Here is a 115,343-nt window from a genome sequence, read left to right on the forward strand (position 1 = left end):
GTTGGTATCGAAAAAGTTGGCGGTCAAAATGCCGATCATCAACGCCCCTTCGTCGAACGCGACCAGGAAGAAGGTGTAGGTAAAGCGGCGCAAGCGCGCCGAAAATCCGGCCAGTTGCGGCAAGCGCAAGGACAAGTACAGCACCGGCACGCTGACGCAAAACAGCAAAATGCCGATCACCGACAACAAAATCCAGAACTTGAAGCCGACCGCGTCATTCAGCGCGCTGGTGTAGTAAGCGGCGTACGGAATGTCGGAATAGGCGTCCAGCATGCTGGCAATCAAGGAACTGATGATGCCGACACCGGACCAGGTCAAATAGGTTTCCAGCAAATGGCCGAGCCCGGCGTGCGGGACCAGTGCGGGTAAAAATCGTTTCCAATCCATAAGTTTAGGGTGCGGCGATGCGCTGCAAGATTTGGTTGACCAGTTCCGGAAGCAAGACCTCCCGGCGATAGGCGTAAATGGGGTTTAAAAACAGGCGATGGCTCATGGTCGGCGCATACACGGCCTGCAAGTCCTCCGGCCACAAGCTGTCGCGGCCTTCCAGCCAGGCCCTGACCTTGGCCGCACGAATCAGATAGCTCATGCCGCGCGGGCTGGCGCCGGATTGCAGCAATTGGCCGATGTCGACGTCGCTGACGCTAATGCCGTAAGCCTGCGGCTTGGCAGTCGCCTGCCACAACTCCTGCGCATATTTGTGCAGGGCCGGCGCGGCCTGCACCCGCTGTTGAATCGCTGCGCCCAGCGCGTTCAGGTTTTGATAACCGATCCCCGACGCCGGCATCGCCTCGATCAAGGCATCGACATCGTGGAAACGCGGGTCGAACATCAACTGATCCAGTACCGCGTCGTCATCGGGCGCGGCGATGTTGATTTCCATCAGAAAGCGGTCGCGGGCGGCGGCCGGCAATTCGAAGGTCTCCTCGCGTTCGACCCGGTTGCGGTCGGCGAATACCAGCATGTGCGGCATCCGGTATTCGCGGTTGAAGGCGCCGACGGCGCGCTCGGCCATCACCCGCAGCAGCAGCGAATGCACTTGCGGCCGGGCGCGATTGATTTCGTTGAAGAAAAATACCGCCAGTTCCTCGCCCTGTTTCAGCAGCGGCCCCGGATCGACCCGCGGCCGGCCGTCCTGGTCGAGGTAGGTGTAATACACCAAATCCGACGGCATCAGATCGATCGTGCCCTCGATGCGTTGGTAACGGCCGCCCAAGCCCTGAGCGACGGTACGCAGCAAGGTGGTCTTGCCGACGCCGACCTGGCCTTCCAATAACACGTGGCCGCGGGCGAACACCGCGATGGTCAGGTTGCGCACCGCGGCCTGCTGGCCGATCACGATGCGGTTGATATGCCGTTCGAAATTCAGGGCCTGTTCGCACCCGTCGCTGAGTTGATGTTCTGAATTCATAGTCATAAAAAAGCCCCGGCGCATTACTTTGCCGGAGCAGAGTGGTTTTATCCTGTTGGGATGCGTTTACCGCACAGTCCGTTGCCGAGAATGCTTGGGGAGATAGACCGGAATAAGCTGAAAACGCCGGAAACGCCTATCGGCTTATTCCGGCCTACGCCTCATCGACACGCTCATCCGGGACCGAATAACAGGTTTATGATCGGCAATCGCGGAAATTAGGCCCCGCCTTCCCTGGCGGCTTCCTAAGGGTTCGATAAAGCCTGGTCCGGGTTATTTATCTTCCACGTCGTAAACGAACTTGCCGGTTTTCGCCAGAACTTCGGTGCGTTTGGCGTTACGCGCTTCCATTTCCTTGATCGACTGGGCTTGTTTGTTCAACTCGTTCGGATCGTGTTTCGGGTCGTATTTACTGCCGGCCACTTGCGCCGGATAACCCGGTTTCGGTTCCCAGCAGTTGCCGGCTTCTTTGCATTTGGTGCCGTCGTAGGCTTTCGCCGTGCCGGACAGCCCCAGGGCCAGCAATACCACACCTAACAGTACTAATTTGTTCATGTTGATCTCCTGATAAATCAATTAATATCCCTCACCCCACCCCCTCTCCCAATGGGAGAGAGGGCTTTTTTTGGCCTGTTGCGATTTAAGCGGTTAGGGGTTATCTCCCCTCTCCCTCTGGGAGAGGGGCCGGGGGTGAGGGTGTTTATTTCAACCACTCCGCCTTCTTCGGATCGCCCTTATAAATGCTGCGCAAGAACGCCATGATGTGCAGCATGTCGTCGGTGCTGAAGTTGACGTATTGCGGGCCCATCATGCCGTTGGCGCCGCCGAACAGGATTTCGAACAAGCCCTGGTCGGTCAGACCGCGCGGATAGGTCCAGTAGTCGTCGGCCAGACCGGGACCCAGCTTGCCTTCGGCTTCGTGGCCGTGGCAGCCGGAGCAACCGGTCATGTACAGACTCTCGCCCTTCTTGGCGGCTTCGGCGTCGCCGTTGTAAGGGTTTTTGCCGGTCTGCATGAATTGCTTGAATTTGTCGGTATTGCCGCCTTTCTTGGCGAAACTCAAATCCAGCGCTTCGCCGGTCAAGGCATGGCGCAAAGTGATGTCGGCCTGAACGGCGGACACCGTTGCCAGCGACAGAGTCAGCGCTACGCCGTTGAAAAATGTCTTCAATTTCATTAAATGATTCCTGTTAGTTCATGGACAAGGCGCTAGCGGGTTCCTCCAGCAGCGGAATACCCTCCGCTTCCAGCAGTTCCTCGATATCGTCCTGTTTCTCGCGCACGATTTTGTTCAATTGCTCCAGCAACGCTGTATCGCCTTTGCGCACCCCGATCGCGGTGCTGTAGTGCAGACCGACTTTTTCGCCGTCGGCACGCTTGGCGTTATCCGGGATCAGCGTCATGGTCAGCGGTGTCGCCGCAGCCTTCACGTAACGCGCCGCCGCCGGTCCCCACAAAATCGCGATTTCGGCTTTGCCGGATGCCACTTCGTTGACCAGCTTGTCGTTGTCGTATTTGACGTACTGGTTACGCTTGGACTTGAAGCCGGCCAGTTCCTGCTGGTAATTGAACATGTCGTTGTAACGGCCGATGGTCCGCAACATAGTCTCGGCGGGGGTACCCGGCGCGAAAGCGATGCGTTTGGCTTGTTTCAGTGCCGGACTGCCCCAGTTCTGCAGATCCAGCGCGTCCTGCTCGCGGCTGATAAAGACGTAACCGGAGCGGTAATACGGCGCCGTGGTCAGCAGGCGCGGATCGCCGGCATCGACACCCATCACCACATCGCACAAGCCCTTGTCCAGGTAGTCGCGGATGAAGTAACGCGGGTCGGTCCAGGTCACCGTTTCCAGCTTGCGGCCCATTTGCTCGGCTACGTAGTGCGCCAGCTTGTTCTCGAAGCCCTCGCCGGCTTGGTTGGCATAAGGCATTTCGTTTTCGGCGGTGCAGACTTTCAACGCCGGTTGCTCGGCTTGGGCCGTGGCAAAACCCAGGCCCAGAGCCAATGCGGTAAAAATGCGGATAGTGTTTTTCATGTTTTCCAGTTCTGACGTAGGGTGGGCACCACGTGCCCACCGAATTCGGCAACCAGGTGGGCATTGCATGCCCACCCTACGATTTACAGCGAGAACACCATCACGCCGCCGCCCATTTGGGTGTAGTGCGCCAATTCCTTGAACGCACCCACCGCGCCCAGACCGGCGGTCGGGTCGGCCAGGTCGAATACCAGGCCAACGCCCGGCCAGCCGCCGACACCGTAGTAAATCGCAACATACTGTTTGTTGTTGTGTTTATAGGTGATCGGGTGGCCGATAACGCCGGAAGGCAGTTTGAACTTCCACAGCTCTTCGCCGGTTTTGGAGTGGCGGGCTTTGATGTAGCCGTCCAGAGTGCCGTAGAACACCAGGTCGCCGGCCGTAGCCATGGTGCCGCCCCAGACCGCGAATTTCTCCTGAACTTCCCATTCCATTTTGCCGGTGACCGAGTTCATGGCTTTGACTTGACCCAGGGTGCCTTTCGGGCCCGGATACATGTTCAAAGTCGCGCCGACGAAGAATTGGCCGGCCCGGTAAGGCAGCATGAACGGTTCCCAATCCATACAAATGTGGTTCACGCCCATGAAGAACAGTTGCTTGTTCGGGTCGTAAGACTCGATGCCCTGGTTGTGGTAACCCATCGCCGACGGGCAGATGCCGGTGGCTTGGTGATCCATGTGGGTCGAATATTCCGGATCGCGCACCGGCAGACCGGTTTTTAGATCGACTTTTTTCACCCAGTTGACAGTGTCGTCGATCTTGAAGGCATTGATCAGATCGCCGTTTTCCCGGTCCAGGGTGTAAACGATACCGTTACGGTCCGGGTGGGTCAGCAGCTTGCGTTTCTTGCCGTCGACCACTTGCTCGGACAAGCCCATGTAGTTAACGCCGGCATAGTCCCACTCGTCGTGCGGGGTTTTTTGGTAGCCGAATTTAGCTTCGCCGCTGTTGATGTCGCGGCCCCAGATGGTCATGGTCCATTTGTTGTCGCCGGGACGCATGGTTTCGTTCCACGGTGCCGGGTTGCCGGAGCCGTAGTACAACATTTCTAACTCAGTGTCGTAAGCGTACCAACCCCAGTTGGTGCCGCCACCGATTTTCCAGGCGTCGCCTTCCCAGGTTTTCAGACCCAGACCGAACTGGCCGTAATGCGGGTTAGCTTTGTTGAAGTCTTTCGACAATTTGATGTCTTCGTCCGGACCGGTGGCGTAAACCCGCCACTCTTGCTTGCCGTCCTTGATGTTGAAGGCGGTAGCGTAACCGCGCACACCCAGCTCGGCGCCGGAGGAACCGACGATGACTTTATCCTTGGCCACGAACGGCGCCACGGTCAAGGTCGAACCCATCGCGATATCGGAGTTTTCCATTTTCCAACGCAGCTCGCCGGTCTTGGCGTTCAAAGCCACGACGTGACCGTCCAACTGGTTCAAGAAGATCGTGGCCGGATAATCCTTGCCGGCCGGAGCATAGGCCAGACCGCGGTTGACCACGTCGCAGCAGGCAACCGCGCGGGCCGCCGGGTTTTGTTTGGGTTTAAACTGCCACAGGATCTTGTCCGGCTCGTTCAAATCGATCGCGAACACGTTGTTCGGATACGGGGTGTGTACGTACATAATGCCGTCTACCACCAGCGGCCCGCCTTCGTGGCCGTTCAGTACGCCGGTCGAGAAAGACCATGCCACTTTCAGGTTCTTGACGTTGTTGGCGTTGATGTCGATCATCTCGCTGAAATGGGTGGAGCCGTAATCCTTGGTCTGCATCACCCAATTGGTGTTTTGTTTGGAAAGTTGCTCCAGCTCTTTATTCGCTTGCGCCGATTGCGGCACGCTCAACGCTGCTCCGGTCAAAACGGCCGATGTCGCCACGTTCTTGGCAAACCGTGAAATTTGCATGAATCCTCCTATGTTGTTTATTAGAGTGCATGGCCCGGCAAATCGGTTGGTTAGGGGAGCCTTCCGTTAAAAGCGGATACGCGACGGGCGTATCCGGGCAAAATCAATAGCAAGATGTGCTTTGATTTTGGCGTTTATCCGTTAACGCGAGACGCCGCAGTACGGCAATCTCCTGACTTTTTCAGATCAGCAGTCTCGATCAATTCGCACACATCATTGACTTAGACCTACCGGGCCATGCTGACGGGAAATGGTAAAGAAACCGCCCGGCCCGGCGTTACGGAATAATCCACGAAAAGCACGGGAAAATCGCGTGAAAAGCAGCGGAATCTTTCCCATCGCCAACCAACTGCAAACAGGAAAAGCTCCCATGGTTTCGCACATCAAAAAGCGGCATGATGGCCGCGGCCGCGAGCATAGAAACGGCCGGAAACGATTCAGCAATCCGCGAAAGAGGAAGTATTGCCTGTGGCAAACAAAATCAGCGTGTTACTGGTGGACGACCACGCCGTGGTCCGAGCCGGTTACAAGACCTACCTGTCGCTGTCGGAACGCATCGGCGAAATCTACGAAGCCGACCGCGGCGAGACCGCCTGCCAGATTTATTCCAGGCACACCCCGGACGTCGTCGTGATGGATTTATCGATGCCCGGCCTGGGCGGTCTGGAATCGGTGCGGCGCCTGCTGAGCCGGCACCCGGCTTGCCGGATACTGGTCTTCAGCATTCATAACGAACTGGTCTACGTCACCCGTGCGATCAAAGCCGGCGCCAGGGGCTACATCACCAAAAACAACGAACCGGACACCTTGGTCACCGCCGTCTGCGCCATCGCCGAAGGCAACACTTACATCGATCCCGACCTGGCCCAGCAATTGGCGGTCAACATGGCGGTAGGCCAGGACGAGTCGTACAAAATCAAATCGCTGTCGCCGCGCGAGTTCGACATCTTCTGCCTGCTGGCCAACGGCCTCAGCACCCGCGAAGCGGCGGAGAAACTGTGCTTGAGCTACAAGACGGTCTGCAACCACAGCACCGCGATCAAGGAAAAGTTGGGCGTGAAAACGATGTCGGAAATGACGTTGCTCGCCAGCCGGCAGGGGATTGTTAAGAGTTCGGCGGCTTGAGATATGGAGATTGGTTATCAAGACAGAGGTCAACTGGTGCCGCTGTCCGGGGGCGCTTAGCAAACCCTAACCATCAAGTGCATCCAGCTTGGCTTGCACCCATTTCAAATCGTCTGCAAATTTCGGCACCTCCGGCAATACGGCGGTCAAACGCTGACAAATCGCCAAACTCTCGGCATAGGCGGCACGAGCCGCTTGCAGCCGGCCCTGGGCTTGCTTGATGTCGCCGACATTGTTCAACGACAGGCTCAAGTCGCGCAGGGTTTGCGGGGCGTCGCCCAGCGCAGTGCGCAGTTGCTTGCGAAGTTCCAGGCTTTCCGCATAGGCGGCGCCGGCCGGTTCCAGCCGGCCCAGGGCTTGCTCGACGTCGCCGAGCTTGTTCAACGACACGCTCAAGTCGCGCAGGGTTTGCGGGGCGTCGCCCAGCGCGCTGCGCAGTTGCCGACGCAGCTCCAGGCTTTCAGCATAGGCGGCGCCGGCCGCTTCCAGTCGGCCCAGGGCTTGCTCGACCTCGCCGACATTGTCCAACGCCACGCTCAAGTCGCGCAGAGTTTGCGGGGCGTCGCCCAGCGCGCTGCGCAGTTGCCGACGCAGCTCCAGGCTTTCGGCATAGGCGGCGCCGGCCGCTTCCAGCCGGCCCAGGGCTTGCTCGACGTCACCGACATTGTCCAACGACACGCTCAAGTCGCGCAGGGTTTGCGGGGCGTCGCCCAGCGCGCTACGCAGTTGCCGGCACAATTCCAGGCTTTCGCCATAGGCGGCGCCGGCCGCTTCCAGCCGGCCCAGGGCTTGCTCGACGTCGCCGAGCTTGATCAACGACACGCTCAAATCGCGCAGGGTTTGCGGGGCGTCGCCCAGTGCGCTGCGCAGTTGCCGGCGCAGTTCCAGGCTTTCGCCATAGGCGGCGCCGGCCGCTTGCAGCCGGCCCAGGGCTTGCTCGACGTTGCCGACATTGTCCAACGACACGCTCAAGTCGCGCAGGGTTTGCGGGGCGTCGCCCAGCGCGCTACGCAGTTGCCGGCACAATTCCAGGCTTTCGCCATAGGCGGCGCCGGCCGCTTCCAGCCGGCCCAGGGCTTGCTCGACGTCGCCGAGCTTGATCAACGACACGCTCAAATCGCGCAGGGTTTGCGGGGCGTCGCCCAGTGCGCTGCGCAGTTGCCGGCGCAGTTCCAGGCTTTCGCCATAGGCGGCGCCGGCCGCTTCCAGCCGGCCCAGGGCTTGCTCGACGTCGCCGACATTGTCCAACGACACGCTCAAGTCGCGCAGGGTTTGCGGGGCGTCGCCTAGCGCAGTGCGCAGTTGCCGGCACAATGCCAGGCTTTCCGCATAGGCGGCGCGGGCCGCTTCCAGCTGGCCCAGGGCTTGCTCGACGTCGCCGAGCTTGCTCAACACCACGCTCAAGTCGCGCAGGGTTTGCGGGGCGTCGCCCAGTTCGTTACGCAGTAGCCGACACAATTGCAGACTTTCCGCATAGGCGGCACGGGCCGCTTCCAGCTGGCCCAGGGCTTGCTCGACGTTGCCGACATTGTCCAACGACACGCTCAAGTCGCGCAGGGTTTGCGGGGCGTCGCCCAGCGCACTGCGCAGTTGCCGGCGCAGCTCCAGGCTTTCGCCATAGGCGGCGCCGGCCGCTTCCAGTCGGCCCAGGGCTTGCTCGACCTCGCCGACATTGTCCAACGACACGCTCAAGTCGCGCAGGATTTGCGGGGCGTCGCCTAGTGCAGTGCGCAGTTGCCGGCACAGTTCCAGGCTTTCGGCATAGGCGGCGCCGGCCGCTTGCAGGCGGCCCAGGGCTCGGTCGACGTCGCCGGCGTAATTTAAAGCGACGCTGTAATTGCGCAATTGGTCCGATGGCGTATTTTGCGGTTCGGCTAACGGCTTCAGCAGCGGCAACAGTTGCCCGACGATTTGGCCGGCGGCGGCGTAATCCATGCGCTCCACAGCCGCTGCGGCGGCGGCGAAACCGGCCACCGCCGCCAAGCGGGATTTGTCGGCGGTGGTTTGCCAGAGCCGCTGCCATTCGCGTTCCGCCGCCGAGACTTGGCCGCCAGCCGCCGCAACGGCCGGGGCTGCGGATTCGGGTTCGCGGGCGGGCGGTTGTTGGAGCGCCGGCAGCGGCAAGTCGGCGGTAAAGCAGCGGATACTCCACAAGTCCGGCAGCATGACGGGCACTTCGGGGCGCAATTCGGCGGGCAGTACCAGCACCAACGGGCAGGCCATGTCCCGTTCCAGCAAAAAACGCCGTTCGTTGAGGCGGGACAACAATTGCCAGACCGCCTGGCGCTGGGCGGCACCGTCCAGCCGCGCCTCCAGCCACAGCGGCGGCCGGGCGGCGACCAACGGCCGATACCCAAACACCGCTGCCAAGGTGTCGTTCAATTGTTCGGGATGCTGTAAAACCAAGTGCCGCGCCGGCAAGGTATTGAAAGCCAGCAAATCCGACAGGCGTTGGCGTAGCGCCTCGGCCGGGGCCGGATGGCGGCTGAACAATATCGCCAGTTTGAAGCCGTCCGCCCACTCCAGATGCGGGCGCAGCCGGCGCCAGATAGCGTCCAACTCCGCCCGATAGGCAGAATCAGCCGCCACGGGCCACGCTGTCGCGCAGCAGCGGGTGTACGTCGTACCAATCCACGCCGTTACGGTAATTGAGCAGATATTTGCCTTCGATCAGGCGAGCAAAGTCCGGCAGTTTGTCCAGGCTTTCCAAGGGCCGTTCATGGGTATTGAGTACCCGCGACAATTTTTGCCTGTCGTCGTCGGCCAACGGCATGTCGTTGCGCAAGGCGCTTTCGGCGGCATTTAATACGCTATCGGGCAGCGGCAGGCTGGTTTGGTACAAAGCCTCGGTAATGCTCAAACCGACCATGCGGAAAAAGTCGCGCAGGTCGCCGCCGGAGTTGGCGGCCAGCCGCAGCAATTGTTCCCCGGTAAAAAATTGGCTCCATTCCGGAAAACGGCGGCCAACCACTTCCACCATGGCATTCAGCCCGATTGCCGAGGGTTTTGGCGCTTCGCCGTCCTCAGGGCGGTTTTCGTAAACGTGGACACTGGGTAGCATGTAAATCCGCCCGCCGGAGTATAGCGCCGCCAAATTGCCGGCCAACGCGGTCAAATACGGCGGCACGGTGCAAACCAAATATAACGGCGGCAAGCGCAGCTTGTCGGCGTGGCCGGAAAATATGGTTTCCACGCTTTTAAACACTTTCCCCACGTCTTCGCTATCGCCAACCCCACGCAAACGCTCCACCGAATCCAGCAACAGCACCACTTTTTTGGCCGGATCGCCGCTTTGTTGGCGGATGTAATCGACGGTGCTTTCCACGAATTGGCGGGATTCCTGCATCAACTTGGCAACGTGGCCGCGGGTACTTTCCTGGAGCTTTTGCTTGAAGGTCGGGTTTTCGCGCAAGGACATCTTCAGGCTGGCTTTTACGTCGCCTCCCGCTTCCAAACCGAGTTCGTCTGTCTTGACTTCACTTTGCAAGAAATTCCAAACCCGTTCGAAAAAGCCGATCCGCGCCGGGTCGTCGCCGAAACGTTGTTCGACTTTTTCCGACAAGCCGCCCAGCATGCTGATCAGAAAGTCGGTGATTTCCACCGCCATGGTCAGGTTGAGATATTCGGCCATGTCCACGTAAAACACTTCGCAACCGGAGCCGCGCAACATTTCGGCCAGCCGCATCAATTCGGTGGTTTTGCCGGTGCCACGATTGCCGGAAAACAGATAGGTACCGCCGCCTTCGTCGAAATCGATACGGTCGGCCAGCACTTGCACCAACGCACGTTCCGAGCCGTGCAAACCTTCAACGTAAAGTGCCTGGCTAACGCCTCGTTCGATTAACGGATGGTCGCCGAAAACCACCGGCTTGGTCGCATCCAGCGCGTTGAGGCATTTTTTGATTTTTGGGCGTAACGCCTTGGGGTCGATCATGAGTTACCGGTCATTTTCGTCATTACCATTAGGTGCTTAATAGTAGCACGGGCGTTGGATTTCCAGGTCTCCCTCGTTCTACCTGGGAACCGTTTGACGGGACGCTGCGCCTCTTCAACAGCATAGCGATTGAATCGGCGTTTCGGACGCCAAATCGCCGGAAAAATGATTTTTTGGTTCTCCTCACCCTGCCCTCTCCATCAGGAGAGGGTTATTGCAGCTTCGCCACTTTCTGCATGGATGCAAGAGGTAGAGCAACGCATGGAGCAATTGCCGAGGCCACGCAAAAGAAAGTATCTCGGCTGTCGGGCCGAGACCCGACATAAAAAACAAACCCGTCGCGACAGCGACACAACTGACGTCTACAGACGGACAAAACAGCGGCCGCTACTTCTCCAATTTGGCTTTAAGCCCATTCAAACCATCTTTAAAAAACCGGGTCATAGCCTCGACCGCGGCGGCGTCGCTGAGGTTTTCCGGCGGGGTGTTGCCGGTGTCGCCGCGGTAGAAGCGGCTTTTCAGCGTGACGACAGTGGAATCGGCGCTGTCGCCGTGCGCGACTTTCAGATCGACGGTGTGCGAGCTGGTCGGCAAGGCTTTGACGTTTTCGGTTTTCAGCCGGTAGCTGTATTCGTGTTCGGCGTCGTTGTAGTAGTCGAGTTCTTCGACGATGCTTTCGCCGTTTTGGAAGGTCAGTTTGCGGGTACCGCCGGACTGGTTTTTAGCGTCGCCCTCGGCCGCCTTCAAATCCGGATGCCAATGGCCGATATCGTCGAAGTTTTTCACCGCTTCCCAGACCTTGGCGACCGGCGCCTGAATCGTCACGCTTTCTTTGGCCTTTTGCGGGGTCGGGCCGTGGGCCTGAGCTTGGCTGCAGAGCAGAGAGAATCCGAGGGCGTAAATGATCTGGCGCATACTAAATACCGGTAAAAGTTAAAACCGGCATTATCGGCAAGCGCGCACATTCTGCCTTGGGAAGAATGCCCGTTATGCGCTAGGCAGTTTTCATTTATTAAACCAGCCCTGTGGTGTCTGACCTTCGATTCGGGGCTGTTTGAACCCGATGCGATGTCGCCCTCCCACACCCTCGGGACCAACGGTTTCAGGGCCGGCAAGCGCCGGTCGGCTCAGGCCGGCTTGCTGATACCCAAACGCTCCATCCGCGAACGCAACGTGGTTGACGGCACACCGAGGATTTTGGCGGCGCCCTGGTTGCCGGCGATGCGCCAGGAGGTGGCTTCCAGCGCTTTCAGAATGTGCTGGCGTTCGGCTTCGTCCAGCGTCACGATCGGCGCTGAGCTCGTCGCCCCGACCGGAGCGGTGGTATGCACGCATTCGACGTTGGCCAGTTGCGAGCCGTTGGTCAGGATCACCGCGCGCTCGATGATGTGCTGCAATTCGCGGATATTGCCGGGCCAGATGTAGCTTTGCATGTCCGACATCAGCCGATCCGGAATCGCGGTGATCTTCTTGCCGAATTTGGCGGCGTATTTGTTGATGAAATGCCTCACCAGATGCGGGATGTCTTCCTTGCGTTCGCGTAGCGGCGGCAAATGAATCGGAAACACGTTCATCCGGTAATACAAGTCGGCGCGGAACCGGCCCTCTTGAGAGAACTGGGCCAGATCGCGGTGGGTCGCGGCGATGACCCGCACGTCGCATTTCAGGGTTTGGGTGCCGCCGACCCGTTCGTATTCGCCCTCCTGCAATACCCGCAGCAGTTTGGCCTGCATTTCCAGCGGCAGTTCGCCGATTTCGTCGAGAAACAGCGTGCCGCCGTTGGCCAGCTCGAACCGGCCCAGTTTGCGGTTGATCGCGCCGGTGAAGGCGCCCTTTTCATGACCGAACAATTCGCTTTCCGCCAGGTTTTCCGGAATCGTGGCGCAGTTCAATTTGACCAGCGTCTTGTCCTTGCGCCCACTCAGATTATGGATTGCCCGGGCAATCAACTCCTTGCCGGTACCGGTTTCGCCGGTGATCAAAACCGTCGCGTCGGTCGCCGCCACCTGCTTGACCAGGGCCATGGCCTGACGCAGGCCGGCCGAGTTGCCGATCAATTCCTCGCCGTCGCGGCTGGCCAGGACTTCCTCCTGCAGGTAGGAGTTGATGCCGCGCAGGGTATAGCATTCGGCTTCCGCCTGCTCCCGCGCCTTGCGTTCGTTGATGTCGCGCAGAATCAGAATGTAGAGCTGCTGCCCGGAGGCTTCGACCCGCGATATCGTGGCTTCGATCGGGAATTCGCTATCGTCGCCGCGGCGGGCGGTCATGCCCTCGGATATCCAGATCGCCTGTTTGGCCGGCACGCCAGCGCGAAAGTTGGTCACGGTCTTGTACAGCTCCGGCGACAGGAAGCGATCCACCGAACGGCCGATGTTGTCGCCGGCCTTGCAGCGGAACATCTGCTCGGCGGCGGCATTGAACATGGTAATCCGCCCGTCCTGGTCCAAGGCCAGAATCGCATCCATCGCGTTTTCGAAGATACGCGACAGGCGTTGCTCCTTTTCCTGCAGCTCGGATTTGAGCTTTTGCAAGGTCAGATGGGTTTGTACCCGGGCGATGACTTCCTCGTACTGAAACGGCTTGGTGATGTAATCGACCGCGCCGACATGAAAGCCCTGCACCTTATTCGCGGTATCGGCCAGCGCCGTCATGAACAACACCGGAATCTCGCGCGTGGCCGGATGACTTTTCAATGTGGCGCAAGTGGTGAAACCGTCTACGCCCGGCATCAGCACGTCCAGCAACACCAAATCCGGCTGCCGGCTTTTCGCCAATTCCAGCGCGGTTTCGCCGGTTTCGGCGCGCAGCACGTCGAAGCCGGCATCGTTCAGTAGAAACGCCAGCTCTTCCAGGTTCACCGGGTTGTCGTCCACCATCAAGATGGTGGGTTTGGCGTCGGACCGGGCGGAGTTTGTCATACGCTGTGCTCAGCCAGGAAGGTTTGAATTTCAGGCTCCAGACGCCGCATCGCCACGTGCAGCAACGGCAAATCGGTTTCGGCATCGTCGAATGCGGCTTCCAGGCCGCTACTTTCCAGGCGCTGGGCGATCTGACCGAATTTGAAAGCGCCGATGCTGTTGGCCGAACCTTTCAGAGTATGCGCCGACAGGCGCAAGGCTTCGCCATCTCGGCGTTTGATCGCCTGGGCGGCGTCTTCCAGCAATCCCGACGACTGCTCCAGAAACAGGGACATCATCTTGGCCAGCAACTGGTTACGGCCGCGCACCCGGTTCAGGGCCTCCTGCCATTCCAGCGCCGGCGGTTCGGCCGCCGCCCCGCCATCCTGCTGCGTACCAAGCTGTTCCGCTGCCATGTTCCAACACTCCACAGTTGCCAATAATTCCTGTTCCTGCACCGGCTTGGCGATGTAATCGTCCATCCCGGCGGCCAGACAGCGTTCGCGGTCGCCCTTCAGGGCATGGGCGGTCATCGCCACGATGCGCTGGCGTTTGCCGGTTTGCGCTTCCGCGGCCCGGATCGCCTGGGTGGCCTGAAAACCGTCCATCACCGGCATTTGCACGTCCATCAGGATCAAATCGAATTGGTCCTGCTGCAAAATATCCAGCACTTCCTGGCCGTTATTGGCAACCTGGACGCTGTGGCCACGTTCTTCCAACAAGGCCACGGCCATAAATTGGTTCACCGGATTGTCTTCCGCCAACAAAATTTTCAGCAAGCGCGGCGGCTTGGCCAACATTACAGGCTGGTTGCCGGTTTGCCGTGAATCCGCCTTGCCCAGCGCGGACTGGATCGCATGCCACAATTCGGAGTGTTTGACCGGCTTGCGCACGTACAAATTGATACCCAAATCGCGACAGCGTTCGGAATCGTCGGGACGGTCGGCCGAGGACAGCATCATGATCGTCACCGGCTCCAGCCGCGGGTCTTCCCGGATCGTTTTCGCGACCATGAAGCCGTCCATGATCGGCATCATCGCATCGAGCAGGATCAGGGAATAGGTGCCGCCGGTTTCGGCCATGCGCTGCAAGGCCTCGATCGCCGCTTCGCCGCTGTCGACCGTGGTCGGCGCCATGCCCCAATGGTGCAGGATTTCCTCGAACACCCGCAAATTGATGTTATTGTCGTCGACGATCAACACCGGCAGGCCTTTGACGTCGATCAGGGCCGGCGCCGCGGCATCGGCTTCGCTGCCGGTATAACGCTCGAACCAGGCGCTGAAATAAAAGGTGCTGCCTTTGTGCTCCTCGCTTTCCAGCCATAACTGGCCGCCCATCAATTCGACCAGCCGCGACGAGATCGATAGCCCGAGTCCGGTGCCGCCGAATTTGCGGGTCGAGGAGGCGTCGATTTGAGCGAAGGCCTCGAAGATTAATTGTTGTTTGTCGTGCGGAATGCCGATGCCGGTGTCCTGCACCGCAAAATGCAGCCGCACCCGGTCGTCGTTGACCGCCTCGGGTTTCACCTGCAATACGATCTCGCCGTGTTGGGTGAATTTGATCGCATTACCGACCAAGTTGATGATGACCTGATTCAAACGGCCGATATCGCCCATCAGATCATCCGGGGTTTCCGGGTCGATACGCAGCATCAGTTCCAGGCCCTTTTCGTGGGAGTGGCCGCCCAGCAGCTTCAAGGTGTCGCCCAGACTCTCGCGTAATTTGAACGGTGCGTGGTCCAACTCCAGCTTGCGGGCGTCAATCTTGGAAAAATCCAGAATGTCGTTGACGATGCGCAGCAAGGCGTCGGCCGAACTATTGGCCATCCCCAAAAACTCGCGCTGTTGCGGCGTCAATTCGGTACGCAGGGCCAAACCGATCATGCCCATGATGCCGTTCATCGGCGTGCGAATCTCGTGGCTCATGTTCGCCAAAAACTCGGTCTTGGCGCCGGCCGCCTGCAACGCCGCATCGCGGGCCGACACCAAGGCCAGCCGCATTTTTTCCAGATGCTCGGTCAAGGCCAACACTTCGCTGATTTTGGTACCGGAACTGAATTGGCGGGCGTGGTTGCCGGCGGCGATCTGTTCGGCTTCGTCGCGCAAACGTTCCAACGGGCTGACCAAACGGCGGCCGAACAAACCGACGACCAGCAGCGACAGCCCCAAATAAACCGCGACGAAATAGGCGCTGCGCTGGTAAATGACGACAATGTCGTGCCGCACCTGGCGTTCGTCGTAACCCAGCCGCAGCATCACCAGCGAACCGTCGCTAGGGTTGGCGACCGGCACGGCCAGAAAATAGATGTCGTCGCCGTGTTCGCCGAAAAAAAAGTCTTCCTGGAATTGCTGTTCGGCGTTGAGTTCGACATCGGCGTGCAATTCGCCGCTCTCGCTGACGATGTCGGCATAGGCCAGGCGGCCGTTCAGCAAAAACTCGCCCAACAATTCCTGCAGCTCCCGGCTTTTGGCACCGCCCAGGCGCGGGGCGATCAAATTCCCGAACAACAGCGCGTCGGACCGGACGAAATTAACGAATTGCTCTTCGACGCTGGGTTTGATCACCCGGTAAATGCCGAACAACAATACCGGCACCAGCAACAGGTGAATGCCGACCACCGCCAAAATCATCCGCCCATTGAAACTGTGAAAAAACCGCATCATTCCGCTGCTCCTTGCCATAACACGTTTACCGCTTTGATACCTTGATTGGCCCGCACCTGGTCTTCCCACAAATAGGTCACGGTGCCGGGGTGCTGCTGCAATGCCGCCAGCAAATCTTTCAGATCGCTATAGCTCTCCGGCCGTTTGCCGCCCAAGCGAAACACGACCGAGATCGTCTGGTTTTCGTAGGCGTTGGCCGACATGAATGCGACTTTTTGCAGAAAGACTTCGTAAATCAGCGGATCGCTGGTATTGAGCAACGGCACCGGCCGTTCGCCGTCTTTTTCCAGCGGCACCCCGAGAAACAGTTTCCTGGCCTCCTGCACGGTCAGCACCGGAATCGTCGAGGCCGAACCGGTCACCAGCACCAAGGATTGTCTGGTAACCGCCTTCAGGCTTGGCACGCCCAGCAGAATCACTAATCCGAACAGGTACAAGCCCCGGCGCAGTTTCATGGGAATACCGCGCTCCACTGAAACATCACCACGCCGAAATGGTCGTCGCGCAAATGGTCGCGCGAGGCCTCGACCTTCAACGCCATGTTGTTATTGACTTTGTAGCGTACGGCGCCCATGAAACGGTCGTCGACGAATTTGGGAAACATCGCCAGATAGGGGTCGCGGTTGGCGCCGAACGTCCCTTCGACCCGGCCGACCAGGGTCCAGCTCGGTAAAACGTCCCATTCGACCTGACCGTAGGCGCTGAGAAAGTCGTCGTTCTTGGCGCCGCCGTGCGGGTTTTCCAGCCGGTTATTGACATAGACCAGTTCGCTGAGCAGTTTGACCGACTCGATCTGATGATTGGCGTAGGCGGTGGCGACGTATTGGGTGACGTTGTTGACCGCCAATTCGTCGGAATGGATCTGGTTGTAAGCGCCGGAGATGCCGTACTCGTCGACGCCGAAACTGACCGGTTGATAACCGAGCCGGAACGAAGCGGCCGGCCGGTGCGAGCCGGCCGGTTCGACCAGATTGAAGGCTTCCAGGCCGCGGTTGATTTGCGGGCCGGCGCCGGCGCCGATCGTGTAATAAACCCCGCCTTCGCCGAGCTGGTGCACGCCTTCCCACAGAAAACCGGTCAGATGGTAGGGAATTACGCCGCCGGCGGTTTCGAAGGCCATGATGCCGGGCCGGCTGATCGTGGTCTGCAAAAACGCGCCGTGGTGGAATTGCATGTTCCAGAAACCGATCGGGTTATGAAACCGCCCCAGCCACAGGCTGGATTCGTCGCCGAGGTGCAGGCCGAGTTGAAAGCGTTCCAGGTTATGGGTTTTGCTGCTGACCAGCCATTCGCCCAGAAAACGGAAACGCTGGTAATCGGCGGTGTAAAACACGTTGATCGCGGGGATCACGTCGCCGGTACTGAGCTTCTTTTGCGGCTCCTGGTCGTAGCGGACGATGCCGGTCAGATCCGGAAACAGCAGCAGATCGCCCGGCAACAGGCTGGAATCGGAACTCGAGGGATGGCCGGCGTGACCGGCGTGGCCGAGGCCGGCCGCTTGCACCGAACCGCCAGCGGCGGCCAAGCCGCAAATAGCCGCAGCCAGCATTCGCAGGTTACGGGAAAAGTTCACTAAACGGTTCGGTCGCCGCATGTTGGGGAGTCTCTGCCGAAAGCAGCCTGGCTCGATTGCTATTGGTTGAAAGTACAAGTCCGGGTAAAAATTTAGCGGAATGTATCACATTTCCAAACATTGTTAACGCGATTTCGTAATCGCCGCCGCCAGATACTGCCATCCCGTGGCTAAGCGATAATATTTACGAAATGTCGTATCCACTACGAATATTAGTAACGACTTTCGCCATTCCCACTCGGCGCCGACCCCGAAACATCCCCATCAAAAATCAATAAAACCTATTGGGTTCAAACACTTAAAAAAACACAGCCCGGGACTGGGTTATTTGGCCCGAGATTTGCGACAAGTGAAATAGTTCTCTTATCCGACAGCGATAAAAGTTGTTAAATCCTATTCAACCGAACCGGAGCCGATTGCCATGACCAGATCACGCCATCCTCATTTTTGCGACAGATGCGGTGACCCGCTATCCCAACACGAACAAAGACTGTTCAGCGGCGACGAAGCTTTGTGCGGATTCTGCGAGCAAATGCGCTGCGAGGCTTTGGAAATCTACCAGCAAAATTTGGCACGGAAAGCTGAGACCCCGCGCCTGCGGCCGGTCCGAAACGCTTGCTTGTAAGCCACCGGCAAATCATTAGCGCCACCAGGAGCCTGCAAATGAATCATTCCAAACTATTGGCAACTTGCCTGCACGAATTGAAACGCTGCGCCATCAGCCTGCTGTTCATAATCGTCGGTTTGTTTCTGGCTACGGCCAATGCGCCGGCGGCGGAACGCACCGAGCCAATCTATGCAGCACCATCAACAACCTTAAAGCCCCCATCGAATTTTGTTTAGTCAGCGGTAACAGCAACCTCCAGTCGGACGAACGCTAGCCAGCGTCCGTCCGGTTTTTTTGCAAGCTCCCGGTTTGACTGCGTCGATGCACGCGGTAAGCTGAAAACCACGGGGTTGGCGTCCGATCAAGACTGTATCCCTCGTTGCGCATCCGAAGGCGATCGCCGCCACCCCCACCCAAAAACACGCTGCGACTTGACTACGCCAAGTTGCAAGGTAACTTTCCTTCGGTGGTGCTCGTGCTGATTCGGTTTAGGTTGGAGATAGCTAAAACGGACACATTAGCGCCACTGATTTGCTCAGACAGTTGCCAAAACAAGCCCGCGCCCGGGCAACGTCGCGTTTACAACGGAATGAAAACGAAAGCCAACACATCGTTACGGTAAGCGTCCGCGGTTTTGAATTCCCGATACCCCTTTCCGGCCGCAACTCCCAATACATAATTCGCCCCCTCGTGGCGCAACAGCGACGAGCTGGTCTGGCCGTTTTTCAGTGCAAAGTGGACGTCGTCCAGCAGCAAGCGCTCGCCGATCCGGTAGTGGTTGTGGTTGGCAAGCCCCAGAATTCGCCCTTGGCGATCGGTAAAAACCGCAAAACTGTTTTTCAGCGGCGCGCCGCCGGCTTCCTGCGGTAGGATTTCCCGCAGCATCGCGCTGAATTGCGGCTCGCTGTCGAATACGATACCGATTCCGCCGACCACCCGGCCGTTATCGGTCGGATCGGTCACCGCGGCGTTGTATATATAAGTGTGGCGACCTTGATAGAAGCGGGTCGGCCCGAAACCGGAGACCCCGTAATGCTGACTGTCCACGCGGCCCATGACGCTCCGGTAGCCGGTGGCCTCTTCGACCTTGCTACCGATCAGCGATGTTTGCGTGGCGTCCGATACCGCGACGATCTCGCCGTGGGCGTCGTACAGATACAGATTGGTATAGACCGTGTACAGCGCATTGATATAAGCCAGAATTTCGCCCATTTGCCGCTTCTCGGCGGCACTAATTTCGGCTTTCGCCAGATTGCGGCGGAAAGCCGAAGTCAAGGCCCACCAACGGCAATCGTTGGCCCGCTCATACAGATTGCGGTCCATGATGTTGACCGCCAGCGACGCCAGGAAACCGGCGTTGTTCAGGTGCGACGACATCACCGTCACTTCCTGCAAGCTATTCACCGACGCCGCGAAAATCCCGGCGATGTCGGTACCGACTTGCTTGATCGCTTCCAGCACCGGCATGAATTCGGCCGCGTTCTGTCGGGCGGAAGCGATTTTCCCGTTCAACACCAGCAACCCCAAATCGGCGTTGATATCGACCGAAGCCTGACGGATTTCCTTTAACTCCTGCGGAAAGCTGTCCGATTGACCAATAATCTCGCTATAGTCGGCACCGCCGCACCCGCCCGTCTCGCGGCCGAAGGCAACATCCAGCCGCGTCATCATTTGCCCGCGCCAGCCCAAACCGCAATAACCCTGATAACCGTTACCGGGCAGGCTATTGACGATGTAGTCGTGACCCTGGAAATTGATCAGGCCGATCGCGTCGTCGCGATGGAAGCGGGTATCCACCGGCAACAACTGTTCGTTACTGCTGGCAATCACCCGCCGCTCGGTGTCGAGGATGGCAATGATGCCCCGGTCGCCCGCCGCCAACAGATCGGCAAAGATACCGCGCATCTCGTCCTCGAACCGAAAACACAGACACAGTACGCCCAGTACCCGCGAATTTTTTTGGTCGGTTTCGGTGATCTTGCAGGAATAGATCAGCGAGCGGCGGCGGTCGGCTTGCAGCGCACTGTAACGGAAAGTTTCCAGATAAGGGCTATCACTGCGTAACGTCTCCGCCACCAGCGGATCAGTATCCTCGATCCGGTTATCGGCGTCCAAATGCGCTCTGAGCCGACCTTGCGCATCGAATATGGCGATTTCGTCGTAGACGCTGTATTTTTTAACGTATTCGCGCAGCCGGTTTTCGATGAAACCGACCTGTTCCGGCTCCGGCTCGGCCTGAGCCAAAAACACCCGAATGTCGTCGTCGGTGGCCAGAAAGCCGACATCGGCGGTGCGCTCGAACAGGTTGCGCACCAGCAGGTCGATCGCCACCTGCGCTTTCGACGCATTGTCCAACACCAGTTTCTGCAAGTTTTCCACCAGCAGATTACGCGTCAGCTTGCGCTGCAACTCGCCGAATTTGTTCTGGGTGCGCGCCATGTCGTCCAGAATGGTCGGCGCGACATTGTGGCTGTTGATCTTGCCGATCAGTGTGATTTTTCCCCACCAATTGTTCAGTTTCGCCAGACGGGTTTCGAAATTTCTGACGTCGACCATTGCATTCAGCAGTTTGGGCGTGTGTTTCTCGATCAGTGCATTCATTGTGGTTCAATCCCTGCAAGGTTACCGGTTACGGAACGGCAGCCGCGAATTTGCCGCGTCCTCGGCGGAGTTTGGGAGCAGGATTTGTACCACTACCAATGTCAGCGGCTTTTGTGAAATGCATCTCACCCCCACCCAACAATGCACCAGACCGACGCATCACGCACCAACAATGACGCCGCTGCTTTGCCCAAATTTAGGCCCAAAGCACTATAACCGAGCAGAAAAGCGGGGATCGGATCTGATTTGCCGGCGCCAATGCCCGACTTTTGGGGCAGGTACGAAATGTGCTTGTCACCTAGCTGGTTTAATCACCGAACACCTGCATGGCAGCCGACTCCGAACCCGCTTCCGCTGTGGTCGAATTTTCGCCGCACCTCAGCCCGAAATTGCGCGCATTGATCCAAGACCGCGAGCGTATGCTCGGCATGTTGATGAGCAATTTGCAGGGCATCGTCTATTGCTGCCTGCTGGACGCCGACTGGACCATGGTCTTCATCAGCGAAGGCTGCCGGGCGCTGACCGGCTACGCGCCAAGTGATTTGCTGTTCAACAAACGCATTTCCTATGAGGAATTGACCCTGGCGGAAGACCGGCGCTGGGTGCGCCAGCTGATCGAAACCTCCGCCCGGACCCGGAAAAAGTTCGACCTGGAATACCGAATCGTCCATGCCAACGGCAGCATCCGCTGGGTTCAGGAGAGCGGTTTTCCGCTGTTCAACGAGCACGGCGAGCTGGTCGCTTTGGAAGGCTTCATTCAGGACGTGACGGCGCGCAAACACAGCGAGCAAGCGGCCCGCGACGCCGAAGCCCGTTACCGTTCGATTTTCGAAAACGCCATCGAAGGGATTTACCAGACCACGCCGAGCGGCCAGTACCTGGATTTCAACCCGGCACTGGCCCGCATCTACGGTTACGACTCGATCCAGGATTTACGCAACAGCATTTCCGACATTCAACGCCAGCTCTATGTCGACCCGGAAAAACGCGCCGAGTATATCGACATCATGCAGGCCCACGGCGAAGTGCGTCACTTCGAAGCCCAGGTCTACCGCAAAAACGGCGACATCATCTGGATTACCGAGAACGCCCGCGAAGTGCGCGACCTCGACGGCCGGCTGCTGTTTTACGAAGGCACGGTGGAAGACATCTCGGAACGCAAATATTACGAGCAGCAAATCGAATACCAGGCCACCCACGACACGCTGACCGGGCTGCCCAACCGCACGGTGTTATCCGACCGGCTGCAGCAAGCCATCAATTTCGCCGCCCGCTACGGCAATATTCTGGCGGTGGCCTTCGTCGATCTGGACCAGTTCAAATTCATCAACGACAGCATGGGCCACCATGTCGGCGATTCGCTGCTGGTGGTGATGGCGGAACGGCTGTCGCAGTGCGTGCGCGACTCGGACACGGTGGTCAGGCTGGGCGGCGACGAATTCGTGCTGCTGCTGTGCAGCCTGCAAAAGATCGAAGACATCAGTCACAGCATGCAGCGAATCCTGGCTGCGGTGGCAGCGCCCTGCACCATCGACGGCCTGGAGTTTGTGGTCTCCTGCAGCATCGGTATCGGCGTCTATCCCGGCGACGGCCACGACGCGGCCACGCTGCTGAAACATGCCGACTCGGCGATGTACAAAGCCAAACAACTCGGCCGCAATAATTTCCAGTTTTACACCCGCGAGTTGAACCAGGTTTTGACCGAACGCATGGCGATAGAGTACCGGCTGCGCCATGCCATCGAAAATGCCGAATTTTTGCTCTACTACCAACCCAAAATCGAATTGGCCAGCGGCCGGATTTGCGGTGCCGAGGCCCTGATCCGCTGGCAACCGCCCGATGCGCCGCTGGTGTCGCCGTTGAGTTTTATCACGATCGCCGAGGAAACCGGCCAAATCGAGCAAATCGGCCGTTGGGTGCTACATCAAGCCTGTCTGGCCGCCAACCGCTTCCAGCACATCCTGGGCCGGCCGTTGCCGGTCGCGGTCAACGTCTCGCCGCGCCAATTCCGCCAGCGCGATTTGATCGACACCATCGCCGAGACCCTGGCGGCCACCCAAGTTGCCGCCCACACCCTGGAACTGGAAATCACCGAATCCTGCCTGGTCCAAGACACCCCGCAATTCATCAAAACCCTGCACGGTTTGAAAGCGCTGGGTTTGACTTTGGCCATCGACGATTTCGGCACCGGCTACTCCAGCATGGCCTACCTGAAGGACTTTCCGGTAGACCGCTTGAAAATCGACAAGGCGTTCGTCGGCAATCTGGAACAGGAATCCACCGACGCCGCGATTCTGAAAGCCATCATCGCGCTAGGGCACAGCCTGGGCCTCAAGGTAGTGGCCGAAGGCGTCGAAACCGCCCAGCAATCGGCGTACCTACTGGAAAACGCCTGCGACGAAGCCCAGGGTTATTGGTTCGGCCAACCGCTGCCGGAAGCCGAATTTTGCGCACTGCTGGCCGGCCGGCTTGAAGCCGGCTCATGTTCGCGACGCCGGACCTAAAATCCTATCGGCGCTGCCTGCCGGGTTTAATGCCGAACCATTGCCCTGATATTTAGCCGGCGCTGCCGTTGGGCCGCCAATCGCAACAGCTCCATTCTCGACCAGCGACGCTCCTAGCGCGGCAGCCTCGGGTCTAGCCTTCATCACCGGCTTCGGGGCGGGAGCGGTTTCCTTGGCTCGACTGACGCCGGAAGAATTGGCCTGGGTCGAGGCCAAGCCGTTGGTCAACGGCAGTAATATTTATTCCGCAAAAATCCCGTTCACGTATGGCGTGCCACTCTACATCGCCAGTTATCTCGGTGTGGAAGCGCTGGGCGATGGTCTCGCCGATTTTTACGGCACCGCCTATTTCGGTATCAGCGCACCGGATGGCAGGACGCTCGCCAGCGCCTCGGGAACCGCATATCGATCGGCTGCCGCCGTCGTGCCCGTTCCTGGCGCCGTTCGGTTGTTTGGCTCGGCCATCGCCTGGTTAGGGACATGCAGCAAGCGCCGCACCGCGCCCGCCGCCCGCTAAAGCATGGAACGCGGCTCCCGTTGCCGAATTGTCAGCCGAAGGTCGCGCCGCCATCGACCACCAGATCCTGCAAGGTGATATGCCCGGCCGCATCCGACAACAAAAAGGCGACCGCGTCGGCAACGTCGGCCGGTTGCGCCAGCTTGCCGAGCGGAATGCCAAGCCGGTGTTGCTCCAGACACCCGGCAATGATCCGTTCCGCGCTACCGGCACCGCTAAGCCAGTAACGGCGCTGCATTTCAGTTTCGGTGGAGCCCGGCGAGACCAGGTTACATCGTATCCCATATTCCGCCAGTTCCAGCCCAAGACAACGCATATAATGGGCGGCAGCGGCCTTCGAGGCGGCATAGGCCGCCATGCCGACGCGCGGCGTGGATGCTGCGTTGGAGCCGACCGTGACGATGGCGCCGCGCCGCCGCTGCCGCATCCGCTGCGCAACTGACCGGCTCAGCGCAAACACGCCGTGGGTATTGACCGCGAAACTCTGCAGCCAATCGGCGTCGCTAAGCTCTAGCGCGCTGCCGGGATACAGTACGCCAGCCACATTCACCAAATACTCTATCGCGCCGAGTTCGGATTCGACCGACGCCACCGCCGCTTCGATGGCCGCCCAATCGCGCAAATCCAGTTCTAGCGGATGTAAGCCCGGCAGTACCGCGCAGCTTGCACGCAAGGCCGCAGCGTCGAGGTCTGCGGCGGCCACCGTAAGCCCATGACCGGCCAGGGCGGCGGCAACCGCGAGGCCTATGCCCTGGGCCGCGCCGCTCACCAACGCCACGCCGGGACGCAACCCGAAGCGGGAACCGGCGGGTGTGCGACGGCTCATTCCGCAACCTCGCCAACGGTTGAACCTTGCTCCGCCACCGAAGCCGCCACTGCACTGGGCCGGGAAGTGCCGGATTGGCGGCTTAGCCAAAACAACAAGCCTAAGGTCAGCAATGTCACGCCGGCGGCCAGCCAACCGACGCGCTCGAAGCGGTATAAGCCGACCGTTGCGCCGGTCGTCATCATCCCGCCGCACAGAGCCGCCAAACCCGACGCGGCTTCGGTACTGGCCGTATTGATAGCCAGATAGCGGCCGCGCAACGGCGGCGGGACCCGGCTAACCAGCCAAGCGGACGCCGGAATCGCCCGCGTCGATGTCACAACCATAAACAGGGTAAAGGCCAAAGCGGTGTGCTGAAGCGGCACCGGATCGAGTCCGGTCAGCCATAGATGCGGAACGATGCTGGCGAGCATCAATCCCGCCAATACGCGGCCCGCGCCGTAACGGTCCGCGGCCCGGCCGACGGCTCGGGCCGCGGCAAAGGTCGCCAAACCGGCACCGAGATAGAGCACGGATAGCTCTTGCAGCGTGACGCCCAGGCTGCCGTTCAAATGCGCCCCCAGATAAGGCACGATTAAAAAACCGGCGAAGACGATACCAAAACTCAACAGCCAGCCCAGCGCCAGGCTCGGCGTAAAAAGTCCGGTATCAGCGCCGGCGGCGGCAGGCGCCGACGGCAACGCCCGGCGCAATATCAGCCACCAACCGGAAGCCAACGCCGCCACCGCAAAGAACGGCACTCGCCAACCGCCCAGCGACGCCAGCCACAAGCCGGACGGTACCCCGATCACCGCGCAAATGCCGAATGCCGACATGACCCCGCCTATCGCTTGTCCGCGCCGCTCCGGCGCGATACGGTCGGCAACCAGCGCCATCATCGATGCGCTCAACAAGCCGGCGCAAGCGCCCGTCAGCGCTCGCGCCGCCAGCAAAACCCCGAATCCGTCCGCCAGACCGCAGGCCAAGGTCGCAACGACAAAACCGGCATACAACAGCAACACGCTACGCTTGCGATCACCGCGATCCAGCAGCCGCCCTCCGGCCAGGCTGGCCGAAGCCGAGGCTAAAGTGTAAACACCGACCACCCAGCCGAACTGCGCCGGCCCGATATCGAAATCGCTCATCAACGCCGCACCCAGCGGCATCAGTACCATGTAGTCGAGTAACAGCGTGAACTGAAGGACCGCGAACAGCCGCACCAAGCGCCGTTCGGCATCCAACGCCGGGACTCGGATTGTAGGCTTTACCGTTGCCGCCGCCCGCTGCGGCAACGGCCGTGGAACCGGTAACGGCCAATCGGCCGGCCGAACCGGCACAACGACCGGGTTGCCGTCCGGCGCCTGTAGCACATTACTGTCGATGCCGAAGAGACTTCGTATCAGGGCCCGATCCAACACAGCGGATGGCGGGCCGCAAGCCGCAAGTCGGCCACTGTCCAACGCGACCAGCCAATCCGCGTGGCGCGCCGCGACCAGATCGTGCATGACCACAACGACGGTCCGGCCCGCATCCGCCAAGACTCTGAGCAGTGCGAACAATTCCAACTGGTGGCCGGGGTCGAGCATACTGCCCGGCTCGTCCAGCAACAGTACCGGCGTCGTTTGGGCCAGCAGCATTGCCATCCAGGCCCGTTGGCGTTGGCCGCCGGATAAGACATCCAGCGGTTGTCCGGCAAGCTCGGTCAAATCGGTCAAAATTAAGGCTTCGCTCACCCTGTCCGCATCTTCATCCGACCATTGCCGCAACCATTTCCGGTGCGGATGCCGGCCGAGCGCTACCAATTCCTCGACCCGCAAACCGGACGGCGCTGACGGAAACTGCGGTAAAAAGCCGACGCGCCGCGCCAACTCTGACGGCGGCATCCGTGGCAACGGTTCGTCGTCCAAGTAAATATGTCCGCTGCCCGGCCGATGCAAACCGGCCAGACAGCGCAGCAGCGTACTTTTGCCGCAGCCGTTGGCGCCAACGATGGCGGTAATGCGTCCGGCCGGTATCAACAGGCTAAGGTCGCTTAGCACCGGCTTATTGCCGTAACCGGCGGACAGATTGTCGACTCGAAATTCGGCCATCATGCGGCTCCGTGCGGCTCCGGCCGCATCAACAACCAAAGTAAAAACGGTCCGCCCAACAGACCGGCGACAACGCCCACCGGAATTTCGACCGCCGCTGCCGATATCCGCCCGAGCAAATCGGCACTCGCAACCAATGCGGCGCCGATCGCGGCCGCCGTCCAGAACACGGCATGCCCTTCCGACGCTAAGCGCCGCGCCAAGGTCGGGGCGGCAATCGCCACGAATCCGATCGGCCCGCCGATGCTGGCGGCAACGCCGGCCAGTCCGGACGCCGCCAGCAATACCGCCAAGCGCAACCGGCCGGGACGCACGCCGAGGCTGCGCATGCTGTCGTCATGCAAACCCAACAATGTCAGCTTCAATGCCAACGGCCAGCTTGCGGCCATCAGCATTAACAACAACGCGGCGGCAACCCCGACCTGAGGCCAACCGCGTCCGCTAAGACTGCCCACGCTGATGGCGTAGAGACCCGCGGCATGAAACGCCGGTAGCGTCGCTAATGCAAACTCAAATCCAGCCCGCAACAAACCGGCAACGCCCAAGCCCACCACCAACACCCGGTAACCGCGACTGCCGACACCCCCCGCCGCCAAGACCACAAACCCGGCCGTCAGCAGCGCTCCGGTCAATCCACACCACCAAGGCCCCAGCAAACCGGCGGGACTCAGCACCAAACTCAGCGCCAATGCTAATAGTGCGCCGTCATTCAGTCCCAATACGTCCGGCCCCGCCAGCCGATTGCGCGCCAAGGCTTGCAACAACGCACCGGCCGCGCCCAAACCGATGCCCACGACGAATGCCGCACACAGGCGCGGCAATCTGATTTGGGTGAGCAAAGTAGTACGCCAAACCGGTCCGTTGCCGCTCAAACCGTCCAGCAATTGCACCGGACTCAAACCCGGCTGGCCCGCTGCCAGCTCGGCGTACGCCAGCGCCAACAGCAGGAGCGGCAGACCGCTACGCGAGAACGCAATCATCGCTCCGCTCCGTGCGGGCTAAAGCCAAGGTTAGGTTCTCGATGCACGATCCAGATCAACAACGGCGCGCCGATCAACGCCAGCACCGCGCCGACCGGCGCTTCGAAAGGTGCGATAGCCAGTCGGGCGGCCAAATCGGCCGCCATCATCACGATGCTGCCCAACGGAATCGCGTAGGCAAGTTGGGCTTTTAGCGAAACGCCGGCCAGCGCTCGAGCGCAATACGGTGCGAGTAATCCCAAAAACGAAATAGGGCCCGCCAGCGCTACCGAAGTACCGCTCAACAGCGCAACGGCGCCGACGGCGCAAACCCGGACAGTCGCGGGACGATAGCCGAGCGCGCTGGCCAGTTCGTCGCCCAAGACCAGCGCCGATAGCGGCCGCACCAGAGCGACAGCCGCACATAAACCAAGGCCGATCAAAACCAATCCCGGCGCGAGCAGTCCTGCGTGCGGGTGAGCCAGCGAGCCGAGCAGCCAGAAACGGAACCGGTCCAAGTTGGCGCTACCGGCCAACGCAATCCAGGCTGTCGCACTCTGACAGGTAGCCCCAAGGGCCAATCCCGCCAACACCATGCGTAGCGGCGACATGCGGCCTCGCCCGGCGCCGGCCAAAAAGAGTACCAGCGCGCAACCGGCCAAGGCGCCGGTCAGCGCCCAGCCGATTTGATCGGCGGGTCCCGATTCTCCCAACCAGGCAATCCCGCCCGCCACGCCCAAGGCCGCGCCGCTATTCACGCCCAGCAAACCGGTGTCGGCCAGCGGATTGCGGGTCGCCGCCTGCAACAATACCCCGGCCGCGCCGAGTGCCGCACCGAGCGCCACGGCCTTCAACAGCCTCGGCAGGCGCAAGTCCACCAGTACCAATTGGGCATGTGCGTCCGCCGCGCGGCCCAGCAACCAGTCGAGGCCGTCTTGCCAATTCACTTCCCCGGGGCCCAGGCTCATTGTGGCTAAGGCCAACGCCAGTGCCGCCGTCAACAGCAGAGCGTAACCGGTTCCAGCTTTGTAAACGGCCATGCTCATAAGCTGTTGCCGCGCGCGGCAAAAGCCGCTTCGATATCGTCCAGTACCGCTTGCGCCGCCACCGGCCCGCCAACGACCGTCCACAACGCCGCATCGACCTCGCGCACGCGACCCGTTTGGACGGCGCGCAGTTCGGCGAAAGCCGGCTCGTCGCGCAAGGCGGCCACGCCGCGCGGATCGGGCGAAAAGTTGCCGATGAATAGCCAATCGCCGTCGATATCCGCCAGCATTTCCCGGCTCAATGGCGGTCCATGTCCGGCACCCGCTTGGCGTTGGGCCGGCGGTCTGGTCAATTCGAGATCGGCCAACACCCGTCCGGCAAAAGCTTCGCCGAGCATATACATTGGACCGTTAGGCGTCAGGCGAACGATGCTGACCGATTCGCCGCGGTGCCCGCTCAGCGCCGCGCGCAACTTGCCGACCCGCGCCCGGTAAGCCTGCAACAACGGCTCGCAGGCTTGTGGCCGCCCCAACGCGACGGCAATCCGCTGCAGGCTGTCTTGCCAGGGTTCGCCGGGATAAAAACTGACCACCGTCGGCGCGATCGCCGCCAATTGCTCCAGCATGGCCGGATCGCTTTGGCCGCCGGCCAGGATCAGATCCGGTTGCAGCGCGACAATCCGGTCCAGCGAGGGTTGGGCAAAATCGCCGACGCTGGCTACCGCACCGGTATATTTTTCCAGATAAGCCGGCGGCCGGTCACTGCCACGGCCGTTGACGGCTCCCGCCGGAGTGACCTGGAGCGCCAACGCCGCATCCAAATCCAATTCGCTCAGTACCACAACCCGTTGCGCGGTCGCGGGCACTGCCACCTTGCGGCCGTAAGCGTCGGCGATTTCGCGCTCCGTTACCGGCGGTGCGCTGGTTTGCTGTTCCCGCCCGCAAGCTCCGAGCGCCAAAATCAACGCCAGTAAGGCGCCAGCCGCAGCGGTTTTCATCGGCACGCCTCCAGCGAGCGATGCCGCTCGTCGTGGTACTGTTCTTCGCTGCGGCCCCGCCGCCAGTACGGCACGGCATACATCGCAGACAACGGCAAGCCGCGCTCCCGCAGCAGATGGGCTCTGATGGCCAACACCGCGTCGTTTTCTCCGGCTACGGTGGCAAACACATCGGCTCCGGCCGGCCACTGAGTTCGGCGGACGGCCGCCGCCAAGCCGGAAGCCGCATGCGAATGCAACCAATACAGCGTCAGTCCGGGCGGATGTTGCAAACTCAATTGGTCGGCAACATCGGCAATCTCGATCAATGCCGCACCCACGGCCGAAGCCGGCAAGGCTTCGAGTACCGCGGCGATTGCCGGTAACGCCGACAAATCGCCGGCCAACAGATGAAACTCGGCCTCCGGTCGAAATAAGCGCGTTCCGCCGACGCCGACCAAACCGACGCTGTGACCGATTTCGGCACGGCTTGCCCAGCGCGAGCCCGGACCCGCGCCGTGAATGACGAAATCGATATCCAGCGTGCGCTGGCGCAGATCGGCGCGGCGCAGGCTATAAGTCCGCGCTACCGGGGTGTATTCGGCGGAAAATGCCGGATCGCAGTTGGCCGATTGAGCCGAGAGCGGCGTATCGCCCGCGATAGCCGGCAGCAACAACTTGAGGTGGGCGCCCGGGCCGACGTCGGCCAAGTCTTGCAGGTCTGTAGCCTGAAACCGGATGCGGCGCAGATTCCGGCTCAGACTGAGGGTATCCCGCACTGTCAGTTGCCGAAGGCGGCGATGTCGGTTGCGTTCTGAATCGGACATGGTCATGCGCGTTCTGGTGTTGTGAGTGGAATGCGGCCACGGATTATACGGGCCGCAACCGGCCGACACGCCGCGCATCCGGCGGATTGACCGCCGCGCAAATCCTTCCGCTCGTTACGCAAAACCCGGCCGGCTCCGCAACAGTAATTCGCTGGGCGCGACGCCGAACTGGCGACGAAATGCCGTGGCAAAATTCGCGGCATTGGTATAGCCGGCGATGTGTGCTGCTTCGCCGACGCTGACCCCGTCGCGCTCCAATACGCGACGCGCTTCTTCCAGCAAGCGGCGGCGCTGGTATGCAAATACGCTGGAACCGGTGTATTGCCGAAAATAGCGTTGCAAGGTACTGGGACTCATCCCAATCCGGTCGGCCAACGCCTGCATCGACCAGCCGTCGCCTTCGCCGCTATCGAGAAATGCACGGAATTCGGCCAAGCGCCGCCGCTCGCGCGGCCGCAATCCCGAAGACTCGCGGGTGTCTACGCTGGATAAGGCGGCCAGAGCCTCCGCAGCGATGTCCAGGCAACGACTCTCCAACGATAAATTCATCAGCGGTGCGGTCGACCCGCACAACTCGAACAGGCTGCCCGCCAAGGCCTGCAACCGCGCCGACAAGCGCCATTGCTGCACGGCAAGATGCGTGCCGCGTAAACGCGCCAACCCCGGATGGCCAGCCAAAACGTCTTCGTGATCCGCCAACCAGCGCTGGCCCAATGCCAGACTCACCACCCGCCTGCGTGCGCCCGGCCGCAATCGCCGAATAAATTGTTCCCGCCGCGTCAAGCCGAGGATCAAACCTTCCCGGCCGCCGCTTCCGCCACGGCCGCCCAACTGAAAGCGCCGACCGCCGTAAGAGACATCCGCCTCGCCGTACAACGGCAGTACCAACAACAAGCCCGGCTGCAGCAAGTCGCTAACTTCCAAGTCCAGTTCGTCCCTGACATCGGCGGCATACAGCGACAAGTCCGGCCGCAATTGCAATTCCCGAAACCGGCCGCTGATCACCGGCGGACCGCCGGTAACCGCGCCGCCCGGCTCGGCCAAACCCGGCCTGGTCAAGTCGGAACAGTCGATTTTGGACGAAACGATGGGCTGCGTTCGATTCATAGGCATTTTCCGATTAATTCCATGCAAACCCCGGCTGAGGCGGCGTCTGCGCGGCCCGCAAAGCAATCTGCTTCCGCCGCAAACGCACAAACCGGCTTTGGACCGGATAATAGCAAACACCAAACGTTAATGTAAATCATTCTTATTTACGGCAGACTATGAAAACTCACCCATTTTTTTGCGCTAGACCTCCCCTCCAGTTAACCGCGCTTGTATTGATTGCGGCGCACCAGCCGCAGGCGAACGCAACCGAAGCGGACTCCGATCGATCGATAGTGATGGAAACCGTCAAAGTCACGGAGAAGCGAGCCAAATCGAACCCGGCGACCGAGCAAGTCGAAGACACGCCGTCGACATCGATCAAAGACGTGTTCGAGAAAAACATTTCAGTCGGCGTCGGTGGCCCCACCCAAAGCGCGCAAAAGGTTTACGTTAACGGGATCGAGGAAACCAACCTCAACGTGCAGATAGACGGTGCCAGACAATCCAATAATCTTTGGCACCACAACGCCAACCTTCTAATCGATCCCGGCATGTTAAAGGCTGTGACTGTAGACGCCGGTGTCGCCGCAGCCGACGCTGGTCCGGGGGCGCTGGGCGGTTCGTTGCGGTACGAGACCAAGGACGTCGACGACCTGTTGACCACCGGCAGAGATTACGGCGCCTTTCTTGGCGGCGGCTTCGCCAGTAATTTGGATACCTTTACCAAATCCGGCGCGGCCTACGGGCGCAGCCAAGGCGTCGAAGCCTTGGGTTATGCCTCCCATGCCGAAGGCGGAAATTACGACGCCGGCAATGGCGACCCGGTGCAAGGCACCGGCACCAATCTGCTCAGCGCCTTGGGTAAAGTCGCTTATACGGCGGCTGGCGGCCACCGCTTCGAAGCCTCGGCCCAACATCTGGCCGACGACGAGATTAGACCGTTCCGGGCCAATTTTGCCGCCGTGCGCGGACGTACCTTATTGTCGGAAAACATCTTCAAACGCAGCACCGCCAATTTCAAATACAGCAACCGTCAACCCGGCAAATTCTACGATCCGGAAATCCGTTTCTATTACAACGATACCGCCCTGTCGCGTCCCAACGCCAACGGCGGATTCCGGCCCGGATATTTCGACTCCGCCATCGAAAGCTTCGGCGCCACCGCCCAAAATCGATTCGCTACCCCACTCGGCGAAATCACCGCCGGCATGGACTTTTACAACGACCACGCTCAAACCGATAACTTCCGGGACGCCCTGTTTACCGAAACGGCCCGTAATCTGGGTGGATTTGCCCAACTGCGCAGCCAGCCGCTGGACTGGCTCAAACTATCCAGCGGTCTGCGTATCGATTCGCAGGAATTCGATTCGGTCGACCACAAACACTTTGAAAGTACCGGCGCCAGCCCCAATGTCACACTCGGTATCACTCCGCTGCCCGATCTGACCTTCAGCGGCAGTTATTCCTACGTCTTCGGCGGCATCCAGCTCGCGGAAGCGGCGATATTTCACACGATGCCCTACGCAAACTATTCCGACGACGTTGCCGCGCAACGCTCCACCAACGCCAAAGCCGGAGTAAGTTACGTCGTTGCCGGGATTAAGTTGGACGGCGAAGTGTTTTCAACCCGTATCCAAAATACGCCAGCCTATCTCGAAGGCGAAGACAGCTTCACGCGGATCAACGGCCCGGCGGTGAAAACCGAAGGTTTTAACCTGGGTGCCGGTTACCAACTGGCGAATGCGGAATTCGGGGCGCATTACACCAATACCGAAGTCAGCTACGACCATTCGCAGCTCGGTACGCTGGCCTTCTACCTGGGTTCGCCGGTCGGCGAGATCGTCAAGCTGCATGCCGCCTATGCTTGGCCCGAATTGGGGGTAAAAGCCGGTGTCAGCTCGGAAATCGCCTTGAGATACCGCTACGCGCCGGAGTCTGGCAACCGAGATTTGGAGGGCTACCACGTCTATAACCTATTCGCCCAATGGCAACCCCGGTTTTACCGGGGCCTGACGCTGCGCGCCGAGGCCAACAACCTGACCGACGAAGAATATGTCGACCGTTACACCGCCGGCAGTGCCGTCGGCTTTATCACCCCGCTGCAAAATCCCGGCCGTAGCGCCGTCATTTCCGCCCGCCTGGAGTTTTGACCGCCATGTTTACCGAAACGCAACCCCCCACTCCGACTTCCGACGCCGAGCTGACCGGTGGTAGCGTAAAGCCGGACGCCGGCGCTCTGCTAGGCCGCTACGGCACCGGATCCAGTTTTTTCATGGCCACGCCGGAACTAACACTGCATGGCATTGGTATCCGCGATCGCTTGCATACCGCAGCCGAAGAGTCTCTCGAAGCCGCCTTGCAACGCCTGTTTGCCCTCAACCGGGAGCGCGGCGATGCCTCAACCATTGCCGTCGGCGCTCTGCCGTTCGTCGCGGATGCGCCGGCGGTGTTGTTCATTCCGGAGCATCTGGAGCTGGCCGGCCGTCTGGAGCGGCGTGGCGCGCCACTCGCGGGGCCGGCGGTGAATGGTTCGGCGACCCAAGAACGCCCGTCCCGCGAACTCTACGCACAACGGGTGGCACAAGCACTCACGATGATGCGGCAATCCGGACTCAAAAAAGTGGTCCTGTCGCGGATGCTGGAAGTCGTCGGCGAACACGACATCGACCAAACCCGGCTGTTGCGCAATCTGGCCGCCAATAACCTATCCGGTTACACCTTCGCGGTGAATCTGCAGTCGGAGACCCGCAACATCCGCCGTCTGATCGGCGCCAGTCCGGAGTTATTGCTGCGCCGCCGCGGCATCAATCTGGAGGCCAATCCGATTGCCGGTACCGCACCGCGCAGCAGCGATCCCGGCGAGGATTTGAGCCGTTCCCGCAAATTGTTGCACTCGGCCAAGGATCGCCACGAACATGCGTTGGTAGTCGAAGCGGTCGCCGACGCTCTCGGTCCTTTTTGCTCCGCTCTCGAAGTACCGCCGGTTCCGGAATTGATTGCAACCACCCGGGTTTGGCACCTTTCGACGCGGATTCGCGGGATACTGCGCGACCGCGACTCGAATTCGCTGACCCTGGCGCGTGCGCTGCACCCGACACCGGCCGTTTGCGGCGAGCCGCGCGAGCTGGCCCGTCAGGCGATAGCCCGTTTGGAATGTTTCGACCGCGGCCTGTTTACCGGCTTGGTGGGTTGGTGCGCCGCCAACGGCGACGGCGAATGGGCGGTAACGATCCGCTGCGCGGAAATCGAAGCCAACCGCGCCAATCTCTATGCCGGCGCCGGCATCGTTGCCGATTCGCAACCCTGGCAGGAAGTCGACGAAACCTCGGCGAAGTTCCGGACTTTGCTCGACGCTTTACATGGGAGCCGCAGATGACCGACGCCGACTTCGTGCCTTGGCCGGACCGGCTCGCCGCCCGTTACCGCGCGCGCGGCTGGTGGCGCGGCCAGACCTTGGGGGCCTTCCTGCGGGAGCTGGCACAGCGCCACGGCGACCGCACCGCGCTGGTCTGCGGCAGCCGCCGCTGGTCCTATCGCGACTTAGACGAAGCAGCGGACCGGCTGGCCGCCGGTTTTGTCCGGTCAGGCCTGCGCGCCGGCGAACGCCTGGTGGTGCAACTACCCAATATCGCCGAATTTTTCACGGTCTGCTTCGCCTGTTTCCGGATGGGCCTGATTCCGGTGATGGCATTGCCCGGCCACCGCCGCGCCGAAATCGGCGCATTTTGCCGGGACGCGGAGGCCGCCGCCTATGTGATTCCGGACCGCCACGACGGTTTCGATTACCGGGTCCTGGCGCGGGAAATCTTGGCTGTGGCGCCCAGCTTGCGCCAAGTCATCGTCGTGGGCGCGGCCGCGGAATTCACACCGCTGGACGCGCTGGACGCCGAGCCGCGAACGCTGGCGGAACCGGTAGCCGGCGACATTGCCCTGCTGCAACTGTCCGGGGGCAGTACCGGCACCCCGAAACTGATTCCGCGCACCCACGACGATTATCTCTATAGCGTACGCGCCAGCGTCGAAATCTGTGACTTTACTGCCGATACGGTTTATCTGGCCGCATTGCCGGTAGCCCACAATTTCCCGTTGAGTTCGCCCGGCACCTTGGGCACTTTACAGAGCGGCGGCCGTATCGTGCTGCTGCGCCGGCCGGAGCCGGAAGCCGCTTGCGCCGCCATTGCCGCCGAGGCTGTCAGCCACGTGGCCTTGGTACCGTCTTTGCTGCTGGCGTGGCTGGACTATGTGGAACGCACCCGCCCACCCCTGACCAGCCTGCGTCTGCTGCAGGTCGGCGGCGCCAGTTTGGCCTCCGAAACGGCAGCCAGAGTCGAACCGGTATTCGGTTGCCGGTTACAACAGGTATTCGGCATGGCCGAGGGCTTGGTCAATTACACCCGGCTGACCGACCCGGCGTCGGTCGTGCTGGAGAGCCAGGGCCGGCCGATTTCGCCGGACGACGAAATCCGCATCGTCGACGATGCCGACCGCGACGTGGCGGAAGGGGCCACCGGGCACCTGCTGACCCGCGGCCCTTACACCATTCGCGGCTATTGGCGCGCCGAGGCATACAACCGCACGGCATTCAGCGCCGACGGCTTTTACCGAACCGGCGACTTGGTGCGACGCCGGCCGGACGGGAATCTGCAGGTCATGGGCCGCGCCAAGGATCAGATCAACCGCGGCGGCGAAAAAATCGCCGCCGCGGAAATCGAAGGCTACCTGCTCAGCCATCCCAGGGTGCGCAATGCCGCGCTGGTGGCGGTACCCGATGCCCGGCTCGGCGAGCGCAGTTGTGCCTTCATCGAATTGGCCGACGCTAACGCGACCGAGGATCTGAGTCAACTCGCGCTAACGCTGAAACTGCATTTGCGCGACCGCTGCGGAGTCGCCAACCACAAAATCCCGGACCGCATCGAATTTCTCGACCGATTTCCGCTGACGGCGCCCGGCAAAATCGCCAAACCGCAACTGCGGGAACTCGCCATCAAACAGACCCGGAGCCCGATATGAGCATACCCAATATCCCAAGTTACGAAATGCCGACCGAACTGCCTGCCGCCAAGGTGCAATGGCACTTGGACCCAAGCCGAGCCGTCCTGCTGGTACACGATATGCAGCAGTACTTTCTCGACTTCTACGATCCGTCCCTAGCGCCGATCCCTACCCTTATGGAAAACTGCATCCGGCTGATCGCCGCCTGCCGCGGCCATGGCGTCCCGATCCTGTACACCGCCCAGCGCGGCGGCCAATCGGCGGCCGACCGCGCGCTTCTCACCGATTTTTGGGGCCCTGGGCTGCCCGCGCAAGCGGCATTGGAGCGCATAGCCGATGCGATTGCCCCCGAAGCGGGCGACGAGGTCCTGCCGAAATCGCGCTATAGCGCCTTCAAGCGCAGCGATCTGGAACAGCGTCTGCGCGCCATGGCGCGGGACCAACTGGTAATCTGCGGCATATATGCCCACATCGGTTGCCTGATGACGGCGGCGGAAGCCTTCATGCTGGATATTCAGCCGTTTCTGGCCGGCGACGCCCTGGCCGACTTTTCCAGGGAGGAGCACGGTGACGCATTGCGCTATGCCGCCGGCCGTTGTGCCAGCGTCTGCAGCAGCCAGGACATCGTGACGGCATTGACTTCACCGTATCCGAGTCTGCAAGCCTTGCGCCACGAGGTGGCGGCGGCGATTGCAATCGAACCCCACCGGCTCGGCGATCACGACGACCTGTTGTTGATGGGCCTGGATTCGATTGCTTTGATGACCTTGCTGCAAGGTTGGCGGCAACGCGGACTTCAAGCCGATTTCGGCGATCTGGCGCCGACGCCGACGCTGGCGGCCTGGCACGGTTTATGGCAGGGTGGCTCGGCCATTGCAGCGGCCGGCTCATGATACCCGACAGCCCCCCATTGGCATTGACCCAGGCCCAAGCCGGCGTATTGCTGGGCCAGCACCTCGCCGGCAATGCCGACGTGTTTTATGCCGCCGAATACACCGAATTGCGCGGCCCGCTGGAACCCACGCTGTTCATGGAAGCGCTGCATGCGACGTTGGCCGAAGCCGATTCGCTGCGGTTCCGTTTGATCGACACCGACGACGGTCCGCGGCAATTGCCCATCATCGCCCCGGTACCGATTCCGCTGCTGGTCGCGGCGGAAGATCTGGACGAAACCGAGTTCCTGGCCGAACTGTCGCGCCAATCCCGCCAAGCCTTCGCCTCGGAAGACGGTTTTCTCTACGAACACCGGCTCTACCGGCGGGCGGCGGAGCGCTACGTCTGGCTGCATCGAGCCCATCATCTATTGTTGGACGGCTACGGTTTTCAATTGATCGCCCGCCGGACCGCGGCCCGCTACGCGGAACTGGTCGCCGGCAACGGTCCGGTTAGTGCCGAATTCGGCAATCTGGCGGCGGTAGTCGACGCCGACCTCGCCTATCAGAATTCTGCGGCACGGGAAGCCGACCGGCAGTATTGGCTGGACACATTGGTGGGATTGGCGCCCAAATCGCTGTGTCGAAACCCGATACGCGGCATCGGCCGCGGCCGCCGAGTCGGCGGCGTACTGCCGGATACGGTGGTCACCCGTCTCAAGACCCGAGCCGTGGAGTTGGATTTGAGCTGGCCGGAATTGTTGATTGCCGGATTTGCCGGTTATCTGGCCCAATTTGGGCACGGCGACGACGCGGTCCTCGGCCTGACTACGATGCTGCGCGCGTCCGGAGCGGCGGCTCGCACGCCTTGTACGGCGATGAACGTGATGCCATTGCCGTTTGTGCACGACTGGGATCGGCCGTTGGCCGAGATCGGATCAAAATTGCGCCAAGACTTGGCCCGACACCGGCCGCACCAGCGCTATCGTTTCGAGCATTTGGAGTTCGACCTGGAACAAGCGGGTTATCCCCCAGGCTTACTCGGCACCGAAATCAATATTATGCCGTTCCAGGCGCCGACCCGCTTCGGCCCGTGCGAAGCCATGACCCGCACGTTGGCGGCTGGCCCGGTAGAGGATTTGGCGGCAGTGTTCATGGCGCGCGGCGATGTCATCGTCCTGGATCTCGACGGCCGTATCGAAAATTACGACGAACCGGCTTTGCGGGACCATTGGCAACATATCGTCGGCTTTTTGGCTCAAATTCTGGCGTAAGCTGCCGAGTAAACCCGCAATCCTTTTCACTTCCACCGCTTCGGCCGCGGGCGACAACTGCGGCCGGTCCACCCTAAGCAGTCGTCTCCGCATTTTGCCGCGAAGACGACTTTAGTGCGCTAAGCCCGGCGCCGAGCGGCAAACTTGCCTTGCTCCAGTTCGGAATACCGCCGGTAGCCGATTTGGTAGTCCTCGTCCCACAGCGGATTTTGCAGAATGTGGTCGACATCCAGCATATACGGCGTGCGCAAACCGCGGTGTTCGCAAGGCTCTGCCACTTGGCGCATGTCGAAACCCTGTTTTTTCACGGCATAAGCCAAGGCCGGCGCCACCAGTATGAACCAGTGCTTGATGCCGTTTTCCGCCGAGTAGTCGACCGCAGCGCGGTACAGGCCCCACATGATGCTGCGGCTTTGCTGGCGTAAGGTGTTGAGGTACTTGACGTTGCTGGCCGGATCGGTGTCGACGGCGGCTTGGGAGCGGGGAGCGAAGCGCCGGGCTTCGCGCAGTACGCAAAGGCGGGAAATTTCGATAGAGTCGCGATGGTGGGCATCGGCCAGCGGCTGGTCCTGTTCGTATTTTTCCGCGAACGGAAAGGTTTGCCCCTGCGGACTGACTACGCGCAATGCACCCAGCCATTGACCGGTGAAACGGTGGCGGACAATGAAATGCACCGCATGCTGGTCCCAATCGTCGAATTCCAATTGCTGCGGAAACAGTTCCTTATCCTCGTATCCGAGTTCGTCGCAGTAAACTTGATACCTGAGGTGGTAGTGGATTCGCTTGCTTTCCGGCGTATCAGCTAAAAAAACCTCAAAACAGTTGTCGAAAGAATGCTTTTCAGAAATCAAGGTGAAACTCCATAACAAAATTAATCAAATCCCTTATGTTCAGGCGCTGGTACCACGCGTCTCTGTCTTGACCGCAAAGCGGCTTTCGCATGCGCCGTGTCGGGGAATAATGTTTTCCATTCAGCTATTTGCGTGTATTTCTGCCGATAAATCGCGATAGCGGTTTGTAAACTACAGGCCGAAGATTAAAGAAAACCTGCAGTTTTGATTAAGGGAAGATTAAGAAACGGTATTTTCTAAGCAAAAAAGCCCGTCAGGAGTAGGAAATTTACTAGAGCTGCAAGCCTTGTCGGACCTAGGTTTGCAGCGAATTGCCGGAGTCAATCGATTTCCGGCGGCATGGGTGAAGCAAACGGACTCGACCAATAAGCCCGGTGCAAACTGAAATAGCGGTTGAGGCCGGCCGGCAGACGCCGGTGGCAGGAACGGCCGATTTTATAGCCCGACCATTTCAACAAGGTTCTGACAAACGCGGACGGCAGCATTGCCGGAGCGTGTCGCAGTAAATAGCGGTTTTCCGACACGACGAAACGCCTGCCCTCGCCGGCAGCGCCGCCGAAAGTCCGCTGCAACCACGGCACCCGGTTATGGAACACGCCGATATCGAAATAGCGGCGGAACTCGTCGGCAAAACCGTAATCGTGGGAATGAAACACCCTGGCGTCGGCGCAATATTTTATTTTCCAACCGCACAGCAACATCTTCCCGGCCGCGAAGGTATCTTCGTTCATCACCGTATGCCGCGGAAAGCCACCGGCTTGCACCAGCGCGCTACGGCGGTAGCCGGCAAAAGAATTGGAGATAAATACGGTCTTGATGCCGAAGCGGTCGCGGTCGGCCAGACCGCGCAATTGGCTGTGCTCGGGATAATTGAACAGCCGGGCGTGGGCGCCGATCGGGCCGGCGCCGACGTGCGGCAATTGCCGGCCGTAGGCGGCACCTACTTCCGGATTCTCGAACGCCGCCAGCAAATTGGCCAGGGCCTCCGGATCGGCCAGCAAGGCATCCTGGGTCAGAAACAGCAAAATCTCGGCATCCGCCAGATAGTCAACCCCAAATTGGCGGGTACCGCCGTGATTGAAGTCCTGGCGGGCGATGATTTTCACTTCAAATCCGGCCGCCCGCGCCAGTTCGACGGTCGCGTCGCCGGACGACGAATCGATCAGCAACAGATAGTCCGGCTTGCGGCTTTGCCCGGCCAGCGCCCGCAACCATTCCGGCCACATTTTGCCGGCATTCAGCGTCGGCACGATCAGTCCCACTTTGCTCATGTGCGCTGCTCCGCCAAACCGGCAAGCGGACCGAGTTCGGCCGGTTCGGTCAACGCCCGCCAGACCCGGTCGCCCAGCGACACGGCATCCAGCGCTTGTTCGGCATGGCGCCGCGCGGATTGCGACATCTGCCGCCAGCCGTCGGCGTCGGTCTCTTGCGCCGCCCGCAATACCTGGCAAACGGCAGTGTGGTCGCGTTCGAACACCCAGCCGGCGCCGATCTGCGGCAGGTGGTCCCAGGCCAAACCCTTGGCAACCAGCGCCGGCCGGCCGCAGGCCAAGGCTTCGGCGACGACGTTGCCGAAATTCTCGCGCATGCCGCCGGCCTGCTCCAATCCGGACGGCAACACCAGAAAATGACTTTGCGCCAGCAATGCCTTGACTTCGTCGGCCGACAGATAGCCCCGGTACTTGATCGCACCGTCGGCTGCGGCGACCAGTTGCAAAAACTCGTCGAAATAGGCGCCGTCGACGCTACGGCCGGCGACTACTAACCGGTCGTCGCTGCGCCGGGTTTGCAACCAGGCGCGAATGAAGCCATTGATGCCTTTCTCCTGTTGCACATGGCCCAGAAAGCATAACTGCATGCCGGGCCGAGCCGGATAATCCGCGACCTGGAACGCCCGACTGTCGATGCCGTTCGGCACCAACAGTATCCGCCCCTCCCCGGCCAAGGCCGCGCTAACGCCGGCAGCTTCGGTATCGCTGGTGCAATGCACGGCCAGGGCCCGGCGTAAGCTCGGGAAGGTCAGCCAGCGGTAAAACAGCCATTTGTGCGGCTTGCGGCTTTTGATCAACTCGACGTGTTCCGGCATCAGACCGCCGTGCACCGCAACGATGAACGGCTTGCGCAGCAGGCGGCAAAACACCCCGGCCAAGGTCGACGGCCAGGTGGCGATGCCATGAATGTAAACCCGCGGCGCTTGCCGGCATAGATTCCAAATTGCCGGAATCGCCCCCAAACCGAAGCCCCAGCGGCGCCAGCCGTAACAGCGATAGAGCCGAACCGCGACCGTATCGCCCAATTGCACCTCTTCGGCGTGCAAGCGACCGGAAATCGACTCGTCGGACGCGACCAGAACCATGCGATGGCCGCGCTCGGCCCAGGCCTGGGTCAATACGCCGCAAGTCACGGCTACTCCGCCGTAGCCCTTGGCCGGCGGCACGTGCGTCGCGATTATTCCCACATCCATCCTCTTCTCCTCAAACTAAAGGCAACCGCTGTTGCGGTAAGCAAAAAATCCGCGCCAGACGCCGACCAGGCTGTAATACCAGTAAGCCAGCTTGGCGCGGTTGCCGGACAACACCGCCAGCAGCATTTTCAAAACCGGCGCCAGCAACATTTTTCTGGCGATGTAATAAGCGATGAACCAATCCCGTTGATTGGCGAATTTGCGGATATAGGCACCGATACCGGTCGAGTACATCAACATCCGGGCGTTGCCCAGGCGGTAGTGGTCCTTGTCCGGATGGTAGATGCGGATCTCCGGCGTATAAAACGCTTTGCCACCGGCGCGCAGCAGCCGGTACAGCATTTCAAAGCCCTCGCCGCCGGCATATTTGGCGCCGATCCCGAAATCGTGATCCAGATAAAACTGGCTGCGATCGAGCCGATCGAGCGCGAAGAACTGGGTAAACTCCACTCCCATCATGCCCAGGCGCGAAAAATAACCGGCTTTGCGGCTGTTGACGCCGATGCTGAAGCCGCGAGTGTCGGCGTCGTATGAAGCCCCAACCAGAATCGCCAACTGCGGCCGCCGTTCGAATTCGGCGACCACCCGCTGCAACACATCGGCGGCATAGCAGCAATCGTCGTCCGGAAAGGCCACGATAGTCCCTTGCGCCAGGCCAATGCCGTAATCGCGGGCGCGGGCGTTGCCGGTGAAATCGACTTTGACGTGGACGATGCGCAGCGCCGGCCGAAACGATTTGACGATCGCGTCGATCTTGCCGTCCCGGTTCTGGTCGATCACGATCAGTTCGAAGTCTTGCAGCGTTTGCGCTTGCAACCCAGCCAAAAACTCGGCGACCTGCCAGTCCCGACCCAAGGTCGCCAGAATCAAGGACACGGTCACGGCCGCGGCTCCGCCCATTTACCGGCTTTGGCTTGCAGATAAATCGTCGCCTCGTACCAGGTAAACATCAACGCAAACTCCAGACCGGCCGCACCGTCCAGAAAACCGCCGCGCAGCAAATAGTGGTAAGCAAACCGCGCCACGATCCGCAGCCAGGAACGCCCCAACCAGACGCTAATCCGGCCACGCGCGGTCATCAAGGCGCCGGCGGTGGGTTGCAACTCGATTTCCTGCGCGGCCTTGCCGACGTGTTTGTGCATCCAGGCCACGATCTCGCCGTGGTAAAAATAATGCTGGTAGGGAATATCGGTCACCGCCACCCGGCAGGTGTCCAGCACCGCCTCGCCGTGGCCGGTATGGTTGCGGACGAAACCGACCGTCTCCCGCCGCACCAGACGCGGATGGTAAATCGGATAGCCCGGCGCGTGTTTCAGGCATTTGCCGCGCAAATACAGCAGCGACGGCACCATCAACACATCCATCTCGCGCGAGGTGGCCCATTCCGCGTCGAATTGCTGATAAAACAGCGGCGGATAAATTTCGTCGGCATCGACGAACAACACCCACGGCGTCTCGATGCCGCACTGCTGCAACGCAAAATTGCGCTGCTCGGCAAAGCCCGGCCAGGGATTATGCAACACCCGACAACCCCGGCGTTCGGCGATGGCAACGGTATCGTCGCTACTGCCGGAATCGACCAGCACGATCGGGTAACGCTCCGGAATCGCCGCCAGACAGCGCGGCAGGTTCGCCGCTTCGTTACAGGCCAGAATCACCACGGTCAGCATAAACGCCTCACTTGCCGGCGGCGGTCTTGACCGCGTAGACGTTCAGGTAAATCCCCATGCCGAACAGATTCATCAGGCCGTTGAACGGCATTTGCGCATATTTGACCAAACCGTTCAGCACCGCCGCCAGCCGGCCTTTGGCGCCCAAGCGTCGGGACAGCGCATCGAACGGGATCCGGGTGATCTGCTCGGTCTTCACCACCTGCAAACCGTTGCGTTCGAACAATGTGCGCAAGCCCTGCTCGGTAAAGAAGTTGACGTGCTCCGGCACCCACAGGCAGGCATTTTCGTTGGCGCCCAACAGCTTGACCAGAAACGAGGCGTAATTCGGCACTGCACAGGCCAATACCCCGCCAGTCTCCAACAAGGCCGCCACCTTGCGCAGCGCTTGCTCCGGCTCCAGCAAATGCTCCAACACCTGCGACATCACCACCACGCCGAACAGCTCGTCGCTGCGGTAGTCTTCGAACATCACCGGCAACGGCAAATCGCCGTTCATTTGTTCGAATACATTGTTTTCGTAGGCGCCGGGGTTGATGCTGACCGTGCGGTATCCCAGCAGGCGCAAGGCCCGGGTATAAAACCCGAATCCGGAGCCGATATCCAGCGCCCGGTAATTCAAGGTATTGTTGTAGCGGTCGGCATAGTGGGCGATGCGCTTCGCGTCCAGTTTGCAATTCGGATAAAGCTGCTCGCGCCGCAGCACTTCGTCCAAGCCGATCTCAGCGGTCAGGGCCTGACCGGAATGTCGATAAATCTGCTGCAACCACTCCCGGTGCGGCGGCTGATTCAGAAAGCCGGTGCCACACACCTGGCAGCGGTAAATCCGAAATTCTTCGGCATCGGCGTCGGCCGTGTACTGGTAGTGTTTGTGTCGCCAAAAGCGGATGCGTTCTCCGCCGCAGGCGACGCAATGGTGCAACAAGTCGCCGTAAGTTCGGTTAGCCATGCTGGCATAAGTCATCGTTTTCACAAGCATCCGCCATAAGTCGAAAAGATTTAATGTCAAAAAAACCCATCAGGCCGGCACCCGCAGCGCCGCGTCGGCGGCAGCCGAATCAGCCGGCTGCGGACCGGCGTCGCGCAGTCGCCAAGGTTTGGCCAACCGGGCCAATACCAAGGCTTCGATGCCGAAATACACCGGATTGGCCCAGGCCGCGCCGGGCAACCCGTATTGCAGAATCAGCAACGGTAAGGCAGTGATAGCCGCCAGAGCCCCGCACAAGCGCCCTTTCAGCAACACCCGCGTGCGTTTTTCCGCCAGCAGCGGTTGCGCCCAAACCGTACCCAACGCATGCAGCAAACAGCCGCAACCGATGGCCGGCAACAGAGCCGCGACCGGACGGTAGGCCTCGGCCAACAGCAGACTCACCAGCCAATCGCCCAACCAGGGCAAGGCCAGCAGGCCCAAGCCGCCGCCGGCCAGCAAACTGCGGGTCCATAACCGCAACACGGTATGGGCGCGGCGGTACTCGGCGGCGGAAAACGCTTGAAAATAAGCCGGCTGGAAAGTCCTCAGCAGCACCATCGCGCCGCGGTTGAAGGCTTCGTTGACCAGGGTGTAGCCGGCCGCATACAAACCGACATCGGCGGCGCCGAGGAAGTAGGCGATCGCATAACGGTCCCCCACGCCATTCAGCCAGAACACCAGCTCCATCGGAATCAAAGGCCAGGCATAATGCCAAATCTTGCCGGCAAACCGGCGCACGCCACCCCGAGTTGCCGCCCCGTCTGCGCCGGCACCGCCCGGCCGCCACCAGAGCAGATTGGACAACAGCGTCGCCGCGGCATAGCCGGCCAGAATCCATTCCACTCGCGCGCCCAGATAGCTAACCGCGGCTACGGCCAGGACCGGCCGTAAAATAGAGTCGCCGGTTTGCCACAACGCGGCCCGACGTTGGCGGCGACCGCCGATCGCCAGTTGCACGCCGAATTCGCGCCAGACCGTTACCGCCAGCAACGCGCCGGCCAGCAAAAACGGCATCATCTGCGTTTGGTTCAGGTGAGCGTAGTAGCCGCCACCGATCAGCAACAAACCAAGTGCCAACAAAGTCGCCTGCAAGGTCAAGCCGGCGACTGCCCGGTGAAGTTGGGCGCTTTGGGCCGGACCGGTACACTCCGGCAGCCAGCGCATGCCGCCGCAGATAAACGGGTAGGAAAACGCGGCAACACCCAGCGCGACGCAGCCGTTCAATAGTGCGACCTGGCCGAACACGTCCGGGGCCACCCGCTCGGTCAAAAGCCGGGTCCCCGCCAACAGCGCGATCGCCGAGGCCAATTGGCCGAACAAGGCCCAGAATGCATCGCCGCATAAGCGAGATTGCCGCAACCGGATTAGCCCGCGCTTAACCATAAACCCTCGTCGGTTGCAGACCGGGGTTCGCCGGCACCGTCGATTCGGGCTGACGGTGGTGTCCCAGCATCGCCCCCCATAAAAACATCAGCACCGCGTTCTGCGGAAAGTACTCCCATAAATTGAAGGTCAAACCGGCGACGAAAATGAACATCGCGACCAAGCCTTTGGCAGGGTGGACTGACATCCTTGTCGTTGCCCATAAAAAACCCAGATAGGCCAGCAAACCGATCAGGCCGTAGCCGTTCAATAAAAACAGATACAAGCTGTCGGAATCGAACTGGCCGGGAAAATATTCGGCGCCGAACAGCAAGTTAACGGTATTGGAACTCAAACCCAGGCCCCAACCGAACAGCAAATCGGCGGCATCGTGCACGTGGTTGGCGAATACCCGTTGCCACAGGGCGATGCGGCCGTCCTCGGTCGGATCGGCATCGTCGCGGCCGCTCAACAGCGGACTGGAGGCCAGGATCAAGGCGCCGACCGCCAACATCGGCGCCGGCATCCACAAGGCCCAGCGGTCGCGCGGTCGCAACGCGGCATAAATTTGGAAAAACACCACCAGCAAGCCACTGAGAAATGCGGTGCGCGAGCCGCTCAACAACGCCAGCAACACGCTCAGCGCCAGCCAGCGGCGCATGCCCGGAACCACGGCGAATACCAGCGCGCAAGTCGCCATCGCCGCGCCGAACAGATTCGGGCTGACGAAGGTACCGAACGGCCGGCCGCCGCCCAGCATCGACACGCCGAACAAGGGCGGCGCCCACAATGCCTGGGCCAGGGCCAGCCCGGCCTGTAATACCAGGTAGTAACGCAAACAGCGGGCGAACCGGCCGATCACCCAATCGGCCGCGCCGCGCCGACCGCAGACGAAGCCGATCAGCGCCAACGGCAAATATTCGAACACTCTGAGTCCGGTCAGCGGTACCACCAGCGGCAAGTCCAGATAGAGGGCGTAGCCGATTTCGAACAGAACGTATGCCGCCACCACGCTCAAAAACGCCAGCACCGGACCGCTGACGATGCCGCTGCGCAAACGCGGTTCGGCCCAGGCATAGCAAACCAGCAGCGCCAGCATCGCTTCGCGCAGCAAGCGCAGGCCCATGTCCTGTTCGCCGTAGACTTCCTTGATGCCGGCCCAGGCCGACTGCACCTGCGGCAACGCGGCGACGGTGGAAGTACAGACCAAGCCGAACAGCAGCAGCGGCAGATCTTTTTCCAGCTTCAGCAGCATGGCCGCCTTAACTCCGCTCGTCGGTTTCGGCGGCGGCGGGTACCCAGTCCCGCTCCAGTTGCTTGGTCAGCCAATCGCCGACGGCATGGTATTTGTCGGTCCATCCGGCAGCGGCGGCCGGCTCCTGGTCGGCGCGTTGGTAGGCGTAGCCGTAGTACGGGTAGTAGGACGAGCCTTCCTTCATATCGTTGATGATGAAACCGTTCGGTTTGATGCCGACTTGCTGGAAACGGCGGGCGCTGACTTCCAGCTCCTGCGCGGTATATCGGCCTTCCTTGACCACCAGGAAGGTGGCGTCGGCATGCTTGCCCAGAATCGCGGCGTCGGTGGCGCCCAGAATCGGCGGCGAGTCGATCACGATGTGGTTGTAAAAGCTTTTCAGTTGCTCCAGGGTCTCGGCCAGTTCGCCCAGCACCAGCAGTTCGGCCGGATTCAGCACCATGTTGCCGCGCGGAATCAGATCGATACCGACTTCCGGCAGGCTGACGATGACTTCGCCCAGGCTGGCGCGGCCGGCCAACAGATCGGACAAACCGGGCTGTTTACCGATGCCGAAAGTTTCGTGCAGGCGGCCGTTACGCATGTCGGCGTCGATCACCAGCACCCGTTTCTTGATGCTGGCCAGCAGCGCCGCCAGGTTGGAGCTGACAAACGACTTGCCCATCGCCGGCGCCGGACTGCTGACCATGATGACCTTGCTTTCATGGTTGGCCAGCGTCGCCTCCAGTGTGGTGCGCAATCCGCGCAGCGATTCGACCGAGATATCCAGCGGATCTTCGTTGACCAGGATGCCGCCGTCTTTGTCGCGGCCGAGCAGACCGGCCAATTTGCGTTGCTTCTTGCTATGCGGGATGGCCGCGAACATCGGCAGCCCGACCTGGTATTCCAGCAAGGCCGGATAATTGTCGTGGCGCTGCAGCGAGTGGCGCAGAAACACCCATGCCGATCCCAGGCTCAGGCCCAACAGGCTGGCGATCGCCAACAGCAGGCCCGGCTTCGGCCAATACGGTTTTTCCGGCGTCACCGCGAAATCGACGATCCGCGAGTTGCCTAACGAGCCGGCGGCGGCGATGCGTTGCTCCTGGGCGCTGTTCAGTAACGAGGTATACAGTTCGGTATTGACTTGCACATCGCGCGACAGGCTCACCATGTTTTGCTGGGTTTTCGGCAAATCCTTGATGCGTTTTTCCAGGGCCGCCAACTTGCCATTCACCCGCTTGATCTGGGCGTTGGTAGCCATCATGTCGGGATGCTCGGACTCCAGCCGCTGGCTTTGCTCGTCGTATTTTTGCTTGAGCTGGATGCTCAGGGTTTCCATGTCCGAAGCCTGCTTCAACAGAATCTCGGCCTCGGCGGAAATGTCCACCGCGCCGTGCTGTTGCCGGTAGGCACTCAAACCCTGCTCGGCTTTTTCCAGGCGCTCTTTGACGATCGGCAGTTGGCTTTCCAGAAAGGCCAATTTTTGCGAGGCTTCGGCCGATTCCCAATTGACGGTGGCGTTGACGTAAATCGCGGCGATATCGTTGACCGATTTGGCCAATTGCTCGGGATCGCGGCCTTTCAGTTCCACGCTCAAAATGTCGGTATCTTTCGACACTTCCTTGACGGCAAAGGCTTTTTGCAAAGTTTCGATCGCCGATAAGGCGGTGCGCCGCACCAGCTCGAAATGGGTGCCGGGATGGGCGTCCAGGACTTCGATTTTAATCGTCACCGGGGTTTTCTCGCCGATTTCGGCCGTGACGACCTGGCCGACTTCTCCGGTCAACAACTCGGCGCCGTTCGGTGCCAGGATCTGGTAGCGGCCGTGTTCCAGTGCGATCAGGGTAAACTCCTTTTCCAAGTAACGGTCCGGAACCTCGAACGCGGCCACCTTGGCCTTCTCGCCGCCCCAGGCCCAACGGCCGAAGCCCCACCAAGCGCCGGCGACGCCATCGTGGCGATCGTGTTTACGGGCCAGGGTTTCGCCGATCAGCGGAAAATAACTGGGCTCGATTTCAATCGCCAGATTCAGATTGTCGACCACCTTACCCAGCACCGAACGCGAACGCAGAATCTCGACTTCGCGCTGCGCCCGCGGACTCTCGGCTTCGGCCGGAGTCTGATTGTTGTCGCCGTGCAGATTGGCGGCCAGCAGGGCTTTGTTCTTGTCGATGCGCAGCAAGGCATCGGCTTTGTAGGTCCGCGGCGCCAAAACCAGGTACACCAGCGTCACGGTCAACACCGCGGCGAGAGCGATCAAGAGGGTTTTACGGCCTTCGATCAGCAAATCCACATAGTCGCGAATGCTGACGCTCTGCTCTTGCAGGCGATTTGGATTCGGCAACGGTAACACCGGAACGGCTTCATTGGGTGGATACATACTTTTCACAACCTTTTCGCTTGAAAACATTCGATTCCCCTCTGCACACACCAGCAGCCGGGGGCGATTTTTAACTACATTCCCATCAGTGCCGCTTGCGACATGATCGCGGTAAACGATCCGGGCAGAATCTGGTTCAACACCCGCGACCACTGGGTAACGCCGGCAGTACCGACAAACAAGGTATCGTGGGCTTGCAGCGGAAATTGCTCGGCCAGGATCATCGCGTCGGGCGATTCGGCATTGAGCTGGAAGATTTCCGGTTTCATATCGCCGGCGCGCACCACATAAATGTCGCCCGGACGCGAGGTATTGAAGTCGACGCCGTAGGCCTCGGCCAATGCTTGCGCCAGACTCATCCGGCCTTTGTTGATCTGCACCGCCTGTTGCCGGCCGACCTCGCCCATCACGTAGACTTTGCTGTCCTTCTGGTCGCCGACATTGAGCACATCGCCGTCTTTCAATAGTACGTTCTGCGTGGTCAACCCCTTTTCATACAGGGCTTGCACATCCAGTTTGTACAGTTTGCCGTCGCGGGCCAGCGCTACGTTGTTCATGTCCGAATCCTTGGTGGCGCCGCCGGCGCGGCTGATGGCCTCGGCCACGGTCAGCGGGGTTTCGTTCATGGCCAACACCCCCGGTTGCTTGACCTCGCCGACCACCGCCACCCGGTGAGCCTGAAACGACAACACCCGAATGTCGAGTTTGACCTTCTTGAAAAAACGCGACAATTCGCGGGTCAGCTCTTCGCGCACTTCCGGAATGGTCTTGCCGCCGACATGAAGATTGCCGACATAGGGGTAATACAGATCGCCGTTGTCGTCGACCACCTTACCTGCCATCTCCGGCAGAATTTTTTCACCGCCGGGATCGTTCAATTCCGGGTGCTCCCACACCGTAATCTGCAACCGGTCCTGCGGTCCGATCCGATAACTGGTCTTGGTATTGTCCACCGGCAGCAATTGGCCGACCGCCTGTTGCCGCGCCACTTCCTTCTCGATGATCAGGTCGGCGGTGATCGGCATGACGCGGACTTTCTCCTTCACCAACTGGCCGTCCTTTCGGGCCGGCAACTCGATTTCGGTCAAGCCGTTACTGTCGGTGTTCATGTCCATGCCCGGCGCCAAAAAACAGCCCGGTAGCGCTAACGTCAACAGGATGGGAAGCAGTCTGTACATGCTCAGGTTTCCTTAATAGGCGTTCTTGTTGATAAAACCGGTCAGCACGGTGCGGAAGGCGATCTCGATATCGAACCACAACGACCAGTTCTGGATGTAATACAAATCGTGCTCGATGCGCCGGTTCAAGTCGGTGTCGCCGCGCCAGCCGTTGACTTGGGCCCAGCCGGTGATGCCGGCCTTGACCATGTGTTTTTTCATGTAGTTGGGTACTTGTTCCTTGAACACTTCGACGAAGTCCGGCCGTTCCGGGCGCGGGCCGACCAGGGACATGTCGCCGCGCAAAACGTTGATCAATTGCGGCAATTCGTCCAGGCTGGTTTTGCGCAGGAAGCTGCCGAACGGAGTAGCCCGATTTTCGCCGGGCTTGGCCCAGACCGCGCCGGTTTTGGACTCGACGCCCACCGGCATCGAGCGGAATTTCAGCATGGTAAATTTGCGGTTGTTCCAGCCCACCCTGACCTGGCGGTAAAACACCGGGCCGGGCGAACTCAGCTTGACGCCGACAGCGATCAGCAGCATCAGCGGGCTGATCAGCACCAGTAAAATCAAAGCCAGCAAACGGTCTTCGACTTCTTTGATGTAGCGGTTGACGCCGTGCAGCGGCGACACCGAAAAATCCAGAGTCGGAATGCCGGCCACGGTGTTCAGACTCAGAAACTTGCTTTGTTTAAAGGCAAAGCAATCGATTACCAGCCGGATGCTGACCGGCAAATGCCGCAATTGGTATTGGGCCCGCTCGGTCAGGGATTCGCCTTGATAAGCCACCCAGACCTCGTCGATAGCGTGCCGGTCGATCAGGGCCGGCAAGTCAGCCAATTTGCCCAGGCACGGCAGGTCATGGTCGTTCAGCGGCTGCCGGCCAGCGCCGCGGTCGTCGACATAACCCACCGCCTGCAAACCGGCCCAGGGCGAATGGTTCAACTGCCGCGCCACCGCCACCGCCATTTGATTCAGGCCGACCATGATGATTTTGCCCTGCGACCAACCCCGTGACCGCAGCCAACGCAAAACCTGCGACATCACCGAGCGCGCAGCCAATACGCAGACCAAACCAAGCACACCCCAGGAGGCGATCCAGCGGTAACTGGAACCGAACCAGACATGCAAGCGCACCAGAAACACGATGGAAACCACCGCCAGCAGCGCCAGCAGCCAGGCTCTAACGATGCGGGCGATCTCGCCGCGCATCGCGTCGTTGCGCCAGGGCCGATAGACTTGGCCGATTTCGAAGAAAATGATGGCGCCGAGTACGCCCAACGCAGTTACGATCCGGTAATGCTGGTCAACCGCATATTCGCGCAACCAGAAATAATGCGCTGCCCAGGCAGCGGCTAACAGCATGGCCACGTCGATGATCCGTAACAGCAGAATCACGGTATGGCCGTATTGGCGAAAGAGTCCGTTGAAGATATTTCCGAAGCCGAGCGGCATAGCGGCGTTCCCCCTGTTGCGTCTAGTTCCGAAGACTTAAGGACGCCATCCTTGGCATCCTCAACCTGTTGCCGGGTTTGCGATTCAGCAGTGCCGGCTTGGGTACAAAGCTTACCGGCGCAAAATGAGAGAAAACCTGGGGGTTTAATTAAGAGCAGATGAGAGGGAAATTAGAGTTGGATAAGCGCGCTGAACGGTTCAGCATCATCGAGCTCAACCCAATCGCAGGCCGGGAAATGAACCGCTCCCGCTCAGTGAACGGATAGCCAAACAGCCCATGATCATGGATTGAGATGGGGTGCTGCGGGAGGGAGCCTCGGATTCGGCGTTATTTTGTGCAGCGTCACATTGCCGAATCTCGGTTTTGCGGGATGCCAAAAGGCAGAAACAACTCTCAAAAAATTATGACTTAATTTTCTTAAATATCTCCCGAACAGCGACTTCGCCAAAGCTGCAGGCCGATTCTGGTGCAGCAATTTTCAGGGGGATACATCAATGAACAACCAAACCTTCATCGCTTCCGCGCTACTCAGCTCGTTGTTGGGTTGCGCCGCAACGTCCGAGCAAACGGCATCGATAGACGCCGACCCCAGCCAAAGCTTACCGGCCACCGCAGCCGGCATTCCGACGGAGACTATTTACTTTGCGTCGCGCGAAGACGCGGAAAAGGCATTGGTCGGCTACAACTACGGCCTCACCATGCTCGCTGACGGCCGGGTACAGGCCTTCGTTTCCGGGTTAAACGGTTCCGGTCAGTCCAATCCGTTGTCGGTAATCAAGGACAACACCCAAAAATCCTTGTCCAATGTCACCCAAGCTAGCCAAACTGCGGAATCCGAAACCCCGTTTCCGACGATTACCCTGCCCGGCAATGTGAACGGCCAAGCCGCAATCGACGCATTGGGCAGTAACTTGCCGCTGGTGGCTCAGGCTTACGACATGTCCGCCGAACGCCTGGAAAACATTCTTAAAACCGACCAAACCGCGTGGATAGACCAAGGCGGCCGCTTGCTTTACATCGAATCCGATACCAAACCGGTACCCGAACCGCAGGGCGGAAACAGCGCCGCTAACGAAGCCTATGCAACTGCGGCCGAATCTTCGACCTTTTCGTCCTTGGCAACCTCGACGGCAGATCCGTTTGCGTTGCACAGTAAACCAGGTTCGAACCGGGTCATTTATCTGGATTTCAACGGCCACGTCGCCAGCAACACGGCCTGGAACAGCGGCACGTTGACTGCTCAGGCCTACGATACCGACGGCAATCCGGGCGCATTCAGTAGCGCGGAGTTGAGTAATATCCGCGAAATTTGGCAACGCGTCGCTGAAGATTATGCGCCGTTCGATGTGGACGTCACTACCCAAGAGCCGACGGCGGATGCGCTGCAACGCACCAGCAGCAGCGATGCTCAGTACGGTACCCGAGCCGTGATCACCCGCTCCATGCCGGAACTTTGCAGCCAGTCCTGCGGTGGCGTGGCTTATGTCAATGTTTTCTCATACTATTCCTCCACCACGCCGGACCGTTACCAACCCGCCTGGGCGTTCTTCGATAAATTGGGCAACGGTTTTCCGAAATATGTTGCCGAAGCGGTATCGCACGAAGTCGGGCACAACCTGAACCTGAATCACGATGGTACATCGACCGTCGGCTATTACTCCGGCCATGGCAGCGGTGCCACCGGTTGGGCGTCGATTATGGGGGTCGGCTATTACAAACCGGTGTCGCAGTGGAGCAAAGGCGAGTATCCCGACGCCAATAATCTACAGGACGATATCGCGGTTATCAGCGCGGCCGGCATTCCGATCCGCGCAGACGACTATCCGAGCACAACCGCAAGCGCCGCGCCGCTGTCGGGCGATGCCGCTGCCGTATCGCAAACCGGCGTGATCGAGCGCAATAACGATGTCGACGTGTTCACCTTCTTTACCGACGGCGGCAACGTGCAGTTCAACGTCGGTTCCGGTTCGGTGGCACCTAATCTGGATATTGCGCTGAAGCTGGTCGACAGTGCCGGCAATACCGTGAGCTTCGCAAATCCGGCGGATAGCCTGTCGGCGGCAGTAACCGCGACCTTGCCTGCCGGCCAATATTTTCTGCAAGTGGAAGGCGTCGGATTCGGCGATTTGACTACCGGCTACTCCGACTACGGCAGCATTGGGCAATATCAAATCACCGGCAACTATCCGAAAAGCTCGACCACGCTGGTTTCACCCACCGCGGTAATTTCCGCATTGCCGACCAGCGGCGATGCGCCGCTGACCACCACGTTCAACGGCTCTGGCTCCAGCGATCAGGACGGCAGCATCGTCAGTTACGACTGGAACTACGGCGACGGCAGCAGCAACGGCAGTAGCAGCAGCGCAAGCCACGTCTACAACACACCGGGCAGCTATACGGCAACTTTGACCGTAACCGACAATAGCGGCTTGAAAAACAGCACCACGCAAATGGTTAACGTGACGCAAACACCGGTCGCGGCGAACATGAAGGTAGGCAGTACAAAGATCTCGCGTAAATTGTTGAGCAGGGGCAGGTCACAGTGCGTGGCCAGTATCACGGTCAACTACGGCACGTCCGGCGTCGCCAGTGCGACGGTGTATGGAAGCTGGAGCGGTTCGGTCGCCACAACATCGGGCTCCACTGCGGTGACGGGCAAAACGTCCGGAACCACGGCTACCAACGGCAGCGTCAGCATCAGCAGTTCGACTTTGCCGAGCAGCACCTCGGGTACCTGCGCGTTCACGGTCACCAACGTCGTCAAATCCGGCTTCAATTACGACGGTAGCGGTCAAGTTGCGGGCAGCTTTTCCTGGTAAGGCACCCGCAGTATGCAACGGGCGCGGTTAACGCCGCGCCTAGTTTGCGATTCCACTCGCCGCCAACGGGTATCTAAACAAATATCCGTTGGCCTCCAACATTCCGGCCGCAACGGCACATTCCCTTAGCCCGCAGTTAAAAGACGGTAAACGGCCTCGGGTAGGACATACACCGGGCTAGCCGAGATCGGCACGCCGGCGATACCTGACGCATCGGTCGCCAATTTCCGCATCTGCCCGACCACATCCACCAAAACCCATTGCCGCTCAGAGTCGAGTTGTACCGGCCACACACCCTCGCCTTGCTCGCGCCAAAGCATCAGGGTTTCGCCGAAATAACCGGCCTGGACGTTGGCGTCGTGGGTAGCGACCGGCCGATAGGGCAGACCGTCGATCAGCGCGCTGGCGGTGTACAGCGCCGCTTCGCCGGGTTTGTGACCGAGCGAATAATCCCAGATTCGGCCGTAAGCCAGGTCGTATTCATGGGCGATGCAAAACGCCACGCCCAGATAATCAGGGCGGCTATTCACCCAAGCCACGATTTTTGCCACCTGCTCCGCCTGCCAGCGCCGACCACTAAAGCCGTGCATAGCCTTGGCGCCGGTTTCGCCCAGCCAGAACGGCAATTTATTGGTTTTGCCCAGGCTGGCATGAGCCGCCAACACCCCGCGCTCGTCTTCCAACTCGCCGTTGCCGATCGGCCCGCCGAAGCGCGGCGGCCGTTGCGGATAGGCGTGCACATCCCAGGCATCCTGGTGATTATCCAAACCCAGTTGCAACACTTGTTCAAACCAGTCGCCCTCGCCCGGCCGCACCAGGCTGCCGCCCAGGTAATGGGCATCGTTGCGGGCTTGATGGACCATTTGGTATTCCGATTTCGCCCGTTCCAGCCAATGCGCCGGCTCGCGCAGTTTTTGCCATTCCGGCTCGTGGCGAATGTCGATTTCGTTGCTGGCTTTGAAGAAGCGGGTAAAACCTGCAGCAGCATCGACAAAACGGCGGCCGTCTTCAGGTTTGTCGTTCAGCCAATGGCTGTCGCCGGCCGAATCGGCAAACAAGTCCAGGCCGCGCTGCTTGGCCTGTTCCCACAATGGCCGGTATTGCGGATCGAAGCCCGGGTAACTACCCAGGCTTCTGAAAATACCCATCCGCTCCAGCCAATCGAAGTAAGCGCCGGTTTGGCGGAAACTTTTGTCGCCGTCAGCCAAGGCATAGTAATCGTTGTTCCAGACTTTCTTTTGCACCAGCCTTTGCTTTTGGGCGTTGTTGCCGGCGACGACGCTAAAACCGTCGGCCGGATAGTGCATGATCAGCCGACCGTCTTCGGTGTACAAAGACGGATACACCGCGTAATAGCCGGTCTGCGCCAGTGGGCCGAAATCGGTTTCGACCTGGCCGGGGAAGCGGCTGCGAAACTCCCGCTCGGCAATTTGCCGACCGCTGTAATCGACCAACCGCAGACGCAATTTGGCCGGGAAGCGCGGCAGCGGCGTATTCAGTTTGGCTTCCTCCAAAATCGGCTGCCAGCGCAGATCGATACTCAGCTTGATCGACTCACCGGGATGCGGCAGATTGGCCAGGGCAGTATTGAAAATCACCGGCCTGAGTTTGGCGGCGATATGGTTTAAGGCCAGATCGGCGTCGGGATCGGCGGTTTGCGTCTGCAAGCCGTCCAGCGGTTTGCCGCCGGCGTCGGTGAACAGCCCGGCAAAGTAAAAGCGTTGACCCTGATCGTGTTGAATCACCAGTTTCACCAACAGGCTGTGCCAGCCTGGCGCCAGGTTCAAGGTGGCCATTTGCGGTGCTTGCGGCCGCTCGGCGCGGGCGGTGGCCAGTAAGCCTTCTGTGGTCAAGCCGTGCAGCAGGGCTTGAGCTTGAGCGCCCAGCGAGGGCTTGAAGCCCACTGGCGGTAGTCCGTCGTCCGCCAAGGTCAAGGGGCGGCCGTCCAGCCAGGCTGCCGTGTTGATGCCGGACTGGCGCAGATGCAATTGGGCTTGCAGAGGATGGTCGGCGTGCAGATACAACTGGGCGTAGCCGGTGCCGCGCGACCAGCCGTAGGCGTGTTCGGTGCTGTCCATAATCGTGGTTTCACCGTTGGCATCGGTCGCCGCCACCTGCCAGTTGCGTAATTTGCCGCCCATCATTGCCAGACTCAGATAGGACTGATCGGGATTGGGCCTCGATATCGTTTCGGCGTCCAAGCCAAATACCGACAAACCGGCTTGGCCATCCTGCAAACCGCCGACCAGCCAGGCGGCCGGAATGCCGCTTTTTAACGACGCTGGCGTTGGCGCCGGGATTGCCGGGAGTTGCGGCATCCAGCCGATTTGGTCCGGCTCGGCTAGAAATTTTGCCACGCTTGCTGCGTCGGCCGGCTGCGTCAACACGCCCAGCATGGTGTGATGATCGTCGGTGACGATGGCCGCCGGCAATGTCGGTAGATTCAGATCGCGGGCCATGGTTTCGGCGGCTTGGCCGATCAAATAAATCACCGGCACGGTTTGATAATGTGCTCGTGCGGCATCGGCGGCCAAACCGCGAAACAAACGCTCACTGTGTGCGCCGCTACCGTCCAGCACCAGCAAACGCCGCGGACCTTTGGCATCAGGTCTAGTCAAAGCCAGAAAGCGGTTACGCAGTTGCGCCTGCTCGCCGGTCATCGCCGCGGCCAGCGGCTGTTGCAGTTGCAGCACAAAGGCGTCGAACACCTTGGCGCCGTCGGCCTTGCCGCTGTTTTCAATGTTCAGCCAGCGGTCGCCGGGCAACAAAGTCACCGTCTCGGCGGCGGGCAGCCATTGATATTGCCACGGCGTGGTGTTGGTCAGGGCAAATTCGCCGCGGCTCGCCAATTCATCGGGCTTGGCACCGGCCTTGACGCTAAAGCGCTGCTCGACTTGGGAGACCTCGCCGCCGCTTTTGTATCGAGTCCACAGCCGGTATTGGCCGGGCTTGCTGTCCGGAGGCAACGCAAAACGGAAGCTGCCGCTCCAGTCGCCGAAACCGGAATGGAACAACAAGGCTTCGTCTTGTTCAATCGCCAACGCACCGGTATTGGTGCCGGCCTCAGCCGTGCCCTGCACCGCCGTCAGATGAGCCGGTTTCGGCAAATCCAGCAAAGCCGGGGCCTTGCCCAGTTCCAGCAGTAGCGCCGGTTGATTGGCGGTCGCGGTCACCGGCAATCCCGCCCACGGCGATGCCAGCAAAAACGCATCGAACACCTTGGCATCGTGGCCGACGCCGCTGTTGCGCACTTCGATGACCCGGTCGCCAGCCTTGAGTTGAATCGGTTCCGGACCACTCAACCAGGCGTACTCCCAGCCTTTCGGCGTCAGTTGTACGCTGCCGCGTTGTTGCAGATGGTTAACATCCGGCCCGGCCCATATAGCAAAGGTCTGTCGGCACACCGCCGGATCGCCGCCCTGACGCCAGCGTGCCCAAAACCGAAAATCGCCGGAGACGGCCTGAGTCAAATGGAAGCGAAACGCCGCCCGCCATTGACCAAAGCCCGGATGCAATACGTTGACCGCATCCGGCTCGACTTGCCAAACGACCCCGTGCTGAAAATCTGGCAACAGTTGGCCGGAAACAGCTAGTACATTCGCCACTAAGCGGGATGGAGCGCTTGCCGCGCTGCCAAGTTCGAGTAACACGACCGGCTGACCGGTTAGCGCCGAAACCGGTATCCCTGCCGCCTCGTCGCCATCGGCAATCGCCGGTCGCGCACCGGCGATTGCCAACCATGCGACAACCGGTATGGCCACGCGACACCCCCGAATACGGGGGGATGGGAATGTTCGCCAAGACACCAGATAATGCGAAATCTCGGCGGCGAATTGCCGTAGAACGGCCAATGAAAAAATAAGCATGCAAGTCCTTGTCGATTAGCAACACTCCGGGCAGCCCCGGAATCGTAAACATCCCTGTAAACTGCATCATATGACAATCCGCATCGTTTTCCGACAACCGGGAAACGCCAAGGCCGACGCAATACCACTGACAACGCAAATACGATTTTTTGCAGGCCCCGTCACGAATTTCATCAGCCAAGCTATACTATTGCGGATTTACAGACGCTGTCGCCAAGGATGAAATTCAAAAACCTGCTGTCTCTGAAATCCCTGATTGTGCTGGGATTTGTCATTGCCGTGATCCCGCTGTTCCTGGCCGTGATGTACGCTGCATTCGGCATGCGCCAGACATCGGCTTTGGGCCGAACCGTCAATTCGCAAGTATTCGAACAAACCAAAACCATCCGTTTGGTGTTGCAACGAGCCTCCGATATCGAGCGCAAAGCCAAGTTGTTCGTGCTGCTATCCGACCCCGAATTGCGCCAACCTTACGAACGCCAGTCCTACGAAACCGTCCGCGCTTCGTTCAAACAGGCATTGAGCGATCTGTTGAAACTGCAGGTCGACAACCGCATCGCGTTGCTGGTCAACGAATTGTCGGAAAAGGAAAATCTGATTTACCAGCAAATCATCGGCTCGGAGGGCGACAACAACCTGAAACTGCCGCTGGACGAAGCGTTTCAAGGGCTGCGCGAATCGTCATACACGTTGTCGCGCGAGTTCGAAAGCCACGTCGATCATGAATTCAACGAGCTCCGGCAAATGTCGGAATCGCTGGAGCAAGGCTTGCTAATCAGAGGCGCTGCGCTGTTGGCCTTGTCGTCCGCCGCAATTGCGCTGCTGTTGCTGGTGATTTCGCGCTCGATGCGGCAATTGGATTCCTCGATCCGACGTTTGGGTGCCGGGGAACTGAAGGAGCCGGTAGCCGTCAGCGGTCCGTCCGATTTGGCCTTTCTCGGCAACCGCCTGGAATGGTTGCGCACCCGGCTGATGGAGCTGGAATCGTCGAAGCAGCAATTCATACACAACGTCGCCCACGAAATCGAGGCGCCGCTGGCCGGCATCCGCTATGGCGCCGAACAAATGGCCGACGAGGCCGAACTGGATGGCAATCTGCGCCAACAGGACATCGTCCGCAAGCTGGGCGCCAACATCGACAAACTGCAAGCCGTTTCGGACGACTTGCTGCTTTACAGCAAATTGAGCGCGCAAAGCGAAGCCAAACGCAAACAAACTTTGAATATGAAGGAGTTGCTGGAAACGGTGGTCGCCGAGTTTCAACCGGCGCTGGCATCCAAATCGATCGAAATGCGCATGTTGTTGCGGCCGGTGCATATTTCCGGCAACGCCCCACAACTGCGCGGCATCATTGAGCAACTGCTGGACAATGCGGTGAAATTTTCGCCGCCGAAAGGCGAAATCCGCATCATGCTGCGCGATACCGGCACTCAGATGGAGCTGGAAGTCGAAGACGAAGGCCCGGGAATTCCACTGGACGAACGGGCCCACGCCTTCGAACCGTTCTACCGCGGCAAGGCGGCGCAGGCCGAGGACATTCCGGAAGGTCCGGGCCTGGGGCTGGCCATCGTCAAGGAATACGTCGCCAACCACCAGGGCAATGTCGAAATCATCGACGCCCGACAAGACCAACACGGCGCCCGTATCCGGGTGCAATTGCCGCTAAACGGGGAGTTCTAAACCAACCATGACGTTTTTCAACCCGCGCCTGTTACTACCGGCGCCGCTGATTCTATTATTCGCCGGCTGCGCCGAAGTCGATTCCAACGTGCGGCAGGGGCCGCCGGTGGCCGCCGCCGCACCGACCGTCCATTCCGACTTCGAGGATTTGCTGGATTTCGGCGCCAACCTGGCGGCGATGAACAGCCAAGGCCGAAGCGAAACCTGCCGCGGCCTGGCGAAACGGCATAAGGAAAACCCGGACAAGACCATAACCCTGCAATTGATGACCGGCCGCCTGTTGTCGGACGCCTGCGGCGACATCCCGAAAATCCTGGACGAATTGGCCGACATCCCGCCGGAAAGCTACGCCGATGACCGCACCCGCCGACTGGTGGCGATCCATACCGAAGCCTTGAAGCGGATCAACAGCACCAACAAGAAAGTCGGATCATTGGAACGCAAGCAAAAATCGGTGCAGAACGTGCTGGATGCCAAGGAAACCGCCGGTTCGAAAAAAACCGAATCGCACCTGCTGCGGGAAAAGCTGGAAGCCATCCGTTCCATGGAAAAACAGTTGGACGAAACCGGCGACGCCAAATAGCAGCCATGTTTCGGTTTCGGCTGGCCATCGTCATGTTCATTTCGTTCGGCTTCGTCCTCAGCCTGGGCGTGGCCCTGTATCTGGGCGCCGACGAAATGGCCCTGCACTTCCAGCACAGCCAGACTGCTTACGAAACCTTCGACGATTACGAACAGTTGTCGCAGGAAGCCTACCGCCATTTCAAACAGCGGATGGACCGGCTGATTACCGCGAATCCGAATTCGGAAACCGGCGTCGAATCGTCCAAGCGGCGGCTGCAAGCAGCGATCCAGGCGCTGAGGGACACCGCGGTCAAGGAACCGGTGATCGGCGGCGAGACTTGGGTCGACAAGCCGGCCGAGCTGGAACGCGTCGCCCATTTGACGGCGTTTTTGGAAGCCAGCGAATACCGCTTCGAAGAGGTGGAGCGCTTGCGCCTGCAAGGCAAACTGGCGAACGCCGTGCAGGCCTTGACCAAATTTACCGAAGAGGAAATCGACGGCAAATTTCAGCCCTTGATCGATGCCGCGATCGACGCCGAACGCGAAAAGGCCAAGCAAGCCAAGCGCGAATTGGAAAGCCTGGTCCGCCAGTCGCGGCTGACCGCTATCCTGGCGTCCGTGACGGCCGCGCTGTTCAGCCTGATGTCCGGCATCCTGTTGATGCGTCGCTTCCGCCGGCCGATCCAGGCTCTGATGAAAGGTACCGACGAAATCGCCAGCGGCAATCTGGAATACCGGATCAAACTCTATACCCGCGACGAATTCGCTTATCTGGCCAGCCACTTTAATCAAATGGCGCAAGAGCTTGAAGTTCAACAAAACAAGTTGCGCGAAAGCCGGGCGGTACTGGAGCAACGGGTAGCGGAACGGACCTTGGAATTGAATCTGCTGAACGAGGAATTGAAGCGGATGGACAAGGCCCGCCGCGAGTTTTTGGCCGACATCAGCCACGAATTGCGGACGCCGATTACGGTAATCCGCGGCGAGGCCGAAGTCACCTTACGCGGCGAAGATCGCCATACCGAAGAATACAAGGATGCATTACAACGCATCGTCGAGCTGGCGATGCAGCTTGGCAAATACGTCAACGATTTGCTGTTTCTGGCCCGTGCCGAAACCGCCCATCTCCAATTCGAGTGGGGCAAGGTCGATCTGGCCGAGCTGGTCGGCAATGCGGTCGAGGACTTTCAGGTCATGGCCGAGGAGCGTTCGCTCAGCGTATCGTTCTCGGGTCCGGAGCACCCGGTCTGGGTACGCGGCGATAAGCAGCGCTTAAGACAGGTGCTATTTATTTTGGGAGAAAATGCGTGCCGCTACTCAAATCCCGGGGGGCATATTTCGGTAGCCTTATGGGTGCAGGGTAAGGAAGCGAGTTTCAGCCTTACCGACCAGGGGATCGGTATTCCCAGCGGAGATTTGGAACGCATTTTCGAGCGACACTTCCGTAGCGATAACGCGCAAAGTTCGCGCGACGAAGGCTCCGGCCTGGGCCTGCCGATGGCAAAATCGATTACAAAAGCGCACGGCGGGCGCGTTGCGGTGGACAGCCGGGAGAACCTCGGCTCGACCTTTACCGTAACTTTGCCGTTGCTACCCAGTACATAGGAATAAGCACACATGAGCGATAAATACACATCATCCGGTAATTTGAGCGGCATGGGCTACATGCGCGTGCTGCTGGTGGAAGACGACGAACGCATCGTCGATTTCGTCCAGCGCGGCCTGAAGGCGGAAGGCTATTCCGTGGAAGTGGCTCGTACCGGCCAAGAGGCGATTGCCCTCGGCGGCGAAGGTTCGTTCCAGGTGATCGTTCTGGACCTGGGGCTGCCGGACATGAACGGTCGCCAGATTTGCGAACGCCTGCGTGGTAACGGCGTCGATACGCCGGTATTGATGCTGACTGCGCGCGACACCGTGCAGGATAAAGTTTCCGGTCTGCGCGCCGGCGCCGACGATTACATGACCAAGCCGTTTGCTTTCGAGGAATTGCTGGCGCGGATCGAAGTACTGCTACGCCGCCGCGGCGGCGACATCAAATCGGAAGCCAAAGAACTGCGCATCGCCGATCTGGTATTGAATGGCGAAACCCACGAAGTACGCCGCGGCAATACCGCGATCGAGCTGACGCCGAAGGAATTCGCGCTATTGGAATGCTTCATGCGCATGCCCGGCAAGGTCTTGAGCCGTACCCGGATACTGGAGCAGGTTTGGGGCTACAGCGCCGACCCGCTGACCAATGTGGTCGACGTTTACATCCGCCAGTTGCGCCGCAAAATCGACGACGATTACGAACAAAAACTGCTGAAAACGGTACGCGGTTTCGGCTACAAACTGGAAGCGCCTTAAGTCCTGTCTCAAGCCGGCCGGGCGCAGACCGGCCGGGCCGAATTGTCTATAATCCGCGTACCTGACAGCCGCGGCTTATCGCATGCAACTCACCTTACTCGACTCCGACCAACCCGAACAGGCTTTTCCGCCTTTACATAAGGCACTGAAAGAACCCAACGGCCTGCTCGCCTTCGGCGGCTGCCTGTCGCCGAAACGGATCGTCAATGCCTACCGCCACGGCGCGTTTCCCTGGTTCAACCCCGGCGAGCCCATCCTGTGGTGGTCGCCGGACCCACGCCTGGTGCTGTTTCCGGAGCATTTGCAAGTCTCGCGCAGCCTGACCAAAACCCTGCGCAAAGGCCGGTTCGAGATCCGGTACGACACGGCGTTCAAAGAAGTAATTGCTGCCTGCGCCGCGCCGCGTAGCGACAGCGGCGGCACCTGGATCACCGACGACATGCGCCGGGCTTACCTGACCTTGCACCATCTCGGTATTGCCCACAGCTGCGAAGCCTGGCTGGACGGTAAGCTGGCCGGCGGCCTCTACGGTCTGGCCATCGGCCAAGTCTTCTTCGGCGAATCGATGTTCCACCGCGAAACCGACGCCTCGAAAGTGGCGTTCGTCAATCTGGTCGAACGCCTGAGCGGCTGGGGTTACCGTTTGATCGATTGCCAAGTACGCAGCGAACATCTGCTCAGCCTGGGTGCCGAGGAAATTCCGCGCCAACGCTTCGCCGAATTGCTGGAACAGCTTTGCCGGCAAGCCCCCGCGGCCGAGGCCTGGCGCTGATGGGCAGCTTGCCGATTTGGCTGGACGACGAACACGCGTGCGGCTACCTGTCCGACCGGCAGGCCCGCTCCGGCTTCGTGCATCCGTCGGTAACAATGACGCCGCAACTATACTCGCAACTGATCGCGCTCGGCTTCCGCCGCAGCGGCAACTACGTTTACAAACCCTATTGCTCAACTTGCCAGGCTTGCATACCAACCCGGCTGCCGGTCGCCTCGTTCGCGCCGGACCGCCGGCAAAAGCGTTGCCGCAAGCGCAACGTCGATACCCGCAGCGTCGTCAAGCCGGCCGAATTCGACCCCCGCCATTTCGACTTGTACCGGCGTTATCTGGCGGCTCGCCACGACGATCCGCACAAAGAACCGATCGAACCGGATGATTATCTGAATTTTCTGGGCAGCCGCTGGTGCGATACCCGCTTCGTCGAATTTCTGATCGGCGGCCGGCTGGCGGCAGTTGCGGTGGTGGATATCGTCGACGACGGCTTATCGGCGGTCTATACCTTCTTCGATCCCGAGTTCGCCGACTACAGCCCAGGCGTCCATGCCGTGTTATGGCAAATCGAAACCGCCGGGCAATGGGGCTTGCCTTACGTTTATCTGGGCTTTTGGATCGAAGACTGTCGTAAAATGCGCTACAAAATCGAATATCAGCCGCTGCAGGGCTTGATCCGCAACCGGTGGCAACCCCTTTCAAATCATACAATCAACGAGGAATAAGCAGTGCCGAAAGCCAACGAACTGAAACTGGGAACCGCGATCGAAATCAACGGCGAACCGTATGTGGTCAAACACATCGACGTGCGCAACCCGACCTCACGCGGCGCGACGACGCTGTATAAAGTCCGCTTCAACCACATGAAAACCAAGCAGAAGCTGGACGAAACCTTTAAAAGCGACGACATGCTGAAAGCCGCCGATTGTTCGCGCTGCAACGTGCAGTTTTCCTACCAGGACGGCGACACTTACTACTTCATGAACAGCGAGACCTACGACCAATACGCGCTGTCGGCCGAGGATTTGGAAGGTCAAACCTTATACCTGACCGACGGTCTGGACGGCATCATCATGTTGCTGATGGACGACGCGCCGCTCGGCATCCAGTTGCCGACCACGGTAACGCTGCAAATCGTCGAAACCCCGCCGGCCATGAAAGGCTCCAGCGCCACCAAGCGGACCAAGACCGCCAAACTTACCACCGGCCTGGAAGTGCAGATTCCGGAGTACATCGAGTCCGGCGAACTGATCAAGATCAACAGCGAAACCGGCGAGTTCTCCTCGCGCGCCTAAGTGCTTGATGCTAATCAGGCCACCACGTTACGGACGCATTGCCGGGCGTAGGCATTGATGGGCACGTTACTGTCCAGATAGTGATTAAACAATTCATTGATCTTAACCGGATTCAAAAAGGCATAAATGCCGCAGCCGGTTATGGCAATGAATTGCCGGCTCAAGGTTTCGATGAACACAATCCGCAAATTGTTGATTTCGTTAGTTTGATGCATAGTTTCCATGACACTCTCCCGAGGCTGTTGATCGAACTCGATCAAGTAAATGCATTAGTTGCGCCAGCAGAAAAACCCCTATAAAAATCAGAATCATAAATCCTGGTCGGTATTATCGGCGGCCCATTCGGTGACGACCTGCCGTCACGGCTTACGGTATCTCGTACCGGCGCAGTTTTCGCTTCACTCCGGCGTCATCCGCCACCCTTGTTCGCACCGAAAATCCAGGTATCGATCCGGGTCGGTTTGGCAGACCGGGAATTGAGGCTTGGATCAAGGGTAATGGTGGCAGTGATGTTTGTCGGTGGCGCGCACCACTGTCCGGCCGTGACTTTTTTCACAGTGACCGGGCCAAAACGGCGGGCGCCAGCGCCCCTGGTCCATCGATAGCCAAGACCGGGGATATTTAGATACCGCCGCAGTTGAGCGCCACCGGGCAATGCAGTATAGTGCCGCGGCATGAAGATTCGGCCGATGTTTACCGCACCCACAGCAAGCCGCGCGCCGGCTGCCACCCGCTTGCCGTCCGGGCTGCCTCTAAGACTGCTGCCCTGAGGGGCGTGCAATCTTTCTTAATCAAGTAAAATCACCCTTTTCCATATTCTCGGCTCGAGGCCGAACGTTTCATGAACGGAGCCCTCATGAAAGACCAATTGATTATTTTCGATACCACCTTGCGCGACGGCGAACAAAGCCCCGGCGCGTCGATGACTCGCGACGAAAAAGTCCGCATCGCGCGGGCGCTGGAGCGAATGAAAGTCGACGTCATCGAGGCCGGCTTCCCGGCCGCCAGCCAGGGCGATTTCGAGGCAGTCCAAGCCGTCGCCGATGCGATCAAAGACAGCACCGTCTGCGGCTTGGCGCGGGCGCTGGACAAGGACATCGACCGCGCCGGCGAAGCCTTGAAAGGCGCTAAAAGTTCGCGGATTCACACCTTCATTGCCACCTCGCCGATCCACATGGCGAAGAAGCTGAACATGCAGCCCGACCAGGTCATCGAGTACGCGGTCCGCGCGGTCAAACGCGCCCGCCAGTACACCGACAACGTCGAGTTCTCGCCGGAAGACGCCGGCCGCTCGGAAGAGGATTTCCTGTGCCGGATCTTGGAGGCGGTGATCGACGCCGGTGCCACTACTCTGAACATCCCGGACACGGTCGGTTACAGCATGCCGCAACAGTTCGGCGCCACCATCGCCAATTTGATTCAGCGGATACCCAACTCGGACAAGGCCATCTTCTCGGTGCATTGCCATAACGACTTGGGTTTGGCCGTGGCCAACTCGCTGGCGGCGGTGATGAACGGCGCCCGCCAGGTCGAATGCACCATCAACGGTTTGGGCGAGCGCGCCGGCAACGCCTCGCTGGAAGAAGTGGTGATGGCGATCCGCACCCGCCAGGACTTCTTTCAATGCGACACCCGCCTGGATACCCGCGAGATCGTCACCTGCTCGAAACTGGTGTCGTCGATCACCGGCTTCCCGGTGCAGCCTAACAAAGCGATTGTCGGCGCCAACGCCTTCGCCCACGAATCCGGCATTCATCAGGACGGCGTGCTGAAAAACCGCGAGACTTACGAAATCATGCGCGCCGAGGACGTGGGCTGGACCACCAACCGCATGGTGCTGGGTAAGCATTCCGGCCGCAACGCCTTCAAAACCCGGATGGCGGAATTGGGCGTGGAGTTCGCCGGGGAAGCCGATTTGAACGATGCGTTTTATCGCTTCAAACAACTGGCCGACAAGAAACACGAGATTTTCGACGAAGACTTACAGGCTCTGATTTCCGAACAAAGCTTCGAAGCCGAAGACGAGTACATCAAACTGGTGGCCTTAAAGGTCTGCTCGGAAACCGGCGAAGTACCGAACGCCACCGTGACCATTTTGGTGGACGGCAAGGAAATGACCGGCAGCGCCAGCGGTGGCGGCGCGGTCGACGCCAGCCTGAAAGCTATCGAAAGCCTGGTGAAAACCGGCGCGACGCTGGCTTTGTACTCGGTGAACAACATCACCACCGGCACCGATTCGCAGGGCGAAGTGACCATCCGGTTGGAAAACGCCGGCCGCATCGTCAACGGTTCCGGCGCCGATACCGACATCGTCATCGCCTCGGCCAAGGCCTACATCAACGCGGTCAACAAGTTGCAAAGTCCCGAGCAGCGCCAGCATCCGCAGAAAGGCGATGTCTAACCGCTAACGATGGAAGAATCGGTCCGCTTGCAATATTTGGAGGCGATGGGCATCGATGTCTGGGTTCCCCGGCATCCACCCGTCGTCGCCAAGCAAGCATTCGACGATTCCGAAAACGTAGGGTGGGCATCGCAATCCGAAGCCCACCGCGTCGTCTTCCCCGATAACGAAGCTGCGCCAACACAGGAACAACCAACCACGGGCGAAACTGCCGTCAATCGCCAGCACGCTGAACCGGCACCGCCAACCGCCGCATCAGACTCGTCTCATAAATTCGAAAGCGATGCCTTCGCGCCATTACCGCACCACCCCAAACCCCATACCGACGACCTCGCCTGGAAAGACCTGCAACACCAGGTCTCGATCTGCCGCGCTTGTTCGTTGTGCGAGACCCGCACCCAGACCGTGTTCGGCGTCGGCAACAAACACGCGGATTGGCTGCTGATCGGCGAAGCGCCAGGCCGCGACGAAGACTTGCAAGGCGAACCCTTCGTTGGTCGTGCCGGCCAGCTGTTGAACGAAATGATCCGCGCCATCGGCCTGCGCCGCGAGCAAGTCTATATCGCCAATATGCTGAAATGCCGGCCGCCCAACAACCGCGATCCGCAGGCCGATGAGGTCGCTGCCTGCCACGGCTTTTTAAAGCGCCAAATCGAACTGATCCAACCCAAGCTGATTCTGGCTGTCGGCCGCATCGCCGCACAAAACCTGCTGCATACCCAGCAACCGCTGTCGCGGCTGCGCGGCATGCGCCATGAACTGGAAGGCATTCCGCTGACGGTGGTGCACCACCCGGCTTATCTGTTACGCTCGCTGCCCGAAAAAGCCAAAGCTTGGGAAGACCTGCAATTCGCGCTCTCCGTTTACCAATCACTAGAACAATAACAACGATGTGGAAACTGTTACATAAACTGAAATCAGCCGTGGTCTACGACGCCGACCGCGAGTTTTACGCCAAAGTGTTTCCAGACTCGGTGGAGGCGCGCGACCTGCTGCGCTTGCGCAAAATGGACCACGCCGACCTGCCCGGCGTGATGGCGATCGAAACCGTCAATTACGAATTTCCCTGGTCGGAAGGCGTGTTCAAGGATTGCTTCCGGGCCATGAATTACACCAACTGGATTTGCGAAGCGCCGGACGAGACCATCGCCGGCTACGCCATCATTTCGGTCGCCGCCGGCGAAGCCCACATCATGAACATCAGCGTCAACCCGGCGTTTCAACGCCAGGGTGTCGGTCGCAAGATGCTGGAGCATTTGATCGAATACGCCCGCCCCCGCGCCGAAACCCTCTATCTGGAAGTCCGTCCCAGCAACCCCGGCGCGATCCATCTGTACCGCAGCAGCGGCTTCCGCGAAATCGGCATCCGCAAAAATTACTATCCGGCCAAGAACGGCAAGGAAGACGCCATCATGTTTGCGTTGGATCTGGTGCCGATGCTTTGAGCGCGCGAGCGTCGCTAACATAAAACGATAACCACAGGAGACCCGCTATGGCATTTCCCAAACGTTTGGAATACGGCGGCCACGCATTGGTCTGGTCCGGCGACTGGTCCGAAGCCGGCGCTCGCAAAGCCATCGCCGGCGCCGCCCGCGCCGGTTACGACTACATCGAAATCGCCCTGCTCGACCCGTGGCAAATCGACGTCGCCCTGACCAAAGATCTGTTGCAGGAATACAATCTGCGCGCCCACGCCTCGTTGGGTTTGTCCGCCACCACCGATGTCACCAGCACCGACCCGGCCATCGTCGCCAAAGGCGACGAACTGTTGCGCAAGGCCACCGACGTGCTGTACGCATTGGGCGGCAGCGAATTGTGTGGCGTGATCTATTGCGCGCTGGGCAAATATCCCGGCCCGGCATCCAGGGAAAACCGCGCCAATTCGGTGGCGGCGATGCAGCGTCTGGCCGACTATGCCGCCGACAAAGGCATCAATATCGATCTGGAAGTGGTAAACCGCTACGAAACCAACATCATGAATACCGGCCTGGAAGGCCTGGCGTTTCTGGACGAAGTCGACCGGCCGAACGCCTTCCTGCATCTGGATACCTACCATATGAACATCGAGGAAGACGGCATGGCCAAGTCGGTATTGGCCGCCGGCGACCGGCTGGGTTACGTGCATATCGGCGAAAGCCACCGCGGCTACCTGGGTACCGGCAACGTCGATTTCGCCAGTTTCTTCAACGCCTTGAAACAAATCGATTACCGCGGCCCGATCACCTTCGAATCGTTTTCGTCGGAAATCGTCGATCCCAAACTGTCCAACACCCTCTGCGTCTGGCGCAACCTGTGGCACGACTCCGACGACCTGGCCGGCAAAGCCTTGGACTTCATCAAACAGCGCTATTAAGCCATGAAACGGGCCATCGTCTACCTGCACGGTTTCAACTCGGCGTCGCTGGACTTGCAAGGCAACCTATTGACCGCCAAAGAAAAGCTGGCCGTGCTGCAAGCCTTCTGCAACGAACGCGGCGTAATGCTGTACGCGCCGAACCTGGATTACCGCGACTTCCAAGGCCTGATCGAAGACCTGTTGTTCGAATGGAACCAACTGCTCGACCAAGGTTACGACGTGGTGTTCATGGGCTCGTCGATGGGCGGTTTCAGCAGCGAATACCTGGCTTATAAGACCGGCGCCAGAGCGATCATGATCAACCCCGCCGTCAGCCCCAGCACATTGTTGCCGCAGTTCATCGGCGTCACCGCCAATTTCGAAACCGGCGAACCTTACGACTGGCAGCAAAGCCACTGCGACCAATACCCGAAATTCGAGCAAGAACTGGCGGAAAACCGGCAAAAACTGGATTTGACGCTACTGCTGGACCTAGGCGACGAACTGCTGGACTCGGCCGCCACCCGCGACCTGTACCAAACCAAGGCCCGCGTGGTTTGCTTCGAGGCCGGCTCCCACGGATTCGAACATATGCGCGAAGCCTTGGCGCTGGTTGAGCGGGTGTTGTTTGGCGAAGACGAAAACCCTGTTTCCAGGTTGAATTGAACCGTCCCCCCAGTTCATCCAGGCATTCAACTTTATGAAGACGGCATATCTATGGGCTGCAACGTATTCGAAAGTAATGGCTATTTCGTAACCTCACCGTTGTTTAGCGAGAGCGAGTGCCAATCCCTTGAGGCCAATTTGGCCTCGGTCACAATTTCAATGGCTGGCAGCCGTTCGCTGCTTGAAACAGAGTGGTGTGCATCGCTAGCACGCATTCTCAAAACCCATTCATCGCTTACCGATTTCTTGCCGCAAGATTCTGTAGCCGTTCAATGTACCTATTTCGAAAAATCTGTTGATCGAAACTGGTTGGTTGCTCTCCACCAAGATTTAAGTATCCCGGTTTACCAAAAATTAGATCATCCAGCCCTCTCAGGTTGGTCTGAAAAAGAGGGCGGCATCTTCGTGCAACCACCCGCAGAGGTTCTACACGACTTGGTTGCGGTTCGCCTACACGTTGATCAGTGTGCTGCCAACGATGGTCCGCTCAAGGTTGTTCCAGGCTCCCACATTCACGGGCGCCTCAACCTAGAAGAAGCCATATCTCTGCGCACAATAAACGGTGAGCTTATCTGTCCCGTTGCACGGGGCGCAGCGATGTTGATGCGGCCCTTACTCCTACACTCATCGTCCAAGGCTTCCGGGCAAAGCAAACGCCGGGTTTTGCATTTTCTCTTCGCGCCAAAGTCTTTACCTTTCGGGCTGCGGTGGCACCATGCCGTCTAACACTGCGGGCAAAGTCGTGTTCTTCGCTTCCGCCGCCGAACCTACCGCGAGCGGACGACGACAACCGAGCCTTACGACGCCCCCGTCACCAACACCAAAGAATCCCCTTTCTGCTCGATCCGGAAATATTTCAACGTATTCATGCCGACCAGCACTTCGTCCAGATAGCGGTTGATATGGGCGTCCAGGTTGCGCAATTCCAGACTGCCGAGTTTCAGGCTGGCGATGCGGGTTTGATAATCCGTTACCCGGCCGCCGGCGGTTTCGGCTTGCACCGCGCCGCCGACGGGCAAACCGGCAGCACGCGCGTATTTTTCCGGAATCGAGGTTTTGGTGGCGCCGGTATCGATCATGAACGGCATCGGCACGTTATTGATCAACAAGGTGCCGCGAAAATGGCCTTGGCTGTCGGCCTTGATTCGAACTGCGCCTGTACCGCCGACCTCGCCGTCCGCCGTAGCCGACAGCACAATTTCCGGTAACGGGTGGCGGGTAGCGGCCTGTTTTGCCAACAGCGCATCCGCGCCGTACCAAAGTCCGGCCAGGGCAGCCAGCGGCATCAGCAGATACCGCAACGTACCGGCAACTGCGCCGGCCCGATGCGACAGTCTGCTGGCGCGGTTCGCCATCGAGCGGCCGGCTCGCCCGTTTGCGCAGTTGCTCCCGGTAATAATCCCGATCTTCGAATCCCATCGTGTTTACCCTCCGCAGAAACAAAAAAGCCCCCGCCGGTTGGCGGAGGCTTTTGCCGATTATGCCAGGCTATGCCGCCTGGACAGGTCCTGATCTAGCGAATCAATCGTCGCCGCCGAATACGCCCAACAATTGCAGCAAGCTGACGAACAAATTGTAGATCGAGACGTACAACGATACCGTCGCCAAAATGTAGTTGGTTTCGCCGCCGTGGATGATTTCACTGGTTTGGAACAAAATCATGCCAGACATCAACAGGATGAACATGGCCGAAACCGCCAACGACAAGGCCGGTACCGAGAACAGGACCGCGGCCAAACCGGCGAAAAACGCGACCAGCACGCCAACCATCAGGAATCCGGCCATGAAGCTGAAATCCTTACGGGTGGTCAAGGCGTAGCCGGACAAGCCCAAAAAGATCACGCCGGTACCGCCCAACGCGGTCATGATCAATTGGTGGCCGTTGCTGAAAGCGTTGACGTACATGTTCAAAATCGGACCCAGGGTCATGCCCATAAAGCCGGTCAGGGCGAATACCCACACCAAGCCCCAGGCGCTGTTGCTGAACCGGGTGGTCAAAAACAGCAAACCGAAATAGCCCACCATGCTGACGATCATGCCCGGATGCGGCAGATTCAATGCCATGGACAAGCCGGCCGTCGCCGCGCTGAACAACAGCGTCATCGCCAACAACATGTAAGTGTTTCTCAAGACCTTGTTGGTCGCCAGTACACTGGCTTCCGATCGGGTGGTTGCAGTTGATAATCTCATGGTCAATTGTCCTTTGAAAGTTACGAACGAAACTGTGACCGAGCAAATGGGCCGGAGTTTCCCGCCATTGTCGGCGCCGTCTGCTAGTATACCTAAACAAAATGCAGCTACGAGGTTAATTCAAGCATGAGCACGACGCCTTACGACTTGATCGGCGGCGAAACCGGCATCAGACGGCTGGTGGACAAATTTTACTTTTATATGGATATCCTGCCGCAAGCCAAGGGCATCCGGGCGATGCACGCGCCCAATCTGGCTTCCGCGAAAGACAAGCTATTCAAATTCATGTCGGGCTGGCTGGGCGGTCCCAATCTGTTTATCGAAGAATTCGGCCATCCGATGCTGCGCGCCCGCCATTTTCCATTTGCGATCGGCGAAGCGGAACGCGACCAATGGATGCTGTGCATGAACAAGGCCTTGGACGAAATCACGATGGACTCCCGGCTGCGCGAAAACATCCGCACCGCCTTGCAGCAACTGGCCACGCACATGATCAACCAAGAAACCACGGAAAACTGAACGCCATGTCGTTATCCAAACAACTGTTAATTCTGATTTCGGCGCTGTTCCTGATGATTTTCAGCGTCAATTTCGCGCTCAGCGTCAATAACATCAAGGATTATCTGGAAGGCGAAGCCAAGAACCACGCCCAGGATACCGCGACCTCGCTGGGCCTTTCGTTGAGCCCCTACATGGCCAACGACAAGGACCCGGTCATCGAGACCATGATGAAGGCGATTTTCGACATGGGCTATTACAAGGAAATCCGTTTGGTCGACGCCGAGAATAAGGAATTGGTGGCGCTGGTCAGCGACAAGGCGGTGGCAGGCGTGCCGGACTGGTTCATGGATCTGCTGCCGATGACTTCCGCGACCGCAGAAAGCGAGATCAGCTCCGGCTGGAATCTGAGCGGCGTGATCTACGTCACCGTCAATTCCGGCTACGGCTATTTAAAACTGTACGAACAAGCCAAATCCGGCTTTTATTATTCGTTGGCGGCGTTCATCGTTTCGATCGGCCTGCTGGCGCTGACCTTGCGCTTTACGTTAGCGTCGCTGTCGCGGATCGATCAACTGGCCCGGCAGATCAGCGACGGCCGGTTCGAGAGCATTGCCGAACTGCCCTGGACCCGCGAGGTGCGTAACGTGGCGATGTCGATGAACACGATGTCGCAAAAAATCAAAACCACCATCGCCGGCCTACACAACAAGCTGGACAGCATGGGCGCCAGCCTGTTGCGCGACGACCTGACCGGCCTCTACAAAAAGTCGGTGTTCGAGACCGACATCAAGCACCTGGCCTTGGAACAAGCCGAAGCGTTTATCGTGCTGGTTAAAATCGACGGTTTGCTGGAATTGGTCAAAGAACTCGATAGCGATGCCGTCGACCGCTTCATCAAAGCCGTCGCCGCCACCCTGGAACACGTCGCCGCGACAGCTGGTAGCGACGCCGGCAAGGCCTACCGTTTCTACGGCGCCGAATTCGCTCTATTGGTCAAAACCGCAGACCGGCCGCAAATCGAATTGCTGGCTAAAACGCTGAGCAACCGCCTGGGCGAACTGGGCGAGCAATACCAAAAGGCCGATCTGGCCCATATCGGCGTCGTGCCGTTCAATCCGCTGACTACCAGCGAAAGCATGTTGGAAGCCGCCCACGAAGCCTACGAACAAGCCCATTTGATCGGCGCCAACAGTTATTTCATCCGCAGCAGCGACAATTTCGCCCGCGACATCGCCACCTGGAAGGAACTGGTGTTCGATTGCGTGGACAACACCGCTTATTCGATCTGGTACATCGGCCCGATCCACGGTATGAAACACGGCGAGCTGATGATGGAGGAAGCCTTCATTCAGGTCCACGACCGACAAGGCGAACTGGTGGCGATCGGCCCGTTCATTTCGATTGCCGAAAAGTTCGCCAAAATCGTCGATCTGGACAAAGGCGTGATCGGTATGGTGATCGACCATATTCTGCATAACCACGTCGAGCATGCGATTGCCGTCAACGTTTCGACCCGCACCATCAAGAACAGCGACTTCCGGGTCTGGTTGGAAAAACTGATTCAGCGCAATGCCGGGGCGGCCAAATATCTGGTGTTCAGCTTGTCGGCCTATGCGGTGGTCAAGGACATCGAGGCTTACAAGGCCTTTATCGAGGTGGTGCACCAATGCGGCGCCAGAGTCATGATCAAACGCTTCGAAACCCAATCGATGTCGGCCGAGTTGATCAAACAACTGAAACCGGACTACATCCGGCTGGCGCGGGATATCGGCAACGGCATCGCCGACTCGCAGCAAACCCACGCTTTCGTGCAAACCATTGCCGAAATGGCGGCTTTGCTGGATATTTCGGTGCTGGCCGAAAACGTGCAAGCCGATTCCGATTTTGCCGCCCTGCGCGGCATAGGCATCGCCGGTGCCAGCCGTTAACACCGGCCGCTCTCACCTCGCCGCTCTCGCCGTTTTTGCCGTCAGCCTATGCTGCGGCATCGCCCTGGCCGGCAGCCTGTTTTTCGATGAAGGATTGCTGGACAAAGTCGGCAACAAATACGGCGCAGCAGCCCGGCAGCGCTTCGTCGATTGGCAAAACCTGATCGAAACCGGCAAAGATTGGTCGGATACCGAGAAATTGCGCAGGGTCAACGATTTCTTCAATCGCAATGTCGAGTTTGTCGACGACATTATGCTGTGGAACAAAATCGACTATTGGGCAACGCCGACCGAGTTTCTGGCCAAGGGGGCCGGCGATTGCGAGGATTACTCGATCGCCAAATATTTCACGCTGGTGGAAATGGGCGTCGACGAAAGCAAACTGCGCATCACTTACGTCAAGGCCTTGGAACTGAACCAGGCCCACATGGTGCTGACCTATTTCGAATCGATGCGCTCGCCGCCGCTGGTGCTGGATAATCTGAAACCGGCAATTCTGCCGGCGACGCAACGCAGCGACCTGCAGCCGGTCTACAGCTTCAACGGTACCGGTTTATGGCTTGCCAAAAGCCGGGGTTCCGGGCAACATGTCGGCGGTTCGGACCGGTTAAGCCTGTGGACAGAACTCAAGTCTAGAATGTTGGAATCGCCTTTTTGAACGCCCCAAGTTATACCCTGCGCCGCAGTAGCCGCGCCAAACATACCCGTATCGTGGTCAAAGCCGGCCAAATTGAAGTGGTAGCCCCGCCCAAGGTTTCGGAACGCAACATTCACAGCTTCGTGCTGGCGCAACGGGACTGGATCGAGTCGGCGTTGCGTCGGGTCGCCGCCAAAACCCGCGAGGTACCGACGCTGGCGCCGGCCAGTTACCGCGACGGTGTGGCCATTCCCTATCTCGGCCGGCAGCTGCCGCTACGCATTGAAACCAGCCACAACAAAACCCCGCGTTTGGATTTGCGCGACGACGCCTGGTTTTGCGCCAAATTGCCGGCCGGCATCGCATCCGACCAGCATTCCGAACTGGTCCGCCAAGCCTTGATCCGCTGGATGAAAAGCCAGGCCCGCCAGCAGGCGCAGCACTTCATAGACATTCACGCGCCGCGCCACGGCTTGTACCCGCGCAGCATCCGCATCAAAACCCAGAAAAGCCGCTGGGGCAGTTGCGGCCCGGACAACGACATCAACCTGAATTGGCTGTTGCTGCTGGCACCGCCGGCGGCTTTGGAATACGTGGTGGTTCACGAGTTGTGCCATATCCGCCACAGAAACCACTCCGCCGCGTTTTGGGCGTTGGTGGCCGAACATGTGCCGGATTACCGCCAGCGCCGCTTGTGGTTGAAGCAGCACGGCGCCAGCTTGATGCGGGGTTTGTGATGCCGAAAAAGGAATGGGCGTTTTACCTGTTCGCCGCGCTGTTTATTTTCGGCGGCCAATTTCTGGCGCATCGGGATTTAGTCACCGGCACGCCGCCGTCGATTACGCAAACCGCGCTGAACGGCGAAGCCGCCTTGCAGGCGCTCGGCAAGCGGCCGGCCTTGATTTATTTCTGGGCGGAATGGTGCGGGGTCTGCCGTAGCATGCAAAATTCGGTGACGCAGGTCGGCAAAGATCATCCGCTGGCGACCGTCGCAATACGGTCCGGCGACGACGCCAAACTGCAAAGCTATCTGCAGGACAAGAATTTGAATTGGCCGGTCGTCAACGACAACGGCGGCGAAATTGGCCAGCGTTACGGCGTCAAAGCCGTGCCGGCCCTGTTTTTCACCGACCGGAACGGCAGCATCGTATTCGCCACGGCCGGTTATACCTCGGAATGGGGCATCAGAGCCCGTTTGTGGCTGGCGGGACTGTTCTAAGCCGTAACCGCAGACCTTAGGAAAAATTACCCAGCGCCGACAGCTCGCGTTCCAGCAGTTCGCTGTCGCCCAGATTCAACTCCACCAGACGCCGTAATAAGGAAATGCTGTCGATATCGATATGCGCACAGCGGAATCCGGCCAGATTGCCTTCCGTATGCGTTGCCACGATTTCCATCCGAATCACGGCTTCCGGCGACAATTCGAATTTCAGCTCGTAAGACTGGTCGCTGATCTCGGCCAGCGGCGCAGACAGTTCCAGTAAACAGCCGCGCAACGACAAATCGACAATCTTGCAACTCTGAGACTGGCCGCCGGTCGCTGCCACTTGGGCGTCGGCATGATAGAAAATTCGGTGAAAGCGGCGTTTTTCTTCGGTTTTTTCGCTCATGCGCTTAATCCAGGAAAAATTGCATGGAAGTATGGTCGACCACGACCACGTCGTTGTTTTGCAAATGCACGGTACGATCGCCCAAAGGCTCATTGTTCACCGCAAGCCCGTCGTGACCCTGCAAGGCCGACAAATAGTAGCCGTCCTTGCGCCGGGCGATGACGACAATGCCAGCCCCCTCGTGACCGAGCCGGGTCATGGCTTTTTTTAAAGGCAAGATACGGCCGATATGGACTCCGTTCAGAACTTGCAGGCTGGCGTCGGGCGTTTTTACCGTTTCCTCGAGTTTTTCGTTCAAGGCCTGAAGATCGGCATCGGTCGAATTCCCCAACGAACTGACCAGCACTGTTTCCGGAAACTCGTCTATCGTGTGGTACACGATGTAATGTTTGCCGATGTTGATGATGTCGTTGTTTTGCAAATGACATTCCTTGGTCGGCTGATTGTTCACCACCAGCGGAAACTTCTCGTTCATTTGCTTCATCACGCAACTGCCGTTTTTGATCACGACCACGGCATGCGCCGGCGCCACCGCCAAGCTATCCACCACCAAATCGTTGGTTTCGTCACGGCCGATACGGACGATGCCGGAATCAAAAACGCCTGTGTGGATTGCTTTATCTTTGAAGTAAACGGTAAATTTCGCCATCGCTGTTGGTTGGTAATTCCCTGCGCCCGGCTAGTAGTATAGCCACTAAAGCCAAGCTTGCAGATTAATCGAGATTAATTTCAAGTATCGACCAAACCGCGCCCGCTAGCGGAAATTACTACTAGGCCTGCAATCGAGTAAGCGGGTAAAGTTTCTGACGCCATCGCCGTACTGGTTTAGACTTTAGCGTAAACAGCCATCCGCAACGACCATGAATTCCACGACCGACGCCGCCTGTTTTGCCCAAGACATTTACATCGCCAGCCTCGACGAAGGTAACGGCAAAACGCTGGTGATGCTGGCGATGATGGAAATGCTGTCCGGCCTGGCCGACAATATCGGCTTCTTCCGGCCGATTATCCACAGCACGCCGGATAAAGACGATTTAATCCAGTTCATCAGCCACCGCTACCCGGTCAACGTACCGCACACCGCGATGTACGGCTGTACCAGCGCCGAAGCCCGCGAATTGCTGGCCAGCGAACAATACGACGAACTGGTCAAAACCATTCTCGGCAAATTCCGGGCCTTGAAGCGGCAATGCCTGCACGTACTGTGCGTCGGCTCCGATTACAGCCACGGCAATGCGGTATTCGAATTCGACTTCAACGCCGACGTCGCCAATAACCTGGGTTGCTTGATCATGCCGGTGATTCAAGGCCAAAACCGCAGTAACGAACAACTGCTGAGCAGCATCGCCAGTTTGAAACACTCCTTGCACGAGAACGATTGCGAGCTGCTGGCCAGCGTCGTGATGGGCGTAGCCGGTAACCAATTGGCCGGCCTGCGCCACGACCTGAACTCTGCCAAGGATTTCCCGATTTACCTGGTCCCGGCCGCAGCCTCGTTGGAAAAACCCAGCGTCGGCAACATCGCCAAAGCCCTGGGCGCTAGAGTACTGTGCGGCGAGGCCGCGACGATGAGTCGCGAAGTCTACCACTACAAGGTTGCGGCGATGCTGATTCCGGATTTTCTGGATTACGTCGAAACCGGCGATCTGATCATCACCCCGGGCGATCGTTCCGACATCCTGCTGGCCAGCATCATGGCCTACAGTTCGGCCAGCTATCCGCAGATCGCCGGCTTGATTCTGACCGGCCACCAGCAACCGCCGCCGCAAGTGCAAAAACTGATCGACGGCCTGGGCGGCATCCCGTTCGCAGTGCTGGCGGTCGATTCCGATACCTTTACCACCGCGATGCAAGTCAGCCAGGTACCGGCCAGCTTGCATTCGCAGGATGAGCGCAAGATCGCCGCGGCCTTGGGCCTGATCGAAAGCAACATCAACATGGTCGAGCTGCGGCTGCGGTTGTGCAGCAAAGTCGGCCACAAAACCACGCCGCTGATGTTCGAATACGACATGCTGCAACGGGCCAAAGCCCGCAAGCAACACATCGTGCTGCCGGAAGGCAACGAGGAGCGGATTCTATTAGCCGCCGAAATTCTGCTGTTACGTGACGTGGCTAAAATCACGCTGCTGGGCAATGAGAGCGAGATTCGGCAAAAAATCCAGAGCATGGCGTTAAAGCTCGATGCGGTCAACATCATCGACCCGGCCAGCTCCGAACTGCGGCCGTTGTTTGCCGAAACCTATTACCAGGCGCGCAAACACAAATGCATCTTGTACGACACCGCTTACGACTTGATGGCCGACCCCAGCTATTTCGGCACCTTGATGATTCATCTGGGTTACGCCGACGGCATGGTCTCCGGCGCGGTGCATTCCACCCAACACACGATCCGGCCGGCCTTCGAGATTATTAAAACCAAACCCGGTGCGTCCATCGTCTCCAGCATCTTTTTCATGTGTCTGGAGGACCGGGTACTGGTCTACGGCGACTGCGCGGTGATTCCCAATCCGGACGCCGCGCAACTGGCGGACATCGCGATCAACGCCGCCGAAACCGCGCGCATATTCAATATCGAACCGCGCATCGCAATGCTGTCATACTCGACCGGCGAATCCGGTAAGGGCGAAGCGGTGGACAAGGTGCGCGAAGCGGTGAAAATCGCCAAGGCATTACGCCCGGATTTGCTGCTGGAAGGCCCGATGCAATATGACGCCGCCGTGGACGCGAGCGTCGCCAAAACCAAATTGCCGGACAGCCAGGTCGCCGGCCGCGCCACGGTATTCATCTTCCCGGACTTGAATACCGGCAACAATACCTACAAAGCGGTGCAGCGCTCGTCCGGCGCGATTGCGGTCGGCCCGATTCTGCAAGGCCTGAACAAGCCGGTCAATGACCTGAGCCGGGGCTGCACCGTCACCGACATCGTCAACACCGTGATTATCACGGCAATTCAGGCTCAGGAGGGCGGTAAATCATGTCCATAATTCGCAGCTGTTTTGCCCTGTTGCTGGCGTTGGCCGCCCCCCTGGCCGAAGCGGAAACCCGAGTCGCCGTGCTCGATTTCGAGTTAAAAGACCTGACGTTGGCGCCCGGCATCCCGGCCGAAATCGCCCGCACCGCCTCGATCAAGCCGTTACTGGCCAAGGAGTTACAATCGGCCGGTTACCAAATCGTCGAGATTCCGGCCGAATCGAGGAAAGCGGCGGACAGCGGCGTCGGTTACTTGTTCGACCACGCCGACGCCGCGGCGACCCTGGGCAAGGGCTTCGATGCCGATTACATTGTGGTCGGTCGCCTGCATAAGCCCAGCTTTCTGTTCGCCTACCTGATGGCGCATCTGATACGGGTAAGCGATGGCCGTTTGATCGGCGATTACATCACCGAATCCAAAGGCCCGAATGTCGGTCTGACCGGCAAAGCGGTAGAGAGCTTGACCTTGAAAATCGACCGGGATTTGGATAAGCGCTACTCGCCGCCTCCGCCGCAAAAACGGGTGATCGACTCCAAATGAAAATTCTGGTTCTAAACGCCGGCAGTTCGTCGCTGAAATACAGCCTGTTCGACATGGCCGGGCAAACCGCATTGCTAAGCGGCTTGATCGAGCGCATCGGCGAAGCCGGCGCCAGCCACCGCTTCCGGATCGGCGCATCCGATCCGCAGCAACAGTCATTGAACTGCGAGCATCACCGTGACGCGTTGCAGACTTTGTTCGGCCTGTTAACCGAAACGGTACTGCCGGACTTGAGGCAACTGGCCGCCGTCGGCCACCGCGTCGTCCACGGCGGCGAATTTTTCCGCGAACCGGCATTGATCGACCGTCAGGTCATCGCCCACATCACAGCGGCCAGTCCGTTGGCACCGCTGCACAATCCCGCCAACCTGCTGGGAATCGAAGCAACCTTGCAGCTATTGGACACGGTGCCGCAAGTTGCGGTGTTCGATACCGCCTTTCACCAGACGCTGCCGGACTACGCCTACCGCTACCCCTTACCCGGCCGTTTGTACACCGAGTACGGCGTGCGCCGCTACGGCTTCCACGGCACCTCGCACGCCTACGTTGCCAAGCAGGCGGCCCATTTCCTGGGTAAACCATTGGCCGACACTCACCTGATTACCTTGCACCTGGGCAACGGCGCCAGCGTTGCCGCAATTGCCGGTGGCATCAGCGCCGATACCTCGATGGGCATGACGCCGTTGGAAGGCTTGATGATGGGCAGCCGCTGCGGCGACATCGACCCGGCCATCGCCTTTTATCTGGCACGCACGCTGGGCATGGAACTGGATGCGATCGACCAGCTTTACAACAAAGCCAGCGGTTGCCTCGGCGTTTGCGGCGAAAACGACATGCGGGCGATCCATGCCAACGCCGAAGCGGGCGACGACTCGGCCAAGCTGGCATTGGCGATGTACGCCTACCGCATCAAGAAATACATTGGCGCCTATTGCGCAGTGCTGGGCCGGGTCGATGCGCTGGTATTCACCGGCGGCATCGGCGAGAACGACGCCTGGCTGCGCCAGACTTGCTGCGCCGGCCTGGCGGCCCTAGGCATCGCCGTCGACCCGGCGCTGAACGCCGCGCCAGCCAAACCCGCCGCAATCGTCAGTCCACCGGACTCCGAGATTGCGGTCATGGTGATCGCGACCAACGAAGAGCTGGAAATCGCCATGCAAACGGCGGAGTGTGTGGCGAAATCAGCCAATACCCCGACCGTGGCCGTTCAATCGCCAGCCTCCGCGGCGCCGATAACGGAATGAAATTGCATAGCCGGACTGCGTAGACAGCGCCGACCTGATCTGCCTGAAGCGCCGGCAGCATACAGACTCAAGCTTCGCAGCAAGTGGCTTTGTTATAGTGTTGCAAAATCAATGGCAACACTATAACATTTTTGACCCGCTTTCCTGGTCCAACTCTGGTTATGAATAAATTGTCGCCCTTTCTGTTGCTGCTACCCGCCAGCCTGCTGCACGCAGAAACCCAAACGGACAACAAGCTGGACGAAATTATCGTCACGGCACCGCTGCCGGTCAGCAAAGCCGATGCCGTTTCTCCGGTCACCGTGTTGAGCGACGACGAATTGCGTCTGAAAACCGGTCACAGCATCGGCGATACATTGAAAAACGAGTTGGGCATTTCCAGCCAATCCTTCGGCCCCGGCGTCGGTACACCAGTCATACGTGGCCAGGCCGGCCCTCGGGTGCGGGTATTGAGTAACGGCATTGGCGCCAACGACGTCTCGGCCATCAGCCCGGACCACGCCACCAGCGTCGAACCTCTGCTGGCCGAACGCATTGAAGTCTTGCGCGGCCCGGCGACCTTGCTTTACGGCAGCGGCGCGATCGGCGGCGTGGTCAACGTCATCGACAACCGGATTCCGGGCAGGGCGTTCGATAAAGCTTTGAACGCGGCACTTGAACAACGCTTCGACTCGACCAGCGACGAAACCAGCACCACGATGAAGGTCGAAGGCAGCAAGGATCACATCGCCTACCACGTGGACGGCTTTTATCGCCACCGCAACAACATGGACATTGGCGGCCAAGCCATCGATACCGCCAAAATCGCCCTCAACGATGCGGAGCTGGCCGAGGAAATCGTCGACAACCCGCGCGGCTATTTAAACAACACCGGCGCCGAAGCCATCAGCGGTTCGGCCGGCTTGTCCTGGATCGACGACTTCGGCTTCGCCGGGGTATCGATCAACAATCTGAACAACAACTACGGTGTCGCCCCGGACGGTACCGGCGAGGAAATCGTGCGGATTGCGATGCGGCAGAATAAGTACGACTTCAAAAGCGAGATTGTTAAGCCGTTCGCCTTTGCCAAAGCCTTGCGTACCCGGCTGGGTTATACCGACTACGAACACTATGAAATCGCCAACGGCGAGGTCGGCGCCCATTTCAGCAACCAAAGCTACGAAGGCCGACTGGAACTGGCCCACGAAGATATTGGGCCGTTGCGCGGCGTGGTCGGTTTTCAAGCCCAGTCCAGCGACTTTCTCGGCCTGCACATGCACGGCCACGAACACGCCGGCGGCGAGCCGGAAATCGAAGCCATCGTCCCCCGCTCGAACATCCAGAGTTACGGCGTATTTGCCGTGGAATCCTTCGATGCCGGCCCGGTCACTTACCAGTTGGGCACACGGGTCGAACAAACCGACATTCGCCCGGACAGCATGGACGGCTTCAGCTACACGCCAGTCAGTGCCTCGGCGTCGGCACTCTGGAAATTGGACCCGCACAACAGTTTCAATCTGGCCGTGACCCGATCCTCCCGGGCACCGCAAGTGCAGGAATTGCTTTCCGACGGCTTCCACCACGCCACCCGAAGCTGGGAGCGCGGCAGCACCGCCTTGAAAGAGGAAACTTCGTATAACCTGGACTTGGGCTATCGCTTCAAGGCAGACTGGATGCGAGCGGAGTTGGATTTGTTCCACAACTGGGCCAGCGATTACATCTACCAGCGCCGCACCGGCGAATTCCTCGACGAAGAGGGCGACAGCGACCACTGTGGTACCGAACACTGCGTACCGGTCCTGCAAAGCAGCCAACAGGACGCCATTTTCAAAGGCTACGAAGCCAAGCTGATTTTCCCGATGCTGGAAAACCATTTCGGCCTGCTGGAACTGACTTTGTTCAGCGATTACACCCGCGGCCAATTCGTGAATGGCGGCGACGTGCCGCGCATGCCGCCGCTGCGTTACGGCCTGCAGCTGGACTACAACCGGGACAAACTGTCCAGCTACCTGCGCCTGACTCGGGCCGACGACCAAGCCCATGTCGGCGAGTTCGAGACCTCGACTGCCGGTTACTATCTGCTCAATGTCGGCGTCAATTACCAGATCAAAGCCGCCAGCGACGCCAAACTGATGGTGTTCGCCAAAGGCAACAACCTGCTGGACCAAAACATCCGCAACGCCACTTCGTACCTGCGCAATTTCGCGCCGGAAGCGGGACGCGGCGCCGAAGTTGGGTTTCGGTTGAGCTATTAAACCCAAGCCCGTTAACAAAGGCGCGCCGGAAAACGCGCCTTTTTTTGAAATTCCAATTGTTATAATATAACATCTACACCCATGACACCGAATCCATCCGCCGCATCCAAATTACCTGTCACCGTGTTGTCCGGCTTTCTCGGCGCCGGCAAAACCACGCTGCTGAATCATATTCTCAATAACCGCGAAAACCGGCGGGTGGCGGTGATCGTCAACGACATGAGCGAAGTCAACATCGACGCCGCGCTGGTCAAAAACGAGGTGCAACTGAATCGTGGCCAGGAAAAACTGGTCGAAATGAGCAACGGGTGTATTTGCTGCACCCTGCGAGAGGACTTGCTGATCGAGGTCGGCAATCTGGCTAGGGACGGCCACTTTGATTATCTGGTGATCGAATCCACCGGCATCGCCGAGCCGCTGCCGATCGCCGAAACCTTCACCTTTCGCGACGAAACCGGCGCCAGCCTGGCCGACATCGCCCGACTGGATACCATGGTAACCGTGGTAGACGCGGTCAACTTCATGCGCAACTACCAGGAAGCCCTGAGTCTGAAGGAAGCCGGCGAGGCTTTGGGCGAAGACGACGAGCGCAATGTCGCCGACCTGCTGGTCGATCAAATCGAATTCGCCAACGTGATCCTGATTTCCAAGATCGATCTGATCAGCAGTGACGAAATCGTCAACCTCAAGGCCATCTTGCACAGCCTGAATCCCGACGCCGAAATCGTGCCGATAGTCATGGGTCAAGTCAACCTCGGCAAAGTATTGAATACCGGGCTATTCGATTTTGAAAAAGCCGAACAGGCACCCGGCTGGCTCAAGGAATTGCGCGGCGAGCATGTTCCCGAGACGGAAGAATACGGCATCAGCAGCTTTGTCTACGCTGCCCGCCGCCCTTTCCACCCAACACGCTTCTACCGGCATTTGCACGAAGGCGAGTGGGAAAACGGCACCCTACTGCGCTCCAAAGGCTTTTTTTGGCTGGCTTCCAGACCCGAGCACGCCGGCAACTGGTCGCAAGCCGGCGGCATCATGCGCCACGGTCTGGCCGGACGCTGGTGGGCGTCGGTGCCGGAGGATCAATGGCCGGAAGAGTACCTGGAAGACATTCGCGAACATTGGCAAGAACCCTATGGCGATTGCCGCCAGGAGCTGGTGTTCATCGGCCAAAACGTCGATGCCGAACAAGTCTGTCGCGAACTCGATGCCTGCCTGCTAAACGACGCGGAATTGGCGGCAGGACCGACGGCTTGGCGCCAATACTCAGACCCGTTTCCGCTTTGGTTCGCGGAATGACGCGCAACCTAACGGTTCCACCCGCCGGCGATGCAATTCGTTTTGCCGGCCTACTTTTTGGACTTTTGCCTTGGAGGGCAATACCATGAAAAAAAACCAGCTGTTATCGGTCGCCCTGATTGGCATGGGGTTGACTGTATCCGCTCAGTCTCAAGCTCACGAAAGCGGTCTGGCCGGCTATTACATCGGCATCGACGGCAGAGCTGGCATCACCTCGGGTACTTACAACGGTCTTGCCAATCCCAATTACGGCAATCTGACCTTGCTGTTAAACCACGGCGACCACTACCACGGCATCGGCGCCTACGCATACAGTGGCCCGGCAGGATCGCCAACGACCAACGACACCAATACCAACAACCGCGTTCCGGAAATTTCCTCGCTGGATGCGCCATTGGCGCTGAATTGGGGCAGCGGCAGCCTGTATAGCGGCAAACTTACGTCCCAAAACAATTCGTCGGAAGACTACGGTAACCTGACCTTCGCCAAGGTAGACAGTTTGGCCGGACACGAAACCGGCAGCGAAGAACAAATCCTGTTCAGCAGCAGCGGCAACCGCTGGTCGACCTTGTTGGGCAATACTGCTATCGGCTTGCAACTGATTTCCGCCACCGCCGGTTTGTTCGTCGGCGACCACCAAACCGCCAATCTGTTTGCCAACGGCGACACCATCAGCCTGGATAGCTTTCTCGACGATGGCTTCGCGCCGATCTTCTGGACTGCCGCCAACGTTCCGGCCGGCACCTATACGGCGGAATTTCGTCTGGTCGGCCTGAATGACGCCAGCATCAATTCCGGCCGTTTCTATTTCGACTTCGCCCCGGTAGCAGTGCCGGTGCCGGCGGCAGCCTGGCTGTTCGGCTCCGGCCTGATCGGATTGCTGGGATTGAAACGCAAAGCTACGCCGCTGTCGGCATAGTCCCGATGCAACGCCGTGTTAGCTTGCCCAAGGGTGAGATTACGGCGTCGGCCAGCAGCGGCAGCCGATTCTCCTGTTCGCTTGCTGGCACCGACTTGCCGCCGTCGCATCGCGACGGCGGCATTCTCGGCTGATTATCTCGACACGCGATGGATTAGAACATGGTCGATACCGACACTTACCTGCATCTAATTGGGCTGGAAGTGCTGGCCATCCTGGGCATAACCATGGCTTTGCAGAGTGAAAAAACGGCGAAACGGGCACTATCCGGCGCATTTTTGCTCGTGCTCGGCATCCTGTTAGCCCATTTTGTTTCACATATCCTGCCCGACCGTTTCGCTCATTTCGTCTACGGCACGCATCGCGAATACCGATCCTTACCGCGCCAGGAGTAACGCCGCCATGACTATTTATCTCGCCACCATCGCCGCCAGTCTCGCCGTCAGCTTGTGCTCGTTGTCCAGCGCCTTCGCGCTATGGCTGCCCGCGGAAACCTTAAAACGCATCGTACCGTTTCTGGTAGCGCTGGCGGTCGGCGTGTTGCTCGGCGACGCCTTCATTCATCTGATTCCGGATGCGGTCGCCCGCCACGGCTCGGTCAGCGACGTGTGTTTGACCGTGCTGGTCGGCGTGTTCGGCTTTTTCGTGCTGGAAAAACTGGTGCGCTGGCGCCACGACCACAACGTCGATACCCGGCCCGGCGCCGAGATTTTACCGCTGGCGAAAATGAACCTGATCGGCGACGCCATCCACAATTTCGTGGACGGCATTTTGATCGCCGGCAGCTTTTTAGCCGACCCGATATTGGGATGGACCACCACGCTGGCCATCGTCGCCCACGAAGTGCCGCAGGAACTGGGCGACGTCGGCGCTTTGTTGCGCGGCGGCTACCGGCCCCGGCAAGCGGTGTTGTACAACTTTTACTGCTCGCTGAGCGTGTTGCCGGGCGCCTTGTTCACCCTGCTGCTCAGCCAAGTCGCCGAATCGTCCTTGCTGGTGCTGTTGCCGGTGGCCGCCGGCGGCTTTATCTACATCGCCGCTTCGGATCTGATCCCGGTGTTGCACGAGCGTTCCAGCTTCCGCCATCTCGGCGGCCAAAGCGCCTCGTTCGCGCTCGGCATCGCCTTCATGCAAGGCATCGTCCTGTTCGAACAATCCCTGTTAACCCCTTAAGGAGCTCCCATGTTTTCTCGCGTGCCTCTTGCCCAGCCCGCCGCCGCGCCGGCGCTATTTTCCGGCCCATTCCGGTCGCTGGCGATACGTCCCGCCACCAAAACCGTGATTTCCAACCGCTTCGCCGATTTGGCGCGGATTTACGAGGACGACGTCAACCTGTGTCTGATCGAGCGGCCGCTGCCGCGCGACATCGAGACCTTCGTATATGCCGCGCTGACCGGCAAGGTCGGCGTGGAGCTCAGTGCCCTGGTCGATCCCGAACGTTACGACTTCGACCGGCTCTGGCCGCAAGCGGCGCAATTGTCCGGTTACCGAGCCTGGCTGGACGACCTGCGACTGCTGACCGCCGCCTTCTGCGAACTGTTCGGCCAGCGCGAGGCTGGCCTGCGCCTGCGCACGCTGGACAAGGCCATGTGCCCGCGGTTTCACGTCGATAGAGTGCCGGCCCGGCTGATTTGTAGCTACGGCGGCATCGGCACCGAATGGCTGCCCGAATACGCCGTTAACCGCACCAAGCTGGGCATGGGCGCTTGCGGCCAGCCCGACGACTGCTCCGGCCTGATTGCCGATCCGACCGCGATTCAGCAAATGCCGGCCTATGCGGTGGGCCTGATGAAGGGCGAACATTGGGAAGGCAACGAGGGCCACGGCCTGGTGCACCGCTCGCCGGCCCCGACCGCGGTACAGCCGCGCCGGCTGTTGTTGACCTTGGATATGTTGTAAAGCGTAGGGTATGCGTCCGTAGCCTCTGACCATCAATTCATCCGCAACCTTGAACATGTTACGCGATGCGTATCCCCCAATGTCGCCAGGCTTAACCGGTCATCCCGAGTTTGTCGAAGGACGAATGGTTAAGCCTTAACTTAATGCCACTGGTGCGTACCCCCACATGCTGATCAAACTCCACAACGGATCGATTTACGACCCCAGCCAAAACCTGCACGGCCAAGCCGGCGACCTGTTCATCCGCGACGGCGTGATCGTCGCCGATCCCGGCCCGGATGCCCGTCTCGACGCAGTTTACGACGCGACAGACAAGATCGTGATGGCCGGGGCCATCGACATCCACAGCCACATCGCCGGCGGTAACGTCAACACCGCCCGGCTGTTGCTGCCTGAGCAGCACCGCAACCATATGGCACGGCGGCTGAGTCACCCTTTTTCCACCGCCAAATGGTCCAGCACCGACACCGGTTATCGTTACGCCCGCATGGGCTACACCACCGTGGTCGAGCCGGCGATGCTGCCGGTCGGCGCCTTGGACGTACACCTGCAAATGGCCGATATTCCGATTCTGGACACCGCCGCGCTGGCGATACTCGGTAATGACGATTTACTGCTGCGCTTGATGCGGGCCAAGGCCGGCCAGAACCAGATCAACGATTACGTGGCCTGGACTTTGAACGCCACCCGCGCCCTGGGTCTGAAAATCATCAACGCCGGCGGCGCCAACGCCTTTAAAAGCAACGTCCGCCAGTTCGGTTTGGACGATATCGTGCCGGATTACGGCGTCAGCTCACGGCAGATTTTGCAAACCCTGCAAACGGCCGTGCATCAGCTCGGCGTGCCGCATCCACCGCACGTTCACTGCAACAACCTGGGCATTCCCGGCAACGTCGATACCATCGTCGCGACCATGGAAGCCGCGCAAGGCCTGCCGATGCATCTGGCCCACGTCCAGTTTTACGCTTACGGCACGGAAGGCGCCAAAGGCTTTTCCTCGGCGGCAGCCAAGCTGCTGGAGGCCTTCAACCGCCACCCCAACATCACCATGGACGTCGGCCAAGTGTTGTTCGGGCAAACGGTGACCATCTCCGGCGACATTATCGCCCAATATAGCCGCCACGCCGACGCCAGCCCGAGCAAATATGTCATGTGGGACGCCGAAACCGAAGGCTCCGGCGGCGTGGTGCCTTACCGCTACCGCGAAGCCAGCTTCGTCAACACCCTGCAATGGGCGATTGGTTTGGAACTGTTTTTACTGGCCGAGGCGCCGGAGCGCCTGTTCTTCACCACCGACCATCCCAACGGCGCACCGTTCACCGCTTACCCGGAACTGCTGCGTTTGCTGATGGACGCCGATTATCGACAACAATGTATGGCGCGCTTGAACCAGGAGGCCTTGGCGTTAACCTTATTGCCGGGCCTGAAACGCGAATTGAGCCTGAGCGAAGTTGCAACCATGACCCGCTCCGCCGCCGCCAAATTGTTGGGGCTCAACGATCGCGGCCATCTCGCCCCCGGCGCCGTGGCCGACGTTGCCGTGTACGATCCGGGCCAGCACGCTGGCGCTCGTCCCGACTACCGGGCCGTCTTCGCCGACGCGGCCTTGCTGTTCAAAAACGGCCGACTGGTGGTGAAGGACGGCCAGATTCTCGACCGCCCGGCCGGCTTGGCGCAAACCGTCGCCCCGGTCTACGACGCCGGCATCGCCCGCACCGTCAAACACCACTTCGATCGCTTCTACAGCCTGAAACTCGGCCAATACGCGGTCAACGACGCCGACTTCGGCGAGCGGCCCAGGTTTAAGGTGCATGACTGACAATATCGAATGCAGGCTGGGTAGATTGAAACGAAACCCAGCCTACAAAACACCACAAAACCGTAACAGCCATTAAAACCCATGATCCCCATCGAAGACATCCAAGCCCGTGCCGACAACCGCCGCATCGCTATCGACAAAGTCGGCATCAAAGACATTCGGCATCCGGTGAGGGTGAAAGACAGGAGCTGCGGCGAACAACATACCGTGGCCCACTTTGACATGTACGTAAATCTGCCGCATGACTTCAAGGGCACCCACATGTCGCGCTTCGTGGAAATATTGAATAGCCATGATCGGGAAATCAGCATTGCCTCGTTTCCGGTCATGCTGCAAGAAATGCTGCAGCGACTGGAAGCCGAATCCGGCTATATCGACATGCGCTTTCCGTACTTCGTCGAAAAAGCCGCGCCGGTCAGCGGTGTGCGCAGCTTACTGGATTATCAGGTCAGTTTTATCGGCGAAATTGACAGCAACGGTTGCCGGATCAAAGTCAAAATCGTAGTGCCGGTCACCAGCCTGTGCCCCTGTTCCAAAGAGATTTCCGAACGCGGCGCCCACAACCAGCGCTCGCATGTGACGATTACCGTGTCGGCCAGCGAATTTATCTGGATTGAAGAACTGATTGCGCTAGTAGAGGCCGAAGCTTCGTCGCCGATCTACGGCTTGCTGAAACGACCGGACGAAAAATACGTCACCGAATACGCCTACGACCACCCCAAATTCGTCGAAGATATGGTGCGCGACGTCGCCGCCCGGCTGGACGCCGACCCGCGCATCAACGCCTACACCGTGGAATCGGAAAACTTCGAGTCGATACACAACCATTCCGCGTATGCCCGCATCGAACGACTAACCCATCCTTAGCGCTAAGGACCACGGCTATGACCGCTGCCGAGACATATCGGTTTATGGTTTGCTAATACTGAACTCGGCAGAGCACAAGATGAATTGAGGCAAATTCCCGATTGCATCGCATATCAGTAATGTTATATTGTTGCATCGTGAGACACCTCACACTTCCTCGTATTTTTCGTCAGGTTTTTATTTTTGTTTTAAGGAGATCGTTCATGCGTAATCAATGGATAGCACCAATTTTGGCACTGGGTTTGAGCTTGAATTTAACCGCGGCTTCGGCCGCCGACCAACACGACGGCGACATTCAGCCCTGGAAAGCCAATGGTCAAATCTTCGTCAACGGCGATTGGTTCGAAGCCGATTTCGGCGATTTGTCGGGCGGACTTTACCGCACCGACGATCCGGGCTACGACGCCAACACCGCATTGGGCGCCTTCGGTGCCGGCAACTGGTTATGGTTTAGCGGCCTGGGCAATTTGAAAGTCTGGGACGGCAGTATCTGGTCGAACTCGGCACCCAACGGCGAGCATATCGAAGTCTCCGATGCCTTGGGTAACGTCACCACGTTCACCACATCCGGCGTGCAAAACGGCCCCGGCGTGATCGGCCAATTCGGCAATACCGGCGACATCCACGAACACCTGGACATGGCCATCCGTAACGCCTCCAATGCTCTGGGAGGCAGCGTCGGCGCCTACTGGATCACCCTGCAATTGTTCGAAACCTTACCGAACAGCACCACACCGGTCTCAACCGCATCCACACCGTTCCACATCGTATTCAACCGCGGACTGACCCACGACGCCTTCGAACTGGCTGTCGAAGCGGCCAGCGCTGCACCGGTACCTCTGCCCGGCGCGGCTTGGCTGTTCGCTCCGGCAATCGCCGGCCTGTTGGGTTTCGGCCGCCGCAAATCGGCCGCGTGAACCAAGCAAACACGCAGCAGCGTTGTCGGGCTATGCAAGCCCGGCAACGCGTTTGCGACATGGAACAATGCAACATTCTCGATGAAAGCACACGCTTTAGGACTACTATGGCTGGCGGCATCCGCTGCATTGCCGGCCGCGGCAACGGACACGCCGGACCCGGTCTCGGCCCCTGCGGCAGAACCGGAAACGGAATTGGAGGCAGTAGAAGTCACTGCCGACGCCCCCAAACAACGCATCACGCCCAGCTTCAGCTCGATTAAAGGCGACGCGCTCAAATTGCAGCAAGCCGACAATCTGGGCCAAACCCTGCAAAACCAGATGGGCGTGGCCAACGCCTCGTTCGGCCCCGGCGTGGGTCTGCCGGTGATTCGCGGCCTGACCGGTTCCCGGGTCAGAATCATGCAGGACGGCATCGGCAGCCACGACGCCTCGTTTCTCAGCCCCGACCACGCCAGCGCCATCGAGCCGCTGTTCGCCGAACAAATCGAGGTCGCGCGCGGCGCCGACACCATCCGCTACGGCGGCAACGCCATCGGCGGCATGGTCAACGTCAAGGACAACCGCATCCCCGAGCGGGTGCCGGAACGCTTGCTGCAAGGCGCGCTGGAACAGCGTTTCGATACCAACGCCGACGGCACCAACGCCGGCTTCAAACTGGATTTGGGCCGGGACCAGCTCGCGTTCAAAATCGGCGGTTTTCACCGCAACCGCAACGACACCGAAATTCCCGGCGAAGCCATCGCCGCCGACGCGGTCCGCGAACAATTCGGCCTGAGCAAGATTCTGAACGCCCGCGGCACCATCCCCAATACCGACAGCGAGAGCGTCGGCGGTTTTCTGGGTGCCTCCTGGCTGGGCGATCACGGCATGGCCGGCATGTCGGTCGGCCACTTCACCAACCGCTACGGCATCCCGAAAGGCAGCCACGGCGTCGACGCAAGCAGCCTGGACGGTCTGGAACTGATCCTGCCGGACATCGACCCGGCCTTGCTGGAGCAGTTCGCCGACATTCTCAGCATGGAAGCCCTGAACCCCGACATTCGGATCGACATGCGCCAGACCCGCTACGACTTCAAAAGCGAATGGTACGCGCCGGTACGCGGTATCGACAAAGCCGCATTCCGCTACGGTCTGGTCGACTACATTCACACCGAATGGGAAGGCCGACTACCGTTTACCACTTTCAACAATCAGGTCGGCGAGGGCCGCTTCGAGATCGAACACCATTTTCTGGAACCCTGGTCCGGCACCCTGGGCGCCCAATGGCAGGACCGCCATTTTTCGGCGCTGGGCGTAGAAACCTTCGTCCCGCCCACCAACGGCGACACGCTGGGCCTGTTCAGCCTGCAAAAACTGAAATTCGGCCAGTGGCAATTCGAACTGGGTTTGCGTACCGAACGCAGCCGTATCAATCCAACGGCGACGCAACTGGCCTTTCCGGCTCCACCGGGACAAGTGCCGATCTACTCGGCCGTGGCCTTGCCGGACTCGCTGAATTTCCGCGCCGACTCGGTCTCGCTGACCACCAGTTGGCAAGCCACGACAGAAGCCACGCTGGGCCTGTCCTTGAGTCGCTCCAAGCGCTCGCCCGATATCCAGGAATTGCTGGCGCTGGGCCCGCACTTGTCGACCCGCAACTTCGAGATCGGCAATGTGCGTCTCGGCAACGAGACCTCTAATCTGGCCGACCTGGGCCTGGATTGGCATAGCCAAAGGCTGGCGGCAAAATTCAACGCCTACGCCAACTGGACCGAAAATTATATTTACCAGAAGCGCCAGCCCGAGGTTTTTTACAATTACCACGAAGCCCAGTTCTACCCGGCCTGCGTCAACCTGATCGAATGTCTGCCGGTCTACGCCTACAACCAGCGCGACGCCTTATTCCTGGGGTACGAAGCCGAAGCCCAGACCACCCTGGCCGATACCCGCTTCGGCCAATTGAAGCTGACCCTGTTCTCCGATTTCGTCCGCGGCCGATTTGTCGATGATGACGTGCCGCGCCTGCCGCCACTGCGGCTGGGCGCGGAAATCGGCTTCGGCGACCAGCGCTGGAACGCCGCACTACGTTACACCAGAGGCCAAATGCAAAACCGGCCGGGCAACGACGAAACCGCCACCCCAGGCTACCACTTGCTCAACGCCTCCGCCGATTACCACTGGCGCGGCCTGGAGCCGCTGGATCTGTGGCTGTTCGCCAAAGCCAACAACCTGCTCAACGAAGAAATCCGCAGCTCGGTCTCTTTTTTACGCAACTTCGCGCCGGAGCCGGGCCGCAGCGTCGTGCTCGGCTTCCGCGCCACGTTCTAGCGACAACACCCTTGTTTCAGTCAACCCTACCGCCATCCAGGAGTTAAACCCATGCCAGCTTCGATACAGCGATCATTCTTAACCAACCGCCCATGGCTCCCCGCTCTGCCCTTCCTGCTCGCTTTGTCCGCGCCGGCACAAGCGGTGCATCTGGACGTGGAAATCTGGGGCGACGGCAATGCGATGCAAGCCGGCTTCTGCCGCACGCCGGGCGCGGTCGGCTGCGATCTGACGCAACTGGTCGCCGGCCTGAACTTGCCGCCGAACACGCTACCGATCGAAGGCGCCACCGGCCAAATGGTGTTTTTGAGCGATTTCCGCGACTTTTCCGGCGGCCCGAACAAAACCCCCAATCCCGGCTTCCAAGCCGTACAAAACATGTTGAATCCGGCCGAACTGGTGCGCTACCGGGCCATCGGCAAATTGCGCTACTGGAGCACTGCCGCCGGCGCCTGGGCCGACGCGCCCGGCAACGTCCGCATCAAATTGGCCGGCGGTATCGATCCGGCCACGGTCATCACCGATTACAACCAATGCGGCGGCCAACTGTTCTGTTTCACACCCGGCAGCGGCCAGGAAAGCTTCACCTTCTTTACCGGTAACGGCATCGGCGGCAAAGCCGAAATGATCGTCGACGCCGCCAATAACCAGGGCAGCCTGCACACTCATTTAAACTTCTTTCTGGAAAGCGCGATCGGCGTGGCCGGCGGCCCGGTCGGCGCCTATTTGGTGGAGCTACAAGTCACCTCCAACCAGCGCAGCCAAGCCTCCGAACCGTTTTACGTGCTGTTCAACGCCGGCCTGAGCGCCGCCGATTATTCCGCCGCCCTGCTCGATCTGGTCGACACTCTGCCGCCGCCTCCGCCGCCGCAATTGCTGCCAAAAGCCAATGCCGGCGCCGACCGCGTGATCCGCCTGAACAGCAGCGTCGGTCTGAACGGCAGCGCCAGCAGCGATCCGCAACCCGGCCCGAGTCCGCTCAGCTACGCCTGGCAGCAAACCCAAGGGCCGGCGGTGACCCTGGTCGGTGCCGCGACCGCGACGCCGAGCTTTCTGCCGCTGCAAACCGGCAATTACACCTTCAAGTTGACGGTAAGCGACGGTGCCAATCCCGGCTATGACGAAGTCACCTTCAGCGTGCCGGCCTTGGGCGACATCGATCTGGACGGCGATATCGACCGCATCGACGTGGCGTTGATTCTGGCCGCGGCCAGCAAGACCCCGCAAGCCACCGCCAACGACATTCGTGACCTGGACGGCAACGGCACCATCAACGCTCAGGACGGTAAGCTGGCCCAAGCCCGCTGCACGCTACGCCTGTGCTACCCGACCCGTCGTTAACTACCCCCTTGAAAGGAGACTATCAATGTCCGCTACAGCCAAATTGAACTACCCGGTGCCGGTTACCATCCTCACCGGCTTTCTCGGTGCCGGCAAAACCACGCTGTTGAACCGCATCCTCACCGAAAACCACGGTCGCCGTATCGCCGTGATCGAAAACGAATTCGGCGAAACCGGTATCGATAACGAACTGCTGGTACAAGCCGATGAACAAGTGGTGGAAATGAACAATGGCTGCATCTGCTGTACGGTGCGCGGCGATCTGGTGCGCATCCTCGGCGAATTGTCCGACCGCCGCGAAAAAGGTGATATTCACTTCGAGCGAGTCATCATCGAAACCACCGGCCTGGCCGATCCGGCACCGGTGGCGCAAACCTTCTTCATCGAAGCGGACATCGCCGAAAACTATAAATTGGATGCCATTGTCACCGTGGTCGATGCGGTGCATGCTCATCAACAATTGCAGGAACACCACGAAGCCCAGGAACAAGTCGGCTTCGCTGATCGTATCCTGTTGTCGAAAACCGATTTGCAGGAAGCCGAAGTGGTTGCCGATCTGGAAACCCGCTTGCGGGCGATGAACCCCAGAGCACCGATCAAGCGCGTGCATTTCGGCGCCACCGAGCTGCACGACATCCTCGACATCGACGGCTTCAACCTGGACGACATTTTGAAAATCGAACCGGATTTTCTGGAAGACGTCAGCCACGAACACGAAGACGACATCAGTTCGTTCGTGTTCCGCACCGCGCGCGAACTGGACGCCGCGCGCATCCTGGCCTTTCTGGACATCATGGTGCGCGACTACGGCAACGACCTGCTACGCTACAAAGGCATTTTGAACATCGCCGGCTGCGACAAAAAAGTCATCTACCAAGGCGTGCACATGCTGATGACCGAGAGCTTCGGCAACCCTTGGCAGCCCAACGAAAACAAAGAATCGAATCTGGTTTTCATCGGCCGCAATCTGCCGCGGGAAGACATGTTGGCCGCGTTGGAATCTTGCCAAGTACCGGCTTGACGGAACCGCCACCGGGGCGCACGAAGGCTTGAATCTAATGCCCTTAGGTTAGTCAGCCCGGCTGGAAAAATACCGCCAAGGATGGCGTAACAGATTTCACAACCCTGTGACCGGGCGACCGCAATCCCTGCCGGCATGGCGGTGCAGCTTAACGGCATTGGCGAGAATGCATCTCTGACCGCGCAGGAAACGGCGTTTTGCAACCGCGAGCTCCGGCCCGGCGCCATGCTAAACTCGCAGCCCGAGCGTCGTTAACTCGTCAGGATCGAACATGACCACCGTGCGCACCAGCCATAGCCACCCTTTGCAAATCGCCGAAGTCCGGGCCAGCCCGGCCCATGGCCGGATCGGCATTACCTTTTGTCCCGGCAAACACGACCGTTTCGCTCATACCGGCGCCTGGGAGCGCGACCTGGGCATCGATCTGGACGCCATCGCCGCCTGGGGCGCCAAGCTGGTGCTGACGTTGGTCGAACCGGCGGAACTGGTCGCCCTGAAGGTGCCGCAATTGGGCCACGAAATCAAACGCCGCGGCATCGACTGGCGGCATCTGCCGATCGCCGACTTTTCGGTACCCGGCCCCGATTTCGAGCAGCAATGGGCAAGCCACGGCCGCGACATCCGCGACCTGTTGCGCAGCGGCGGCGACGTGCTGGTGCACTGCAAGGGCGGCCTGGGCCGGGCCGGCATGATCGCCGCCCGCCTGCTGGCGGAACTGGGCATGCCGCCGGACGCTGCCATTCAAACCGTGCGCGGCGCGCGTAAAGGCGCCATCGAAACCCCGGCGCAACTGGCCGTGGTCCGCCGCACCCTGCCCATTCCCTGAGCCGGCCCATGGCGATTAGCAGGGATTTGCCGGCCATCGACACCGCCGCGCTGCAACGGGTGGGCGGACAACTGGGCAGCAACCCGGCCGGCATCTTTGAAGACCCATCCGGCAAGCGCTACTACGTCAAAACTTTGGAATCTCCTGCCCACGCCCGCAACGAATGGCTCGCCGCCCAGCTCTATCAACTGGCCGGCGCCCCGACTTTGACTTACGTCGCCACACGGGCGCCGGACCAGATTGCCACCGAGTGGCTCGCACTCGACAAGAAATGCGTCGCCCATCTCGATGCCGACGAACGCCGACAGGCGCAACGCTGGTTCGGCGTCCACGCCTGGACCGCCAACTGGGACGCCGCCGGCTACCACGGCGACAACCAGGGCGTGGCCGCCGGCCGAGTGCTGACGCTGGACCTGGGCGGTGCCCTGGCCTTCCGCGCCCAAGGCGACCCAAAAGGCAAAGCCTTCGCCGACCGGGCCGCCGAACTCGATCAATTACGACAGGACACCGACAACCCGCACGCCGTCGCGCTGTTCGGCGGCATGACGCCGGCTGATATCGCCGCCGCGATTCGGGTGGTTACGCAGATTGCCGACGAATCTATACGCCAAACCGTCCTCGAACACGGCGGCACGCTCAACCTGGCGGAAAAACTGATCGCCCGCAAAGCGGATATGGCCGGACGTTTGCCTGACTGGAATTGACGCGGCTAATTAAACGGGTCGTTAGCGAAATTCGGCGGCAACACTACAAGCTCGGATCGCCATCCGTATCGGATTCAGGAGCGTCGTCCCCAACCAACACCGTCCGGCCGTCCTGCCAAATCACCGCATAATGGCCCAAGCGACGTTTGCGTTCCAAGGTTTGCTCGGCGGTTTGGCGGAGGCATTCCAGGATAGCGAAGGCGTCAGGTATTGCGGTTGGCTTGTCGGGTCTGTTCATTGGTTAGACTGATTCAAAAAATCGGGTTAGTATCGCTGAAACCGGTTCGCCGGATGAATCTAACCGACAGAGTTTTCAGACCTGCTTAGTTTATTTCAAACCCCGATTTTACCGATGCAAAAACGATATCCAGAAAGAAAACATGATGTTCATCAATGCGTCGCCTTATCGCCGCGCATATTCCAGAAGATATACCGTTAACTATCTAATTCCTAGTTAGGCTGCATGACGAACCACGACGCACTACTTCCTTTTGATGGAATCGAGCTGGACGGACTCCAGTTCGCGGCCAAAGCCTACGAACTGTTCGAACGAGTCCGGCAAGCACCTGACGGAACAACACGCCTGCGGCTTCGCCCATCGCTCGTTGAGAAGCGATTGCTTGAAGAACTGCTCCCAATCGCAGCCTACGTTCAGCGTCACTATCGTGCCGGCCGATACATCCACGTTCGGTGGCACAGCGGGAGCCAGCCCTTTGATGCTGAACTACGTCAATACGGCTCCTACGTAGACCACGGCTATTTCCCGTCGATCGCATTCCTGGAAGTTACGAATGTCGTACACCCCAAAGAGCATATGCAGCGCGAGCATCTGGAGAAAAAGGGTGGCACGTTCGGGCTTGAAGGAATTCGCCGACTTCCAGGCGGTGAGCTCATATCTGAACCTGTCGTGTACAACGGCCAAGACTTCGTTGAGTACTTCGGAACGCTCATAGTCAAGGAAATTGAGAAGAAGACAGCAAAGCGTTATCCCGATAACACCAGTCTCGTTGTCCAGTGCATCCTCAATAACCTTTACACACCAAACGACTGGGACCTACTAATGACGCGAGTCATGGATTCGGTCTCTAGAAGCGTGTTCCGTGAGGTGTTCTTTCACGATCCGACGCAAAACTACATGTTCACCGGCCACGCCAGAAAATGATGCCTAACCCCTCCGTCAAGGCGACGTCCACAAGTGACGTAGGCCTGAATAAGCGCCATCGTTTCCGGCAAGGTCTAACTCACCGGCAAAGTTAAGCATCGCGTGGTAGCCACCACCGTAAGTTGGGTACCATTCGACAATCTCGCCCTCCTTGGCAACTAGCCCCCCACCATTCCCCCAATGTCGTTAAGTAATGTAGGCCGGAATAAGCGCCAGCGTTTCCGGCAAAGTCTGCCTGACCGGAAACGCCAACCATCGCGCCGGTAGTTAAATTGCCAGAAACGCCTAACGGCTTATTCTGGCCTACGGTTCGCTGCGTTATACGGGATTGCATCCCCATACAGCAAGTAGCCTCAATGGAATCGAGAATTCGAAGGCCAACACCCTCGATTCCATCGAGGCTACTAAAAGGCCTGTCCCGGTCGTGTCATCATAACGACGGCGGCTATCCATTCCACTCTGGTCACTAAAGTGATGTAGGCCGGAATAAGCGCCAGCGTTTCCGGCAAGGTCTGACTCACCGGCAACGCTAAGCACCGCGCGCTAGCCCCCACCACAAGTTAGGCACCATTCCGGCAGAGATATGGACAATCTCGCCCTCCTTGGCAACTAGCCCCCCACCATTCCCCCAATGTCGTTAAGTTAAGGAAGAGACTGGCTGTTTCAAATCCTGATAGGGGTCGGAAAGGGCCTAAGCCCTTCCCGCCCTCCGAACCGTGCGGGCGGTTCTCCCGCACACGGCTCTCCAGTCGGTAGTTTCCTCATCGGGAGTGTCTCTCGGCTTGCCAGGCGGGATGTAGTGCGAACAACCCGGCAGCCGCAAAATACGCATTCGGCCAGCGTCGATGGTCATTCAGGCATCGGCCAATGCCCGGTCGCTTGTCTTGCTTTCGCAGCAGCGATCGAAGCCGCCGTCGAATGAAGCCGTCCAGGTAGCGAAAAATTCCGCCATGAGCCTGTTTGAAGTACCCATACCAGCCGCGCAGCATCGGGTTTAGATCGCCCACGATCCTATCCAGGCTGTCACCCCGTGTGCGCTTGGTCTTCTCTCGAATACGGTCTTTGAACCGGTTCAGGCTTTTCTTACGTACCCTACGCTGGCCCGCTTCAAAGCGATAGCCCAGAAACTCGAAGCCTTCGCCCGCATGACGACAGTCGCCCAGATGGGTTTTATCGGGGTGCAGCGTCAGCCCATTGGCTTCAACCCATTCCCGAATGACCTCGAGTGCCGCTTCGGCTTCGGCTCGGCTGGCGCATAGCACGACAAAGTCGTCGGCGTAACGCACCATCCGATAACCTCGCGCCATCAGCCTTTCGTCCAGCGGATGCAGGTATAGGTTCGCCAGTAACGGACTGATGACCGCCCCTTGTGGACTGCCACTCGTCGGCGTCCAACGTTCCAACCCTTTCAGGATGTCCTGCTTGAGCCAACCTTCAATCAGTGCCAATAGGCGACCATCGCTGATTCGCGCTTCGACCCGTTCCAGAAGTTGAGCATGCGGGATACTGTCGAAGTAGCCTTTCAGGTCGGCGTCCACCACGTAGGTGTAACCAGCCTTAAGCCCGCCATCGACATCACGCAGGGCATCCTTGCAGCCTCGCTCGGGCCGAAATCCGTAACTGCTGTTCAGAAACGTCACGTCGAAGATCGGTTCGATCACCATCTTGACTGCCGCCTGTACGATGCGATCTTTGACGGTCGGTATTCCCAGCAGTCGACGTTGACCGTCGCCTTTGGGGATTTCCACCCGTTTAACCGCCATCGGTCGGTATTTCCCTTCCCGCAGACTTTGGCTCAGTTCGGCCAAGTAGCGCTCGGCTTGGGCTTCGAATTGCTCTACACTTTGTCTGTCCACCCCCGCCGCGCCTCGGTTGGCTTTAACTTTCGTCCAAGCCAACGCTAGCGTACCCGGCGCGTAAACCTTGTCCATCAAGCTGTACCATTTGCGTCCTTCGACACCGTTTACCAGTGCCAACACCATGCGTTCCGTCCAGATTGCGGCTTCCACGCCGGGTATTACCGCCGTTTCTGTACCTTGTTTAGTCTGTTTCGACACTGTCGGTGCTGTCATTTGCCTCACTCTCGATTTCTCGCATCCACCTTCCTGCCCTGCCTTCCCTCGACTGCGCTTTGCTAACCCAACCTCTCGCGCCTTTCCCCGCTTCGGTACTATGCGGGCTCTGACTCCTGCCCGGTTTCGCTTCACCGAACAGGCCTCCTCGCTTATCTCGCACACACGTCCCAACGTTCCACCTCCAACCACAGGTACGGCCCGAACATCGTTTCTTTCGCCAAACCAACGTGTTCGATGCGTTTCAGGCTTCGCCATCTCCTAGCAGGCTCGCCGCCGTGTCCCGCCGAATCGAGTTCGTCTCCTGCGGACCGCCAGTTCGCCTCCGATTGCTCTCCACCCCGTTTCGCAACGACGCAGTTATCTTCAGCTACAGGGCCTTGGCATACCCTGACATGGACTTTCACCATGCTATGTGTGCGCCGTCACGAGCGCACTAGGAGCAGGCCATGCCTGCGACCGAAGGCTTATGATCGCGGGCAGGGCCCGCTCCTACCATCCTTAAATTAACGACATTGACCATTCCCCGCCGCGGTAACTTGCGTTTGTTAAATCAACAACAATGCCCCATCACCTCACCAAGGTCGCCCGCTGTTCGTCGGTCATCAGGCGGGCGGCTTGTTGGCGGGCTTGGGCGGCGGTGGGGTCGCCCAGGGCTTCCAGGGTTACCGCGTAATTCAGCCACAGGTTGCCGTGGGACGGAAATTTGCGGGTTCCCTTCTCCAGCACGGTTTGCGACTCTAGGTCGCGGCCGACCCGATGCAGGAAAAAGCCGTAGCTCGACACTGCATCCGGATTGTCCGGCGCCAGCTCCACCCATTCTTTAAATGCCGGTTCGGCGCGCAGGTTGTCGTTGGCCATCGCCGCGGCCGTCGCCAAGGCCGCGGCAGCCATCGGCTGTTTCGGGAATTTTTGGTTAACGCCGATCGCGACCGCCAAAGCCTCGTCGTAACGCCGGCTTTCGATCAGCGCCCTGACATGCTTGTAGGCCAAATACGGGTCGCCCGGCTCGCGCTCGACGGCGCGGCGGGCCGGGTCGATGGCGCTTTCGGGCCGGCCGGTTACTGAAAAATAGCGCGCCAAGGCGCTCTCGAGCGCCGCGCTGGACACGGGTTGCGCGGCAATCACGCCGGTAATCAGGCTATCCGCGCGCTCCCGCTCGCCGGCCAGCCACATCAGCCGCGCCAGACTATACAAAGCCTCGGGCTCCGCCGGATGCCGCGCCAACACCGTTTCCCAGGCAGTCCGCGCGCCGCCGAATTCACCCATCCGCTCCGAGATACGCGCCAAATCGGCGTATACCCGTTCCGGCGCGCCGGCCTGGCTTGCCAACCGTTTCAGTAATTCCAGCGCTTGCGGCAATTGGCCGCGCGCCTCGAATAAGGCCGCCTGCAATTGCTCCGGCAGGATGTCGCCGGCCCGCAGGCTGCGCGCTTGTTCCAGCGCCTGCTCCGCTTCGGCGAAATGGCCGGTACGGAGAGCGGCTTCAGCAAACATGATCTGAAAATCGAAATTGTTGCGGTAATTGGACTGAACTGCGGCGGCCAAGGCGTAACCCTGGGTGAATTCGCTGCGTTTGATATGTTCGAAAGCTTTTGAACCCGCCGCCTCGATACCGCCGGCTTCGCGGACGATGCGGTTATTCCCGGCATTACCGAGCCAGCCGGCCGCCAAGCCGCCGACCACGGCGAGAACCGGAAAAAAGCGCAGCGCGGCAGTCAGCGGTTTGAAAGCCGGGGTATGCACCAAAGCGCCGGCCCGTTCCAGTGCGACGGCGCGTTGCTGGCAATAAGCCGGCCATTGTTCGGCGGCGATTTCCGTAGCAGTGCTTTCCCACAGGTAATCGAAACGGACTTCGCGCCGGCGCGAATGGATATCGACCCGATAACGAAAGCCCGGCCCTTCGTGGCGGAACGCGCCGGCTTTCTGCTTCTTCACCGTTTTGCCGCGGACGACGACGCTGTGACAGACCCGCAGCGGATGCCGCAATTGGAAGGGCTGCGCGCGCTGCTGGTGGGGATCGATGGTTTCCACCGCCAAAAACAGGCCGTGGGCGCCGTAACTGAAAAAGTCGGGCGGTTTGCGTCCGGCCTGGCCCCAGGTCGGCAAGCCGTGCCGGCTGCGTAATGCGATGCGGTTGCTGTCGCTGTCGTCGTCGATCTGCAGGCTGTCCGGATTGGGTTGCAGTGCCGGGAAATTTTGCTGCAAGGCGTCGGCCCGATGTTTGGCAAATTGGCGTTGGCCTTGGTCGAGGATTGCCGCGCGGATGTCGTCGGCCAGCCAGCCGCTGGCTTCCAGCACTTGCTCGACGGCCCCGTTAACCCCGCGCCGATCCAGTATGAAGGTTTCGGTCAAGGTCAATTCGGCGAGCGCCGCTGGCGGCAAGTCGAGTAAACCCGCCGTTGCCTGATCGATTTCCAGGCCGGCCGCGAATGGCGGCACGCTCAGGTGTGCCAGATCGCCGCCCTGGCCGACGGCGGTCGGATCGGCGAAATAACGTTGGCCGTCCAGATCGAACATGACGATAACGTGGTTGAAACAGGCCGTGGACGGCATCAAGCGTTTGATGCCGTCGCGCCAAGTGCTGGCGACCAATACCGGCCGCGCCGCGACACCCAGCTCGCGCAGCAAGGCCACCAACAAGATCGATTTATCCTTGCAGTCGCCGAATCTCCGCCTCAACACCGTGCCGGCGCCGTTCGGCAACATGCCGGCGCCGTGGCCGAAATCGACGCTCAAATAGCGGATCTCGTTTTGCACGAAACGCAACGCGGCCAGCGCGGCGTCGGCGGCGGTTTTTCCGGCGGCTAATCGCTCGGCTTCCGCAGCGATACTCGCCGAATCCTCGGTTGCAGCGTCGGCCCAAAGTTCGGCGAAAAAGGCCGAGACTTGGCCCCACGTCTGCCAGGCGGTGGCTTCCAATACCGGAAACGGCCAATGCCCACCCGGCACATTACCTTCGGCCTGAAACAGCGGCGGCCGCTCGAATTGCCAAGTGACGCGATCCGCTGCCACCGTCTCGGCCGGCGCCGCAACCGCGTCCGGCACCAGCAACCGCCAGCGCAGGTCCTGGCCGAAATACGCCGTCAAGGCCAGATAATAAGTCGCCACCGGCACGCTCCAGGCCAGGAAATGCAGGGCCGTGAAACGCAGGCCCGGCAGCGGTTCGCGCGGCGACAGGGTCCAGGACAAGTCGATCACGTCGCCGATCCGCACGTCTTCCAGCAACGCCACCAGCGAGACATAGCCTTTCAGCATTTGCTGCTCGAACTGTTGCTCGCGCTGTCTGAGCAGAAACGCCTCCTTGGCCACCGGCTCGCGCTTTTGCCAGGCGCCGTCGGCGGCCATGCGCCAGATCGCCAGCTCATGAAGTTGCAAACGCTGAGCAGCCGGATCGAACTCGACCACCACTTGGCTTTGGGTCTGCACCGCCGACAGCGAAGCCAGCAGCTTGACGGTGCGCGCATAGAGCGCCTGGCTGGCCACGTGGTGTTGTTCGTCGATCAGTAAATAACCGAAGCCATGGCCCTCGCCGGGCCGCCAGGCCCAATCCACGGATCGTTGCTGCACCCAGTCGGCTGGCGGCTGTACCGACCATTCGGCGTGTTCGATCGGCACGTGTTTACGTATCGACATGAAAGTCCTCTTCTCGTTATTTTATCCAATGGGCTGTTTGCTCGGTCCGCCGGGTTGTTTAGAGAACGCCAACCATAACGGCCCAAAGCAGCGGCGCCAAGCATGCGGTGAAAGCAGTCTAGTGTCAATCGTCGGTGCAGGCGCTTTTTAGGAACTTCGGCATGCACCGACGGGCTCGTTTTCAGCGGCGAAAGGTTGGATACCCGGCCGCGCGTAACCGCTGGGTGGATGGCTAGTCGATGATACCCTTGGCTGCCAAAGCCGCGCGGGCCAGCTTTGGCCGGAGCGCCAAATCGTCCTTGCCGCGCAAATCGATGTTTAGCGCAAACAGCCAGACCTCGCCCCGGCTCTCGACGTAACCGACGTACCATCCAACTTGCGGATCGGCGCGCGCCGCCCAGCCGGTTTTGGCCCACAGCGCATAATCCGGGGTTTGCTCGGCCAGCATGATCTCGCGCAAGGTGTCGTAAGCGAATTCGTCGAACGGCAACGAGCGCCGGACCAGTTTGCGCAGAAATTCCACCTGCTCCGCCGCACTGATCCGCAACGAGCCGTCCAGCCAGAATTCGGTCAACCCGAACGGCTCGCGCAATTCGCCATATTCGGTTTGCCGCAAATAGCGGCGATAGGCATCGGCACCGACCCGCCGCGCCAAGTCCTGGTAACACCAAACGCAGGACACCTTGAACGCCGAGGCCAAAGTCTGGTCGCGGTTCCAGTCCGGAACATCGCGGATTTGTCCATCCCAGTGCAAAGTGTCGTCCTTGCCGGCAATCGCCCGTTCCTGCAGCGCAATCAGCGTGTTCAGGATTTTAAAGGTCGATGCGACCGGCAAGCGCCGGTTGGCGCGGGCGTCGTTATGAACAAAAGTCCGGCCGGTCCGAACCGAGGAAATCACGACGCTGCCCTCCAGGCCCTGCTCGGCAAACAGCTTGGCCAAGACTGGGTCTTCCGCGTAAGCCGGGTGTGCTGCGGACACAGCGAGCAATAGAGCGGCAAGGCAGATTTTGATTATTTGGGTTTGCATGATTTCAATGGGTTTTGGTCGACGGGAATCGCTAGGGCGTGGCGGCAGCCGGTTACTCGCGGTCGAAATCCGCGCTGGCGGGGATACCGCCGTCGCCCCAATTTAGCGGATACCAACCGCGGGCGACGAAATGAAGGAAGGAACTGTGCGGCCAACTCGCCGGCGCATCTGCCAATCCGTGCTTGACCGGATTGTAGTGAATGTAATCCAGGTGGCGATGAAAATCGGCTTCGTCGCGGATGCAATGTTCGAAAAAACGCGGCTGCCAGACCGTTTTGGTGCCATCGCTTCTGACCGGAACCGAGAGCTGGCGAGAGAAGGCGGTTTTAACCATTTGCCAGCGTGTCGAATAATCGGCATCGCCGTCCGGTAATTGCCAAATACTGTGTAAGTGGTCCGGCAAGACGACCGCAGCAGTTAACTCGAACGGCCGCTTGGCCTTCACAATTTTAAACGCTTGCCGAAGCCATGCCACATTTCGCTCGTCAGCAAAAATCGGTTGCCGCCGGTAAGTCACCACCGTGAAAAAATAGCAACCACCGGGTATGTAAACGCGTCGATAATGGCTCATCGGCCTTTCCGAGCTTCCGGAGGGGGTAAATCATTCCAAACATTGTAGGCCGGAATAAGCGAAGCGTTTCCGGCGAAATCCACGAGCACGGCGTTTCTGGCAAATTTAAAAACTTGCCGGAAACGCTTCGCTTATTCCGGCCTACAGGGCTGTGTAAGTGGTCCGGCAAGACGACCGCAGCAGTTAACTCGAACGGCCGCTTGACCTTCACAATTTTAAACGCTTGCCGAAGCCATGCCACATTTCGCTCGTCAGCAAAAATCGGTTGCCGCCGGTAAGTCACCACCGTGAAAAAATAGCAGCCACCGGGTATGTAAACACGTCGATAATCGCTCATCGGCCTTTCCGAGCTTCCGGAGGGGGTAAATCATTCCAAACATTGTAGGCCGGAATAAGCGAAGCGTTTCCGGCGAAATCCACGAGCACGGCGTTTCTGGCAAATTTAAAAACTTGCCGGAAACGCTACGCTTATTCCGGCCTACATGGCTACATGGCTACATGGTTAGTTAATCAAGATGCGCTCTTCTTGCGTTTTGCTTGCGCAGCAAACTGTCGGAGTATCCCGGGCATAGAACCAACGCTGAGCATTAAATCTGGCAGAGCGCTAATAAACAGCTGCGAGCCTTCAAAGAACTCACTCGCAATTTGAAGTGTAACCATTACATCGAGTTCAGTGATCGCTCTGTATTGAAGCAAAGCGTCTGGGTCACGATGTGCTATTGTTGCATTACGATGGAAAGCAAATTGCTTTTGAGCCTTTTGCTGAACCGCTCTGACCGAGCGTAATGCCTGGGTTGCAAGCCTCTTTGATTCTTCTGAAACACCAGAGTCTGTTAGTGCTTCCCGAAGTTTGATTCCTGCAACCTTGTCCATATCCAATTCGTGAATGGTTAACAGGATGACACGAGCACAAAGTGACCTTTTCCATGCGTCCGGGTGGGTTAGCGCATCAATCTTGACAGCTTGAATGTCCCTGTTTGCAATTAGAAAGTAAAGCGCAATGTTTAGAAGGGTCGCAGACGCTTGCATGTCATACCTCCGAACCTTCGAGGTCTGCTTCGCTATTTCGGTAAGTACAGAAATCAATGCAGCTTCGCGCTTTTTTTCTTGTCTAGGTAACAGGCTCCTCATGATGAAGCGCGAGAATCGAATCGCATTTTTTCGCATGCGTAGCCGTACATACCTTTCGACTACACGCGGCTCCTTTTGAAGTAAACGCTTACGATCATTTGCCATTCTCTTTTGAAACTCAGTTTGAAGCGCTTAGTACGTAAGTAATTAGTTTCCGCATATCGTGTCGTCCGCCATGAAATACGACAGCACCATTATTCTAACAAATCGGCCAACTCCCAACACCATTCCCCGATTACCCTCCCCAAACCGCCTTATAATCCCAAAACTCAAAAAACCCAAACAGACACCCCCATGCTCAAACACGCCAACGCCTGGAAAGACCAGTTCCCGGAATTCGCCGGTTGCGGGGATGCGGTGGTGGCGCAGTTGATGGCGGCGGCGACGCTGGTGACGGTGCCGGCCGGGCAGCAGGTGTTTTATCCGGGCCAGGCTTGCGAGAATTATTTATTGCTGCTGTCCGGCAGCGTCAAGGCGCAGATTTTGTCGGCCGACGGCCGCGAAGTGTTGTTGTACCGGGTGTTGCCGGGCGATTCCTGCGTACTGACCACCTCCTGCCTGCTCGGCGACAGTGCCTATCCGGCTGAGGGCTATACCGAATCCGACATCAGCGCGTTCGCGATTCCGGCCCACGTATTCCACCGTTGTTTGCAGCAATCGGCGTTTTTCCGCGAGTTCGTATTTCGCAATTTTTCGGGGCGGCTGGCCGACGTGATCAAACGCATGGCGGCCTTGAGTTTCGCCAGTATCGACCAGCGGCTGGCGCAAACGCTGTTGGCGGAGAAGACAAATCCGATCCGGAAAACCCACCAGGAACTGGCGTTGGAATTGGGCTCGGTGCGGGAAGTGGTGTCCAGGCATTTGAAGCGTTTCGAAAGTCTGGGCTGGCTGAATTTAAGCCGCGGCAGCATCGAAATCGTCGACGCCGCCGCGTTACGCGACATGCTGTCCGCCGACGATTAGTCGTCGCGCTGTTGGCGCTGCTCGTTACCGACCAACTGGATAAAAATGAAGCCGAGGATAAAACCCAAGCCCGCCGCCAGCATCAGCGGCAATGCAAACGGGATGTCGTGCGGATCGCGCAGATTCATCTGCAGGATGTTCGAAGCAAAACCGAAAATGAGTTCTTTCATAACCGATACCTACCGTCTTGTTGTTGGAGTTGCCCTATTCGACCGGCTCAGCCGGCCGCAAGGCGGTTACAATGTAGCGCCGGCCGGCCGCTGCCTCAGTGACTAAGTCACCAACCTCGGAACCCAAACGATTTGCTTAAACCTGCAACCAACGCCCCTCTTCCCAAAATCCCGGTCGTGTTGATTACCGGCTTCCTCGGCAGCGGCAAGACGACCTTGCTGAACCGCTTGCTGGCAGACGGTATCAACACCGCGGTGGTGATCAACGAATTCGGCGCCGAGCCGGTCGACCAGGATTTGCTGCAACGCCAGGACACGCCGCTGACGGTGCTGTCCGGCGGCTGTTTGTGCTGCCAGGTAAAAGGCGCGCTGGCGCCAACCTTGAAAAACTTGCGGATGGCCTGGGACGCCGCGCCAGACAAGCCGTTCGCCCGCGTCGTGATCGAAACCAGCGGCGTCGCCAGCCCGGAGCCGATTCTGGATACCCTGCTGCGCGAGCGCTGGCTGGCCGGCCGTTACCGGCTGCAGGCCGTGCTGGCGACGCTGGCGATCCCGTCGGCGATCCACCAAATCGAACGTTTTCCGGAAGCCGCGGCCCAGGTCGCATGGGCGGACCGATTGCTGCTGACGCATGCCGATCTGGCCGCTGCCGGGCAACGAGATGCGTTGGCGCAACGCCTGCACACCTTGGCCCCGGCGACGCCGATTCTGACCTTGCAACCGGGTACGGACCTTCCGGCGGAGATACTCGGCCTGGACACGCCGCAATTGCGGCGTTTACCGGGCACCGCGCCGATTGCGCACGGCTTCAACAGCCTGTCCGTGGTCTTGGCAGCTGCACCGGCCTGGTCAAGGTTGGCATCCATCCTCAGTTCACTGCTCGCCGACCACCCCGAATTGCTGCGTATCAAAGGCGTGGTTTATCTCGCCGACCGTGCGGAGCCGGTTGCGGTGCAGGCAGCCGGGGAGCGCTTGTATCCGCCCCAGGTGTTGCCAGCGCGCGATGACGGCGACCGCTACGGGCGCCTGGTATTCATCGCCGACGGGAACACCGACGCGTTAGCCGAAGATCTGAGCAAGGCTTTCGGCACGGAAACCGGCTTGCGGATCTAGCGCTGATCCCGCCCAACCCGGCGCTGCGGGCGGGTTTTACGACGAAAACCGGATACGGAGCTAGGTTATTTGTATTACCATAGCAGGCAGCGTAGTTGCAGACATTCAGCGGGAGGCAGACCATGCAAGGCGACAAACAAGTCATTAGCTACTTGAACGAATTACTGGCCGGCGAATTGACGGCCATCGACCAATATTTCATCCATTCGCGGATGTACCAAAACTGGGGACTGGAAAAGCTGTACGAACGCATCAACCACGAAGTCCAGGACGAAACCAACCACGCCGACGCGCTGATCAAGCGGATTCTGTTTCTGGAAGGCACGCCGGATTTATCTAAACGCGAACCGCTGGCGGTGGGCGCCACGGTGCCGGACATGTTGAAAAACGATCTGGCGGTGGAGTTAAAAGTGGTGGCCGATTTACGTAAGGTCATGGCCTATTGCGAAAGCGTCCGCGACTACCAAACCCGGGAAATTTTGAAAGTGATGCTGGACGATACCGAAATCGACCACGCCCACTGGCTGGAAAAACAACTGGGTTTGATCGAAATGGTCGGTTTGGAAAACTATCTGCAATCGCAGATTTAACCGCACTCGCAACGCACTCACCCGGCTTGCGGTTCGACCAGCCCGCCATCAAGGGCGGTCGACCGTTTCAGCTCCCCTGACCGACGCGTGTTAAAACACGCGTGATGGCCCGCCCGGCCGCCGGATTACCGCAGTTACGGCGGGCCGGATTCCCCACCCAGGCCGGAATTTCCGGTCGCCTTATTCAGCAACGCCAACGCTGCCACGAAATTGAAGCCGTCGAGTTGCCGGCTAAATTCGGCGTAATCCTGCCCCAACACCGCGGCCAAGGTTGCGGCGTACTTTTTGGCCAGACGGCAGGCCAACGCGTTGTCCTCGGCCAGCAGATTCTGCAATTCGGCAATCGCGGCGTCGGCGCGAACGCCGGTAGCGGCATCTGCGTCGGCAATCTCCTCGGCTTCGCCCATGGCCTCGATTCCCGACAACAACGGATTCAGTTCCTCTTCGCATAGTCGCACCAAATCCAGGCAGCCGGCCAGCTCGGTTTCCTCATGCAAGGCCTGATCCAGCCTGGCGGCCGCGGCGGCTACGCCAAAGGCCCCCAGTGTAGCGGCGACGCCTTTCAAGGCATGGGCCAAGGCCCGGGCTTCGGCCTGGCGTTGCTCCAGCAGCGCATCGACTATCCGTTTCGTATCGTCGCGATGAGCGTCTCGGAACATCCGCAACAGCCGCCGGTATTTTGCACCGTCTCCTCTGACGACGGCCAGACCTTGCAGACTGTTCAAACCGGCAATCGCAATCGGCGCTTCCAATCGCTTGGCGTCCGCCGAGCATCCGGCAGACGGCAGCTCGGCAGCCGGCGCCGGGGTAACACCTCGCCCGAGCCAGTCCAACAACGCCCGATACAAGTCGTCGGGAACCACCGGCTTGACCACGAATCCGTTCATACCCGCGGCCAGACATTCCTGCCGGTCTTCATCGAACACGTTTGCCGTCATCGCCAAGATCGGCAACTTGGCAAATTCCGCCCGCTCCCGGATCAGTCGGGTCGCTTCCAAGCCGTCCATTGTCGGCATTTGCACGTCCATTAACACCAAATCGAACCGGTCGGCAAAGACTTTATCGACCGCAACCCGGCCGTTCTCGGCCGTAGTCACGGCCAGGCCCATCCCGTTCAGCAATTCCAGTGCGACTTCGCGATTGATAGGATTGTCTTCCACCAACAGAATCCGGGCCCCCGGATGCTGGAGCTTCAAGGCGTCTTCCGCGCCACTGGGCTTGGCGACGCTACATTCGCCCTCCCCGTGTCCGCGCTGCAAGCGAGCCGTAAACCAAAACCGGCTGCCCTGTCCGGCGCAGCTGTCGGCACCCGCCTCTCCTCCCATCATCCACGCCAGACGCCGGGTAATGGCCAGCCCGAGGCCGGTACCGCCGAATTTGCGGGTGGTCGTGACGTCGGCCTGGGCAAAGGTTTCGAATAACATCGGCATTTTGTCCGCCGCGATCCCGATGCCGGAATCCTCGACCGCGAAACGCAAAGTCAAACCGTCCGCGTCTTCCGCCAACAACTCGGCGAGCAGCCGGATCTCGCCGCGCTCGGTAAATTTCACGGCATTGCTGGCGTAATTCAACATGGCCTGCCGCAACCGGGTCGGATCGCCGCGCAACCACTGCGGCACGCCATCCTGATCGATCACAAGCTTCACACCTTTGAGCCGGGCCTGATCGGCGATGAGCGAGCGAACATGGTCCAGCAGCGCCGGCAGCGAAAAATCGGTGTGTTCCAATTCCAAGCGGCCGGCTTCGATTTTGGACAAATCCAGGATGTCGTTGATTACCGCTAACAGATGCTGGGCCGCATTATCGATTTTATCCAAACGGTCGATCTGCTCGGCGTCGACGCGGCTTTGCCGCAATAGATAAGTCAGACCGATGATCGCATTCATCGGCGTGCGGATCTCGTGACTCATGTTGGCCAAAAACGCCGTCTTGGCCTGGTTGGCCGCGTCCGCCTGCGCCCTGGCCGCCGCCAACTCGGCAGTGCGGCTGGCCACCAATTCTTCCAGGTGATGGCGATGCCGGTCCAATTCCGCGCCGATCCGTTTTTTTTCGGTGATGTCTTCCTGCACCGAGACAAAATGGCTGACGCGGCCGTCGGGTTGGCGGATCGGTATCACGCTGACAAACTCGGTGTATTCCCGGCCGCGTCTGTCGCGGTTGATGAATTCGCCTTTCCAAACCCGGCCTTCTTGCAGCGTTCGCCACATTTCCCGGAATACCGCCCGCGGGGTTTTCCCGGATTGTAAAAACCGCGGGTTGGCGCCCAAGACGTCTTCGCGCTTGTAGCCGGTTTGAGCCAGAAAAGCTTGATTGACGTATTCGATTTTGCCGTCGGCGTTGGTGACGATGATGCCGGACGGATTCTGTTCGACGACCTGAGCCAGTTTCATCAAGTCTTGCTCCGCCGTTTTAGGTTCGGTAATGTCGAGATTGACGCCGAACAAGCGGATCGGCTTGCCGTCCGCGTCGTACTGAGCCTGGCCGCGGCTGACCATCCAGCGGATTTCGCCGGAACGGTGCAAAAACCGGAACTCGATGTCGATCGGCAGATGTTGCATCACCCGCTCCCGCCATTGCGCCTCGATCAACGGCTGATCCTCGGGATGCACCCGCAACAGCCAATCGGCATTGCTGCGTAAGTCGCCCGGTTCCAGCCCGTAAAGCCGGGTGCATTCCGGCGACCAATGGCACACGTCGTTGACCACGTCCCAATCCCAGATACCGACGTGCGCCCCCTCTTGCGCCATCCGCAGCCGTTGCTCGCTCTCGCGCAGAGCAGTGCTGGCCAGCTCCGCCCGCTGCCGGGCCGTCACGGCTGCTTCCACCAAATTGGCCGCCTCGGCTCTGGCTTTTAGCAGCTCCCGGTTGCGGCGCCGTTGCAGCAGCAAGCCTGCCCAGCAAACCAACACCGCATTCGCCAGAAAAAGCCAGAAGGAAAGGCCGGCTTCGCCCGCCGCCGCCCCCGTTACCATAACGGCTGCGGCCGCCAGTGTTGCAGCCACACCCGGCCCCGGCCCGCAAAACAGCGCGCAGGAAATGATCGGCAACATCAGCCACAGCAAACTGGCCGGCGTCTGCCCGGCGGCGGGTAAACCCTGGCTCACTGCAAACACCGCCGCAACTGCAGCCACGGCGAAGAGATAAGGGATGATCGTCCGGCTACGTTTGAGGCTCGACATGGGAATTCGCGCGGTAACCGAAGGGAAGAGAGCAGCGGACCGGCCCGAAAAATTGCGCGGTGCCGGCCGCCTCCGCGCGCGAAGCAAACCGGACAACAAGGCAACGGGAACGGGGCAGCATTGGTTTTAACCGGTCGAAACGTACCGATGCGTCCTCATAACTTGAAACGGGCGATGGCGGTATTGCCGTTTCCGACATATTCCAGACTGTCGAAACTCAAATGCCGCGCCATCGCGATGCCGCGGCCGTGGATATCGAAAGCCCGTTCCGGAGAAAAGTCCAGGTATCCCGAGCAATCGAAGCCGCTGCCTTGATCGGTGATGGTGAAGCGCAATTCGTCGTCGCCGCGCAGGAAGCAGACCTCGGCGAAAAGTTGCCGATACTCGGGCAATTGCAGCCTGCGGTCGATTTCTTCGGTCCAGGTTCCCGCCAATACGAAACGGCCTTTTTCGGCGTAGGAAATTCCGAGGTTGCCGTGTTCGACGGCATTGATCAGCAGCTCTTGCAAGCCCTGCACCGCCCGCTCCGGCTCCGGGCAGATTCTGGCCAGATGAGTCGCCAACACCCGGGCGTCTTCCAAGGTCTGGAAGCTGAACCGGCCTTCGCGCATCAATACCAACGGCCGTTCCGCGCTGCGCAGGTTTTCCACCATTTCGCGCAACTCGCTACGCTGCTCCAACGCGGCATCGACAACGGCCAGCAACACCTCGGGCTGAAAGGGCTTGGTCAGATAGTAATAAGCGCCTTGGCTCAAGCCCTGCTGAATACTGTTTTTATCGCTACGGGCGGTTTCGATGATCACCGGGATGTCAGCCAACACCCGGTCGCTTTTAATCAAGTTCAACAACTCGATGCCGTTCAGGCTAGGCAAGCCCCAATCCAGCAATACCAGATCGTAGGCAGCCGGATCGGCTTGCAACTTTTCCCAGGCATGCATGCCGTTACTGCAAAGGTCTATCCGATAACCTCGGGTCTGCAATATGCTTTCGATCACTATGGATATGATCTCTTCGTCTTCGACCAGCAATACGCTCGGTGCCGTGT

98 protein-coding genes (2 of these 98 running past the window's edge) are annotated in these 115,343 nt (G+C 59.5%); 50 read left to right on the forward strand and 48 right to left on the reverse strand.

Features of this window, described 5'->3' with window-relative positions:
• From ACH518_RS18750 to ACH518_RS18775, 6 genes are all read right to left on the reverse strand, one after another.
• Nucleotides 1–387: the 5' portion of an MxaP protein gene (locus ACH518_RS18750; protein ID WP_445371189.1), read on the reverse strand. Its footprint begins 240 nt before the window's first position; the window shows 387 of its 627 coding nt (coding positions 1–387); it begins with the start codon at nt 385–387; its stop codon lies off the left edge, out of view.
• Nucleotides 388–391: 4 nt separating this feature from the next.
• Nucleotides 392–1,411 (reverse strand): AAA family ATPase, encoded by a 1,020-nt coding sequence (locus ACH518_RS18755; RefSeq protein WP_445373017.1) that lies wholly within the window; start codon nt 1,409–1,411, stop codon nt 392–394.
• 273 nt (nt 1,412–1,684) lie between these two features.
• Complete coding sequence (locus ACH518_RS18760) at nt 1,685–1,966, reverse strand: methanol dehydrogenase (RefSeq protein WP_140911124.1); 282 nt, start codon at nt 1,964–1,966, stop codon at nt 1,685–1,687.
• Between the two features lie 145 nt (nt 1,967–2,111).
• The gene (moxG, locus tag ACH518_RS18765) at nt 2,112–2,588 is read right to left on the reverse strand and encodes a cytochrome c(L), periplasmic (protein WP_140911123.1); all 477 of its coding nucleotides are present in this window, start codon (nt 2,586–2,588) and stop codon (nt 2,112–2,114) included.
• A gap of 13 nt (nt 2,589–2,601) precedes the next feature.
• Nucleotides 2,602–3,444: a methanol oxidation system protein MoxJ gene (gene moxJ / locus ACH518_RS18770; RefSeq protein WP_445371190.1), complete on the reverse strand. Its 843-nt coding sequence runs from the start codon at nt 3,442–3,444 to the stop codon at nt 2,602–2,604.
• 83 nt (nt 3,445–3,527) lie between these two features.
• Nucleotides 3,528–5,336 (reverse strand): methanol/ethanol family PQQ-dependent dehydrogenase, encoded by a 1,809-nt coding sequence (locus ACH518_RS18775; RefSeq protein ID WP_140911121.1) that lies wholly within the window; start codon nt 5,334–5,336, stop codon nt 3,528–3,530.
• A gap of 468 nt (nt 5,337–5,804) precedes the next feature.
• Here ACH518_RS18775 and ACH518_RS18780 point away from each other — a divergent pair, with 468 nt between their 5' ends.
• Nucleotides 5,805–6,461 carry a response regulator gene (locus tag ACH518_RS18780; RefSeq protein ID WP_445371191.1) on the forward strand — a complete coding sequence of 219 codons (657 nt, stop codon included), beginning with the start codon at nt 5,805–5,807 and terminating at the stop codon, nt 6,459–6,461.
• 66 nt (nt 6,462–6,527) lie between these two features.
• Here ACH518_RS18780 and ACH518_RS18785 read toward each other — a convergent pair whose 3' ends face one another.
• The 7 genes from ACH518_RS18785 to ACH518_RS18815 all read right to left on the reverse strand — a co-directional run bounded on the left by ACH518_RS18785 (nt 6,528) and on the right by ACH518_RS18815 (nt 17,528).
• Complete coding sequence (locus ACH518_RS18785) at nt 6,528–9,050, reverse strand: tetratricopeptide repeat protein (protein ID WP_445371192.1); 2,523 nt, start codon at nt 9,048–9,050, stop codon at nt 6,528–6,530.
• On the reverse strand, nt 9,040–10,395 hold the full coding sequence (locus ACH518_RS18790) for a hypothetical protein (RefSeq protein WP_445371193.1): 1,356 nt from the start codon (nt 10,393–10,395) through the stop codon (nt 9,040–9,042). Before ACH518_RS18790 ends, ACH518_RS18785 begins: the two co-directional genes overlap by 11 nt.
• Before the next feature lie 387 nt (nt 10,396–10,782).
• Entirely contained in the window at nt 10,783–11,310 is a 528-nt protein-coding gene (locus ACH518_RS18795) for an SRPBCC family protein (protein ID WP_445371194.1), read from the reverse strand.
• A 212-nt stretch (nt 11,311–11,522) separates the two neighbouring features.
• Nucleotides 11,523–13,313, reverse strand: coding sequence for a sigma 54-interacting transcriptional regulator (locus tag ACH518_RS18800; protein WP_445371195.1), 1,791 nt, complete (start codon nt 13,311–13,313; stop codon nt 11,523–11,525).
• Nucleotides 13,310–15,955, reverse strand: a complete 2,646-nt coding sequence (locus ACH518_RS18805; RefSeq protein WP_445371196.1) for a response regulator — start codon at nt 15,953–15,955, stop codon at nt 13,310–13,312. The genes ACH518_RS18800 and ACH518_RS18805 overlap by 4 nt, the downstream gene beginning before the upstream one ends.
• Nucleotides 15,952–16,410 carry a hypothetical protein gene (locus tag ACH518_RS18810; RefSeq protein WP_140911115.1) on the reverse strand — a complete coding sequence of 153 codons (459 nt, stop codon included), beginning with the start codon at nt 16,408–16,410 and terminating at the stop codon, nt 15,952–15,954. Before ACH518_RS18810 ends, ACH518_RS18805 begins: the two co-directional genes overlap by 4 nt.
• A complete protein-coding gene (locus ACH518_RS18815) occupies nt 16,407–17,528 on the reverse strand; it encodes a hypothetical protein (RefSeq protein ID WP_445371197.1) in 1,122 nt (373 codons plus the stop codon). The genes ACH518_RS18810 and ACH518_RS18815 overlap by 4 nt, the downstream gene beginning before the upstream one ends.
• Before the next feature lie 663 nt (nt 17,529–18,191).
• Between ACH518_RS18815 and ACH518_RS18820 the strand changes: the two genes are divergently transcribed.
• A complete protein-coding gene (locus tag ACH518_RS18820; protein WP_445371198.1) occupies nt 18,192–18,371 on the forward strand; it encodes a hypothetical protein in 180 nt (59 codons plus the stop codon).
• Between the two features lie 343 nt (nt 18,372–18,714).
• Here the strand turns inward: ACH518_RS18820 and ACH518_RS18825 are convergent, their stop codons facing one another.
• Nucleotides 18,715–20,736, reverse strand: coding sequence for a cache domain-containing protein (locus ACH518_RS18825; protein WP_445371199.1), 2,022 nt, complete (start codon nt 20,734–20,736; stop codon nt 18,715–18,717).
• Between the two features lie 326 nt (nt 20,737–21,062).
• Between ACH518_RS18825 and ACH518_RS18830 the strand changes: the two genes are divergently transcribed.
• Together ACH518_RS18830 and ACH518_RS18835 are read left to right on the forward strand one after the other, a co-directional pair.
• Nucleotides 21,063–23,240: a putative bifunctional diguanylate cyclase/phosphodiesterase gene (locus ACH518_RS18830; protein WP_445371200.1), complete on the forward strand. Its 2,178-nt coding sequence runs from the start codon at nt 21,063–21,065 to the stop codon at nt 23,238–23,240.
• 172 nt (nt 23,241–23,412) lie between these two features.
• The gene (locus ACH518_RS18835; protein WP_445371201.1) at nt 23,413–23,757 is read left to right on the forward strand and encodes a hypothetical protein; all 345 of its coding nucleotides are present in this window, start codon (nt 23,413–23,415) and stop codon (nt 23,755–23,757) included.
• A gap of 31 nt (nt 23,758–23,788) precedes the next feature.
• On the opposite strand, the gene ACH518_RS18840 is transcribed toward ACH518_RS18835, so the two are convergent.
• From ACH518_RS18840 to ACH518_RS18870, 7 genes are all read right to left on the reverse strand, one after another.
• Entirely contained in the window at nt 23,789–24,583 is a 795-nt protein-coding gene (locus ACH518_RS18840) for a 2,3-dihydro-2,3-dihydroxybenzoate dehydrogenase (RefSeq protein WP_445371202.1), read from the reverse strand.
• Nucleotides 24,580–26,655, reverse strand: coding sequence for an MFS transporter (locus tag ACH518_RS18845; protein ID WP_445371203.1), 2,076 nt, complete (start codon nt 26,653–26,655; stop codon nt 24,580–24,582). Before ACH518_RS18845 ends, ACH518_RS18840 begins: the two co-directional genes overlap by 4 nt.
• Complete coding sequence (locus tag ACH518_RS18850; protein ID WP_445371204.1) at nt 26,652–27,632, reverse strand: iron chelate uptake ABC transporter family permease subunit; 981 nt, start codon at nt 27,630–27,632, stop codon at nt 26,652–26,654. Before ACH518_RS18850 ends, ACH518_RS18845 begins: the two co-directional genes overlap by 4 nt.
• Nucleotides 27,629–28,657 (reverse strand): FecCD family ABC transporter permease, encoded by a 1,029-nt coding sequence (locus tag ACH518_RS18855; protein ID WP_278211217.1) that lies wholly within the window; start codon nt 28,655–28,657, stop codon nt 27,629–27,631. Before ACH518_RS18855 ends, ACH518_RS18850 begins: the two co-directional genes overlap by 4 nt.
• Nucleotides 28,654–29,595, reverse strand: coding sequence for an ABC transporter substrate-binding protein (locus ACH518_RS18860; RefSeq protein WP_445371205.1), 942 nt, complete (start codon nt 29,593–29,595; stop codon nt 28,654–28,656). The genes ACH518_RS18855 and ACH518_RS18860 overlap by 4 nt, the downstream gene beginning before the upstream one ends.
• Nucleotides 29,592–30,401 carry a siderophore-interacting protein gene (locus ACH518_RS18865; RefSeq protein WP_445371206.1) on the reverse strand — a complete coding sequence of 270 codons (810 nt, stop codon included), beginning with the start codon at nt 30,399–30,401 and terminating at the stop codon, nt 29,592–29,594. Before ACH518_RS18865 ends, ACH518_RS18860 begins: the two co-directional genes overlap by 4 nt.
• A gap of 114 nt (nt 30,402–30,515) precedes the next feature.
• Nucleotides 30,516–31,508 carry a helix-turn-helix transcriptional regulator gene (locus ACH518_RS18870; RefSeq protein ID WP_445371207.1) on the reverse strand — a complete coding sequence of 331 codons (993 nt, stop codon included), beginning with the start codon at nt 31,506–31,508 and terminating at the stop codon, nt 30,516–30,518.
• 278 nt (nt 31,509–31,786) lie between these two features.
• On the opposite strand from ACH518_RS18870, the gene ACH518_RS18875 reads away from it, so the two are divergent.
• Genes ACH518_RS18875 through ACH518_RS18895 form a run of 5 tightly spaced genes read left to right on the forward strand, consistent with a single transcriptional unit; the run spans nt 31,787 to nt 38,628 of the window.
• Nucleotides 31,787–33,640 (forward strand): TonB-dependent receptor plug domain-containing protein, encoded by a 1,854-nt coding sequence (locus ACH518_RS18875; RefSeq protein ID WP_445371208.1) that lies wholly within the window; start codon nt 31,787–31,789, stop codon nt 33,638–33,640.
• A gap of 5 nt (nt 33,641–33,645) precedes the next feature.
• Complete coding sequence (locus ACH518_RS18880; RefSeq protein ID WP_445371209.1) at nt 33,646–34,866, forward strand: isochorismate synthase; 1,221 nt, start codon at nt 33,646–33,648, stop codon at nt 34,864–34,866.
• Nucleotides 34,863–36,500, forward strand: coding sequence for a (2,3-dihydroxybenzoyl)adenylate synthase (locus ACH518_RS18885; protein WP_445371210.1), 1,638 nt, complete (start codon nt 34,863–34,865; stop codon nt 36,498–36,500). The genes ACH518_RS18880 and ACH518_RS18885 overlap by 4 nt, the downstream gene beginning before the upstream one ends.
• Nucleotides 36,497–37,375, forward strand: a complete 879-nt coding sequence (locus tag ACH518_RS18890; protein WP_445371211.1) for an isochorismatase family protein — start codon at nt 36,497–36,499, stop codon at nt 37,373–37,375. The genes ACH518_RS18885 and ACH518_RS18890 overlap by 4 nt, the downstream gene beginning before the upstream one ends.
• Nucleotides 37,372–38,628 (forward strand): condensation domain-containing protein, encoded by a 1,257-nt coding sequence (locus ACH518_RS18895; RefSeq protein ID WP_278211209.1) that lies wholly within the window; start codon nt 37,372–37,374, stop codon nt 38,626–38,628. The genes ACH518_RS18890 and ACH518_RS18895 overlap by 4 nt, the downstream gene beginning before the upstream one ends.
• A gap of 119 nt (nt 38,629–38,747) precedes the next feature.
• On the opposite strand, the gene ACH518_RS18900 is transcribed toward ACH518_RS18895, so the two are convergent.
• The 11 genes from ACH518_RS18900 to ACH518_RS18950 all read right to left on the reverse strand — a co-directional run bounded on the left by ACH518_RS18900 (nt 38,748) and on the right by ACH518_RS18950 (nt 52,171).
• Nucleotides 38,748–39,479 (reverse strand): PEP-CTERM/exosortase system-associated acyltransferase, encoded by a 732-nt coding sequence (locus ACH518_RS18900; protein WP_445371212.1) that lies wholly within the window; start codon nt 39,477–39,479, stop codon nt 38,748–38,750.
• A gap of 320 nt (nt 39,480–39,799) precedes the next feature.
• Complete coding sequence (locus ACH518_RS18905; RefSeq protein WP_445371213.1) at nt 39,800–40,750, reverse strand: glycosyltransferase family 2 protein; 951 nt, start codon at nt 40,748–40,750, stop codon at nt 39,800–39,802.
• Nucleotides 40,747–41,943 carry a glycosyltransferase family 4 protein gene (locus tag ACH518_RS18910; protein WP_445371214.1) on the reverse strand — a complete coding sequence of 399 codons (1,197 nt, stop codon included), beginning with the start codon at nt 41,941–41,943 and terminating at the stop codon, nt 40,747–40,749. Before ACH518_RS18910 ends, ACH518_RS18905 begins: the two co-directional genes overlap by 4 nt.
• Before the next feature lie 15 nt (nt 41,944–41,958).
• Nucleotides 41,959–42,825 (reverse strand): glycosyltransferase family 2 protein, encoded by an 867-nt coding sequence (locus ACH518_RS18915; RefSeq protein ID WP_445371215.1) that lies wholly within the window; start codon nt 42,823–42,825, stop codon nt 41,959–41,961.
• Nucleotides 42,822–43,613 carry a glycosyltransferase family 2 protein gene (locus ACH518_RS18920; RefSeq protein ID WP_140911095.1) on the reverse strand — a complete coding sequence of 264 codons (792 nt, stop codon included), beginning with the start codon at nt 43,611–43,613 and terminating at the stop codon, nt 42,822–42,824. The genes ACH518_RS18915 and ACH518_RS18920 overlap by 4 nt, the downstream gene beginning before the upstream one ends.
• A 7-nt stretch (nt 43,614–43,620) precedes the next feature.
• Nucleotides 43,621–44,577 (reverse strand): class I SAM-dependent methyltransferase, encoded by a 957-nt coding sequence (locus ACH518_RS18925; RefSeq protein ID WP_445373018.1) that lies wholly within the window; start codon nt 44,575–44,577, stop codon nt 43,621–43,623.
• Between the two features lie 54 nt (nt 44,578–44,631).
• Entirely contained in the window at nt 44,632–45,966 is a 1,335-nt protein-coding gene (locus ACH518_RS18930; RefSeq protein WP_445371216.1) for a lipopolysaccharide biosynthesis protein, read from the reverse strand.
• On the reverse strand, nt 45,959–47,200 hold the full coding sequence (locus tag ACH518_RS18935; protein WP_445371217.1) for an O-antigen ligase family protein: 1,242 nt from the start codon (nt 47,198–47,200) through the stop codon (nt 45,959–45,961). Before ACH518_RS18935 ends, ACH518_RS18930 begins: the two co-directional genes overlap by 8 nt.
• Nucleotides 47,201–47,207: 7 nt before the next feature.
• A complete protein-coding gene (locus ACH518_RS18940; protein WP_445371218.1) occupies nt 47,208–49,559 on the reverse strand; it encodes a polysaccharide biosynthesis tyrosine autokinase in 2,352 nt (783 codons plus the stop codon).
• 74 nt (nt 49,560–49,633) lie between these two features.
• Nucleotides 49,634–50,737, reverse strand: coding sequence for a polysaccharide biosynthesis/export family protein (locus tag ACH518_RS18945; protein ID WP_445371219.1), 1,104 nt, complete (start codon nt 50,735–50,737; stop codon nt 49,634–49,636).
• A gap of 12 nt (nt 50,738–50,749) precedes the next feature.
• A complete protein-coding gene (locus ACH518_RS18950) occupies nt 50,750–52,171 on the reverse strand; it encodes an undecaprenyl-phosphate glucose phosphotransferase (protein ID WP_445371220.1) in 1,422 nt (473 codons plus the stop codon).
• Between the two features lie 495 nt (nt 52,172–52,666).
• Between ACH518_RS18950 and ACH518_RS18955 the strand changes: the two genes are divergently transcribed.
• Nucleotides 52,667–54,991 carry a PKD domain-containing protein gene (locus ACH518_RS18955; protein ID WP_445371221.1) on the forward strand — a complete coding sequence of 775 codons (2,325 nt, stop codon included), beginning with the start codon at nt 52,667–52,669 and terminating at the stop codon, nt 54,989–54,991.
• A gap of 125 nt (nt 54,992–55,116) precedes the next feature.
• Here the strand turns inward: ACH518_RS18955 and ACH518_RS18960 are convergent, their stop codons facing one another.
• Nucleotides 55,117–58,752, reverse strand: a complete 3,636-nt coding sequence (locus ACH518_RS18960) for a hypothetical protein (RefSeq protein WP_445371222.1) — start codon at nt 58,750–58,752, stop codon at nt 55,117–55,119.
• A 324-nt stretch (nt 58,753–59,076) separates the two neighbouring features.
• On the opposite strand from ACH518_RS18960, the gene ACH518_RS18965 reads away from it, so the two are divergent.
• From ACH518_RS18965 to efpL, 7 genes are all read left to right on the forward strand, one after another.
• Nucleotides 59,077–60,537, forward strand: coding sequence for a sensor histidine kinase (locus tag ACH518_RS18965; RefSeq protein WP_445371223.1), 1,461 nt, complete (start codon nt 59,077–59,079; stop codon nt 60,535–60,537).
• A 7-nt stretch (nt 60,538–60,544) separates the two neighbouring features.
• The gene (locus ACH518_RS18970) at nt 60,545–61,120 is read left to right on the forward strand and encodes a hypothetical protein (protein WP_278211195.1); all 576 of its coding nucleotides are present in this window, start codon (nt 60,545–60,547) and stop codon (nt 61,118–61,120) included.
• 5 nt (nt 61,121–61,125) lie between these two features.
• A complete protein-coding gene (locus ACH518_RS18975; RefSeq protein WP_445371224.1) occupies nt 61,126–62,706 on the forward strand; it encodes an ATP-binding protein in 1,581 nt (526 codons plus the stop codon).
• Nucleotides 62,707–62,718: 12 nt separating this feature from the next.
• Nucleotides 62,719–63,447: a response regulator transcription factor gene (locus ACH518_RS18980; protein ID WP_278211193.1), complete on the forward strand. Its 729-nt coding sequence runs from the start codon at nt 62,719–62,721 to the stop codon at nt 63,445–63,447.
• Nucleotides 63,448–63,529: 82 nt separating this feature from the next.
• On the forward strand, nt 63,530–64,219 hold the full coding sequence (gene aat, locus ACH518_RS18985) for a leucyl/phenylalanyl-tRNA--protein transferase (RefSeq protein ID WP_140911085.1): 690 nt from the start codon (nt 63,530–63,532) through the stop codon (nt 64,217–64,219).
• The gene (locus tag ACH518_RS18990; protein WP_445371225.1) at nt 64,183–64,938 is read left to right on the forward strand and encodes an arginyltransferase; all 756 of its coding nucleotides are present in this window, start codon (nt 64,183–64,185) and stop codon (nt 64,936–64,938) included. Before aat ends, ACH518_RS18990 begins: the two co-directional genes overlap by 37 nt.
• Nucleotides 64,939–64,941: 3 nt before the next feature.
• Complete coding sequence (efpL, locus tag ACH518_RS18995) at nt 64,942–65,508, forward strand: elongation factor P-like protein EfpL (RefSeq protein ID WP_140911084.1); 567 nt, start codon at nt 64,942–64,944, stop codon at nt 65,506–65,508.
• A 14-nt stretch (nt 65,509–65,522) separates the two neighbouring features.
• Here efpL and ACH518_RS19000 read toward each other — a convergent pair whose 3' ends face one another.
• Nucleotides 65,523–65,732 (reverse strand): hypothetical protein, encoded by a 210-nt coding sequence (locus ACH518_RS19000; protein WP_445371226.1) that lies wholly within the window; start codon nt 65,730–65,732, stop codon nt 65,523–65,525.
• Nucleotides 65,733–66,364: 632 nt separating this feature from the next.
• On the opposite strand from ACH518_RS19000, the gene ACH518_RS19005 reads away from it, so the two are divergent.
• From ACH518_RS19005 to ACH518_RS19030, 6 genes are read left to right on the forward strand one after another with little or no spacing between them, the layout of a single operon-like run.
• On the forward strand, nt 66,365–67,909 hold the full coding sequence (locus ACH518_RS19005; protein WP_445373019.1) for a 2-isopropylmalate synthase: 1,545 nt from the start codon (nt 66,365–66,367) through the stop codon (nt 67,907–67,909).
• Between the two features lie 9 nt (nt 67,910–67,918).
• Nucleotides 67,919–68,794: a uracil-DNA glycosylase gene (locus ACH518_RS19010; protein WP_445371227.1), complete on the forward strand. Its 876-nt coding sequence runs from the start codon at nt 67,919–67,921 to the stop codon at nt 68,792–68,794.
• 5 nt (nt 68,795–68,799) lie between these two features.
• A complete protein-coding gene (rimI, locus tag ACH518_RS19015) occupies nt 68,800–69,354 on the forward strand; it encodes a ribosomal protein S18-alanine N-acetyltransferase (protein WP_140911081.1) in 555 nt (184 codons plus the stop codon).
• A 47-nt stretch (nt 69,355–69,401) separates the two neighbouring features.
• Complete coding sequence (locus ACH518_RS19020; RefSeq protein ID WP_140911080.1) at nt 69,402–70,262, forward strand: sugar phosphate isomerase/epimerase family protein; 861 nt, start codon at nt 69,402–69,404, stop codon at nt 70,260–70,262.
• 3 nt (nt 70,263–70,265) lie between these two features.
• The gene (locus ACH518_RS19025; protein ID WP_445371228.1) at nt 70,266–70,910 is read left to right on the forward strand and encodes a YqiA/YcfP family alpha/beta fold hydrolase; all 645 of its coding nucleotides are present in this window, start codon (nt 70,266–70,268) and stop codon (nt 70,908–70,910) included.
• Between the two features lie 51 nt (nt 70,911–70,961).
• A complete protein-coding gene (locus tag ACH518_RS19030) occupies nt 70,962–71,636 on the forward strand; it encodes a phytanoyl-CoA dioxygenase family protein (protein WP_445371229.1) in 675 nt (224 codons plus the stop codon).
• Between the two features lie 71 nt (nt 71,637–71,707).
• Here the strand turns inward: ACH518_RS19030 and ACH518_RS19035 are convergent, their stop codons facing one another.
• The gene (locus ACH518_RS19035) at nt 71,708–72,265 is read right to left on the reverse strand and encodes a retropepsin-like aspartic protease family protein (protein WP_445371230.1); all 558 of its coding nucleotides are present in this window, start codon (nt 72,263–72,265) and stop codon (nt 71,708–71,710) included.
• 166 nt (nt 72,266–72,431) lie between these two features.
• A complete protein-coding gene (locus ACH518_RS19040; RefSeq protein ID WP_278211184.1) occupies nt 72,432–73,100 on the reverse strand; it encodes a Bax inhibitor-1/YccA family protein in 669 nt (222 codons plus the stop codon).
• Nucleotides 73,101–73,226: 126 nt separating this feature from the next.
• Between ACH518_RS19040 and ACH518_RS19045 the strand changes: the two genes are divergently transcribed.
• From ACH518_RS19045 to ACH518_RS19065, 5 genes are read left to right on the forward strand one after another with little or no spacing between them, the layout of a single operon-like run.
• Entirely contained in the window at nt 73,227–73,619 is a 393-nt protein-coding gene (locus tag ACH518_RS19045) for a group II truncated hemoglobin (RefSeq protein WP_445371231.1), read from the forward strand.
• Nucleotides 73,620–73,624: 5 nt separating this feature from the next.
• Nucleotides 73,625–75,529, forward strand: coding sequence for a bifunctional diguanylate cyclase/phosphodiesterase (locus ACH518_RS19050; RefSeq protein ID WP_445371232.1), 1,905 nt, complete (start codon nt 73,625–73,627; stop codon nt 75,527–75,529).
• Nucleotides 75,516–76,187 (forward strand): transglutaminase-like cysteine peptidase, encoded by a 672-nt coding sequence (locus tag ACH518_RS19055; RefSeq protein WP_445371233.1) that lies wholly within the window; start codon nt 75,516–75,518, stop codon nt 76,185–76,187. Before ACH518_RS19050 ends, ACH518_RS19055 begins: the two co-directional genes overlap by 14 nt.
• Nucleotides 76,184–76,903, forward strand: a complete 720-nt coding sequence (locus tag ACH518_RS19060) for a M48 family metallopeptidase (protein ID WP_445371234.1) — start codon at nt 76,184–76,186, stop codon at nt 76,901–76,903. The genes ACH518_RS19055 and ACH518_RS19060 overlap by 4 nt, the downstream gene beginning before the upstream one ends.
• Nucleotides 76,903–77,385: a protein disulfide oxidoreductase gene (locus ACH518_RS19065; RefSeq protein ID WP_278211177.1), complete on the forward strand. Its 483-nt coding sequence runs from the start codon at nt 76,903–76,905 to the stop codon at nt 77,383–77,385. Before ACH518_RS19060 ends, ACH518_RS19065 begins: the two co-directional genes overlap by 1 nt.
• Before the next feature lie 16 nt (nt 77,386–77,401).
• Here the strand turns inward: ACH518_RS19065 and ACH518_RS19070 are convergent, their stop codons facing one another.
• Entirely contained in the window at nt 77,402–77,776 is a 375-nt protein-coding gene (locus tag ACH518_RS19070; RefSeq protein ID WP_445371235.1) for a PilZ domain-containing protein, read from the reverse strand.
• 4 nt (nt 77,777–77,780) lie between these two features.
• Complete coding sequence (locus ACH518_RS19075) at nt 77,781–78,425, reverse strand: FHA domain-containing protein (protein ID WP_140911070.1); 645 nt, start codon at nt 78,423–78,425, stop codon at nt 77,781–77,783.
• Nucleotides 78,426–78,636: 211 nt separating this feature from the next.
• Here ACH518_RS19075 and pta point away from each other — a divergent pair, with 211 nt between their 5' ends.
• The 18 genes from pta (at nt 78,637) to ACH518_RS19165 (ending at nt 98,684) form a co-directional block, all read left to right on the forward strand.
• A complete protein-coding gene (pta, locus tag ACH518_RS19080; RefSeq protein ID WP_445371236.1) occupies nt 78,637–80,760 on the forward strand; it encodes a phosphate acetyltransferase in 2,124 nt (707 codons plus the stop codon).
• Entirely contained in the window at nt 80,751–81,287 is a 537-nt protein-coding gene (locus ACH518_RS19085; protein ID WP_278211174.1) for a DUF2380 domain-containing protein, read from the forward strand. Before pta ends, ACH518_RS19085 begins: the two co-directional genes overlap by 10 nt.
• On the forward strand, nt 81,284–82,531 hold the full coding sequence (locus ACH518_RS19090; protein WP_445371237.1) for an acetate/propionate family kinase: 1,248 nt from the start codon (nt 81,284–81,286) through the stop codon (nt 82,529–82,531). Before ACH518_RS19085 ends, ACH518_RS19090 begins: the two co-directional genes overlap by 4 nt.
• Nucleotides 82,532–82,692: 161 nt before the next feature.
• Entirely contained in the window at nt 82,693–84,765 is a 2,073-nt protein-coding gene (locus ACH518_RS19095) for a TonB-dependent receptor (RefSeq protein ID WP_445371238.1), read from the forward strand.
• 81 nt (nt 84,766–84,846) lie between these two features.
• Nucleotides 84,847–86,061, forward strand: coding sequence for a zinc metallochaperone GTPase ZigA (gene zigA, locus ACH518_RS19100; RefSeq protein ID WP_445371239.1), 1,215 nt, complete (start codon nt 84,847–84,849; stop codon nt 86,059–86,061).
• Between the two features lie 85 nt (nt 86,062–86,146).
• Nucleotides 86,147–86,980 (forward strand): all3515 family Zur-repressed PEP-CTERM protein, encoded by an 834-nt coding sequence (locus ACH518_RS19105; RefSeq protein WP_445371240.1) that lies wholly within the window; start codon nt 86,147–86,149, stop codon nt 86,978–86,980.
• 5 nt (nt 86,981–86,985) lie between these two features.
• Entirely contained in the window at nt 86,986–87,114 is a 129-nt protein-coding gene (locus tag ACH518_RS19110; RefSeq protein WP_445371241.1) for a hypothetical protein, read from the forward strand.
• Between the two features lie 27 nt (nt 87,115–87,141).
• Entirely contained in the window at nt 87,142–87,375 is a 234-nt protein-coding gene (locus tag ACH518_RS19115) for a hypothetical protein (protein WP_278211167.1), read from the forward strand.
• A 7-nt stretch (nt 87,376–87,382) separates the two neighbouring features.
• Nucleotides 87,383–88,153: a ZIP family metal transporter gene (locus ACH518_RS19120; RefSeq protein WP_278211166.1), complete on the forward strand. Its 771-nt coding sequence runs from the start codon at nt 87,383–87,385 to the stop codon at nt 88,151–88,153.
• Nucleotides 88,154–88,162: 9 nt separating this feature from the next.
• Entirely contained in the window at nt 88,163–88,879 is a 717-nt protein-coding gene (locus ACH518_RS19125) for a DUF1826 domain-containing protein (RefSeq protein WP_445371242.1), read from the forward strand.
• Between the two features lie 166 nt (nt 88,880–89,045).
• Complete coding sequence (locus ACH518_RS19130; protein ID WP_445371243.1) at nt 89,046–90,698, forward strand: formylmethanofuran dehydrogenase subunit A; 1,653 nt, start codon at nt 89,046–89,048, stop codon at nt 90,696–90,698.
• Between the two features lie 81 nt (nt 90,699–90,779).
• On the forward strand, nt 90,780–91,565 hold the full coding sequence (gene folE2, locus ACH518_RS19135) for a GTP cyclohydrolase FolE2 (RefSeq protein WP_445371244.1): 786 nt from the start codon (nt 90,780–90,782) through the stop codon (nt 91,563–91,565).
• A gap of 203 nt (nt 91,566–91,768) precedes the next feature.
• Entirely contained in the window at nt 91,769–92,482 is a 714-nt protein-coding gene (locus tag ACH518_RS19140; protein ID WP_445371245.1) for a hypothetical protein, read from the forward strand.
• Nucleotides 92,483–92,563: 81 nt separating this feature from the next.
• Nucleotides 92,564–94,792 (forward strand): TonB-dependent receptor, encoded by a 2,229-nt coding sequence (locus ACH518_RS19145; protein WP_445371246.1) that lies wholly within the window; start codon nt 92,564–92,566, stop codon nt 94,790–94,792.
• Nucleotides 94,793–94,843: 51 nt separating this feature from the next.
• The gene (locus ACH518_RS19150) at nt 94,844–96,133 is read left to right on the forward strand and encodes a PKD domain-containing protein (RefSeq protein WP_445371247.1); all 1,290 of its coding nucleotides are present in this window, start codon (nt 94,844–94,846) and stop codon (nt 96,131–96,133) included.
• Between the two features lie 25 nt (nt 96,134–96,158).
• On the forward strand, nt 96,159–97,154 hold the full coding sequence (locus tag ACH518_RS19155; protein ID WP_445371248.1) for a CobW family GTP-binding protein: 996 nt from the start codon (nt 96,159–96,161) through the stop codon (nt 97,152–97,154).
• Between the two features lie 271 nt (nt 97,155–97,425).
• A complete protein-coding gene (locus tag ACH518_RS19160) occupies nt 97,426–97,980 on the forward strand; it encodes a cyclin-dependent kinase inhibitor 3 family protein (RefSeq protein WP_140911011.1) in 555 nt (184 codons plus the stop codon).
• A gap of 8 nt (nt 97,981–97,988) precedes the next feature.
• Entirely contained in the window at nt 97,989–98,684 is a 696-nt protein-coding gene (locus ACH518_RS19165) for a hypothetical protein (RefSeq protein ID WP_445371249.1), read from the forward strand.
• A gap of 43 nt (nt 98,685–98,727) precedes the next feature.
• Here ACH518_RS19165 and ACH518_RS19170 read toward each other — a convergent pair whose 3' ends face one another.
• The gene (locus ACH518_RS19170) at nt 98,728–98,922 is read right to left on the reverse strand and encodes a hypothetical protein (protein WP_140911009.1); all 195 of its coding nucleotides are present in this window, start codon (nt 98,920–98,922) and stop codon (nt 98,728–98,730) included.
• A 225-nt stretch (nt 98,923–99,147) separates the two neighbouring features.
• On the opposite strand from ACH518_RS19170, the gene ACH518_RS19175 reads away from it, so the two are divergent.
• Nucleotides 99,148–99,846 (forward strand): hypothetical protein, encoded by a 699-nt coding sequence (locus tag ACH518_RS19175; protein WP_445371250.1) that lies wholly within the window; start codon nt 99,148–99,150, stop codon nt 99,844–99,846.
• Between the two features lie 761 nt (nt 99,847–100,607).
• Here the strand turns inward: ACH518_RS19175 and ltrA are convergent.
• The 6 genes from ltrA to ACH518_RS19205 all read right to left on the reverse strand — a co-directional run bounded on the left by ltrA (nt 100,608) and on the right by ACH518_RS19205 (nt 108,181).
• The gene (gene ltrA / locus ACH518_RS19180) at nt 100,608–101,918 is read right to left on the reverse strand and encodes a group II intron reverse transcriptase/maturase (RefSeq protein ID WP_445371251.1); all 1,311 of its coding nucleotides are present in this window, start codon (nt 101,916–101,918) and stop codon (nt 100,608–100,610) included.
• Between the two features lie 570 nt (nt 101,919–102,488).
• On the reverse strand, nt 102,489–105,554 hold the full coding sequence (locus tag ACH518_RS19185) for a DUF3857 domain-containing protein (protein ID WP_445371252.1): 3,066 nt from the start codon (nt 105,552–105,554) through the stop codon (nt 102,489–102,491).
• A 232-nt stretch (nt 105,555–105,786) separates the two neighbouring features.
• A complete protein-coding gene (blaOXA, locus tag ACH518_RS19190; RefSeq protein WP_445373020.1) occupies nt 105,787–106,569 on the reverse strand; it encodes a class D beta-lactamase in 783 nt (260 codons plus the stop codon).
• 64 nt (nt 106,570–106,633) lie between these two features.
• Nucleotides 106,634–107,152, reverse strand: a complete 519-nt coding sequence (locus ACH518_RS19195) for an REP-associated tyrosine transposase (RefSeq protein WP_445371253.1) — start codon at nt 107,150–107,152, stop codon at nt 106,634–106,636.
• Nucleotides 107,067–107,489: a hypothetical protein gene (locus ACH518_RS19200; RefSeq protein ID WP_445371254.1), complete on the reverse strand. Its 423-nt coding sequence runs from the start codon at nt 107,487–107,489 to the stop codon at nt 107,067–107,069. Before ACH518_RS19200 ends, ACH518_RS19195 begins: the two co-directional genes overlap by 86 nt.
• 173 nt (nt 107,490–107,662) lie before the next feature.
• Nucleotides 107,663–108,181 carry a hypothetical protein gene (locus ACH518_RS19205; protein ID WP_445371255.1) on the reverse strand — a complete coding sequence of 173 codons (519 nt, stop codon included), beginning with the start codon at nt 108,179–108,181 and terminating at the stop codon, nt 107,663–107,665.
• A 396-nt stretch (nt 108,182–108,577) separates the two neighbouring features.
• Here ACH518_RS19205 and ACH518_RS19210 point away from each other — a divergent pair, with 396 nt between their 5' ends.
• Entirely contained in the window at nt 108,578–109,246 is a 669-nt protein-coding gene (locus ACH518_RS19210; protein WP_445371256.1) for a Crp/Fnr family transcriptional regulator, read from the forward strand.
• Here ACH518_RS19210 and ACH518_RS19215 read toward each other — a convergent pair.
• Nucleotides 109,243–109,416, reverse strand: coding sequence for a hypothetical protein (locus tag ACH518_RS19215; RefSeq protein WP_186289476.1), 174 nt, complete (start codon nt 109,414–109,416; stop codon nt 109,243–109,245). The two genes, ACH518_RS19210 and ACH518_RS19215, sit on opposite strands and share 4 nt — an antisense overlap.
• A gap of 132 nt (nt 109,417–109,548) precedes the next feature.
• On the opposite strand from ACH518_RS19215, the gene ACH518_RS19220 reads away from it, so the two are divergent.
• Both ACH518_RS19220 and bfr read left to right on the forward strand, forming a co-directional pair.
• On the forward strand, nt 109,549–110,529 hold the full coding sequence (locus tag ACH518_RS19220; RefSeq protein WP_445371257.1) for a CobW family GTP-binding protein: 981 nt from the start codon (nt 109,549–109,551) through the stop codon (nt 110,527–110,529).
• A gap of 122 nt (nt 110,530–110,651) precedes the next feature.
• Nucleotides 110,652–111,119 carry a bacterioferritin gene (gene bfr, locus ACH518_RS19225; RefSeq protein WP_278211142.1) on the forward strand — a complete coding sequence of 156 codons (468 nt, stop codon included), beginning with the start codon at nt 110,652–110,654 and terminating at the stop codon, nt 111,117–111,119.
• Nucleotides 111,120–111,253: 134 nt separating this feature from the next.
• Here bfr and ACH518_RS19230 read toward each other — a convergent pair whose 3' ends face one another.
• Nucleotides 111,254–114,298 carry a PAS domain S-box protein gene (locus ACH518_RS19230; RefSeq protein WP_445371258.1) on the reverse strand — a complete coding sequence of 1,015 codons (3,045 nt, stop codon included), beginning with the start codon at nt 114,296–114,298 and terminating at the stop codon, nt 111,254–111,256.
• Between the two features lie 155 nt (nt 114,299–114,453).
• Nucleotides 114,454–115,343 carry the 3' portion of a response regulator gene (locus tag ACH518_RS19235; RefSeq protein WP_140910998.1) on the reverse strand. 4 nt of this gene lie beyond the right edge of the window, so only the last 890 of its 894 coding nucleotides appear in the window; its start codon lies beyond the right edge, outside the window; the stop codon is at nt 114,454–114,456.

The organism is Methylomonas sp. HW2-6, from assembly GCF_052474525.1.

Bases quoted from the DNA above. Each gene is read 5' to 3' on its own strand.
- ACH518_RS18755 (WP_445373017.1), bottom strand. From the start codon at position 1,411: ATGAATTCAGAACATCAACTCAGCGACGGGTGCGAACAGGCCCTGAAT.
- ACH518_RS18760 (WP_140911124.1), bottom strand. From the start codon at position 1,966: ATGAACAAATTAGTACTGTTAGGTGTGGTATTGCTGGCCCTGGGGCTG.
- moxG (WP_140911123.1), bottom strand. From the start codon at position 2,588: ATGAAATTGAAGACATTTTTCAACGGCGTAGCGCTGACTCTGTCGCTG.
- moxJ (WP_445371190.1), bottom strand. From the start codon at position 3,444: ATGAAAAACACTATCCGCATTTTTACCGCATTGGCTCTGGGCCTGGGT.
- ACH518_RS18775 (WP_140911121.1), bottom strand. From the start codon at position 5,336: ATGCAAATTTCACGGTTTGCCAAGAACGTGGCGACATCGGCCGTTTTG.
- ACH518_RS18790 (WP_445371193.1), bottom strand. From the start codon at position 10,395: ATGATCGACCCCAAGGCGTTACGCCCAAAAATCAAAAAATGCCTCAAC.
- ACH518_RS18795 (WP_445371194.1), bottom strand. From the start codon at position 11,310: ATGCGCCAGATCATTTACGCCCTCGGATTCTCTCTGCTCTGCAGCCAA.
- ACH518_RS18800 (WP_445371195.1), bottom strand. From the start codon at position 13,313: ATGACAAACTCCGCCCGGTCCGACGCCAAACCCACCATCTTGATGGTG.
- ACH518_RS18805 (WP_445371196.1), bottom strand. From the start codon at position 15,955: ATGATGCGGTTTTTTCACAGTTTCAATGGGCGGATGATTTTGGCGGTG.
- ACH518_RS18810 (WP_140911115.1), bottom strand. From the start codon at position 16,410: ATGAAACTGCGCCGGGGCTTGTACCTGTTCGGATTAGTGATTCTGCTG.
- ACH518_RS18820 (WP_445371198.1), top strand. From the start codon at position 18,192: ATGAATCATTCCAAACTATTGGCAACTTGCCTGCACGAATTGAAACGC.
- ACH518_RS18825 (WP_445371199.1), bottom strand. From the start codon at position 20,736: ATGAATGCACTGATCGAGAAACACACGCCCAAACTGCTGAATGCAATG.
- ACH518_RS18830 (WP_445371200.1), top strand. From the start codon at position 21,063: ATGGCAGCCGACTCCGAACCCGCTTCCGCTGTGGTCGAATTTTCGCCG.
- ACH518_RS18840 (WP_445371202.1), bottom strand. From the start codon at position 24,583: ATGAGCCGTCGCACACCCGCCGGTTCCCGCTTCGGGTTGCGTCCCGGC.
- ACH518_RS18845 (WP_445371203.1), bottom strand. From the start codon at position 26,655: ATGATGGCCGAATTTCGAGTCGACAATCTGTCCGCCGGTTACGGCAAT.
- ACH518_RS18850 (WP_445371204.1), bottom strand. From the start codon at position 27,632: ATGATTGCGTTCTCGCGTAGCGGTCTGCCGCTCCTGCTGTTGGCGCTG.
- ACH518_RS18855 (WP_278211217.1), bottom strand. From the start codon at position 28,657: ATGAGCATGGCCGTTTACAAAGCTGGAACCGGTTACGCTCTGCTGTTG.
- ACH518_RS18860 (WP_445371205.1), bottom strand. From the start codon at position 29,595: ATGAAAACCGCTGCGGCTGGCGCCTTACTGGCGTTGATTTTGGCGCTC.
- ACH518_RS18865 (WP_445371206.1), bottom strand. From the start codon at position 30,401: ATGTCCGATTCAGAACGCAACCGACATCGCCGCCTTCGGCAACTGACA.
- ACH518_RS18870 (WP_445371207.1), bottom strand. From the start codon at position 31,508: ATGAATCGAACGCAGCCCATCGTTTCGTCCAAAATCGACTGTTCCGAC.
- ACH518_RS18875 (WP_445371208.1), top strand. From the start codon at position 31,787: ATGGAAACCGTCAAAGTCACGGAGAAGCGAGCCAAATCGAACCCGGCG.
- ACH518_RS18880 (WP_445371209.1), top strand. From the start codon at position 33,646: ATGTTTACCGAAACGCAACCCCCCACTCCGACTTCCGACGCCGAGCTG.
- ACH518_RS18885 (WP_445371210.1), top strand. From the start codon at position 34,863: ATGACCGACGCCGACTTCGTGCCTTGGCCGGACCGGCTCGCCGCCCGT.
- ACH518_RS18890 (WP_445371211.1), top strand. From the start codon at position 36,497: ATGAGCATACCCAATATCCCAAGTTACGAAATGCCGACCGAACTGCCT.
- ACH518_RS18895 (WP_278211209.1), top strand. From the start codon at position 37,372: ATGATACCCGACAGCCCCCCATTGGCATTGACCCAGGCCCAAGCCGGC.
- ACH518_RS18905 (WP_445371213.1), bottom strand. From the start codon at position 40,750: ATGAGCAAAGTGGGACTGATCGTGCCGACGCTGAATGCCGGCAAAATG.
- ACH518_RS18910 (WP_445371214.1), bottom strand. From the start codon at position 41,943: ATGGATGTGGGAATAATCGCGACGCACGTGCCGCCGGCCAAGGGCTAC.
- ACH518_RS18920 (WP_140911095.1), bottom strand. From the start codon at position 43,613: ATGCTGACCGTGGTGATTCTGGCCTGTAACGAAGCGGCGAACCTGCCG.
- ACH518_RS18925 (WP_445373018.1), bottom strand. From the start codon at position 44,577: ATGACTTATGCCAGCATGGCTAACCGAACTTACGGCGACTTGTTGCAC.
- ACH518_RS18930 (WP_445371216.1), bottom strand. From the start codon at position 45,966: ATGGTTAAGCGCGGGCTAATCCGGTTGCGGCAATCTCGCTTATGCGGC.
- ACH518_RS18935 (WP_445371217.1), bottom strand. From the start codon at position 47,200: ATGCTGCTGAAGCTGGAAAAAGATCTGCCGCTGCTGCTGTTCGGCTTG.
- ACH518_RS18940 (WP_445371218.1), bottom strand. From the start codon at position 49,559: ATGTATCCACCCAATGAAGCCGTTCCGGTGTTACCGTTGCCGAATCCA.
- ACH518_RS18945 (WP_445371219.1), bottom strand. From the start codon at position 50,737: ATGTACAGACTGCTTCCCATCCTGTTGACGTTAGCGCTACCGGGCTGT.
- ACH518_RS18950 (WP_445371220.1), bottom strand. From the start codon at position 52,171: ATGCCGCTCGGCTTCGGAAATATCTTCAACGGACTCTTTCGCCAATAC.
- ACH518_RS18955 (WP_445371221.1), top strand. From the start codon at position 52,667: ATGAACAACCAAACCTTCATCGCTTCCGCGCTACTCAGCTCGTTGTTG.
- ACH518_RS18965 (WP_445371223.1), top strand. From the start codon at position 59,077: ATGAAATTCAAAAACCTGCTGTCTCTGAAATCCCTGATTGTGCTGGGA.
- ACH518_RS18970 (WP_278211195.1), top strand. From the start codon at position 60,545: ATGACGTTTTTCAACCCGCGCCTGTTACTACCGGCGCCGCTGATTCTA.
- ACH518_RS18975 (WP_445371224.1), top strand. From the start codon at position 61,126: ATGTTTCGGTTTCGGCTGGCCATCGTCATGTTCATTTCGTTCGGCTTC.
- ACH518_RS18980 (WP_278211193.1), top strand. From the start codon at position 62,719: ATGAGCGATAAATACACATCATCCGGTAATTTGAGCGGCATGGGCTAC.
- aat (WP_140911085.1), top strand. From the start codon at position 63,530: ATGCAACTCACCTTACTCGACTCCGACCAACCCGAACAGGCTTTTCCG.
- ACH518_RS19000 (WP_445371226.1), bottom strand. From the start codon at position 65,732: ATGGAAACTATGCATCAAACTAACGAAATCAACAATTTGCGGATTGTG.
- ACH518_RS19005 (WP_445373019.1), top strand. From the start codon at position 66,365: ATGAAAGACCAATTGATTATTTTCGATACCACCTTGCGCGACGGCGAA.
- ACH518_RS19010 (WP_445371227.1), top strand. From the start codon at position 67,919: ATGGAAGAATCGGTCCGCTTGCAATATTTGGAGGCGATGGGCATCGAT.
- rimI (WP_140911081.1), top strand. From the start codon at position 68,800: ATGTGGAAACTGTTACATAAACTGAAATCAGCCGTGGTCTACGACGCC.
- ACH518_RS19020 (WP_140911080.1), top strand. From the start codon at position 69,402: ATGGCATTTCCCAAACGTTTGGAATACGGCGGCCACGCATTGGTCTGG.
- ACH518_RS19025 (WP_445371228.1), top strand. From the start codon at position 70,266: ATGAAACGGGCCATCGTCTACCTGCACGGTTTCAACTCGGCGTCGCTG.
- ACH518_RS19030 (WP_445371229.1), top strand. From the start codon at position 70,962: ATGGGCTGCAACGTATTCGAAAGTAATGGCTATTTCGTAACCTCACCG.
- ACH518_RS19035 (WP_445371230.1), bottom strand. From the start codon at position 72,265: ATGGCGAACCGCGCCAGCAGACTGTCGCATCGGGCCGGCGCAGTTGCC.
- ACH518_RS19040 (WP_278211184.1), bottom strand. From the start codon at position 73,100: ATGAGATTATCAACTGCAACCACCCGATCGGAAGCCAGTGTACTGGCG.
- ACH518_RS19045 (WP_445371231.1), top strand. From the start codon at position 73,227: ATGAGCACGACGCCTTACGACTTGATCGGCGGCGAAACCGGCATCAGA.
- ACH518_RS19050 (WP_445371232.1), top strand. From the start codon at position 73,625: ATGTCGTTATCCAAACAACTGTTAATTCTGATTTCGGCGCTGTTCCTG.
- ACH518_RS19065 (WP_278211177.1), top strand. From the start codon at position 76,903: ATGCCGAAAAAGGAATGGGCGTTTTACCTGTTCGCCGCGCTGTTTATT.
- ACH518_RS19070 (WP_445371235.1), bottom strand. From the start codon at position 77,776: ATGAGCGAAAAAACCGAAGAAAAACGCCGCTTTCACCGAATTTTCTAT.
- ACH518_RS19075 (WP_140911070.1), bottom strand. From the start codon at position 78,425: ATGGCGAAATTTACCGTTTACTTCAAAGATAAAGCAATCCACACAGGC.
- pta (WP_445371236.1), top strand. From the start codon at position 78,637: ATGAATTCCACGACCGACGCCGCCTGTTTTGCCCAAGACATTTACATC.
- ACH518_RS19085 (WP_278211174.1), top strand. From the start codon at position 80,751: ATGTCCATAATTCGCAGCTGTTTTGCCCTGTTGCTGGCGTTGGCCGCC.
- ACH518_RS19090 (WP_445371237.1), top strand. From the start codon at position 81,284: ATGAAAATTCTGGTTCTAAACGCCGGCAGTTCGTCGCTGAAATACAGC.
- ACH518_RS19095 (WP_445371238.1), top strand. From the start codon at position 82,693: ATGAATAAATTGTCGCCCTTTCTGTTGCTGCTACCCGCCAGCCTGCTG.
- zigA (WP_445371239.1), top strand. From the start codon at position 84,847: ATGACACCGAATCCATCCGCCGCATCCAAATTACCTGTCACCGTGTTG.
- ACH518_RS19105 (WP_445371240.1), top strand. From the start codon at position 86,147: ATGAAAAAAAACCAGCTGTTATCGGTCGCCCTGATTGGCATGGGGTTG.
- ACH518_RS19110 (WP_445371241.1), top strand. From the start codon at position 86,986: ATGCAACGCCGTGTTAGCTTGCCCAAGGGTGAGATTACGGCGTCGGCC.
- ACH518_RS19115 (WP_278211167.1), top strand. From the start codon at position 87,142: ATGGTCGATACCGACACTTACCTGCATCTAATTGGGCTGGAAGTGCTG.
- ACH518_RS19120 (WP_278211166.1), top strand. From the start codon at position 87,383: ATGACTATTTATCTCGCCACCATCGCCGCCAGTCTCGCCGTCAGCTTG.
- ACH518_RS19125 (WP_445371242.1), top strand. From the start codon at position 88,163: ATGTTTTCTCGCGTGCCTCTTGCCCAGCCCGCCGCCGCGCCGGCGCTA.
- ACH518_RS19130 (WP_445371243.1), top strand. From the start codon at position 89,046: ATGCTGATCAAACTCCACAACGGATCGATTTACGACCCCAGCCAAAAC.
- folE2 (WP_445371244.1), top strand. From the start codon at position 90,780: ATGATCCCCATCGAAGACATCCAAGCCCGTGCCGACAACCGCCGCATC.
- ACH518_RS19140 (WP_445371245.1), top strand. From the start codon at position 91,769: ATGCGTAATCAATGGATAGCACCAATTTTGGCACTGGGTTTGAGCTTG.
- ACH518_RS19145 (WP_445371246.1), top strand. From the start codon at position 92,564: ATGAAAGCACACGCTTTAGGACTACTATGGCTGGCGGCATCCGCTGCA.
- ACH518_RS19150 (WP_445371247.1), top strand. From the start codon at position 94,844: ATGCCAGCTTCGATACAGCGATCATTCTTAACCAACCGCCCATGGCTC.
- ACH518_RS19155 (WP_445371248.1), top strand. From the start codon at position 96,159: ATGTCCGCTACAGCCAAATTGAACTACCCGGTGCCGGTTACCATCCTC.
- ACH518_RS19160 (WP_140911011.1), top strand. From the start codon at position 97,426: ATGACCACCGTGCGCACCAGCCATAGCCACCCTTTGCAAATCGCCGAA.
- ACH518_RS19165 (WP_445371249.1), top strand. From the start codon at position 97,989: ATGGCGATTAGCAGGGATTTGCCGGCCATCGACACCGCCGCGCTGCAA.
- ACH518_RS19170 (WP_140911009.1), bottom strand. From the start codon at position 98,922: ATGAACAGACCCGACAAGCCAACCGCAATACCTGACGCCTTCGCTATC.
- ACH518_RS19175 (WP_445371250.1), top strand. From the start codon at position 99,148: ATGACGAACCACGACGCACTACTTCCTTTTGATGGAATCGAGCTGGAC.
- ltrA (WP_445371251.1), bottom strand. From the start codon at position 101,918: ATGACAGCACCGACAGTGTCGAAACAGACTAAACAAGGTACAGAAACG.
- ACH518_RS19185 (WP_445371252.1), bottom strand. From the start codon at position 105,554: ATGTCGATACGTAAACACGTGCCGATCGAACACGCCGAATGGTCGGTA.
- ACH518_RS19195 (WP_445371253.1), bottom strand. From the start codon at position 107,152: ATGAGCCATTATCGACGCGTTTACATACCCGGTGGTTGCTATTTTTTC.
- ACH518_RS19200 (WP_445371254.1), bottom strand. From the start codon at position 107,489: ATGAGCGATTATCGACGTGTTTACATACCCGGTGGCTGCTATTTTTTC.
- ACH518_RS19205 (WP_445371255.1), bottom strand. From the start codon at position 108,181: ATGCAAGCGTCTGCGACCCTTCTAAACATTGCGCTTTACTTTCTAATT.
- ACH518_RS19210 (WP_445371256.1), top strand. From the start codon at position 108,578: ATGCTCAAACACGCCAACGCCTGGAAAGACCAGTTCCCGGAATTCGCC.
- ACH518_RS19215 (WP_186289476.1), bottom strand. From the start codon at position 109,416: ATGAAAGAACTCATTTTCGGTTTTGCTTCGAACATCCTGCAGATGAAT.
- bfr (WP_278211142.1), top strand. From the start codon at position 110,652: ATGCAAGGCGACAAACAAGTCATTAGCTACTTGAACGAATTACTGGCC.
- ACH518_RS19230 (WP_445371258.1), bottom strand. From the start codon at position 114,298: ATGTCGAGCCTCAAACGTAGCCGGACGATCATCCCTTATCTCTTCGCC.